The organism is Rickettsia tillamookensis, assembly GCF_016743795.2.
Lineage (GTDB): Bacteria > Pseudomonadota > Alphaproteobacteria > Rickettsiales > Rickettsiaceae > Rickettsia > Rickettsia tillamookensis.
On record NZ_CP060138.2, the window covers coordinates 692,059 to 807,401 of the forward strand.

The window sequence follows — 115,343 nt, forward strand, 5'->3', positions numbered from 1 at the left end:
GGATTAAAACCGTATTAATTCCTGAGGAGAATGTTAAAGACTTAAAAGATATACCGCCGAATATAAAAGAAAGCCTAGAAATTATATCCGTGTCAAACATAGACCAAGTACTTAAGCATGCTTTGGTAGAAACGCCGATAAATAAATAGAGTCGGTCATACGACTTATAGTACCGGATAATTTTTAAAAAGCCCTCAATGTCATCTCGCAAGCTTGTAGTGGTATCTTAGGATACAGCCTGCGGTATGAGATCCCGTGGTCAAACCGGCGTTGTTGCATGGCTCGGTTTTTTTGTTGTCATCCCGTGATTTATTCCATAGTACCGGACAGTTTTTAAAAAACTCTCAATGTCATCCCTGCGAAAGCAGGGATCCAGGCTAAAAAATCTTTAATTTTAAAGATTTTTTATTATATAGTTTTTGTAAAGTAAAGCTTTTAAAAAAAGCTTTACTTTACTGGATTCCCGCCTATGCGGGAATGACATAGAATAAAAATCGTCCGGTACTATAGATTTATTCACGGGATCCAGTTAAAAATACTAATAATATTAGTATTTTTAGTTGTTTTACTGGATACCGTGGACAAGCCACGGTATGACACCGAGCGGGTTTTTTGAGCCATGCAACAAAGCCGGTTAAGCCACGGGATGACAAAGCAAAGTACTGGATTCCTGCTTTCGCAGGAATGACATTGGTATCCACGCGGGCAATGCTTTCTCGCAATTACGGAAAAACCGAGCCATGCAATAGCACCGCAATCTTTCGACTGTGGTTCAATCCATAAAATTTATTACTTTCTTATAAATAATCCCAAAAATCTATTGTTGTAAAAAAGTTGCTACAAATTATTAATCATTACTAATTATTAATTAAAATTAACTTTATCTATATAAAATATATTAATATTTTTTAACTAATTACTAATATTTTTTAAAAAATAATTAATGTATTGGGGTTAATATTAATGAAAAAATCAAAAATATTAAGAAAATTTTTAGCAACAGCATCACTGTGTGGAACATTATTTACTAGCTCTAATGCTGCAGGAGCAACAATTCCTAATCTTGGTAGTGTAAGCTTGAGTACCGGTACCGGTCTTGTAGGAGGAGTATTTAATAACGGCGATATTATTCAAATAGCGGTTGGAGGGCTTGGAATTAAAATATCGGCAGATAAAGCAAATGCTGTTGTTGGCGGGATAAATACATTAATAGCACTACCTGCTTTTGGTGGGGTTGAGGTAAGTCAAAATTATCAATAGGTCCTCTTAGTGCAACAGTAGGGCTTACTCCTAATTTCGGTCCTCTTAAATTTATTAATAATAATGTTACCTCAATTATTACCGGAGTCGGTACTCAAACATTTAGTAATATAGATTTTGCCGGTAAGAATTCTACTTTACAAATTAATAACGGTTTAAATATTACAACTCAGATAGATAATACGGTAGCCGGAAATAACGGTATAATAACTTTTGCAGGGACAGGGACTATATCAAATAATATAGGCTTAACTAATTCTCTTTCTCAAATAAATGTAGGAAACGGGGAAGCACAGATTTATATGCCTGGAGCAGGTAATAGCATAATTAATGCTGCAAATATAAATCTTACTAACAATAACTCTATACTTACTCTTTTTGACGGTAATGTAACGACGTTAACAGGTAATATAAATAATACTACCGGAGTTGACGGTCAAGGGATACTAAATCTAGCTCATGATTTGGCCAGTGATAATATAATAACAGGCGATATAGGTAATATAGGCTCATTAGCCGCAGTAAATGTTTTACTTGGGTCGGCAACACTTAATTCTACAATATTAAAAGCTACTAATATTAATTTACAAAGTAATACATCCGTACTTAATTTAGATGACGACATAATTGTTACGGGTAATATAAATGGTGCTAACGGAGTAAACGGTACATTAAATTTTATAGGGAATGCTACGCTTAACGGAAATATAAATAATTTAAATATACTTCAGTGTAGCGGAGGTAACGGTAAGATTCTTGATTTACAAGGTAATACCACGGTAAATAGTCTCATTTTTGCAGATAGTGCAGCAGCTTCAGGGACTATAAGCGTTAACGGTCTATTAGATGTAGGAGGTATTACTTTTAATAATAGTAATGCTAGCGGCGGTACTTTAATAATAAATACCGAAAATACAATCAATGTTGCATTATTAAACGCTATAAAAGCAAAAATACAAATAAATGCTAATTTAACAATTAACGATCCAAGTGCCGGCGATATAGGTGATATTATGAATAGCGGATAATACGACATATACAATAGATGCAGCAAATGGGAATGTAAATTTGCTAAATAACGGTGCTAAGATAATATTTGAAGGACCAAATTCAGAATTAGATTTAGTGAATACTAGTAACATAAATGATAGGCAATTTACCTTATATAATAATTTAAACAAATCTGGCAATGATGAATATGGAATAGTGAGAATAGGAGCAACCACAAAAGACCTAACTATAGCAAATAACGGTGGTCCTTATACTATAGGACAAGATAATACGCATCGCCTTAAGGAGTTTATAGTAGACGGAGCAGGCAATATCGTAGTGGATAATACGGTGTTTACGAAGTTACTGAGCATGAACAGTACGGGGCAGGTAACATTTAATCAAGCTTTAGATTTAGGTGCAGGCGGTAATATTGCTTTTGGAGCAGACGGTACTCTAGTAGTAAACGGTGTAACCGGTTCAGTTACGACTTCTGCAAATAATCAAGGAACACTGGCAATACAAAGCGGTAATGTTACCGGTACGATTGGAGCTAACGGCAGCAGCTTAAAACTTGTAAATATCGGAGCAAATCCCGTTACGTTCTCAGATAACGTATTTGCTCCTGTAGCTTTAAATAATAATGGTTCTACCCTAACTTTAGCAGATGGAGTTACGCTAACCGGAGTAGTAACCACTACTGCAGGCGATGGTAGTGGTAATTTAATATTTGCAGGTGGCGGAACGGTAACAGGTAGCGTAGGAGCAAATGGAGCAGCATTAGAAGAAGTAATATTCAACGGTGTAGATAATATAGGCGGTACAGCTAATGCCACAACTTTTACTGTAGCAAATAATGCAGCAAATGCTACAGTTAAGGGATTAATAACTGGTAATATAAACTATGATGCAGCCGGTACAGTAACGGCTACTAAAGGACTTACAGGAAATATTGATTTTAAAGGTATTAACGGAACATTTAATTTAGAAAACGGTAATGTAATTACCGGAGCAGTACTTAGCACCGGCGGTATAGGCGGTACATTGAATTTTATAGGTGACGGGAATGTAACGGGGAATATAGGTACGGATGCTGCAAATAGCCCTGCTAATATAAATATCCAAGGCGATAATACAAAAAACGTAACTATAGCAAATGATATATTTGTAGGTAATATTAACTTTACAAACGGTGGAGTATTACAGCTTGGCGGGAATCTAACCACCCCTAATATTGATTTCGGAGCAAACGGCGGTACTTTAGAATTTAACGGTAATAATACATATAACTTAAATGCTGTTATAGCAAACGGACAAAACGGTATATTAAACGTTTTCACTACCTTGAAATCTACTGAGGCAAGTATCGGTACGGTTAAAACGATTAATATAGGACAAGTAGGAACTCCACAAAACTTTACCGTTCAAGTTAATAATGGAAATTTAGCTCTTTTAAGTAGCCCAAATAGTAGCATTAATTTTGGTGATGCAGATTCACAATTAACATTAACCGCTCCCGTAGATCAAACTATTACTTTTGCTAATAGTTTAAAAGGTATAGCAAATGGCGGCGGTATTGTTACTTTAGACGGTAACGGTAATAATTTAACCGTAAGCGGCAATAACGGAGCAACACTCGGTAGTAAAGGTAATGAATTAGCTAGCTTAAATATTCTAGGAAAAGTTACGATTACTAATAATTTAGATGTCCAAAATACTCAGCAGTTAAATATAAAAAACGGTGCGATATTTACTGATCAAAGCCTAACATCAGCTGAAATCGCAAAGATAAATATCGGTGAAGTGGCCGGCAGTGCTACTTATGCTTTAGATGCTATAAACGGTGATTTTGACTTAAATACCGGCGGTATGGTATTTGAACATCAAGATTCAGCATTAGAACTTAAAAATAGTTCAAATGCTAATGACCGTACTATAACATTAACAGCTGCTTTAGATCCCGGTAATGATCAATTCGGTATAGTTGAGCTAACCACTAATACTCAAAAGCTAACTATTGATAATGGCGGTAATGCGGCTTATACGCTCGGTACTGTAAACCACAGGCTAAAACAATTAACTTTTTCTAGTACCGGTAATGGTGCTATAGCTTTAAACGTAGGAATCAATGTTGAAAATATCGCTTTGAATGTTAATGCAAATGTTCTTTTTAACAAGAATACAACATATACGGCAACAGGCAATATAAACGGTAATGTAGATTTCCAAGGTAATGCAGGGGTAATAAATCTTAATGACGGTATAAAAATTGATGGTATCGTTACAAGTACCGGTAATGTGAACGGTACATTAAATTGGGGCGGAGCAGGCGAAGTTACCGGTTTAATCACTAATATAGCAATGCTGAAAGCAGGAGCAGGTGATGTAGCACTTTCTGCCGGCGGTAATTATTCTATTACCGAAATTCAAGGTAACGGTAATAATGATTTAACCTTTGCTGCTAATTCAAACTTAACCGGCGGTATTAATACTAGCGGTGGACAGGCGGTAAATTTAGTCTTTACTAACGGCGGTAGCGTTAGCGGTTCTGTCGGTTCAAATGCAGCAGTCGGTGATATTATGATACAAGCAGGGGCGGTAAATTTCGGCAGTACAGTTAAAAGCGGTAATGTTATTATATCGAACGGTGCTACGATGCAGGTTAATAATAACGTAACTGCTACTGATATCTCAGGCGAGAATGCTAATCAAGGTACTTTAAAGCTAAACAATCCTGCACCTATTAATATAACCGGTACGGTTGGTAATAATAATAGCTTAAGTACGGTGGAAGTTGCAAATAATGATGCTACCGTTACGGGCGGGCTAAAAGTACAAAATATTAACTTCTCAAATGCCGCTCAAGCAGCTACTTTAACTTTAGGTGCAGTAGCACAAGTTACTAATATTACTACGGCAGGAAATAATATCCACACTTTAGCGGTAACGGATTTTGATACCGGTAACGGTGTTATCGGAGCTGCAAATAACAGATTAAAAGCGATAGAATTAACGGGCAATGGCACAGTTACGGTTAATACTAAGAATTTCTTTTCAGGGATTACTAGCACAAATAACGGACAAGGTAATGTAAAGCTAAATATAGACGGTGGTATTGCTTATGATTTAGGTAGCAATCTAGGTAGTTTAGCAAGTGTACAAGTTAGTGGAAATAGTACGGTTAAAGGTGATGTATATTCTAAAGATATTAATATAGACGCAGGTAAAACTATAGATTTTGATAGAGGTAATAATAACACGAATCCAAAAAATTTAGCCGTACCTGGGGCTATAGTAGATTTAGACGTGTTACCTCGTTCTCTCTCACTATTTACTTACTTAACCGATATTAAATCAGATAATTTAAATTTTGCAGATGCTACGGCCACGGCAAATTTCAAAGATGCAGTTTTAATAGATGCACCTATTGATAACGGCGGTACTTTAAAATTCAATGAAAATGTTTGGTTAAAACAAGAAATTAAAAATGCAGAAAGCATAGAAATTGCTGCTAATAAATTCATGTTACTTGAGAAAAATATTAAAGCAGGCACTTTAATTGCTGATGAAGCAAATTTAGTATTGTTAAATAATTTAGAAATGAACACTAATTTGAATGTTAGAGACGTTGTATTAGATGTTGCTACTTATGAACTAAAATATACAGGAAATGTTATACATAACGGGTTGCTTACTATTATTACTCATTTTGATACGGCATTACAAAAAGGCGGTCATATATTAGTCGGTAACGGTGCTAATGTTGATATGTCCGGTTTAGATAATTTAATAGTTAAAATTAAATCACGATCTGATATTACTAAAATTACCTCAAATACTAAACACCAAGTAATAAGCCTTGAAGCGGGTGCAACATTTACTCCTGCACCTCAAGCTAAAGTCACTATTGATGCAAGCGGTGAACAAAACAGATTTGTAAAATGGGTCAGTGATCCAAACGGTCTTGTATTACTTGCAAATACCGATAACGGAGGCGGAGAAAGTGGCAACGGAGGAGGTGGCTCCGGTGGAGGCGATAACTCCGGAGGCGGTGGTGCCGTCCCTATTTTTGATCCATCTCCTATCCTAGATGATACTAAAAACAGTCCAGTAGCTTCCGGTATTGCAAATCAGTTGGTTAATAATATTAAGGGTTTTGGCAATAATACTGATGCAGGTAAATTATTTAACGATTTAGGTTTTATGTCGCCGAGTAGAGTTTCTGAGACCTTAGATAGACTTGGTCACAGGACAAATACTAATGGAATTAACGAAGGAGTGGGAGAGTTTAACGGTATAGAGATTGAGGATTTATTAACCGATATAGCAATAAATATGGATAACCTTACTTCTGAAGGGATTGGCAATAGGTTAGAAGAATTAGGTGATGAAAATACTTTAAGCGGTCTAAATGAGCCGAATTCTAATCAGAATCGAAGAAGACGTACTACTACTAATCAGGCAGCAGTTGCGGCAGGTGATGAAGATAATATCGGGACAGGCATTTGGGGCATACCATTCTATGGCAAAGCAACGCAAAAATCTAAAAACGGTTCAAGTGGTTATAAATCTAATACCGGAGGCGGTATAATCGGTTTTGACTATAATATTGATAATTCTATAGTTATTGGGGCTGCTTATACTATGGCCGATAGTAAAGTACGGCACAAAAACGATAAAAACGGCGATAGAACCAAAGCTAAAAGCAATATATATTCTATCTATGGGCTTTATAATTGGCTTACTAATAACTTCTTTGTTGAAGCTATAGGTTCATATGGTAGAAATAAAGTCAAAAATTACGAAAAACGTTTGACTTCTATTAGTGATCAAACTGCAATCGGTAAATTTACTAATACTTCTTATAGCGGGGAATTAATCGGCGGTTATAACCATCTAATGTCCCATCTGACAACTATAACTCCTATGCTTGGGATTCGTTATGCTACATTTAAAAATAATAGCTATAAAGAAAGCGGTACTAATTTCCAAAATTTATCTATAAGAAAAAATTCCTATAATAAATTTGAAACTATATTAGGTTTAAAGGGCGTAACTAATTATTTAGTACAAGATATAATGATAAAACCTGAATTACACGGGTTTATAAATTATAACTTTAAAGGTAAATTACCGAATATCGATGCACGTCTAGACGGTATAGACGGACCGCTTACAACAATTAGATTTAAACCTGCAAAGATAACCTATAATTTAGGTGGCGGTATTTCTACTAAATATAATATGATAGAATTCGGTATTAGATATAATTTATCTCTTGCGAAGAAATATATGGCAAATCAAGGGTCTTTAAAGATTAAAGTGAATCTATAATAACCCAATTATCCATAATTTTTGTTCTAACTAATAGGTTATTCACTTAATTTTAATAGTTGAGTTTATATTAGACTTGATTAGGGCTTTTATTAAGCCCTATTATGCCTTAATATCGGTTTAATTAACTGAGTATTATTTGGCAATCATCACCTAACATACTAATATCATTGTTTGTATTTTGATTATAAATTATTAAGTAGCTTACAAGCTTTTTCTAATACTTTATTAATAGCTAAAGTTAAAACCGTGTTTCCGTCTTCATCAACTTTGCTTAATTCGGTTGTATCTATTTGAGCAATGAAGCTTCGTGCTTCTGCCATGTTTTTCGTTGTTATTGTATGTATTAATCTTTCATATGGAGTTTGAAACCATCTCAACATATCTTTATCCTTATTAAATTCTATAAATTTTAATATTCTGTTAAAGAATGAGCTATAGAAAAAATCATAATAAGAAGTTTTAAGAATGCAATAGAAATTTAACTAAATATTTTATTTTTTTAAGATATAATACCGCTAATGCTAACCCATTTACAAACCACTTCTTTAAAGAGTATATGCGATTAATCAGAATGTATACTTGTTAATTATATGTAAATATGTTAAGATATTTTATTAAAAATAAAAATCTTCAATTTATGTCAAAAAATTTCTTAAAGAAATTTGAAATAAGTCTTGCTACCGTTTCAACCTTAGCCCTTATGCTTCATGGAAATAGTACATTGGGGGCAGCTGATGCTATAGTTACGAATAATGCCGACTTAACTACCGGTGTCGGGCTAAATCCTGCTGCTATATTTGGTGGAGGTACATTACAGTATAATAGTAAAGGTGCTTGGACTGTTGATGCAAACATAGCGGGCGGAGTAATCCAGGCAATTGATACGGATAAGGGTAGTAATAACCAAACACCGGGTATTCTTACCGTTAATGAAAATACGTCTATTGGTTCTATAAACAAGACTGGATTGTATGATAATCGTTTATCGATTGAAATAGCCGGAAACAAAACTTTAACTTTAACCGGTACGGCTGGAACAGGTATTGCAGCTGATACATATGAGAATTTAGCTTCAATTAATTTCGGAGCAGGAGCAGTATTGACTGGTAATGCTGCAAGCGGAAAGTCAATTACATTCAAAAGTTCAATAATTAATGGAGTTAACGGTACTTTAAATGCACAAACACCTATGATTTTTTTGCATGCAAGTGTTGGAACCCTTAATACGATAAATATCGGAGCAGGCAGTAGTGTAACTATCGATACATTAGCCGGAAATGTTAATCTAAACGGTGATGCTATTAGATTTGCAGATGCAGCTTCGGTCTTACAGTTAGACAGTTTTGCTAATCGTACTATAACTTTAACTACAAATTTATCTGGTAAAGCGGGAAATGGAGGTATAGTTAAGTTAATAGGCGGTGCTGCCGGTAATTCCTTAACTCTTCGAAGTAAAACAGGTGCTGAAACGCTGGGTACCGGTGTAAATAAATTGGCACAATTAGCTGTTGGGAACAAGGTTGTTATAAGCGGTACCGTTGGAACTAATTTACTTGATGTTAGTAATGCACTAGTGCTTAATATTTATAAAGGGGCAACTTTCATAGATGAAAGTACTAGTTCTGCTCGTATTCCTAAAATAAATATCGGTGCTGATGCTGGAAAAGGAGTAGGTCGCGCAGTTTATACTGTTGATGTAAGTCGAGCAGCCGGGGATGTTGATTTCCTCGTTGCAGGAGCAGGCAATGTTCTTACTTTTTTACATGAAACATCAGAATTAACGGTGCAAAATACAGCGGCAGTCGATCAAACAGTAATTTTTAACAATAATGTAGCCGGTGTTAATAACGGTGGAGGTATAGTTAACTTTTCTAGTACCGGTGGCAATCTTTTAACTATTAAAGGAGTAGATGTAGGAGCAGGTGCACCGCAGCTCGGCAACGGTAGTAACATAGCATCTTTAAATATTACCGGAAAGGTTACAATTGCAGGTGGCGGAGATTTACTTGATGTAAGTAGATCGGAGGTTCTAAATGTTAATTCAGGGGCAATATTTACCGACGAAGGTTCTACTTCTGCTCGTATTTCTCAAATAAATATCGGTACTCGAGGAGGAAGAGGAGCGGGTGCACAATATATTGTCGACGTAAGTCAAGCGGTCGGGGACGTTGATTTCCTCACTGCAGGAGCAGGCAATGTTCTTACCGTCTTGGATACTAATTCGCGATTAATAGTAACAAATAAAGCTGCAATAGATAAAACGGTAATCTTTAATAATAATATAGTTGTTGCTAACGGTGGAGGTTGTGTAGTAGGTTTTGTTAATAATAACTCGGCTAGTAATTTAATTTTAAAAGGAGTAAATAACCCGCAATTCGGCAACTTTTTTAACATAGAACTTTTAGGTGTTACCGGAAATGTTACAATTAGAGGGGCAGCAAATCTAATTGACGTAAGTAGATCAAATAAGCTTGATGTTAATAACGGAGCAATATTTACCGATGAAAGTGCTACCTCTATCAACATAGCTGAAATAAATATCGGTGCCGATGAAGGTACCGGAGCAGGAGTAGGGCCTGCAACATATGCTATAGATGTTAGTCAAGGCGGAAATATAGATGTTTTAACAGTTGCTGATTCTATTAGATTTTTTGATCCGAACTCCATATTTCAAATTCAAAATACAATAGCAAATGCGGATACTACCGTAACTTTTAAAAATATTCTAAAAGGAGGAGTAACGCCTGCAGGCGGTGGTGCTGTTGTGGGTGACGGAGGTATAGTAAAATTGATTAGCAGCAATGCCAATAGTTTAACTGTACAAGGTGATACCGGCGGAGAAACGCTTGGTACTAATGCAAATAAGTTAGCAATGCTAGCTGCCGGAGGAGCAGTAACTATTTCAGGAGAGGCAGGTCATAAGCTTGATGTTCAAAATACCATGATATTTGATATTTACGCAGGAGCAACTTTAACGGATCGGAGTCGTAGCTCTGCCCAAATTCCTACGGTAAATATCGGAGCAAACGGCGGGGCCGGTGTTGGCACAGCTACTTATATTCTTGATGCTCAAACCGGTGATTTTGCTGTTTTAACAGTAGGTAAAACCATTAGCTTTTTACATGAAGATTCTGTCTTGCAATTGCAAAATAGTTCAGTTGCGGATGATAGAACTATAACTTTAGCGGGGGTCCTTGATCCTTTAGCTCCTAATACAGGTAAAGTTACTATAAATTCCGTAATAGCCGGTAAGAAATTAACAATCAACGGTACTGCCGCCGGTGCTATACTAGGTACTAGGAATCATAAATTAAAAGAATTAACTATTATAGGTGCAGGGAAGTTAGATATAAAATCTACTATTTTTGCTAATAATCTATTTTTTAGAGCAAATACACAGTTAACGCAAGACGGTGATATTGAAGGTGATGTAGATTTCAAAAACCAAGACGCCTCTATAACAATCGCAGACGGTAAAAAAATTACCGGTAGCATAACAAGTACCGATAATGGGGCGGTTGTTACTAACGGTACTATAACATTTGACGGCGACGGTTCTATCGGTGGCAATGTTAAGGGGCTTAAATTGCTGCAAGTCGGGACTGGTAACGTATCGCTGCTAACCGGCGGTGATACCGTAATTGGCGAGATTCGAGGTAACGGTATCGGCATATTAACCTTACCTCAGAACTTTAAATTAACCGGCTCTATTAACAATGGCGTAGGTCAAGCGGTCCAGTTAAACTTCACAGGCGGTACTAATAGTGTTAGCGGTGTGGTAGGTACGGCAGCAAGCCCGGTCGGTAACATTACTACAAACGGTGCAACAAGTTTTGCAAGTAGCATTAATAGTAATGGTATTGTTACCTTATCACCTGGCTCGGTAAATATATTTGCTGACAATATAACGGCTAATAATGTAGTTGTAAGCGGAGCAACTTTAACATTCACCAATAATCTTACTGTTAATAGTAATTTAACCGGTAGAGATACTACGATTAATTTAAATGCAGCAACAGTATCATATACCGGTCAAAGTAGTTTTTCAGGTAAGTTAATTGTGACTACACGTTATGATCAAACAAAAAATTCCGGCGGTAATATAGTGATTACACCCGGTAGTAAAATGGATTTATCTTCACTAGATGAATTAGAGATTCAGTTTAACGGTGCCGATGTACGTATAGGAGAAATAAATGAAAATACTAAATATTCGCTAATATCTTCAGAGGACGGAAATGGACTGATTCCGTTGCCTGCCGATAAAATTAAATTTTTTATTAACGGTAATGATAATAGTTTCATTAAATGGTCGATAAATACTTCATCATTAACTTTATCAGCTACTAATATCTCCAATGAAATATTGCAAGAAGAAATAAATGAAGGCAGTTTTACACCGGAAGAATCGCAAGATATTTCAACACTTATCCGTGCACCTGAAGATACTGATGCGGATATTTTTAAAGACGAGTTTGGTTTTTTTACTATTGAGCAGCAAAAAGAAGCACTAGATCGTGTTACACCCGATATGGTAAGACCAGGAGCGGTAATAACTGCGGTAAATACGCAAGCAGTATCTCATAATATAGTCAGTAATTTAACTTCTTTAGGCTCGCGAATAAATACAGTTCAGACAAGTCAAAATAAAGTTGCTATTTCTGCCGGTGATGAGGCAGAAGTAGATTTCGGTGCATGGGCTAGTCCTTTTGTCGGGAATAGTACTCAAAAGGCACGAAATAATCTAAGTGGTTATAAATCTAACTCAACTGGCGGCACTGTTGGTTTTGATAGTTTAGTAGGCAATGATTTCTTACTTGGGGTTGCTTATACTAGAGCTGACACTAAGGTAAAGCAGAAAAACAATAATGTCGGTGATAAAAGTAAAATATTGAGCAATATTTACTCTTTATACGGCTTATATAATATACCAAATAAAAATTGGTTTTTTGAAATTATAGCTTCTTACGGTGATAGTAAAGTTAAGAATTATTCACAGCGTAATATTGCTTCGGGTAGAAATTTGATCAATTATGAAATGGCAATCGGTAAATATAAATCACGTTCATATACCGGACAGATTTTAGCCGGTTATAGCTATTTAGCTCCAAAAGCTATTAATTTAACACCGACCGTGGGGGTTAGATATTCCGATATTAGAGATTCAGGATATACTGAGACCGGTACAACTTTCCAAAACTTAATCGTTAAAGGAAAGAAGTATAATACGATTGAAGGGCTTGCGGGTGTTAGAATGTCAAAAGATATTAACGTAGAAAATATAGTTTTAATCCCTGCAATTTACGGCATGCTAGACTATAACTTTAAAGATAAAACTCCTGCTATCGATGCTAGGTTACAAGGGATGGACAGCCCATTTACGACTAATAGCTTTAAGCCTGCTAAAACTAGCTTTAACTTTGGTGTCGGTGTGACTGCCAAATACCGAATGATGGAATACGGCGTTAATTACGATGCGAATGCGGCGAGTAAATATTTCGCTCAACAAGGTAGCTTAAAAATACGGGTAAATTTTTAGATTCTTGCGTAAGATTTCTAATTGATTTGCTTTAAATCAGTGTAATCAATTTTGCGGTCTAGGTGAACAAAATTTTTGTGGATACGATAGCCTGGGTGAATTGCCAAGCTAGAGCAACTAGGTTATCACGGTAGGTATTGCCTTTGGTTGCAATACCGAAAAATTGTACTTATAATTGATAGGAATTTATTAAAGTCATCCTTAGGTCCTATGCACTTTTAATATAATAATCATAATTATGGCTCTTTTTAGCTGCAAATTATAAGATTTTTTTGAAATATGAATAACTATTACTGCAAAAATTTTATTAATTCTCGCTTAAAAATATCTCATAATTATAATCATTAATCAAAAGTGCACAGAACCTAGGCTTATTTCGTTCGATTATTCTCGGCACTTTATCATACCTCAACTTAGTTAAAATTTTTATCTATGATGAGAATGATTTTATATTAAATATACGAGCCTTTAAAAGCAAAGAGAATTATTTTTTGTTATATAAAATTAATTACTTTAAACAACTCATTAACGGGGAGTAGTATAATATCAAATGATATTGTTAGGTGCTGTGAGGAAAATTTAAAGGGTGGGGCAAATTGCCCCTGTCCTTATTCTAATTTATCCAAAATTGCTATAATCACCTAACACGTTAATATCATTTATCATATCTTGATGTTGATTTTCTATTAATTCGTCAACTTGTTCTTCTATAGTCATAAGTTTTACTTTTGTAGGTTTATCAACTATAAGTTTCTGCATTTCAATAGTTATTTTCTCTATCTCAACGGCACTATAAAGTATCGCAGTTTTATCTGTTATGTCTTTTACAGTACCTTCCATTATAAGTTTATTTTTAGCACTTATTGTAGTATCATTAATTATTATAGAAGTTATATCATTTACCGATTCTTGAAATATATTAATTTTTGTAGCTAGTTGATTAAAATTTATGTTTTGTTGTTCAATTAATTTGTCGACTTGCTCGTCTATAATCATAAATTTTAATTTTGTAAGCTTATCATTTAGAAGTAGTCGCATGCTAGCTTCTACTGCTCCTCTATCAACTTTACTAGTAAGAAGCTTAATTTTCTGCGATATATCTTTTATAGTATCTATCATTATAGCTTTATCTTTGGCACTTACCTCAGTATTATTAACTATTTTATTATGTAATTCATTAGCTAATTTTTGATACTTTACTCTATACAATAAGTTATATATATTTTTAAAACCATATTTTATAGCTAAACTTAATGCTGTATTACCATACTCATCAGAGGAATCAATAGCATAGTAGGACACTTTAGGTATAAGCATTTCGCAAACTCTTTCAAAACCTTTACTTGCAGCATCCTTTAATACATTACGATAATTAATAGTCTCATCGGACATTCGAGGAATAAGTAGCTCACAAACTTTTTCTAAGTTGTAAAATATAGCCAAATATAATGCTGTATCATGATTATTATCAGGCTGATTAATAGCCTCATCGGACATTTTAGAAATAAGTATTTCACAAATCTTTTCTAACTTATTCCTAATAGCCACAATTAATGCTGTATTACCATAATCATCAACTTTACTCAATTCGGTTGTATCCATTTGAGCAATTAATTCTTGTGCGTTTACTTCATTCTTTGATCGTATTGCTTTTATTAACTTTTCAAATGAATAAACCTTTTTTTTAGGCATATTTCCTCCTTATTAAATTTTATAATTTTTAATATTTTATTAAAAATGAGCTATAGAAAGAATCATAATAAGGAGTTTTAAGAATGCAATAGAAATTTAATTAGAAGTGTAAATAAATGAATTGAGGTGCTTTAAGAAATATATAAGTTAGTTTTTTTGATAATATTTAAAATTCGGAATTTAAAAGAGATTTAATACAAAAATTAGACATTTTGGAACATAAAAGGAGCATATGGATTTTTTAGAAAACGAAGAGAAACGCCGAAACCCTGAAAGGGCTTGGCGAGAATGACGGGACTCGAACCCGCGACCTTCTGCGTGACAGGCAGACGCTCTAACCAACTGAGCTACATCCCCTTATACATGAGAGATAACGATATATATAACAATTCTTCTATTTCTGCAAGAGTAAAATATCTTATTTTATCAAAAAATATACAGAACCTAACGTTTAGATTTTATAGCGTATTCCTAATATTATAATCAGTAGATATCTCTATTAATCCAAATTAGTCACTATTAGTTGAAGCTTTGAAAATTATTATACTTTTTAAGAACTTTGTTAAAAAAGAAAAACCTATTGGTTATATTTATATTAACAAAATCTTACTTTATTAATAATTATTAGAGGTTTTATATGACTAAACCATATGTCATTAAATTAACTACTCCTTTTGAGCGTATTAAACTTTATAATCCTATACCCGAGATTGCTCTTAGAAGTGCTATTATTATGCAGGCAATAATAGATGCAACTAATACTTCTACCAAGAAAGAAGCAACAAAAGCAGAATATAACGCTAAAAAATGGCTTTTTGAAAATAATGAAAATTTTAATGCTACCTGCTTAGAAATGGGCATTGAGCCTAATTATGTAAGGAAGACTGCTAAAAAGCTAATTAAATCGCAACAAAATAAGGATAAGCATCCTAAGTTTAAATTAAATTAATTTGTAATAAAACTTGAAATTACTCTAAATATAAATTAATTGTATAGGTGTTACTTAGTAACGCCTATACAATTAATTATTTTAGATTATAAAGGTTATTTATGATTATTTCAGTTTCAGCTCAACATATTTCGATCGGTAATAGCTTACAAGAATATTCCAAAGAGAGGGCTACGCAAGTCGTTAAAAAATATTTTACCGATATAATAAATATAGATATACATTTTTCAAAAGAGGGAATTAACTTTAAATGTGATATTATAGTAAAATATGGCTCAGGTAAACATAGTATAGTCAAAAGTAATGATAGTTGTAGCGATATATATGTAGCTTTTGATAAAGCTATGTCAAAACTAGAAAAACAGCTTAGAAAATATAAATCAAAATTCAAAAATCATCATGCGGGTAAAGTAAAAATATCAGAAATTGCTTACGAAGGTACCAAATATATTATTAATCCGCAATCTGATAGTGAAACCTCTAACTCCGAAGATAATGATAATCCGGCAATTATCGCTGAAAAGCCTGTAGAAATATTAAAATTATCAGTAAAAGAAGCGGTAATGAAAATGGATTTAGAAGATTTACCTGCGGTAGTATTTAAAAATATCAATAATGATCGTATCAATATAGTTTATTATCGTAAAGACGGTAATATTTCTTGGGTAGATTATAATTAATGATTATTATCCCTTATAAAGGAGTTACGCCAAGAATCGATAAAACTGCATATATTGCCGAAGGCAGCTCTTTAATAGGAGATGTTGAAATAGGTAGTAATTCAAGTATTTGGTTTAATACGGTTCTTAGAGGCGACGTTGAATCAATAAAAATAGGAAATAATACTAACGTGCAAGACGGTAGTGTAATTCATACTTCAAGATTTAACGGACCGGTAGAAATAGGCGATAATATAACTATCGGTCATCTCTCTCTTATTCATGCCTGTACAATACATAATAATGCTTTTATCGGCATGAGTACTACGATAATGGATTATGCAGTAATAGAAGAATATGCTTTTATTGCTGCAGGAAGTCTTATCCCACCAAAGAAGATAATTAAATCTAAAGAATTATGGATGGGTTCCCCTGCAAAATTTGTTAGATATTTAGCTGATCAAGATTTAGAATATATGCAAGATAACGTAAGAAATTATGTAGAACTTGCAAATGTTTATAAGATACTCGTTTAATTTGAAAAATTGGCGTCGTTGTTTCATATTTTTTGATCCTCACGTAGTTTGTCTACGCTGCGGTCAAAAAATATGAAACGCCTTGCTCTTTTCCAAATTAAACTTCGTCTCTCTACTTTTCATTTATCAGACGGTATATAAGAATCCTTAAATGCCTTAACCGTATTTTTAAGTAAAAAAGCAATAGTCATCGGTCCGATACCGCCCGGAACAGGAGTAATATATTTTACTTTAGATTTAACATTTTCAAAATCAACATCACCGATAATCTTATTGCCGCTAATTCTATTAATTCCTACATCAATTACTATAGATTCAGGATTAAAATATTCGGTAGTGAATTTTAAAGGTGACCCAATAGCCGCAACAACTATATCGGCTTTAGAAGTGATAGAGCTTAGATTTTGCGATTTGGAATGGCAAATAGTAACACTGCAATCTTCTTTTAACAGTAATGCACTTAAAGGTTTACCTACTATATTCGAGCGTCCAATAATTACAACGTTTTTACCGGTTAAATTAGGTTTGTATTTTTTTATAACCGCAAGGCAACCAAGGGCAGTGCAGGGTATAAAACCTTGACTAATCCCGCTATGTAAGTAACCGACGTTTAAAGGATGAAAACCATCGATATCTTTAGAAGGTGATACTGCTGATAAAATTTTATTTTTATCTATGGAGTTTGGTAAAGGAAGCTGAACTATAATTCCTGAAATCTCGTTATCAAGGTTTAACTCATTGATTTTCAATATTAAATCATCAGTATGAATAGTAGTAGATAGATTTACTAATAAAGTATCAATTCCTATTTTATGTGCATTGCTTATTTTATTCCTGACATAAATAATACTTGCCGGATTATCGCCTACTAGTACTATAGCAAGTTTCGGTGAAGCGTTGGTTTGATTTTTAAGTTCTTGAATTTCTAGCTTTAAATTTGCTAGTATTTCATTTGCTAACGCTTTACCGTCAATTATATTATTCACTATATTTTTATCCTTTTTCAGTTGTCACCCCGTGGCTTGACCACGGGGTCCAGCTTAAAATATTAACATTATTAGTATTTTAAAATTATTTTTCTAGATACCGTGGTCAAGCCACGGTATGACAAAGTGGATTCCTGCTTTCGCAGGAATGACATCGAACACTTACTGCTTTTCCCCATATTTAGTAGTGGAATACTCAAAATGTAGAGCCTTGCCGTCAAATACTCTACTATAAGCATGATGAAGGCTACTTGCTGCTTCGGCAAAACCCGTAAGAATAAGCTTAAGCTTACCGGGATAATGAGCAATATCGCCAATGGCGTAAATACCCTCTATGTTAGTTTGATAATAGGAGTTATCTACTTCAATATGGTGAAGCTTAACACTTAAACCCCAATTTGCTAAGCTACCTAAATCTTGTTTTAAACCAAAAAACGGTAGTAATATATTGGCATCTAATTTGCGAGTATTATTTTGTAGATCTTTAACTATAACCGATTGAAGTTCACTATTATTACCATCTAAAGCATTTAATTGATAACCGGTTACTAACTCGATTTTACCGGTTTCTGCAATATGCCTTAATTGCCTTACGCTTTCAGGGGCAGCCGTAAATTTATCCCGCCTATGTACTAAATATATTTTATTTGCAATCTCCGAAAGAGAAATAGCCCAGTCAACAGCCGAATCCCCGCCGCCTGCTATAACTATATTTTTACCTGCAAATTTGCTTTTATCATTGATGAAATAAAAAACCGACTTGCTTTCAAAATCTTCAATATTTGCAAGGGGCGGTTTATTTGGACCGAATGAACCTGCTCCTGCTGCAATAATAATAACTTTGCTTTTAATAAGAGTGTTTTTTGAGGTTTTAATTTCAAAAAAATCATCTTGTTTATTTAGCTCTATAGCTTGCTGATTTAAGTGATATACAGGATTAAAAGGAGCAGCTTGAAGCTCTAACTGTTTTATTAGCTCTTCTGCTGCAATTTTAGGATAAGCCGGTATATCGTAAATAGGTTTTTCAGGGTATAGGGTAATACACTGACCACCAATAACTTCTTGTGCATCAATAACATGACATTTCATGCCAAGCATTCCCGCTTGAAAAACTGCAAATAATCCAACCGGACCGGCACCTATTATTACAACATCAGTATTATACATTACTTTTTATATTTAAATTTTAAAAAGGATTTTATTGGATATTGAGGAAATAATCAAATAGATATTGATTTAATATGTCCTAACTTAGCCCAGTTAAGAATTTTTTGATCTCTAGTAAGTAGGGTGACTCCAAGACATTTTGCTGTTGCTACAATAATTCTATCAGCAGGATCACCGTGAAAGTCGTCTATAAGAGAAATGCTTTCAGCAGCAATTTCCGGAGAAATATCTTTAATAGATAATCCGTTGATATTTGTTATAGAATTCAGAAAATCTTTTATAGGTTCGTAAACATTAATACGCTTTTTAAAGTTAAGCATAGCTATTTCCCATAATGAAATAGAACTAAGAAATAATTGCGAATTTTCTTGAGCTAAATTGATTTTGTGTTTTATTTGTTCTGATAATTCTTCAGGTTGTAATATTGACCACAATAAAACATGGGTATCTAGTACTAAGCCATTATTAATGTTCTGCATTCCATTTTTCTTCTATTGGATCTAATATATCTGCTTTTATCTCAGCTTTATTTTTTAGCATACCGAATATTGAGGTCTTTTTAGTGTTTATAGGCAATATTTGTGCTACTTCCCTATCTCTTTTAGTAATTATAATGGATTCTTTATCGGTTTGTAATTTTTCTATTATTTCAAGGCAATGAGATTTAAATTGACTGATTGCTATTTTAGTAGTCATTTTATATACCAAAAAGTAAAAGTACTATTATAGTATAATAGTCAAATAAAATAGTCAATTATATTTTTAATTTATTTGTAAATATATTCTGTGGGAAAAATATCATAAATTCATATTTAAATATGACTATTTCTTAAACTAGCCTTGTAAAATCGTTAAAATTTGTCAAAGATTAATAATGAATATTAATTATTTTTATTAAAATTATGAAAAATAACTTTAAAATTCTACGAAATATTATCGGTTTTATTATCTTAACTATAAGTGCAGGAAATAGCTTCGCCTCGTCTGCTAATGCTTTTTTCCTTGTTAGTGCAACGGTTTTACCGTCTTGTATAGTCACGGCTACTCCTTTAGCTTTTGGTACGTATGTTCCAACTGCTGATTCTTTGCAAACAAACACACTTACTATAACTTGTACTTTAGGTACTGGTTATACCGTTTCATTAAATGCCGGTACCGCACCTGCCGCTACAACAAGTACTCGCAAAATGACAGGTCTCGTTAACACTACTAGCTATTTACCTTATAATCTTTATTCTAATGCAGCAAGAACTCAAAATTGGGGAAATCAATCAAGCGACTGGGTACCGGGAACAGGTACGGGATTACCTCAAACGCTCACAATATACGGAAAAATACCTCAAGGGGCAAATGTTCCTTCTGATACTTATAACGATACAATTACAGTAACCGTAGCATATTGATATTATGAAAAAATATTTTTTAAGATTTCTACCTATTCTATTTATATTATTTACTTTTAATGTTTTTGCTAGTGTTACTATCGTACCTGTCAATATAGAGATAAGTAAAAATAATAAAATAGCAACTATGACGGTGCAAAATAATGATTATACACCTAAAAAGTTTCAGCTACTTCTTTTAAAACGTGTGTATGAAAATGGTACAGAAGAATATAAAGAAACTACGGATTTAGTGGCAACTCCGGTAACATTTACCTTGCACGGCGGTAAAACACAATTGATACGGTTAGCTTTAAAAAATACACAGAATTTTTCTACTAGAGAAAAAGACTATAGAATCATATTAAGAGAATTACCTCGTAGAGTAAAACTAGAGAATAGTGCTACCTCTACGGTAAATCTTGTTGTTCAACATAGTATACCTATAACAATATCAAGGTAATAGTACTAGTACCCTTAACTTTAAATAAATAAGCTAATGTGCTTTTTAAATAAAATAATATCAGTTTTTATAGGTATTATTTTATTTATACCGCTAAGCTTTGCAGATGAAATTATCTCCGAATCTCTTGAAGACAATTTACCTCAAACCACAGCGGATACAAACGTGCATGAGGATAAAATGTTAGGACCATTGCCCCAATTGCCTCTAGAAGTAGAATTTGAGAATAGCTCTAATGAAGTTGCGGGCGACAACGAATTGATTGTCTCGCTAAAAGTTAATTATACCGAAACTGATATATTCCCAACTATAGTGCAAAACGCTCAAGGTCATTATTTAATTCCTCTTGAAGACATAGAACATTTTAATGTTCAAGAAGATTATCTTAAACAGGGCCTCGTGAACTATCACGATACTGCATATATTAATCTAGATTTGCTCGAAGGTACTAAATATGATTTAAACTTCGAGAATTTAGATTTAAACATTACTTTTCCAGCGGAAAAAATGCAACCTCAATCATTTGATGCTTCAGGCGGTCCTATGCAAAATGTTGATACTAAACTTATTAGCGGTGCATATCTTAATTATGACATAACTCTTAGCCAAAATGATGATATTAATTATTTAGCCGGAGTAGAGGAACTTAATTATTTTACTGAAAACGGCGTATATAGCTATAGTTTTTTATTTCAAACCGAAGCCGTTAAATCAAATTTTTCTAAAGTTAAAAATACTTCAAGAAACCAAAATAAATTTACACGTTTAGAAACAAATTGGACATATGAGAATGTAGATAAAATGACTAATTGGCGGGTAGGGGATAGTATAACTAAAGCATCTTCTTGGTCTAATTCAACTAGATTTGCTGGTATTCAGTATACTACTAATTTTGCGGTTAGACCGAATTTAGTTACTTATCCGTTACTGGATTTTAGAGGGAAATCAGAACTTCCAAGCAGTATAGAAATATTTTCAAATAGTGTGCCTATATATAATGCTAAAGCTCATATGGGGGATTTTGACGTAACAAACATTCCGGTTATTACCGGTAGAGGTGATTTAATAGTCAAAACTCAAGATATAACCGGTAAAGTTCAAACAATCACCATTCCTTATTATGCATCACCGAGTTTACTGCGCGAAGGGCTTTCAAATTTTTCTTATGAAGCCGGATTTCAAAGACAAGATTTTGCGATATATAGCAATGATTATAAATATTTAGTTCTAAATACCGATTATATGCTTGGTATGAATGATTATTTAACAAGCGGTGGACATTTTGAATTTTTAAAAAATAATGGAGCAGTAGGGGTAACTAATAACTTAAAAATCGGAAATTTTGGAATTATAGGCATTTCAGCTGCAAGTAATATCAAAAATTTCGGTCGTTCTCAAAGAATTAATTGCGGTTATACTTATGAATCGGAATATTTTGACATTAATAGTAATTTAGATTGGAATAATAGCAATTATCAGGATGTATATAACTATCCCGATAAAACTTTTTCAAGTTTAAATTATCAGATTTCAGCTAGCTGCGGTAATACCGATTTTGGTAATATAAGTGTTAATTTTTTGTCTTTTGTCGTAAATAACACAATACAACAAGGTAAACGTACAAATATAATATCATCGACTTATCAAAGGAATATTACTAAAAAAGGTTTCTTAAGTTTTACTATAGGTACTGATTTAAACAGTAAACGTAAAAATAATTTTGCCTATATGTCATTTAACTTCAATTTAGACGGTAATAAAAGTATTTCATTTACCGATTCGTATCAAAATAAGTATCATACGAAGCAACTTGGTATTTCTTCACCGGTTACCTCAAATATGGGATGGGGATATAATGCTAATATAATTAAAGCTAAAGCTACAAACTATAACGTACAACTTAATCGTAACGGTAAAAATAACGATATTGGAGTTTATCTGCAGAAAAATGATGCCGAAACAATGAAACAGTTTAATATCAAAGGAGGTATTGTCTCTATTGATAAAAGCTATTATGTGACGAGACCGATTACCGGAGGTCTTGCTTTGATTAAAGTAAATAGTTTAAAAAATGTCGGAGTTTATAATAATAATCTATTAGCCGGTTATACTGATGATAAAGGTAAAATGCTTGTACCAAACGTAACACCCTATGTTCCTTCTGAAATAAGATTAGATGATGAAAATCTACCTCTTAATACCGAGTTTGAGGAAATTGCTTTGAAAGTTGCTCCAAAAACAAAATCAGCAGTATTATTAGATTTCAATGTTAAAATAATTAAAAGTGTTGAAATGACTATGTTTAATAGTAATAAACACTTCATTCCGTTTGATAGTACTGTTACTATAGAAGGTTTAAACGAAGAAATATTTGTAGGTTATGACGGTAAGGTTTATATTAATGATATTAAAGATCTTGAAGTATTAAATGGTTCTATTTGTGACGAGAATGAAGAGAATAATAGATGTTGTCATTTTAACGTACCGGTTAATAGAGATTTAAACGACCCTGTAATTGATTTAGGCGAAGCGATATGCAAATGAGAAGCTTGTTGTACAAATCCCGAGTCGTCATTGCGAGCAGGCATTGCTGCGTGAATCCGGTTTATCTGTCATTGCGAAGAAATTACGAAGTAATTAACGAAGCAATCTCAGGATATTTGACGAGATTGCTGCGTCGCTTCGCTCTTCGCAATGACGATTCGGTTATTCACGCAGCAATGCCTGCTCGCAATGACGCAAAATCAGGCAATGTTAGGAAATTAATAGCAGTATTGATGATTAATATAATTATACCAGGAAATGCTACGGCTTTGCTTGCAACATGTAATCCGTCAGTTCCAACCGTAAATTTCGGTACTTTTAATGTAGGGGCAGTGCGAACAACTTCCGTTACTGCCTCAGTTACATGTAGTGCTTTATTATCACTACTTGTTAGTTATACCGTAACTTTTAGTACTGGTTCTGCTAATATCTATAATCCAAGAAATATGGTTAATGGGGTACGTAAGCTGAATTATAATTTATACAAAAATGCAGCTTTTACTCAAATCCTCGGTAACGGGACTAGTAGTACGGTAACATTTACCGATAGCTATTTACTAGGTCTTGGACCGGTAACAAGAAACTACACCGTATATGCCCTCTTGCCATCACAACCTCTTGCTGCTGCCGGCACGTTTCAAGACACTATTACCGTAACCGTAACCCAGCCATAGCTATATAATAAAAAATCTTTAAAATCAAAATTCTTCAGCCTAGATTCTAATTTTGTTGTTTGCATAAATTGATTCACAGGATTCTGGACATTACCATCCGGTATTAGGAAGTTGTATTTTTATTATAACATTAAAAACAATTTAAGTTTTATGTTACATAATTATTAATTTTAATTAATAATTATAATAATGTTATTACTATAACTACATTTAGTATTTTGTAGTTACTTAGGCTCTGTTTAATTATGGTTATTTTTTGCTGCAAATTATAAGGTTTTTTTGAAATATGAATAACTATTTCTGCAAAAAAAGCAAAAGTACACAGAACCAATATTTTTAACTCAAATAAAGGTCGAATTTATGAAAAATGAAGAACAACAAAATCAACCAGCTCCAAAACATGGTCGAATAATATTCCCTCTTCACACAATGGGAAAAGTTTGTGTAGATAAGAAGCTAATAAATGAAGAGTGGAAACTTAACGGATTTGAAACAGGGAAAGGAAGTGATGAGCGTTTTGGAAATGATGTTGCAGGGGAACCGCTACCATTAGATGGGCATATTCTTAATGGTGGGCGTACAGATGATACAGATTGGGTAAAATGCTACCAATGAAGAAATAAGAGCGGAATTAAAAGATTCAACGTTTAACTGGATAAACTTTGCTATACCATTAGAGGGTGAAAAAAAGCTTACAATAGAATGGGATTATACTGCATCACATAAAACTCGCGGTTATATAGTGCAAATGACAAAGGCAGAGTTTACCTTTGAAAATAGACTGAAACACGACGATTTAGAAGAAATTTATAGTGAACTTTCTGATAAATTCCCTTACTGGGATCATACATTAGCTCCTTCTAAAACGATTGAAGTAACTTTTCCGGACAGAGACCCAGGATATTATGTTGTAGAAGTTGATTGGATAGTAGCCGACACACCACGTAAATTTGTTTCATCGTTTATTGTTGAATATAAGGATGAGGTTTCAGCGATAGGTCTTAATACGAATGATGGAGAATGCCTTTAACGTTATTCCTGCGTAGATAAGGGCTTGTTGCATGGATCGGTTTTCTTTCTATTACGCTGTGACTTGATCACGGGATGACAGAGATGGAATCGATCCTTAAACTTATACCTATGCGGAAATGTAACCTAGAACCACGCAACATTGCCTTACTTCCGCAGAGTAGGATTGCTTATGCCTTAAGAAAGCATAATATTTGTAAAAACTATTTTATATAGTAATCAAGAGTGATTTGTGTCAAGTCAAAAATCTAAAAAAAAATAAATATTTATATTGAATAAATTATTATTCTCGTGTCTACTTAGGTGAAGATTCTATACACTGAATATGGTGTCATTTTTTCAAAATAAGCATTATAAATAACGCCTACAACCCCATTAGTACCTATAATGAACACGCTTAAAAAAAACAAATTTCAAATAACTATAAATAATAACCATAACAATTTACTTACTCCTTTCGGTAAAGCTATTCTACGAGATCGATATCTTATGAAAGGTGAGGATTTTCAAGATTTATTTGCAAGAGTTTCTAGTTATTATGCCGAAAATAAACAGCATGCTCAGAAGTTATATGAATATATGAGTAAAATGTGGTTTATGCCGGCAACACCAATCTTAAGTAACGGCGGAACAGATAGGGGGCTTCCTATTTCATGCTTCTTGAATGAGACCGATGACAGCTTAGACGATATAGTAAATTTATGGACGGAAAATGTTTGGCTTGCTGCACGCGGTGGCGGGATTGGAAGTTATTGGGGTAATGTTCGTTCTATTAATGAAGGGATTCGTGATAAAGGTCATTCATCCGGTATTATACCGTTTATTAAAGTAATGGATTCTATGACTCTTGCTATTTCGCAAGGTTCTATTAGACGAGGTTCATCAGCTGTATATCTGCCTATTAATCACCCTGAAATTGAAGAATTTATTGATATAAGACGTCCGACAGGTGGGGATGTTAACCGAAAAGCTCTTAATATTCATCACGGTATAGCTATAACCGATGAATTTATGAAAGCCGTTGAAAACAATACGGATTTTGACCTTATTAGTCCTGCTACCAAAAAAGTTGTAAATAAAGTTAGAGCTAGAGATTTATGGGTTAAATTATTAACTACTAGAATAGAAACGGGCGAGCCTTACTTGTTATTTATCGATAGTGTTAATAAATCCATACCTGAGCATCATAAAAAATTAGGGCTTCAAGTTAAAATGTCCAATCTTTGTAGCGAAATTACATTGCCGACGGGAATTGACCATTTAGGAAAGTCAAGAACTGCCGTTTGCTGCCTTTCTTCTTTAAATTTAGAGTATTATGAAGAGTGGAAAGATGATAAAGAATTTATCCATTCTATTATGTTGTTCCTTGATAATGTTTTAGAAGACTTTATTAATAAAGCACCGGATACTATGGCAAGAGCTAAATATTCGGCTATGCGTGAGCGAAGCGTTGGACTTGGTGTGATGGGATTCCACTCATTTTTACAAATGAAAAAAGTACCTATAGAATCGGTTATGGCAAAAGTTTGGAATAAAAAAATATTTGAATATATATCTGCTGAAGCTGATAAAGCCTCAATAGAAATCGGTAAAGAAAAAGGAGCATGTCCTGATGCTCTAGATGCAGGAAGTAATGAACGATTTAGCAATAAAACTGCAATAGCACCTACCGCATCAATTTCGGTAATAGCAGGTAATGCCTCACCCGGAATAGAGCCGTTTGCCGCTAATAGCTTTGTACAAAAGACTTTAACCGGTTCTTTTAATGTGCGTAACAAACATTTAGAAAAGTTATTAGAAGAGAAAGGATTTAATAATGATCAAGTTTGGTCTTCGATTGCAACACATGAAGGATCAGTACAACATTTAACATTTTTATCCGAAGAAGAAAAACAGGTTTTCAAAACCGCTTACGAAATTGATCAGAATTGGCTAATTGAACTGGCAAGCGATCGTACTCCTTACATTACACAAGCACAATCTTTAAACATCTTTTTACCGGGGAATGTTAGTAAGAAATATTTAAATAATATTCATTTTAAAGCCTGGAAAAAAGGAGTAAAAAGTTTATATTATTGTAGATCGACCTCAATACAGCGAGCCGATAAAGTATCGCATGATGTACTAAAAGCAGATTTTAAAGACTTAGAGAAACAAAACGATAAGTTAGCAGAAGCCAATAACTACGAAGAATGCTTAGCTTGTCAGTAAGTATAATATAACTATGCAAAGATATTTAGATCCAACAAATGATGTAGCATTTAAAAAATTGTTTACGGATAAAACAAGGTTAATAAGCTTTCTTAATAATATTATGAGGCTACCTGAAGAGTTAAGGATTATCGACCTTGAATATATTTCAAACGAACAAGTACCGGATTTAGGGCAGAATAAAAGGAGTATAGTAGACGTTAAAGTTAGAGATAACTCCGGCAATATTTATATTGTTGAGATGCAAAACGGATATGCCGATGCTTTTTTAGCAAGAGTACAATTTTATGCTTCTATAGCTTTTACTTCTCAACTAAAAAGAGGGAAAGAATATGCTGATCTTGCCCCTGTAGTTATGGTAGTAATTACTTCCGGATTTCAGGCATTACCTGAGGAAAAAGAGTGTGTTAGTTATCATCAAACTATTAATGTTGGCAACGGTAAGCATCAACTTAAATGCTTGTCTTACGTATTTGTTGAATTAGACAAATTTACCAAAGAAGCAGATGAGTTAGAAAGCTTAGAAGATGATTGGTTATATATGATGGCTAAATTCGATAGAGCAAAAGAACCCCCGAAACATACAAAAGATGAAATAGTATTATCAGCCTATAAAACTATTGAACAATTTAACTGGAGCGAAGCAGAATATGACAATTATATTAAAGCTATGCTTGCTGCTCAAACGGAAGAGTTAAATCAAAAAAGTAAATATAATGAGGGAAAAGCTGAGGGCATTGAGATTGGGAAAGCTGAAGGTAAGACTGAAGAAAAAATTGAGACAGCAAAAGAAATGCTAAGAGACAATGAGCCTATAGAAAAAATAGTTAAGTATACTAAGCTTTTAAAAGAAGAAATAGAGAAACTAAAAGAATAGAATATGAAACAATACATCGATTTAATGCCACATCAAAAAAGTAAGTATAATGAGGGAAAAGCTGAGGGGAAAGCTGAAATAGCAAGAAAGATGTTAATTAAAGGAGTATTGCTAGAAGATATTATTGAACTTACAGAATTATCTCTAGAAGAAATAGAAAAATTAAAAGAATAAAAATAAAAGAAAATTATGTCATTACTTGATGCAAGTCCAATATATAAACCGTTTTCATACCCATGGGCATATGAAGCTTGGCACACTCAACAAAAAATCCATTGGCTACCGGAAGAAGTACCGCTTGCCGATGATGTTAAGGATTGGAAATATAACTTAACCCCAGGTGAAAAACATTTATTAACGCAAATATTTCGTTTTTTTACTCAAGCAGATATTGAAGTTAATAATTGCTATATGAAGCATTACTCACGAGTATTTAAACCGACTGAAATATTAATGATGTTATCGGCGTTTTCTAATATGGAAACGGTACATATAGCAGCATATTCACATTTACTTGATACGGTAGGTATGCCGGAAGTAGAATATTCAGCATTTCTTAAATATAAGGAAATGAAAGACAAATATGATTATATGCAGCAATTTGGAGTAGATACCAAAGAAGATATAGCAACTACACTCGCAGTATTTGGAGCTTTTACCGAAGGATTACAGCTATTTGCTTCTTTTGCGATTATGCTTAATTTTCCTCGTTTTAATAAAATGAAAGGTATGGGTCAGATTATTGCTTGGTCAGTGCGTGATGAAACACTTCATACTAATTCAATTATTACTCTGTTCAAGACTTTTGTAAGAGAGAATCCTGAAGTTTGGACGGAAACTTTACGTAAACGTATTTATGAAGCTTGTACAACTATTGTGCATTTTGAAGATGCCTTTATTGAACTTGCTTTTGAAGTCGGCGGTATTGAGGGGTTAACGGCATATGAAGTAAGACAATATATTCGTTATATTGCCGATCGTCGTTTAATGCAGCTAGGACTCAAAGATGTATATTTGGTAAATCATAACCCGCTTCCTTGGCTTGATGAAATGCTAAACGGCGTCGAACATACGAACTTTTTTGAAAATAGAGCGACTGAATATTCAAAAGCAGCGACTACCGGTTCATGGGAAGAAGTATTCACTGAGATGGACGCCAAAAGCGGAAGCTAAATAATTACTTAGATAGAACTTGAAAAATTGGTAGACATGTTTCGTAAGTCCTCGGATGCTGAACGTGTTGTGTCGAAGTATACATATTAACAACAAGAATAAAAAAAATTAAAAATACCTAATCTTTATTTTTAAAAATTTTTTAAAATAGATTTAGAATATTTAAAAATTTCGAGTAATTTTATGGCTGTTATAAATAATAAAAACTATCAAAAAGTTGTAGAAAAAGTTTTATCTTCTTCTAAAGCTAATAAAGTATTAAAGAGTGCAATTAAGGACTTATCATCTTCAAAGAGTATAAGTTTAAGAACGATGTTACTCGGAGCAAGGTTTGTTTTAACTAATCCTGTAAATAGTTATAATCTTGTTAAGCTTGCTAAATCCTCTAATATATATCTTGATCCGGAATTTCAAAAATCACTTCTTGAAAAATCTCCAATATGGGAATTTTTAAAAAAACATTCAGATGATTTACCTAAAATAGGTCAAATCTTAGCAAATGCGGGCTTTAGAGAATTTCAAGATAAGAGTGCTTTAGATGAAAAGGGACTCGAAATACTAAAAGAATGTTTTAAAAATGAAAAAGTACTTAAAAAACTTCAAGAAATTGCAGTTGAAGTAAAGCAAGAGCTACCGGATTGGAATAAAGTGACTTCTAGAACTTTAGATATGCTGGTTACCGATAAAAACTTCAAAAAATTCTTTAATGAAAAGAGCGAAGATATTACGAATTATATACGCACCGGAGCAACTGAAATACTTCCAAGCGATTATGTAAAAACTTTTGATGATATATTACAAAAACCCGAAAAGAAAAATTTATATTCATTAGTTATCAAAATATTTAATGAACATCCTGATTTTAAACAAGAACTAGCTGAAAATATAAATAATACTCATTCTCTAAAAAGATTTAAAAAACTATCGTCTGAAAAACAAATAATTATTGAAAGTTTTTTAGAAGAAGCAAAAGAACAAGCTAAACCTTTCTTAAAAGAACATTTTGAAAGCTACAAAATTGATCTTAAAATTTTAGATATTATTCCTACTTTATTAAATAAAATTCCTGAGACAAAAGAGATTTTTGATACTCTTAACGCTCCAAATCAAGGTGTAATGATATCTCTTGAAAAATCCTTAGAAATGGTAGCGGGTGATGATAAATTAAAAAGTTTTTTTGCTAATAATAAAACAATCTTACCAAATATTGCTTTAGGTATTATTGAAAATACTCCTAGCGTACAAAGCATAACAAAAGAATATAATTTTGATAAACAAATGCTTAGTATAGTAGGCGAAGTTATGTCAAAACCGGAAATTGCTCATGAGATTATTGCAGACTTAAATAAAGGCGATTATATGAGCTTAACCGGTAATATAATCTCTGCCCTTAATGATCCTTCATTTAAATTAAAAGATATATTAGTAGCACAAAGTAAAGAAGGGCTATTTGATAATTTAATTACAGGAGTTTTAGAACAGGATGAAAAAAATAGCCAAACTATAAAACAACAACTTATAAATTACGGTCTGGAAGCGAGTGATATTACAAAGCTAACGAGCATAATGCCTATATTACTTGATAAACCTGAGTCATTAAAAAAGGTTTTTCGAGATTTTATTAAAGGTGATTATACAGGAATGGCAAAAGAGTTAATAGCTTTAACTAAAGATAATCCTGAGATTAAGAAATATTTAAACGATAATAGAGAAATATTTGCTAGTATTTTAGATAAAACTTTAAAAGATATACCGGGCATAAATAACCTTGATAAGAAAGAATTATATAATATACTTCCATCAATGTTAAACCATCCTGATGAATTAGTTAAAGTTATAGAAGAAGTTGAAAAAAGTAATTATCGTGGGGCTGCTAGTGCTATATATAATCTAGCTCAAAAAACAAATTATTTTGAAGGGCAATTGCCAAATATTGTAAAAGCAGGTTTTAGCTATGCTACTGAAAAAGTAAAAGACGTATTTAGTCCATCACAAGATTTTAAAGATAAAACTATAGATGAAATTACTCTTAGAAATAATTTAAATAAAATACAAAATGGAAAATTCAGCTTAGAGGGAGCTATATTAGCAGGTAATTTATCTAATATTGACTTCTCAGGCGTATCATTAAAAAATGCAGATTTAACTAAAGTAACTTCTTTAAAAGATTGTAATTTTAAAAATACTAATTTAGCAGAGACTAAATTACCTGATAATTTAATGCTACTTACTGATACTTACAATCTCGATAAGGCTATTCCTCATTTAGCACCTGAACTAATTAAAGAACAACAAGCTAAATTAATTGATAAGGCAATTGATAAAGTATTTTTACAAATACAAGCCGAAGAAAAAAGAAATTTACTTAGTAAAAAAGAATTTGCTCAACAGGTAAATATATTATGCGAAGAAAATCAAACGATTAAAGACTATATTATAGAGAAACTAAATTCATTACCTATGAATATGGTTACTAACCTAGCTACTCCTAAAACAAATCAATATAAACATATTACAAATCATGTAAATTCTCCCTTACAAATATTGAACCCTTTATATGAAAATATTGCAAATAAACAAGATATTAAGAGTAATTTATTGGCAAATATTTTAAGCGAGAAAATATCACAAAAACTTTTTGATAAAGGTGATAATAGAGGTGAAGATTTTTACATGATTAATCAGATGCTAAAACCTATCGTTTCTGAATATTCTAAAGAGGAGCCCGATAATATAAATAATTTTTTAGAGCCGAAAAATCTAGAAAAGTTAGCAAGTAATATTGCTTCTACTTTAAATTCTAAATCTAAATATACTTGGGCAGGCACTATTACCGGTGGAATTTATTTACCGAAAGAAATCTTCAATGAACAGTTAAAAGATAACTTTAAGAATGAGTTTGAAAATATTAATAAATTAAATGTTTTAAAAGAAGCAAAAAATATAGCTTCAAATTTAGATAGTAAAGTGCATGTAGTAGATAATCACGATAAATCACATACTTACGAATCATTAAAAAAGGTTTTTGATGGATTTGTTAAAGGTGATTATACGAGAATGGCGAAAGAATTAATAACTTTAACTAAAGATAATCCTGAAATTAAACAATATTTAAACGATAATAAAGAAATATTTTTGGGCATTTTAGATAAAACCTTAAAAGATGTACCGGGTATCAATAATCTTGATAAGAAAGAATTGTATAATACACTAACACCTATGCTCAATCAACCGGATAAGCTGGTTGAAATCTTAGAAAATATTGAAAATAAGAAGTATATGAATGTGGCTACTAGTATAGGTAGTTTAGTTTGGAAAGAAGGTCAAACGTTGAATATTATAAAACAAATACCAAATGTCATTAAAGCAGGAGTTGGTTATTTTAAATCTGATAAGGTACCTGTAGAATTAGAAAATAAAGTTCCGGCTGATGTATTAAAAGAAGCACAAAACATCGTCTCAAGTTTAAATAGTAAGATTAATATTGTAGAACCTAAGGCAAGTTCATTTTCCATTACTCCTATTTCTAATAATAAAAAGAAAGACGAAGTACATAGATAGTTATATAGGAAAGTTTCTCAATATTTGTGCAAACTCTTCATAGTTAGAATATTCTAATGTAGTTTTATCTTGTATCTGATTTTTAAACCAAGTAACTTGTCTTTTAGCATAATGACGTGTTCGTATTTGAGCTGCACTTAAAGCCTCATCTAAAGTAAGGTTACCGTCTAAATAAGCTAAAATTTCTTTTACTCCCACTGCTTTTAAATTTGAATAATTTTTAGGAGCAAATTGTTTTTTTATCAAAGCAATTTCATCAATTGCCCCTTCTTTAAATATTTTTTGTAAACGCTCATCACATGTTTTATATAAAAATTTTCGCTCAGGATTTAAGAAGATAATTTTGAAATTAAAATCAGATAAAATTTGCTCTTTTGGCAAAGTTTGAAAAGAGAAAATAGATTTACCGGTTTGCATGAATACTTCATAAGCTCTAATTAAACGCTGAGTATCATTTTGGTTTGTTTTAGAGGCAGCAAGCGGGTCAAGCTGTTCTAATTTATTCCATAATTCTATATTGCCTATTTCAGTATGTAAGTTTCTTACTTGTTCTCGTAAATCTTCTGATATATCAGGAATATTATTATAGCCGAAAACTAAAGAATTGATATATAAACCCGTTCCGCCTATTAATATAGGTAGCTTGCCCCTAGCAGTTATTTCTTTTATTTTTTCTGTAGCAAGTTTTAGATATTTTATTACTGAGAAATCTTCCGTAATTGATAGAAAGTTATAAAGGTAATATGGAATTTCGGCTTTATAAATTTGAGGAGGGGAGGCGGTAATAATAGGAATTTCCTTATAAACCTGCATTGAGTCGATATTAATGATTTCGCCGTTATAAGCTTTGGCAAACTCATGCCCTAAATAAGACTTCCCACTAGCAGTCGGCCCGCATAATATAATTATTTCTTTTTTTGTCACTGATATATAGTTTAGCCTATAATTATTGGGGTGTTGCATGGCTCGGTTTTCCGTCATTGCGAGAAGAATTACGTAGTAATTCGACGAAGCAATCCAGTAAAAAATTCTGATTTACAGAATTTTTTTATTATTTTTCTGGATTGCCACGCAGCCTACGGCTGCTCGCAATGACGGGGTGGTATCCACGCAACAACACCAGCTCATGATAATTCAGTATTTCCGCAGGAATGACATTATACAATTAAACGTTTTCAGTTTCATCAATAGGAGTATTTCCTAAAGCCTTAGTAATATCCACTTCATAGTTAACAGTATTGGACTCACTAAATGTTATTGCACTTGGTTTAAAATTGTCGTCAAAAATAATATTTGGCTCAGTGTGTATTGATATACCGACACTAAAAGCTAAAGAAGTAAGCTTTTTAATTTTTTCAAACTGAGAAATATCATTAATAATATGATTCCCATTTCCATCTGTTCCTACCGAATGCTTGCTAACTATAGCACGTAATTCATTTAATACCATTTGTTCAGTTGCTACATCTATTTTAATTTGCTTAATGTCAATAGGAAACCCAGCGTTAAGAGCTTGTTTGAACATATTATTTATCCTTATATTAATTTAATGTGAGAAGAATATATTAAATAATATTTAAAAAGTCAATAGATTAATTAATTTTTTAATAATTAATTAATAGTCCGTATTTTTCAAGATATTTATTAATTATAGCTATTATTTTCTCTAAACCATTTTTACTAGCTGATTCAGCTCTTGCAACTATAATAGATTCGGTATTAGAGCTACGAAGTAACCACCAACCATGCTCATTATTTACCCGTACACCGTCTATATCATTAAACTCTATTTTATCATCAAGTAATTTTTGCTTTATTTCTTCTATAATTTTTAGCTTTAGTCTTGAGGGAACAAAAATTTTAATTTCCGGTGTACTATAGCTTTTCGGTAAATCTTCTATTATCTCATCTAGCGTTTTATCCGATTTGCTAAGTAAATCTAAAAATCTAAGAGATGCATAAATTGCATCATCAAAGCCGAAATATTTATCGGCAAAGAATATATGCCCGCTCATTTCACCGGCAAGTAAAGCTTTTATCTCAAGCATTTTGCTTTTAATAAATGGATGACCGGTTCGCCATATTATAGGATTTCCTCCATATGATTTTATTTTATCGACTATAAATTGGCTGGCTTTTACGTCAAGTATTATAGTTGCGTTTGGATTTTCCTTTAAAATATCCTCAGCAAATATACATAAAATTTGGTCACCGAATAATATCTTGCCGTTCCCGCTTACAATGCCGATTCTATCACCGTCACCGTCGAAAGCTATACCAATATCGCAATTTTGTTCTTTAACTGTTTTTATTAGCTCTTGTAAGTTAGCAGGGTTAGTAGGGTCAGGATGATGGCTTGGAAAATTCCCGTCAATCTTACTATTTATGATTATATTGTCGTTTGAGAGATATTTTTTAAGTTCTTCAACAATATCACCGGTTGCTCCGTTACCGGAGTCCCAAGCTACTTTTAATTTGGGATTAATGTTTATCCCCTCTAAAATACGCTTTAGGTATTTAGATTGGATGGTGTTGCTGTACTCTGTTTCATTCCCGCTAGGTATTATTGTCATCCCGCGGCTTGACCGCGGGATCCAGTCTTGTTTAATGTTTTTTTGGATACCGTGGTCAAGCCACGGTATGACATTGATCTTTGCTAATAAATCCTGTATCTGAGGACCGAAAAAAGATTTACCGTTTTGTAGTATTTTAAAGCCGTTATCGTCACGAGGGTTATGCGATCCCGTAACCATAATACTACCGGCAGGCATAAATTGTTTATCGGCAAAATATAGTACGGGAGTCGGAACTACGCCAATATTTATGATTTCAGCCCCTGTCTCAGTTAATCCTAATTCTAAGGCTTTACAAAGGGTAGGGGAGCTGAGCCGACCGTCTAAACCAACACAGATTTTGTTGTTATCTTTCGTTATAGTCATCTCGGCAAAACAAAACCCGATTTTATAGGCTATTTCTTCCGTTAAGTCTGTAAGGCTATTGCCTCTTATATCATAAGCTCTAAAAATTTCTTTGTTAATTTGCATAAAAAACCCTTTATGTCATTCCTATTTTTGTCACCCCGTGGCTTGACCACGGGGTCCATAAAAACAATAAAAAATACTAATATATTTAGTATTTTAACTGGATCCCGTGGTCAAGCCACGGGATGACACGGGGTGCGTTTTCCGATCCACGCAAGCAATGACGTGGTTACATAGTCTAGAAATTAAAGCTTTCACCTAAATACACTTCTTTAACTTTCTTGCTGTTTGCTATTTCCTTAGCACTTCCTTCTAATAATACTTTACCTTCAAAAATAACATAAGCACGGTCGACTATATCTAGAGTATCACGTACGTTATGGTCGGTAATTAATATGCCTATATTAAACTCACGTAAATAAGTAATTAGATTTTTGATATCGGAAATAGCAAGCGGGTCAATACCGGCAAGCGGTTCATCAAGCATGATAAATTTAGGCTCTATTGCAAGTGAACGTGCGATCTCAAGCCTACGCCTTTCACCACCTGATAAGCTAGCAGCGGATAAATCTTTTAAATGTACTATTGAAAATTTCTCTAACAAATTATGGGTTTTTTGTTCAATTACTTCTTTATCATTTTCAGATATCTCAACTACAGCCTTAATATTATCCTCAACCGATAATCCCCGAAAAATTGAAGGTTCTTGAAGAAGATAGCCGATTCCAAGCCTTGCTCGTAAATAAATAGGTAGGTTGGTAATATTTATATCATTTAAAAGTAATTGCCCTGAGTCTGGTTTCATTAAACCGATAATAATGTTAAAACAAGTTGTTTTACCGGCTCCGTTCGGACCAAATAAACCAACTATCTCTCCTTGTTTTATATTCAGAGATATATCAGTTAATATATTCCTTTTTTTGTAGGATTTTGATATATTTTTAACTTGTAAGCTGTCCATCTTTTTTATTTGTGTTTTGTTGCTCTTTATGTCATTCCTGCGAAAGCAGGAATCCAGGCCTTATTGTTGTCATCCCGCGACTTGATCGCGGGATCCAGTTAAAAATACTAATATTTTAGTATTTTTTATTGTTTTTATGGACCACGTGGTCAAGCCACGGGGTGACAACCTAGCACGGTATAACAAAACTAACTATTTTTCTTAACAATATCTACATAATAGATTAGTTTATTAGTTTTTAAGACATTATCGTCACGCTGTAATATTACATTACCAAGTAGAATAAGTTGTTTATTATCGAAAAAATATTTAGCACTATCTGCAAGTAATAATTCATTATTTATTTTTCTTTCTACAGTCAACTTGGTCGGAATAACTATATAATCAATAGTTTGTTTATCATCTATTGTTTTATAAAAAATATATAATTCTTTCGTTCTAAGTATCGCATTATCGAAGTAAACAACAACATTTCCAAGATATTCTGCTTTTTGTTTGGTTCTATCAATAATTAAGGTATCAGATGTTATATGTAAATTTGAAATATCTCTATTATTAGCATATATAGATATACTAATAGTAAGAAATACTACAAGTTTAATAATCCGATAAATCGATGATTGTAGAGACATTGCCTTTAAAAATTATAATATTATTTTCATCCCTCGTATTAAAACTATCCGAAGTAATTGAAGAGTTTTTATAAAGTAATTTAGCAGAGGAGTTGCCGGTTATATTCTTATTTACTAAATCAATCCTTGCATCGTTAGTGTTAAATATGATCTCATCAAAAAAAAGTTTTACATCGTTTTTTAAATCTAATATGTTTGATTCTTCATCTAAAAAACCTTCTTTCGCATTGATAATAAGAGTTTGGTCTTGATTTACGTTATAAATAGCATTTATTATATCTAGTTTATATTTGTTATCCGACTCTTTTATAGCTCGCTCAGTTTTAATCTTATACGCATTTAAATTTTTATTTACTCCTTCAAAAATTGAATCTTTCAATATAATATTATATTTTAAATCAAAATTTTTATTATCTTTTAAACTTTTTTTTGTAACGTTAATATCATTTTCTTCATTAATATAACCGCTTTTAATTAATATATATCCTATATACAAAATTCCAACTATTATTAAAAGATATACAGATTTCCAAATTTTTTTTCGCCGTTTATAAGAAGAGGGCATAGATTTCAGCTAACTCCTATGCGTAGTAAATCATGAATATGAATAATGCCTATGATAATATTATCATCAACAATCGGTATATTAGTGATATTTTTGGCTTTCATTAAATTTAAAGCCTCTTTTGCAAATATTTCCGATGAGATATGAATAGGGTTTTTGGTCATAATGCTTGATGCTGTTTTTAAGTGAATTTGATCGTTAATATGACGACGTAAATCCCCGTCAGTTATAATCCCTATCAAATTTTGGTTTTTATCTGTGACAAGTGTACAACCTAAACGTTTTTTATTCATAATAATTATAGTTTCGGCAAAGGAAGTATCTTCATATACTAAAGGTATTTCATCACCGCTACGCATTAGGTTTTTAATTTTTGTTAAATTAGCACCGATTGTACCTCCCGGATGATAAATTTTAAAATCATCTTTAGTAAAGCCTCGTTTTTCATGTATAACAGTCATTAAAGCATCACCTAGTGATAACATTATTAAAGATGATATAGTAGGAGCTCCAATTACAGAAGCTTCCGGGTATTCAGGTACTATTAATAAAAAATCGCTTCTTTTAGCTAAAGTGGAATTTTTATTCATTGTCATTGCAGCAATTTTTATGGAAGAGTTCTTGCAATATTCAATTATATTAAATAGCTCTTTAGTTTCACCGGAATTAGATAGCATAATTACTAGATCATTTCTCGTCACCATACCTAAATCGCCGTGACTAGCCTCTGCCGGATGTAAATAAAAAGCAGGCATACCGGTTGAAGAAAAGCTAGCAGCTATTTTTCTTGCAATATAACCGCTTTTGCCTATGCCGGTTAGGATTACCCGTCCTTTGAAAGATAGTAAAAATTCTATAATTCTGTTAAAATCTTCAGGGATATTTTCGGATAATTTTTCTAAAGCACTTGCTTCACTAGAAATAACCCTCTTTGCGATGATTCGGTAATTATTTGTGTCGGTCATTTTTATATCTTTTTTCGTCATTGCGAGGAAAAATTGAAAATTTTGACGAAGCAATCTCAGGAGTTTGTTATTATTTCATGAGATTACCGTGCAGCCTACAGCTGCAGCGTTGTTGCATGGCTCGGCCTCACCTTTGTCATCCCGTGATTTATTCACGGGATCCAGTTAAAAATACTAATAATATTAGTATTTTTAGTTGTTTTGCTGGATACCGTGGACAAGCCACGGTATGACACCCAGCAGGTTTTTCGAGCCATGCAACAACGCCCACGGCTGCTCGCAATGACGTCCTATGTAAAATACTTACGTTCCGTAATTGTTTCTTCTTTATCATTGTTAGAATCTTCATTCCAAGCTCGTTTTTTACTAGAATCACGTCGCTCAGATTCTGAATTTTCCTTAGCATTATTAACATTATTTTTTGGCTTCGGATTATTTGAAGATTTATCCTTATCGGCATTTTTAATAGTTAGTTTTGCTTTGCCTTTATTATCAAAGCCTATCAGCTTAACTTTTACTATATCGCCTTGTTTTAAAACACTACTAACCGTTTCTATTCTTTCTTCTGAAATTTCACTAATATGAACAAAGCCGTCTTTATTACCTAAATAATTAATAAAAGCACCGGAATCTAAGACTTTCATTACCGTACCGTTAAATATTTCACCGATTTCAGGTTCAACGGCAATAGCTTTAATTTTATCTAAAGCGACTTTTAGCTTATCTCTATCTGAAGCATAAACAGAAACGCTGCCATCATCGCTTATATCTATTTTAGCACCGCTAGTTTCACAAATTTCCTTTATTACTTTACCGCCCGGTCCTATAATATCTCTAATTTTATCCTTATCTATTTTTATAGTAGTAGTAGAAGGAGCATTTTTACTTAGTTCGCTATTTGGTTTACTAATAACTTTATTCATTTGCTCAAGTATATGCAAACGACCGAGTCGTGCTTGCTCTAAAGCTACTTTCATTATTTTAAAATCTACTCCGGATATTTTAATATCCATTTGTAATGCAGTAATCCCTTCACTAGTTCCTGCAACCTTAAAGTCCATATCACCGAAATAATCTTCATCTCCAAGAATGTCGGATAATACCGCAAATTTTTTGCCTTCCTTAACAAGCCCCATAGCAATACCCGCAACCGGTGCTTTTATCGGTACGCCGGCATACATTAAAGCAAGAGAACTACCGCAAACAGTTGCCATTGAAGAAGAACCGTTAGACTCCGTAGTTTCAGCAACTACTCTAATAGAATAAGGAAATTGTACTTTATTAGGTAATATTGGATTAATAGCACGCCATGCGAGTTTACCGTGTCCGACTTCACGACGACTAGGTGCTTTCATAGGCATTGCTTCATTTACAGAGTAGGGCGGAAAGATATAATTAAGCATAAAACGCTCTTTATACTCACCCTCTAAACTGTCAACTATCTGCTCATCTAAACTAGTACCGAATGTAGTGCTAACTAAGCTTTGCGTCTCGCCTCTAGTAAATAAAGCTGAACCGTGTGCAGAAGGTAATAAACCTATTTCACAAGCAATTTGTCTTATATCCGTGGTACTTCTTCCATCGATACGTCTATTTTTTTCTAAAATCTCGTTACGTAATATATCTGATTCAATAGATTTTAAAGCCGATTCTATTTGATAATTACTATATTTTTTATTTTCTATGTCGCTTACAAAATGTGTAAGAACTTTTTCAGGTATTAAATCTAAATTAGTACTACGTTCCTGTTTAGATTTAATCGCAAAAGCTTGTTCAATTTCTTTTACAAATAACTTCTCAATTTCTTTCTTTAATGAGGCAGGATATAAATTTTGCATTTCAAGCTTTGGTTTTTTAGCTTCTTCTGCTAGTTCTTTAATTATCTTTATTACCGGCTGGAAGCTTTCAAATCCAAATTTTACGGCTTCTAACATTTGTTCTTCAGCGAGTAAATGAGCTTCCGATTCAACCATCATTACTGAATCTGATGTTCCTGCAACTACTAAATCAAGCTGACTTGTTTTTAATAATTCAAGTGTCGGATTTAAAACAAATTCACCATTGATTAAACCGACTTTACTTGCAGCAACTATTTCTATATAAGGAGCAGGGGATAGGCTAAGGGCAGCCGATGCACCAATAATTGCAAGTATATCTACCGGAGTTTCAGGATCATATGAAAGAACACTGCAAGTTACATGCGTTTCATTCACAAAAGCCGGATGAAATAATGGTCTAATTGGTCTATCTATTAAACGAGATACTAAAACTTCTCTATCTGATGCTTTTCCCTCACGTTTAAAAAATCCTCCGGGGATTTTACCGGCAGCATATGCCATTTCTCTATAATTAATCGTTAAAGGAAAAAAGCCGATACCTTCTTTTGCTTTTTTAGCTACTACTGCTGTACATAATAAAACGGAATTACCCATTTTTACTGTAACTGCTCCGTCAGCTTGCCTTGCTATCTTACCTGTACTAAGCTCAAGAACTTTCCCGTTCCATGTAACACTCTTAGTTATTTCGTTAAACATCTATTTATCTCATTTCATAATTTATATTTTATTCAAAGTGTCATCCCGTGGTCTTTATTATGTCATTCCCGCAAAAGCGGGAATGACATAAAACGAGCTATACAACAATGCCGGTCAAGCCCCACGGGATGACAGTCTTAGTATGACATTTGTACTACTTAATCTTTCTAATTCCTAGCTTACTTATTAAATCTAAATATTCGCTAACATTATTCTTTTTAATATAGTTAAGTAATCTACGACGGCGTCCGACTAAAATTAATAATCCGCGTCTTGAAGTATGATCTTTATGGTTAGACTTAAAATGCTCGGTTAAATTAGTAATTCTTTCGGTTAAAATAGCACATTGCACCGCACTTGAACCGGTATCATTTTCCGTTATAGCATATTCTTTAATTAATTGTTGTTTACGTTCTTGTGTAATCGACATCGATAATTTCTCCTTAAATGTATAGATTTCTTACCTAACTTGTTTCTAAAGGTAATTTGCACGTCAATCCGGTACTCGAAGCCTCACGTACTAAAGTGTACGCTGCGGTTCTGTGTTCCGTGTTTCCTTCAAATTCCTCTTTATTAACTACGTTATGCAAGAAATCTATGGTGTTAAATTAAATATTCTTAAAGAATTAAAGCAACTCTTGTTTAAACTACCTATTGCAAGCAAAACGCTTTTATAGCGAACCCATAAAAGATCAACGTCTTTTTCATAATTAAATAAACATTTCTGTCCATATTTAATTTGTTGTGCTTGGCTGTCAGTTGCATCAAGAACCAGGATGTCGTCCAGTATTGCTTCTATCTTTATACTTTTTGTCTCAAGAAATTCTTTTGTAATTTCTTCGGGTGAAATGATATGAATAGCATTTTCTTCTTTAAATATTCCAACCTGAGTACGGCGTAATTCTATCACAAATCCTAAACTTTGCAAGGACAATGCCAAATCTTCTGCTAAAGTCCTTATATAAGTACCTTTTGAGCATTCTGCATAGTAGGTAGCGGTAGCATTTTTCTCATCAAAATTTAAACATTTTAGATTATAAATAGTTATATTTCGTGGTTTTAATTCTACTTCTTTCCCCTCTCTAGCCAATTTATAAGCTCTTACACCGTTAACTTTAAGTGCAGAAAAAGCCGGCGGTATTTGTGTTACGTTACCGATAAATTTAGAACATACAGTATAAGCCTCTTCTTGAGAAGGGATATAATCTTTTGTTGCTATTACTTTACCGGCATAATCACCGCTATCGGTTTGTAGTCCAAATTTTACAGTAAAAATATAGGTTTTTCTAGCATCAATTAGCAGCTGTATCAGCTTTGTAGCTTCACCTACAGCAAGGGGTAGTATCCCTTCCGCTTCAACATCTAAAGTACCCGCATATCCTACCTTAACTTTACCGAGTATTTTTTTTACCATGCTAACCAGTTTAGCAGAGCTTATACCTCTTGGTTTATAAATATTTAACCAATAACTATTCATTAATATACTTCCATAAAATGAAGGGTTGATAACTTAAAATTTTTTCATCATTGCAAGAAGACATTGTCGCGTGGATCAATTTCACCTCTGTCATCCCGTGGCTTGACCACGGGATCCAGTTAAAATACTAAAATTATTAGTATTTGTTTATTATTTTTATGGACCCCGTGGTCAAGCCACGGGATGACACAGTGGATTTTACCAGTCCACGCAACAATGCCTTGCGAGAAGAATTACGAAGTAATCCAGTAAAAAAATGCTAATTTTAGCATTTTTTATTAATTTTTCTGGATTGCCACACGAACTAAAGTTCGCTCGCAATGACGATATCAACTCTTTTTAGTTAATACCTCAAATTAAACGAGTATATCCTTGACTTAAGTTTAGAAAATCTTTAATATATAATTCTAGCCAATAGCAAGATATAGGTTAGACCAAATAATGACGATTAACTCAGATAATATAGAAAATCCTCCCTCTAAAATCAATAGCCGTTTTTCCAAACTTACCGATTATATCTGGCCTATAAAACGCCACGAAGTTTCTAAATTTTTATTCATCACCTTATTAATGTTCTGTATTTTATTTATCCAAAATCTAATCAGAGCTTTAAAAGATAGTATTGTTACTACTATGATAGGTGCCGAGACTATCTCATTTTTGAAGTTTTGGGGAGTGATGCCATCAGCTTTCTTAATGACTGCTATCTATGTAAAACTCGTTAATAGAATGAAAGCAGAGAATATATTTTATCTTATTATATCAATTTTTTTGGCATTCTTTGCTCTTTTTGCTTACGTTATTTTTCCAAATCATGAAATACTGCATTTAAGCCCTGTAACCGTTCAAAGTTTAACGGCAAGTTTACCTAATTTAAAATGGTTTATATTGCTTTTATCAAAATGGAGTTTTTCGCTATTTTATATAATTGCTGAATTATGGCCAAACGTAGTTTTTGCATTACTTTTTTGGCAGTTTGTTAATAACATTACTACAGTGGAAGAATCTAAAAGATTTTATCCGTTATTCGGTTTATTAAGCCAAACGGGTATTTATTTAGCAGGGCAGTTTTTAGAAAATCTAAGTAATATTAATGATTACGTAACTAATAAATTTGCATTGCAATCGTCTTTTCATACACTTTCTATACAAATTATACTAACTATAGTACTAATTTTAGGCATAATAGCTATTAAAACTTTTTGGCTGCTTAATCATAAAGTACTAGATAAAGAGCATATGGCGTTACTCAAATTTAAAGCAAAGAAAAAATCTATGACTATTGCTGAAAGTTTTCAGATGATTCTATCGTCAAGGCATATTAGATTAATTGCAACTTTGCTTATCTGCTATGGCATTGCCATTAATTTAGTAGAAGGTCCTTGGAAAGCAGCAGCTACTAAAATTTATAAAACTCCAACCGAATATGCAGCTTTTATAGGAAGTTATTTGAGCTACACGGGAGTATTTACTATTTTATTTGTTGTACTTGGTTCAAATATAGTTAGAAGACTTGGCTGGTTTACGGCGGCTGTTATCACACCTTTAATAGTTTTTATTACCGGTATATTATTTTTTGCTGTTAATAACTTTGAAGGATTTGCCGGCTTAATAATAGCAAATTTTATTCTAACTGATCCTGCTTTAATTGCTATAACAATAGGTGCTATTCAAAATGTACTTAGTAAATCAAGCAAATATACCTTATTTGATTCAACAAAAGAAATGGCCTATGTTCCCTTAGATCCGGAAATAAAAATAAAAGGTAAAGCTGCTGCTGACGTGATAGGTACAAAACTCGGTAAATCAGGTAGTGCATTTTTACAATCATTGGTATTTATAATATTACCTTCCGCTAGTTATCAATCTATTTCCATCTGTTTAATGATTATATTTATAATTACTTGCTTAACTTGGCTTTGGGCAACTAAAGAACTCAATAAAGAATATAAAAATTCTATTAAATTTTCTCAATAATAATATCAATTTTTTCTTGATATTACTAAAATCTCTATATACTATCTTTGACAGTATAACACAAACTATAAGTAATGTGTCATCCCGTAGCAGCATTGCCTGCGTGGATCGGTTTTCCGTCATTGCGAGAAGAATTACATAGTAATTTGACGAAGCAAGGAAGAAAAAAAATTCTGTAAATCAGAATTTTTTTATTATTTTTTTTGGATTGCCGTGTCGCTTCGCTCCTCGCAATGACGATTTGGTAGCTATGCAACAACGCTTATCAAGTTGCGGTATGACATTCAGTTTGTGCTAATTAATTTTTGGTTAAATTAGAGGTTTTATGAGTAAAGATAATACTGGATATGAAAATGATGAAGGATATGAATCCGATATAGATGAAAAAAAACAAGAACAAGCTGCTCCTGCCCAACCTACACTAGATACAGCTGAGGATGGTTTTAGCTTTACTCCTGCATCTTCTACTCAATCTACTCCTTCAATCAGTAGCTTATCGGGCAGTATTTCCCCTGACGGTCAGACATCAGACCCAATAACCAAGGCTGTAAGAGAAATAATTATACAACCGCAAAAAGATGAGATAGCAGAGCAAATATTAAAAGACCTAGCAGCCCTTGCAGACCGTGATTTAGCTGAACAAAAAAGAAAAGAAATAGAAGAGGAAAAAGAAAAAGATAAAACATTAAGTGCTTTTTTCGGTAATCCGGCTAATAGAGAATTTATTGATAAGGCTTTAGAAAATCCTGAACTTAAAAAGAAATTAGAATCAATAGAAATAGCTGGCTATAAAAATGTTCTCTCAACATATAGTGCCGCTAATGGATATCAGGGTGGATTTAAGCCGGTACAGTGGGAAAACCAAATAAGTGCAAGCGATCTTAGAGCCACGGTAGTTAGAAATGATGCAGGCGATGAACTCTGTACCTTAAATGAAACAACTGTTAAAACTAAGCCTTTTACTGTAGCTAAACAAGACGGTACTCAGGTTCAAATCAATTCATATAGAGAAATAGATTTTCCTATAAAACTTGATAAAGCCGATGGGTCAATGCATCTATCAATGGTAGCATTAAAAGCCGATGGCACAAAGCCTTCTAAAGATAAAGCAGTATATTTTACCGCTCACTATGAAGAGGGACCAAACGGTAAACCTCAACTTAAAGAAATAAGCTCGCCGAAACCTTTAAAATTTGCCGGAGACGGACCGGATGCGGTAGCTTATATTGAGCATGGCGGAGAAATTTATACACTTGCGGTAACACGCGGTAAATATCAAGAAATGATGCAAGAGATAGAACTAAACCAAGGGCAGAGCGTTGACTTATCACAAACTATAGCTGAAGATTTAACAAAGGTACAAGGTCGATCTCAGGAAACACCACAACCAATAATAACTCCGAATCAAGAATTAAAATCATCTATTGAAACGCCTACCACTACACAAGTGCCGCCAATTACTCCTGCCAGCCAACCACTGCAACCTGAGACTTCACAAATGCCACAGCCGCAACAAGTGAATCCAAACCTCCTTAATGCAGCTACGGCTTTATCAACCAGTATGCAAGATTTATTAAATTATGTAAATGCAGGTTTAACAAAAGAAAAAGACGGTAATAAACAAATTGATTTAATTAACGAAGCAGCCACGGCAATTCTTAATAATGAGAAAAGTGATATTGCTGAAAAGCAGGCTAATATCATTGCTTTAACTGAAAATACGGTCAATAATAACGACCTCACACCGGATACAAAAGTAGCTGGAGTAAATGCGGTATTAGAAACCATAAAAAATGATCAAAATACTCCAGACCTAGAAAAATCAAAAATGCTTGAAGGTACGGTAGCTATTGCTTTAAATTCAGAGAATCTTGAACCGAAGCAAAAACAGCAGATGTTAGAAAAGGCAGTAGATGTCGGTTTAAGTCTTAAAGATGATACAAGTAGAGCTACGGCAATTGACGGTATTACGGATGCTGTAATAAAAAGTAACCTTTCTACTGAAGATAAAGGGACAATGCTTATAGCAGTAGGTGATAAGGTTAATGCCTCTGAATTAAGCAATGCGGAAAAACAAAAATTATTAGGTTCTGTATTAAAGAAAGGTGTAGAAGCCCAAATTCTCAGTCCGGAACAACAACAATTGATGCAGCAGAATTTAGATAAGATTACAGCAGAACAAACTAAAAATGCCCAAATAACAGAGGTACAAGGTATTTTAGCTAACCCTGCATTTAATACTATCGCTAAAACTGAGGCAATACAAAATGTTACTACAAAGGTTTTAGATAGTCCGATTAAAGCAGAAATAAAAGGTGAAACACTTGAAAATATTACTAAGGTAGTTGCTGAGAGTCCTTTGAACGGTCAAGATAAAGCAGACATTGTTAAAGGTATGGGAAAAGCTATAGCTAGTCATAAAACTATAGCACCTACAGAAAAAATTTCTGCTATAGAATCCGTAGAAAAAGGAGTAGCCGAAAGTATAACAGATTTGGAAGATAAAAAGTTAATGACTAAAGGGTTAATAGAGGGTATTTATGAAGGCAAAGGAGGTCCTGAAATAACTTCTGAAATGACTAAAGCTGTTTCTAGAGGGATTGATAAGAGTACTGCTATACCGGAAGATAAACAAGCTCTTAAAGATGCAGCGAGTGAGGCAGCTTTAGAAAGAGAAACTCAAAATTTAACTGAAGGGTTAAAAGGACAGAATTTAGAAGAACCTAAGCCTCGTGATGATATATATAACAAAGCTCAAGATGTAGCGGATGCATTAAAAAATGTTATTCCGCCTGTTTTAGATGCTCATCCTGAAAAACGTGAAGTCTCAGAAGAAGAAGTTGTGAAAAAAACTTCCAGTATATTAAATGATATCTCTAAGCTTGCAATTGAGAAAGTCAATAATTTTCGTGCTATGCTCTCTCCAGATGGTAATCTTAAAACTCTTGAAGAAAAAAAAGCTGAATCAACAAAAAAAGTAGATGAGCTGGTAAAGGAATTTGGTACTAAATCTTCTACTGAAGAACAGCAAAGTTTTATTAAAGCTAATTTAATTGATGATAAAACTTTATCTAAAGAGATACGTTTACAAACTATAGATAAGTTATTACAAGAACAAGCACAAAAACGAGCAGAAGCAATTGAAAACCCTAATGTTAAAACAGAAGATGTAAGGGTAGTATCAGGACAGTCTGAATTAAAACCTATAAGTAAAGATGAGCCGGATATTGAAAAAGCTAAAATGGTAGTAGGAAGAGATAGAGTTAATATTAAAGATAATATAAAAATTATGGGAGCATTAATGAATGCAAGAGATAGCATTATTCAGTCGGAAAATTTAAATAAATCAACACCTATTAAAAGAGAGTCTTCCTTTCCGCCACGCTAATCAAGATTTGTATGCTGTATGTTATAAAGGCAAGCAATGTCATTCCTAGCTAAAAGCGGGAATCTAGTAAAACATATAAAAACTAAGTTTTTATATGTTTATTTTATCAAATATGTAACTTCTATATCTATATTAAAGTTATTTTTCCGGATTCCCGCTTCCGCGGGAATGACATAAATGATATCAAAACATAATCAGGAGATCAGCGTGCCTTTATGCGTTAGTTTTTAGTTTTTCTTTTCCGGCTAAACATTTTACTAGATTATTAACGGCTTGTTGTTCTTCCGTGCTATTAATTTTCATAAAATTTCTTGAAACTTCAATGCACATACGTTGATGTTGAGTATGTACAGGCTGCGGTTTATTAGCTTCTTCTAGACCTTCAAAGAAATAATCAATATTCCTATCTAAAGCTTCTGCGATTAGTACTAGTCTTCCTACAGAAATTCTATTAATTGCTTTTTCGTATTTTTGTAATTGTTGATGAGTAACATCAATTACTTCAGCAAGTTGTTGACGAGACAACCCCTTAGCGAGTCTTAAAGAATAAATTTTCTTACCGATAAAACTATCGATTTTTTGTATAATATCGTTTTTTCTACCCATTATCTTCTCCTTGGTTACTAATTATGTCTATATTTAAAAATTTTCTTTGAACAAAAATGATATTATCCTATATTATTATAAAACATGTGGTTATTAATAATTTTATACCATTAAACTTATCCAATTGTAAGTAGAAATAATACCATAAATTAATATTATAAGCAACTATAAAATAACAATATAATAAGAACTTTAAAATTATTTTGTTAACAGTCCTATAAATTGCAATTTATAAAAAAACCAAATTTTGGTGTATTATAGAAAAATATAAAATTAATGCAAGGGGAAATTTCATTTCTATATTAATATTTCAAATCAAGGATAAAATATAGTTTCATTTTAATTATAAATTAATTATTTACAGCGAACTTATTTAAGATTAAATATAAAATTAATAATAACAACTTAGCTTTTATAATGAGAAAAATTTTTAATTGTCTTTACATAGCCTTATTTAGAACAATAGAAGATGATGGCGTTGAACATTCGGGATATATGTCATTCATGATACTTTTATCTATTTTCCCTTTCCTAGTATTCTTATTAGCTTTAACAAGCTTTTTAGGAGCTTCAGAACTTGGTCAAAATTTTATACAAATTTTTCTAGAGAGTCTTCCGGAACAAGCAACGGAATCAATAGAAAAGAGAATACGAGAACTACTAAGTGCTCCTCCTCAAAGTTTAATGAATCTTGCCATAGTAGGCAGTATTTGGACTGCTTCTTCTTTTGTAGAATGTTTAAGGACTATTTTAAATCGTGTATATCAAATAAAATCTCCCCCCCCTTATATAAGAAGAAGATTACTTAGTATTATACAGTTTCTTATAATTAGTGCCTTGATTACCTTTACTATGTTTCTTTTAGTGGTGATTCCAATATTATTTACAAAAATTCCGATAATATTAGAGACCATTGAAAAATATAAGATCATTTTAAATTTTATAAGATATTCTTTAATTTTAATTTTATTATTTTTAGGTGCCTCATCTTTGTATTATATATTACCTAATGTAAAGCTAAATTTTATTGATGTATTTCCAGGGGCTTTATTAACTGTGATATTATGGATAATAAGCGGCTATTTACTTTCAACATATATAGTCTACTACAATCAACTAAATCTAATGTATGGTTCCCTTGGTAGTATAATAGTTACATTAATATTCTTCTATATTATAAATATGATATTTATCTATGGTGCGGAATTTAATTATCTAATGAAAAATTATGAAAATATAGAGTGAAGTGCAGCTTAAAGCACTTCATAAGTATTTAGTTTTACAAAAATAAAATAATTAATTGAAACAATTTCGGCAGTTTTATATTTAAAACTTTGTATCAATCTCTATTTTAGTTGTAAAAAAACAATTATTTTTTAGTTTTTAGGTTTTGCGAATAAAATACAAATTATTTAAAAAACTCCGGTTTAAATAACATAAAGCTATCCTGAGATGATGTAGGTAATGGAGTTAAATTATATTGCGGATCGAAAGCATTCCCATAAATTTTTTCTATTTTTTGGAGCGAACTTGGAGATTTTAAAGCCAACAATATTGATTTTAAAATAGTAAAAATTGCTATATACGGATCGGTTTCAGGAGAAGATAAGCGATGTTCTAAACGTTTAGGAAAAGAATTTGGAATTCGTACAGCTACGCTTCTATTATTTCCACCGTATGATATATGTGTAGGAGCCATAAATTTTTTATTTAACCGTGAATAATCTAGAGTAGTCGGCATAAAAGCGAGTAGGGTGTCTAACATATAGTGACATAGCCCTTGTGCTGCTAAAATTATATAATAATCATTAAGCTCAGAATTAAAATTAATATGAAAATGCATACTATTACCATAATCATCCAAAAACGGCTTAGGAGAAAAATCTATATAACCGTTTAACTGCTGTGCCATTTTTTTTAAAATAGTTTTAACCTCTAATATATTTTTTATATATTGTATTAGGTTTACAGAAGGAGGAAGATCTATTTCAAATTGGTTATTGCCTTTTTCTTTTTTTATTTTAGAAATTTTAAATCTAGCTAAGTATTTTCTTGAAAGTATTTCAAATTTAGCTATATCAATATTGTGACTTAAATAAAACTCTATTTCTACGCCGATAATAGGGATTAGGTTATAGTCTTGATGAAATTGTGCTATTATTTTTTCTAGCTGTTTATTTTTTTGTAAACGACCGGATAAAGTATTAATAAAACTATTATAATTAATATGGGGTATTTTCATGGAAGGATTAATAAACGGATCAGTTTATTATAAAATTTTTGATAAAACATTCAATAATTCAAGTCATAGATATATAAAAAAAAATAACTCTATAAATGAAACAGAAATAGTTGAAAACAAAAAATCTATTACTACTTATTTTAAAGCACAAGATATTTTAATTTTAAATCAAGTACATGGCAATCAAATTGTTAATGCTGATGAGTCCATAATAGCAGTACCTGAAGCAGATGGAAGCATTACAACTAAGAAAAATTTAGTATTAGCGGTACAATCGGCAGATTGTGTACCGGTATTACTTGCAAGCGGCGACGGTAAAATAATCGGAGCGGCACATGCGGGTTGGAAAGGAAGTATAAATAATATTATTAGTAATATAGTTACTAAAATGATAGAAAAAGGAGCAAAGAATTTAATAGCAATTATAGGTCCTGCTATAGATCAAAGTTCATATGAGGTTGATGATGAATATTATAAAGCTTTCTTAAGTAAAGATATTAACAATAAACAGTTTTTTATAAACTCGATAAAAGAAAATCATTATATGTTTGATTTACCGGCTTTTGTAGAGTTAAAACTTAAAGAAGCAGGCGTTAAAGATATAAAAAATATTGCTGAAGATACTTACATAAATCCGTTAAAATACCCAAGTAGAAGACGCTCATTTCACTTGCAACAACCTTATAATGAGAATATATTGTCAGCTATTGTAATTAAATAAATATAATATACTCCTGTGAAATGAAGAGTTGGGATACTTCGGTACAACTTGGAAAAGAGCAAGGAGTCTGTAAGCCGAGGAGCGGAGCGTATACTAAAACGTTCAGCATCCGAGGACTTACAAAGACGACGTAGCCAATTTTTCAAGTTCAACGAGTATACTATGAATCAAAATAAACCTTACTACCAAATAGTCTATGCACCAAACGATATTTTTAAAAAACAAGCAGAATATATAGACATTGTTGATGATAATATTCGTACTATTGTTGACAAAATGCTTCAGACTTTACATATAGAAAGGGCAGTGGGCTTGGGTGCTAATATGGTAGGAATATTAAAGCGTATAGCGGTAGTTGACCTACATGAAAATAATAAATCATCGCCTATAGTTTTTATTAACCCGGAAATAACTTATTTTTCCGAAGAAAAACAAACTTTTATTGAGGGTTCTTTATCGTTTCCAGGCATTGAAGCATCTATTACACGATCAAAAGCAATCAAGGTAAAATATCTTGATTATAACGGTAATAAGCAAGAGCTAGAAGCAGAAGGCTTTTTAGCAACTGTAATTCAGCATGAAATAGATTATTTAAACGGCAAAACTTTCTTAGATTATTTATCAAAACTTAAGCGTGATACACTCCTTAAAAAGATGTTAAAGCATATAAAACTCTATCCTCCACATATTCACGGTAGCGGTTGTAAGCATTAAGAGGCTATCTGTAAAGTTTTTGACATTTGAATTTAGAATATGTTATAATTGACTAGTTAACTAACTAGTCAGTTATATGAAAAATACAATTACAGCCTTTGATGCTAAAACCCATTTTTCTAAATTATTAGACCGAGCTAGTAAAGGTGAAGAAATTTTAATTACTAAAAGAGGGAAAGCTGCTGCAAAAATTGTTCCTATTGATTCTCATAATAATATTGAGATTGCAAACATTGCAGCTCTTAGACTTCGAAAACTTGCAAAAGAAATTAATTTACAACCATCGGATTTAGAAGTATGGCTAAATTACAAAAACGAGGGTAAGAAGTAAAAAATGGTCTCTTTTGTTTTAGATTCTTCAGTAGTTTTATCCTGGCTTATGCCTGATGAAGTAGCAAATTTAGGAATATTAGATAAAACGATAAAAGAAGGAGCAATCGTTCCTTCTATTTGGGGGCTTGAGATTGGAAATGTATTACTATGTGCAGAGCGAGCAAAACGTCTTACTTCCAATCAACGCCACCAAGCAATTTATACTTTAAAAGATATTTACATCAAAGTTGATCAAATAACCTTAGAGCACACATGGTTTGAAACAATGGATTTAGCGTGGCAGTATGGATTAACACTTTATGATGCTAGCTATTTAGAGTTAGCATTACGCTGTGGGTTACCAATAGCAACCCTTGATAAATCCTTAAAACAAGCAAGTAAAGCTGCTGGAGTCGTGGTGTTGTGATCACATTTTTACAAGCCGTAGCCAAGCTTCCCAGTCACGTTTGCCTAAATCTTCTTCAAACGATAATAAGTCTTTTACCGTCTGCTTACATATTTCTACGGAAGGGGTTATAAGCTCTTGTTCTTTTATAGAATTTAGTAGTATTTGTGTTTTGCAAGCTTGTTCTAAATGGTAAGTATAAAACATAGCTTCATGAATAGTTTTGCCGCAGGTAATAGCACCGTGATTACGAAGTAACATCACATAATTTTGCTTAAGGTCATTAACAAGTCTAGTGCTTTGCTTGTTGGCATCTAGCACTAGAGAATTATAATCATAATATGATATTCTGTCGTAAAAATGTAACGCCCATTGACTGAACAGTAAAAGCCCGCATTTTAAAGCAGAAACTGCGATGCTTGCGGGAGTATGATAATGAAAAATAGCGGAAATATCAGGACGTGCTTTGTAAATACTGCCATGAATAAAGTAACCGGTTTTATTATATTGATATTCTTCCCCTTCTAAAATTTTTCCGTCTAAACTAACTTTTAAAAGATTCTCTGTAGTTACCTCTTCAAACCTTAGTCCAAAAGGATAAATATAGTAAAAATCGGCATTTTTAGGTCTTGCGGATAGATGCGTATAAGTATGATCATCCAGCGATAAATATGCCATTATTTGATAAGCAGCAGCTAAATTATATTTTATATCCATTGTTGTTAAAATCTATTAGTGATTTTGTTATTTAATGTCATCCCGTGATTTATTCACGGGATCCAGTTAAAAATACTAATAATATTAGTATTTTTAGTTATTTTGCTGGATACCGTGGACAAGCCACGGTATGACACCGAGTACGTTTTTTGATCCACGCAACAACTCAACTTTTAAAAGGAGCGTATACCATTTCTTCCTCTATTTCTATAATCGCTTCTTTAGGAGCTTTTATACATTCTTGTAAAGATTTTTTTCCTAAATACGGTGCTAGATTATAATTTAATATATAACATTGTAAATTATCTTTCTTATTGCTAAAGTTAAATTCAATTTTATTTCCTTGCTTCAATAGTTTTTTAATTTCTGTCGTTTGTTGGATAAAATTCTTTTGTTCTACGTTTAAGTGCTTGATTCTTAATATATTTTTTACTACAGAAAACGTAGAAATAGCAAGAAGCAGAAAGAATATAAATAATTCTTTATTATTTTGCTTATTTAAGAAAATACTATTTTTAACATATGAACCTGCAATCATTCCGATAGCTATAACATAACATCCTAGATATCTAAGTAATGATGCTCCTCTAATTGCTTCTTCATAACTAAAATTAAAGAAATATAAATATAATCGCCACAAGGCAAAAATTATAAAACAAGCAAAAATACTTATCAGAAAAAATTTATATTCTTTCAGCAAATTCGGTTTATATTTATGAATTCCGTACCATGCTGCTATACAAATAGTATATACAACAAAACTTCCTTCTTTTACTAAGAATAACAAGAGAAATTTACCGTAATTTAGTAATAATGCTCTATGCTGTTCATTAAAATTTTCAGCAATATATATTAACTTACTAAAACTATGTTCGCCTCTGTCCAAAAAATCATGAGTGCTTTTAAAATAACTCATCCAAATAAAATTACACAAAATCGGCAAGATAAGTAGTATCAGATATACAATATAATCGCTTGATTTTCTAGGTTTTTTATAAAAAATTGTATAATGAGCTATAAGAATTATTGAAGCAAAACTTGCAAACCATGTTCCAATTTCTCGAAAAGAGGCAAGCAATATCGTAATAGGTAAAATAAGCAATAATGCTTTCTTCTTGTCTTCCTCAAGTATATAAATTGCAAAAATAGCTCCAAACATCAAACCGATAGTACTATCGTTATATATAGAGCGAATTCCGGTTGTATATAATACTACGCTGCAAAGTAAAAGCGAAAATAATACCCAGGTTTGCCATAATTTCTTATTTGCGGCTAAAGGAGCTAGAAATGCTAAATGTAATAAGAAATGTGCAAATAATACGTTACCGTCCGAATAACCTGAAAGTGAAAGCAGGAAGTAATGATAAACTGCAGCACCTCTTGGATAATGGGCATGAGTAGTAATAATGGAAGTTAACGAAGACTGATTCTCAAAAACACCGAAATATAACAATTCTTTAGTAAATATTCCCCAGTGCGAAAAATCGTCATAAGCATGCAAAGATGCCTCTCTTGTATAAAGAAAAAACAAAAGAATCAATAAAGTAAATACGATGATTTCAATTATATTTTTTCTGGATTCCTGCTTACGCAGGAATGACATGAAAGCCAAAAATACACCGATGAAATAACTTACATATGTTGCAGCCGGTAATAGCTTTAATATAGCAAAGCAATATAGAATCGGTACTAATATGCTGATTGTTATAGGAATAGTAAAGGTCAATTTTGTTTTGAAATATTTAGCAAAAAAAGACGAAAACCCAAAAATGCTTAATATCGGTATTATGATCATATTAATTTGTAAACCCCTGTCACCCCGTGGCTTGTCCACGGGGTCTAGTTAAAAATACTAATATACTAAATATTTTTAGTTATTTTCCTGGATACCGTGGACAAGCCACGGTATGACACAGTGTGTTTTACCGATTCATGCGGGCAACGCCTGCTCGCAACAATGCCTTTATCACCCGTGTTTAATTTTAGCTTGTGCTGCGGCGATTCTTGCTATAGGGATACGGTATGGAGAGCAAGAAACATAGTTTAAATTCATTTTATGAAAAAATTCTATAGAGGCAGGGTTTCCTGCATGTTCCCCGCAAGCTCCGAGTTTCAAATTAGGATTGCTGCTTTTTCCTCGTTTTATAGCAACTTCAATTAATTCTCCTACACCTTCTTCATCTAGAGTAGTAAATGGATCGGATTCAAAAATCTTCTCTTCTAAATAATATGGGAGGAAAGATGCAATATCATCTCTAGAAATTCCGTATGTAGTCTGAGTTAAATCATTAGTCCCAAAACTAAAATAGTCAACTTCCTTAGCTATTTTCTTACTGCCGAGTGCTGCCCTTGGTAGTTCTATCATAGTACCGAGCGTAAAGGAAAATTTATATCTATAACGTTGCTTTAATTCCTCTATTACCTCATAAATATCCATTTTAAGCTTTTTTATTTCAGCTACATTGCTAATTAAAGGAATCATTAGTTCTAAGTTACATTCTATATGTTCTTTTTTATGTAGCTCAAAAATAGCCGTAAAAATTGCCTCAATTTGCATTTGGTAAATTTCCGGTGAACATATACCAAGTCTACATCCACGGTGACCGAGCATAGGATTTACTTCATGCATAGCATGAAGACGTTGATTAATCATGGATAACGGTAGATTTAAGCTATTTGCCAAATTCTTTTTATCTTCTTCGGTGGTAGGTAAAAACTCATGTAGCGGCGGATCAAGTAATCTAATATTTACCGGTTTGTCTTTCATTACTCTGAATAAAGCTTTAAAATCCTCAGTTTGCAGAGGTAATAATTTCTGCACGGCAAGCTTTCTACGTTCTATATCAGGAGCAATAATCATTTCCCTTACTAAAGGAATTTTATTTTTATCAAAAAACATATGTTCGCTACGACACAAACCTATACCTTGAGCCCCAAATTTTATAGATACTAAAGCATCGTTAACTGTTTCGGCATTTGCACGAACTTTTAAGCTACTAATCTCGTCTGCCCAATCTAAAATTAATTTTGATTCCTCACTGAAAGTAGGTTGAATTAACGGCATTTCACCTAAGAAGATTTTGCCGCTACCTCCATCAATCGTTATAATATCACCTTGTTTAATAACTATGTCGCCTGCTGTTAATATTTGCTTTTTCTCATCTATAGATAAATTACTTGTACCGCAAACACAAGGCTTCCCCATACCTCTTGCCACAACTGCGGCATGTGAAGTCATTCCCCCTCTAATAGTTAAAATACCTGAAGAAACATGCATTCCGTTAATATCCTCAGGGCTAGTATCATGGCGTACTAAAATTACTTTATGATGATGAGATAATTTTTCGGCATCATAAGGTGAGAATACCGCAATACCTGTTGCAGCCCCAGGAGAAGCAGGTAACCCTTCGGCAATAGAAGTAAGCCCCTTACTGTAATCAATTCTTGTATGTAATAATTGATTTAATGATTCCGGATCGATTCGCATTAAGGCTTGTTCTTTAGAAATAAGCTTTTCTTCTACCATTTGTACGGCAATATTAATAGCAGCGATGGCTGTTCTTTTTGCAGTACGTGTTTGTAAGATATATAGCTTATTATTTTCTATAGTAAATTCTATATCCTGCATATCTAAGTAATGTTCTTCAAGCTTTTTCGCAATTTGTGATAATTCCTTAAACACTTCCGGCATCATTGCTTGCATAGAATTTGAATCATTTGCAATAATAGGCATAGGTGTTCTCGTTCCCGATACTATGTCTTCACCTTGAGCATTTATTAAAAACTCTCCAAAGAGCTTTTTTTCTCCTGTAGAAGGTGATCTAGTAAAAGCAACTCCCGTAGCTGAAGTTTTACCTAAATTACCGAAAACCATTGCTTGTATATTAATAGCCGTACCGAAACCTTCCGAAATATTATTGATTTTTCTATATATAACCGCTCTATTACTCATCCAAGAATGTAGCACCGCTTTAATTGCCGATTCTAACTGTTCATAAGGATCATTAATTAGTTGCTTAGTATACTTAATATGCAACCGTTTGAAATCCTCAATAATTTTTTCTAATAATTCTACGGTAATATCACTATCTTTATGAATATCGGCTTGAATCTTGTGCTTTTCGTAAATTTGTTCAAATAGATCACTAGGTATAGATAATACCGTTGAACCATACATTTCTAGAAATCTTTTGTAGCTATCAAGAGCAAATCGTTTATCACCACAGGAATCCGCAAGAGCATTACACACTTCGTTATTCATTCCAAGATTAAGGATAGTATCCATCATTCCAGGCATTGAAACTGTAGAACCCGAACGCACTGATAATAATAGGGGATTGCTTGTGCTGCCGAAAATTTTACCGGTAGTTATTTCAAGTTCGGTGATAGCTTTTTTTAAGTCATTTTGAAAATTTTTAGGAAAGTTATTATTGTGGGTATAAAAGTAATTACATAGCTCCGTAGTTATTGTAAAACCATCAGGAATAGGTAGTTTTAGATTAGACATTTCAGCAAGACCTGCACCTTTGTTACCGAGTACATTCTTCATGCTAGCGTTTCCGTCACTACCATTACTGCCAAAATAATAAATTAATTTTTTCATATCATATATCAAAATTTGCTAACAATTTATGTGTTTAGAAGCATTAAATACATATTTATACAGTATGAAAAAAATAGTAGCAATGTTAAATTAAGAATATCTTTAATAAAATAGTTGAAATTTTAAATTTGTTAATAAATTTGTTATTATACTTATTAATTTAATTTATATTCTATGTACAAAAGTCAAATTTTCAAAAAAAATCTTATTAATTTTCGCTAAAAAATATCTCAAAATAGCAAATCAATTAGAAAACTTTCACAGAACTTAATAAGTTAATTGAACTTCTTCTAAATGTTATTGACTAATTTAAGAAAATTGACCATAATTCTAAACGGTCGTGCAGTTGCGTGATGATATAATCACGAGGAAAGTCCGGACTCTATAGAGGTATGGTGCCGGTTAACATCCGGCAGAGTATTATTACTTTAGGGAAAGTACCACAGAAAATATACCGCCGAATTGTACGTAAGTACTCGGTAAGGGTGAAAAGGTGCGGTAAGAGCGTACCGGTAAGTTGGTAACAAATTACGCATGGTAAACCCCACCAAGAGCAAGATCAAATAGGCGTTACAGAACTTATCAAGTTCCCGGGTTATCTCTAGCCGGCTTGTAATGCGGGTAGATCGCTTGAGGTAAACGGTAACGTTTATCCTAGATAAATAACTGCAATGAATTTATATTCATACAGAATCCGGCTTATAGACCATATTGTCATCCCGTGATTTATTCACGGGATCCAGTTAAAAATACTAACATTATTAGTATTTTTAGTTGTTTTACTGGATACCGTGGACAAACCACGGTATGACATCGAGCAGGCTTTTCGAGCCATACAACAAGGCCACACCGAACTTACTATGACACAAATTTAATGAAAAAGTTATATCATTATCCTATTTGTCCTCTTTCAAGACAAGCTCGTGTCTTCTTAAAAGAATTAGATATAGAATTTACTACGATTAAAGAAGATTATTGGCAATTCAATAAAGATTTCTTAAAAATAAATCCTGCCGGAACATTGCCCATTTTAGAAGAATCATACGGCTTATTTGTGGTAGGTATTTATCCTTTTGTTGAATATCTTAATAGCAAATATCCGAATTTTAATTTTTTAGATGAAGATATTGATATTTGTTGCGAAATTAGACGATTATTTTTTTGGTTTAACGATAAGTTTTATCGTGAAGTTACTAAGATTATTATCGATGAAAAAGTTATAAGATCAATTGCTAAAATGAGCAGCCCACGAACCGAGTTTTTACGCGCTGCAAAAAATAATTTGAATTATCATTTGGAATATATAACTTCTTTACTAGAAAAAAGAAGTTATCTTGTATCGGATTCACTAACTATTGCCGATATTGCCGCAAGCTGTCACTTATCGGTACTCGATTATTTCGGCGAGATTTATTGGGATAAATGGACGCTTATCAAACATTGGTATTCACTAATTAAATCAAGACCGGCTTTTAGGTTATTATTACAAGATAGAATCCCTGGCTTTACCCCTCCTAGCTATTATACGGATTTAGATTTTTGAATATACTTCTTCATAAACTCTACTTCTAGAGGTAATTTGTACGTCAATCCGCTGCTCGCATCCTCACGTACTTCTATGTACGCTGCGGTGCTGTGCTGCGTGTTTCCTACAAATTCCTCTCTATAAGCGAGTTTATGAAGAAGTCTAATATATAATTTAATAATTTGATTCTTTCCGTATCATGAGCTTTTAGTATTTTACGAATATTATTAAGAGATTGATTTTTTATGAGTGCAGGCTCATATTCGAGATGAACTCCACTTAAAATAGCTGTCCCGTCACCGTAAGTACATTTTATTATTGCAGGTTTATTATCTTCATAACTTGCTATTATTTCAGTATCTTTAGTATTTTCTGCATCAACAAAATATCCACCACCATTATAAAAAGCATAACAATCCTTAATATTTAAATTAAGTGTTGGATTTATATTTAGGTAAGCGGCTCTTGCTCCTTTATTTGAATTATAGTAGTAAGGAGCAAGCAATGGTCCTCTAACCGTTCCATTGAAAATCTTTAATTCTCTTTCACCTATAACCTCTATATTTGTTCCTTTAGCAAATTCTAAATAATTGCCGCTATAATAACTACCGGCACATATTCCAAGAAAATTACCGCCATTTTTTAAATAATTTTTTATATTATCATTTCCTTTGCCTTGCAATTTTTGTACATAGTATAAATCTCTTCCACCAAGTAAAATAAGTAATAATGTGTTTTGAAACCACTTTTCGTCTATAATTTCTTGTGCAGTAATATAATCTACCTTATATTTTGGAGCATAAAGTTTTAAGGTATGCACACAATGCTTAATACTTTCTTTTGAAACTCCTAAATCATTATAAATTTTCATTTTTATATTATTGACAAGAACATTATATAATTCTATTTAGTGTAATTACTTAAAAATAAATTATGAGGTAATTTTATGCAACTTAATTCAATCTCACTACCGTTAACCAAAAGGCAAGCAATAGAAATAGTTTTAGGAGTGGCATTACTTACTATTTGTTCACAAATATTAATACCTATGAAGCCTATATTTATTTCATTGCAAACCGTTGCAGTGATGTTTATTGGACTTACCTACAATAAAGCTACTGCACCTTTAACTATATTATCTTATATATTGGAGTAATGGGAATTCCTGTATTTGGAGAGTTTTCGAGCGGGTTACGAATATTATTCGGTCCTACCGCAGGATATCTAGCAGGTTTTGTAATTGCCGTATATGTTATGGCTAGCTTAAGAGATAAAATTTTTACTTCTAATAAATTGTTAAATCAGATATCTTTATGTTTGATCGGTAATATAATTATTATGAGTTTTGGTTGGATGTGGCTTTCTAAACTCTTAGGACCAAGCGGTGCATTTTACGCTGGTGTATTACCTTTTATAATACCCGGAATAATTAAATCAGGCTTATTAATCGGACTTATCAATGTAGTAAAACCAAAAACTCGATGAATACTCTGCTGATTTCAAGAATTGCTCTTTCATTTTATCAAGGATTCACATCCTCACCTATTAAGTATAGGCTGCGGGTGTTCACCTTTCAAAATAAAATGAGGGTTCTTGAAATCATTTGAGTAAATTTCAAAATTTTACTATAGTGAAATGCAAGTTGTAGTATAGATTATAATATAATATGTTATAATCTATATTATCAATATTAGACTTCTTGCATAACGTAGCTAATAAAGAGGAATTTAAAGGAGACACGGAACGCAGAGCCGCAGCGTACACTTAGTACGTGAGGACTCGAGTACCGGATCGACGTATAAATTACCTTTAGAAGCAAGTTATGCAAGAAGTCTATTGTTATGTAGGTATAAAATGAAAAACAGCACTTTAACTAGTATACGCTTAGAAACCAATTTAAGTGAAAAAATTACATTGATAGCTGCAGAATTACATTGTCGTCCAAACGATTTAATTAATGAAGCTGTACGTTTATTTGTCGAGGGACAGGAACGTATTAAACAATTAAAAGCAGAAGATGTTAAACGGCAATCTTTGTTATCTAGGGAACAAAAAAAATTAGAAGAAGAATGGGAAAAAAATCAAGATTACACAGATTGGATTTAATAAATGGACAAAATAGAAATTAAAAAAGGCGACATTGTAGTTTGTGTATTAAGTGGAGATTACGGCAAACCTCGCCCTATGATCAAAAAGCATATTCGGTGTCATGCCGTGGCTTGACCACGGCATCCAGAAAAATAATAAAAAATACTAATGACTATTAGTATTTTTAACTGGACCCCGTGGACAAGCCACGGGGTGACAGAGATGGAACTTATTCTATTATTCACGAAAAAAACTAAGTAACAAATGCTAATGCCGCATTTTCCGGTGCCGACCTGGAAAAATAATATTAAATATGATCTTGAAAATATAGCAAGACTTTTAAAAGCCTTAGGTAACCCTCATTTAAGACTTCCTCCCGTCATACATATAGCAGGTACAAACGGTAAAGGTTCAAGCAGTGCTATGCTTAAAAGCATCTTTACGCTTGCCGGTTATAAGGTACATTGCTATACATCTCCTCATTTATTAGAATTTAATGAACGAATCATAGTAGCAGGTGAGAAAATCTCGGATAACAAATTATGGCAGGTTTGTGAGGAGGTGAGGGTAGCAAGCGAAAAATTTAATATCGAGCCTAGCTTTTTTGAAGGTACTACGGCAGCAGCATTTCTAGCATTTGAGAAAACAAAAGCCGATATATTAATTTTAGAGACGGGACTAGGAGGTCGGTTAGACGCAACAAATATAGTAGAACGACCGTTAATTACTTTAATTACACCTATTTCATATGATCATATGAATATGCTGGGTAATACATTACCCCTAATAGCAGTTGAGAAGGCTGGTATTATGAAGTCTTGCGTTCCCTGCGTTATAAGTATGCAAGCTTTGGAAGTTTATGAAACATTATTTGCAAAGGCTGAAGAGTTAGAAGTACCGAGTTTTTGTTATGAATATGATTACGGTATTAAAAAGACGGACAATGGGTTTATTTATTCATCACGAAATTTTAGTTATGAGTTTCCGACTCCTTCGCTACTTGGTGATCATCAATTAATAAATGCTGCAAGCGTTATTGCTTTAATAAGTTTGATAAATAAACAATTTAATATTAGCAACGAAATTATCTCTAAAGGACTGCAAAATACTATTTGGCGGGCTAGAATCGAAAAAATAGAACCGAAAAAATATTCTAAATTAATAGGTGATAATGTTCAAATTTGGGTAGATGCAGCTCATAATAATAGCGGAGCTCAAGTTTTGACAAATTGGATTCGTGATAATTTAAAATCACCGATATATTTAATACTCGGTATGACTAAAAATAGGAATATCGAGGAATTTTGCTCCTACTTTAAGGGTTTGACAATTAAAGGTTACGGTGTTAAAGTTTTATCCGAACCACTAAGCCATAGTGCAGAAACAATAAATTTGGAAGGCAGAAAGAGCGGGATTGATTTTAGCGAAAGCGACTCACTCGAAGAAGCGATTAGTGATATAAAGAAGATAAACGGTGATAATAAAGCAAATATTATAATAACCGGATCGCTTTATTTAGCTTCCGATTTTTATAAATTGCTGCGTTAAACGTCATTGCGAGCAGCCGTAGGCTGCGTGGCAATCTCATGAAATAGTACTCCTGAGATTGCTTCGTCAAAATTTTCAATTTTTTTTCGCAATGACGTATTGATTCTCGCTATAAATATATAAAACCAACCTAGGAGAAAATAACATGACCTATTGCAACAAATCTAATCAAACCTCATATCCTTTTATCTTACCTGATTTACCTTATGACAAAGAGAGTTTTAAACCACATTTTACTCCCGAGACTTTTGATTATCATCATGGTAAACATCATAATGCTTATGTACAAAATCTAAACAATTTACTCAAAGATAAAGAAGAATTACAAAAAAAAGATTTAGAAGAAATAATAGAATGGTCATCTCAAAACTCAAATGCAGCTATTTTTAATAACGCAGCCCAAATATGGAATCATAGTTTTTTTTTGCATTCAATAAAGCCGCAGGGCGGAGGTAAGCCAAGCGGTAAAATATTAGAACAAATTAATAAAGATTTCGGTAGTTTTGAAGGATTTTGCGAACAGTTTAAGCAAGAGGCCGTAGGGCAGTTCGGTAGCGGCTGGGCATGGCTTGTATATCACGATAATAGGCTACAAATTATAAAAACCGCTAATGCCGGTACGCCTATAGCAAACGGTATGAAGCCGCTTCTTGCATGTGATGTATGGGAACATGCTTATTATATTGATTATCGTAACAAACGACCTGATTATGTTGACATATTTATTAAGCATATGATTAACTGGAAGTTTGTAGAAGATAACTTAATAAAATAAAACTATGGCTGATATAAAGGTAAGAAAACATCCTATTATTAATAATCTGAAGCAAGAGTCAAAAACTCCTTTAGTTAATGAGCAATCTGATACACCAGAGGAGTTAGAAGACCTAAAAAAAATTCAAAAGTCTTCTAGCAATCAAACAAAAACATTGCAGGAGTTAGAACAAGCACAGAAAGCTCCTATTAAATATATAGCTTTTAGTGGAGGGGGAGCTAAGGGAGCAATATATTCCGGAGCTTATGAAGCAGCTAAAAAAGCCGGTATTTTAGATAATGTCAAGGCGGTAGCCGGTTCTTCCGCCGGTGCTATAACTGCAGCAGTGGTAGCTCTTGGAACACCGTCTGAGCGATTTGAAGAAATTTCTAAAAATACAAATTTACAAACTTTGCTTGGAAAAAAAGGATTTTCTGCGGGTATAGTACAGTTAAATAAAGATGGTAAACCTTTATATGATTTATTAGAACTTGTTATTAAAGAAAATATAGGAAATTTTTTACAAAGATCAGATATAGTAAATGTTAAAGGTGATGAAGCTCTTGATGAATTAAGAGAAAGATACCAAGAAAACGGTAAGATATATTTTAAAGATATAGCGTTACTGCGAAAATACGATCCAGTGCAGTATAAGGATTTAGTAATTACGGCAACTCAGCAAGAGACAAGCGAACTAACTATTTTCAATAGCTTTGATACGCCAAATATTGAAATTGCTTTAGCTTGCCGTGCTTCTGCATCTATTCCGCTTGTTTTTGAGCCGGTAGAAATTGATGGTAAAAAATATGTTGACGGCGGATATAGAGATAATATACCGACAAAATATTTTAAAGGCAATGAACCGGAATTTGATATAAAAGAAGTAACTGATAATATGGAAGAAATTACCTTAGCTAAAAAGCAAGGTAGAACTCTAGCTATGGCTTTTGGCACGGGTATGGAAGCTGATGCAAATATTGCTATATATAGTGCAAAAAAATTTGAAAGCCCAAGTGATATCGTAAAGTTTTTAGCTGATGTATTATTTAAGACTCTTGCAAAAGTAGGAGGAAAATTTAAATATACCGAAACTCTAAGAGAAACTAATGAGCAGTTACGTGAAAATGCTTTAAACACTGTTGTTTTAGATACTGCCGGAATAGATACTTTGGATTTCAAAGATGCACAAAAATATTCTGATTATTTGCATATTAAAGGATATTGTCAAACTAGAGAACATTTGAATAATCATGACCTTGGCAAAGAAGCAGATAAAACATTTGACCATCAAAAATTTCTACTAAATGTTTATGAAGTTTATGATAATAAAAATCTACATAAAACATTTGGAACTAAATTATTAGAAATGTTTATTCCGTCAAAAGAAAATAATACTTCTAAATGGCAAGAAGGAGTTATTGAAAATCATGATGATAAAGCAAAAATGTTATTATCATTTTGTAAAACCGGAGCATTAAACGAAAAAGAATTAAATGAAAAGCTTAAAGAATATGTAATTATTGCTGCAACTAGTCGTAATAATACATTAAAAACCGATACAAACTCATTGAAAGCTTTGCTGTATACCTTAAACGATCCTGCTGCTTCAAGTAAAATAAAAGATAGTTTCATTGAGGTACTTGGAATAGACAAAAATAAAGATGTACGATTTGATAAAACTAAAACCTTTGATGAAAATATTGCTAAGTTTAAATTTACTAAACAAGATTTAGAAAGCTTTATAACTAAAAGTAAAAGCGAAGCACCAAAAATTCAAAGCAAACATAGTGTAGCCAGAAGTCATGCAAGTAGGGGGTGAATTAGGTGGTGTTATATGGTTCTATGTCATTCCCGCAAAGGCGGGAATCCAGTAAAACCTACAAAAAACTTGTTTTTTTAGGTTTATTTTTTCAATATTAAATGATTTTTTTGGATTCCTGCTTTCGCAGGAATGACATCAGTTTCAACAACATTAATCCTAAAAATGAATATCGGTAAATTTAAACTAATTGTTTTTGATGAAATAGACAGTACAAGCTCTGAGGCTATGAGAACTGCTAAAAGCGGACTAATTGATTCAAACTATGCAGTACTTGCTAAATCTCAAACCAAAGCACGAGGAAGAAGCGGTAAAAACTGGCAGTCTAGGGTAGGTAACTTACATGTAAGTTTACTAATAAAGCCTGATAAAGAGCTAGAATTATTACCGCAATTATCCTTTGTTGCAGCACTTGCTGTTTATGAGAGTATAGAATTGTTGACTATGTCATCCCGTGGCTCTCTATGTCATTCCCGCAAAAGCGGGAATCCAGAAAAATTTTTAAAAGAAATGGATTCCCGCTTTTGCGGGAATGACATAAGGCTAAAATGGCCCAATGATGTTTTAGTTAACGGTCGGAAAATTGCCGGTATACTTCTTGAATCTGTTAAAGTAGAAAATAATTATTACCTTATTATCGGTATAGGGATTAATATCACCTACCACCCTGATAATATTGATCAGCCTACTACTTGTTTAGTGAGCGAAAATCTACCACCTATAGAGCCGCAAGCTTTACTTGAAAAATTAATAGAGAATTTTGAAAAATATTATCAAATTTGGCATAATAACGGTTTTTCTTTTATTAGAAAAAAATGGTTAGAACATGCTTATAAGTTACATGAAAATATTAGCGTTAAATATCAAAATGATATAGTAACTGGTCTTTTTAAAGATATCGATAGTACCGGCAGAATAATATTGCAACTACCTTCCAAAAAAATAATCTCTTTTTCCACTGCCGAACTTTTCTTTTAGCAAAAATATTACTAAATTTAAATTGTAGATTTAATTTTTGTTAACTTCTACTTAAGCTCTAATTTAACAAGGTAATATTAATATGCCCCAAGAGAATAGTACTCCAAACTCTAGGTCTCAAGCATTTTTACAAAATGCATATGAGCAATTAAACGAATTTAAAAAACTTTCTTCTGATAATATCCGTACATTAATGCAAGATTTTCACAAAACCGAAAAAACTTTTAAATGTGCCTTATTTACCGGTAATAATAACGCATGTGAAGGATTATTAGAACTATATGATGCAGCAATAAAAAAAATTCCTAAGTATGAACTTCAAAATATAAATATAACCAAATTTAGAGATATTATGGTCTTAGTCGGAAGAGAATTTAAGAATGAAAAATGTATAAAAACTTCTTTATTGTCAATAGATATTGATGAAAAATTTCTCAAACCGAGTGTTGTTGCTCAAGTAAACACTATTAAAATATGTCAAAAGAAAAATAGTGAAAATCCTTTTGCAGCTAACGAGGATAAAATTATCGACGATTTTAATCTCACTCTTGATAGCCTCCCATGTATATATGTACCAATAGAATATTCAAAACTTGTATGCTTAATGGACGACGAAAATGAGGTTAAAATAATAACCTTAGAAGATAATTTTGATAAAATATTATAGGGATATAGATTATGAAACAAATCACTTATGATCAAGAAACTATAATATTAACCCCTGAATATTTATATAAAAAAGGTAACGAATCTTATCAAGAAGCTTTACTGGAAAAAGAGATTTCTAAGCAACAAGAATTATATACAAACTCTATATTGTATTTTCAAGGTGCTATGCTTTTAGGGAGTATAAAGGCTTTAGAGCAGCTAAGTATATTGTATAATCAAGAAAATAGCTTTGTAAATGATAAAGCAAGCTTAATTAAACTAAATAACTTTATAGATACTGTACGACAATTATCTGAAAAAGATTTAAGTATAGTTAATATTCGTAAATTTCCTATATCTGAGCTGGATAGGGGTATAATAAATACTCAAATTATTAAAAAAATAAAAGTAGATTGGCTTAACAATCCAACGCCTAAATGTTTAGTACTTACTAATTTAAAAACAGTGATGAAAGGGGTTAGTGAAAAATTGCCGGCTAATTATCGCCTAATTATTGATGAAATTGATTTTGAGTGTCTAAAAAATCCAATGAAATTTACTAGTCTAGAGATTCATAAAGCTATAGATCAAAATTTAAAGAATACCGAGCAGTTTAAAACTCATATAACATCTAAATCTAAATACGTTTATAAGGGCACTATACGAGATGAAATGGATATAAAATGTAATAAAACAAGTGATTTTGACTATCCTCCACTCGGTGATGGTACAGATTTTTGTACAATATCTTAAAAAAATAAAGGGATGAAATTTAATGATAAAAAAGAAAAATAAACAAATAGAAAAGAAACTACTCACTTCTTTTGAAATGTTACAAGAAGCATTATCAGATTATTTACAAAATGTTGAAATGCCTCTTACAAATTCAGGAAGCAATATACTAATAATAACAAACGATAATATAGACATTATAATTGAATTGCATAAAGAATTAAAAGAGGCGTTAGTTTGTGGTCAAGGAGATGCAGCTTACTATTTTGCTCAGTTTTATTATAATGGCTGGTTGGTAGAAAAAAATTATACTAAAGGAGATTTTATCCTAGAAATAGGGAAGAAACTTGATTCTATTAAATGTACAAATACTTCCTATAAAAGTGATAATGCTTTATCAGAAGAGTTTAAAAAATTAACTACCGTTTGTGCTAATTCTATTTTAAATACCAAAGGTATATATCAAATGGGCATTAATGATATAATGAAAAGTAATGCTGAATTTGCTTTCAATAAACATCTAATGAATACTAATTTAACAGATATACTCTGTATTCCAGAATCAACATTTTCGCCTATCTCTACTGTTTCAGCACCACTGCCAAATACTAATATTAACCACACTACTAAAACACAAGATACTAATGGCGAAATAAAACGCTCAACTAGTTATATCCCTTCAAGCTCTATCATTCATGATGCACCAAATGACCAAATTCTAACACTTGGTCAAGACAACTATTATAACAAACATGATAGCAGTGGATGTACTTGTTTAACGATGTAATATATTGTGGTATATATCTTGAAAAACAATAAAATCTTTTATCTATCACCGATAAATCAATTGCTTAAGGAAGGTTTAAGACAACAAGAAATATTTTTTGCTTTTCACGATAAATGGCCTTCCTATACTAAAAAAGCAGTTAATCTATTGTTTGAGTCAGCAGTAGAAAATTTAACCTGTGCGATGTTACTTGGTGAAGAAGAGGCGATATTGCCTCTATCTCAGCTTTATTATAGCGGTACTATTTACGATATTTTACCGGATTTAGTTTTTGGTGATTATATTATTTTAATAGGTCAAAAACTTGGATATAAATCATGCCAAAATATTTCTTTAAGAATGATTACTAATACTAAATGTTTAGAAAAACAGCTAGATAGTATCGCTATTACTATTACTTCTAATATGTTATTTTATCATCGTCATTTTAAATACATAGGTGATGAGATTAAAAAAAAATTATTAAAGACTGCAATGAGCAATTTAATAAAGTATGGCATTTTTGTAAATTTGAATATTCCTATTCAACATTATTATCTTTTGAAATGCCGGAAGAAGAAGCCGAAAAACTTGAAGAAGTACCTTTGATGGGTACAAAATCTACTGATGATAGTAAATGTTTGATATCTTGAATGTTTTTTCTATGTCTAGTTTTTTCGTCATTGCGAGGAAAAATTGAAAATTTTAACGAAGCAATCTCAGGATATTTGATGAGATTGCCACGCTCCTTTTAGTCGCTCGCAATGACGGAAAACCCCCCACCTCTTAGTGCTAGCATTTTTTCAGTTATATTATCTTAATGGACCCCACAAGTACAAGCCAGCGTTGTTGCATGGCTCAGCCTCGCCTTTGTCATCCCGTGATTTATTCACGGGATCCAGTTAAAAATACTAATATTAGTATTTTTAGTTGTTTTACTGGATACCGTGGACAAGCCACGGTATGACACCGAGCGGGTTTTTTGAGCCATGCAACAAAGCCGGTCAAGCCATGGGGTGACAACGGAAAATAGGTAATAAATATATGAAAAAAATAATCTACAGCAATCAAACTTTCGACAATATGGAAATAAAGTCCGTAACCGATAATGAGGTAGTAATTATCGGCTATGCGAGTGTTTATAATATTGCCGATCATCATAACGATTTAATTTCTAAAGGAGCTTTTGCAAATGCTTCTCACCATAACGTAAAATTTCTTTGGCAACATGACAGTAAAAAACCTATAGGAATTATTACTCATTTGGCTGAAGATGACCACGGTTTAAAAATGGAAGCAGTGATAAATAATAAAGTCAAAGCAGGAGTAGAAGCGATAGAGCTAATAAAGCAAGGAGCAATAGATGGATTATCTATAGGCTTTTATATAAAAAACTCGGTTTATAATGATGCAAGGCAGAGAGTAATTACCGAAGCAGAGCTTTTAGAGATAAGTATTGTTACTTTTCCTGCTAATCAGAGTGCTAAAATCTTATATATCACTAAAGGACAAGAAATAGAATATAACGATAAAATCAATGAGTTAGAGGAAAAGCTATATAATATGCAAAATATTTTAGAAAGACCAAATAGTGTAAATATAGAAGAACAGGAACAGAAAACAGCTTTCATTAATTATGTACGTAAAGGCGAAGATACCGGGCTTATGCAAAAATCATCCCTAAATAGTAGTACTGAAGCAGGCGGCGTTTTAATATTACAGACTTTATATAACAGTATTATCACCGAAATAAATGCTAGATCGCCAATGAGAGGACTTGCTTCGATTGAAACGATTTCTACAAATGCCCTTGATATAATAAGCGAGGACGGTAAATTTAGTAGTGGCTGGATTGGGGAGGTAGAAGCACGAGAAGAAACTCCGGCAGCGAAGTTAAAGCAACAGCGTATTTTTGTTCATGAGCTATATGCACAGCCGAAAGCTAGCCAAGCACTACTTGATGATGCGACTATCAGAGTCGAAAATTGGTTAGGTGAAAGATTGCGTGATAGTTTCGTTAAAATGGAAAATAATGCGTTTATAAATGGTGACGGTATAAAAAAAACCAGAGGTATTTTATCGCCTGACCATGATAAAATCGAGAAAGTTAAGATGGGTAATAAAATTACCGCCGATGGGCTGCTTGATTTTATAAATTCGCTTAAAGAAGAATATTTAACAAATGCAACTTTGCTAATGAATCGTATTACTTTGTCCGAAGTACAGAAGCTTAAAGATAATCAAGGGCGTTTTATTTGGCAGCAATCACTATCAGATTCGTTTAAGCAAACAGTATTTGGAATACCGGTAGTTTGTAGCTCCGATATGCCTCCTCTAGATAAAAAGGGAAATGCTATAGCGATAGGTGACTTTAAAACAGCCTATAAAATAGTAGATAGAAGCGGTATTAATATAATGCGTGATCCTTATACTGAAAAGCCTTTTGTAAAGTTTTATGCCGTAAAAAGAGTAGGGGGTGATGTAGTAAATCAAGAAGCTATTAAGATTGGTGTTTTTAATTAGATATACTCGTTTAATTTGAAAAATTGGCGTCGTTGTTTTATATTTTTTGATCCTCACGTACGTTTTATGTACGCTGCGGTCAAAAAATATAAAACGCCTTGCTCTTTTCCAAATTAAACTTCGTCTATCTAATTAAAGCCGTATTAGTATGATATCGAGGATTTCTTATGTTCAAAAAAAACAATTTTCAAATCATAAAAATATTTCCGCAAGAAGTGTGGAGTTTAGAGCAGGTAAAAAATTATATGCGGGTGGAGGCTAGTTATGACGATAATTTAATAGTCGGATTAATTGATGCGGCAATCACAGCAGCAGAGAATTTTACTAAGCTAAATTTTATCTCAAAACAAATCAAGTTTATTTGTAATATTTCAGGAAAAAAAGAGTTTTTATTTAAATATAACCCATTACTAAAAATAACAAACATAAAGAAAAAATTTAAAGACCAAGAAAATGACTTATCGGCATATGATTATGCGATTGAGCAGAATCTTTTAACTCTAAGTAAAGCATTAAGTAATGAAGAGCTGACGGTAGAATATATAAGCGGTTACGATAAAAATAATATTCCGCATGCTATAAAACATGGGATTATGCTACATATTGCCGAAATGTATGACCGTCAAGCTACGAATTGTATCGGGCTTTCCAAAGAGGTAAAAAATTTATATTTGCCATATAGGAATATACAAATTTAGGGAATATGGCATTTATTGTCATACCGTGGCTTGTCCACGGTATCCAGTTAAATAACCTGATAAAAAGACTGGATGCCGTGGACAAGCCACGGCATGACCCCTTACTTAATTTAAAAGGTAATAAAATGACAAAAACAGTAGTGAAAAATTTTCAGCATCAAATTAAATTTTTAGAAAATATTGCGGGAGAGGGGATGGAGGAGGATAGATGGGTAGAGAAATTAACAAGCTATGCCGAAATCAAACCGTTATGCGATAGCAAATTTCTTGCTCTAGAAAATATAAGCTTTGGACATATAATAACGGAAGGATATTTTTTATTTAGAATAAGATTTATTAAAAATGTCACTACTAAAATGCGTATTTTATTTAAAGAACGGGAATTTGAAATTAAACGGATTATTAATGTTGAAGAAAAAAGCAAATTTTTAAATATAATAGCGTTGGAAATTTATGTATCATGATTTTATCTATAATTTTCAGTTAAGTTTGTATAAATTACTTATAAACGATAATGAAATAAAAACTAAAATTAATAAAATATATTTTTCCGTTGTTCAGGATGCAAAATGTCCATTTTTGCTTGTTAATATATTAAATGTTAATAATATATCGACTAATGTACAAAATATAATGCAGTTGGAATTTGAAATATGTATCTTTACTAATGATAAAAATCGTAATATTGCTCTAAGCCTTGCTAGTAAAATAAGCGATAAAATAGAGCATCACTCATTTGAAAATGTTGCAGGTATAAAAGTAAATAAAATAGAATTTCAAACTAGCAAAGACTTAGTCAGTACAAAACTGGTAATGAATTATCAGACATTGTTGAAAGGTTCTAGGTGTCATACTTAGTTCAGCATTGTCTGCGTAGATACCTAATTGTCATTGCGAGGAGCCGTAGGCGACGAGGCAATCCAGCAAAAATAATAAAAAAATACTAATTTATAGCATTTTTTACTGGATTGCTTCGTTAATTACTTCTTAATTTCCTCGCAATGACGAAAAATGTGACATTAGTTAATGTTATTAAAACAAAAAATAGGAGTATAAAATGCATTTAATCGCAGGGCTGGATATAAGTAGCCTATTAAAATCAAGAAAGAAATTTGAAGAGTTTCGTAAACATTTAGATACTGAGCAGAATAAAGCAGGAAGTATTCAGGCTTTTGAGTTTTGCTATGAAGTGGCATGGAAAATGATGAAACGCTTTTGTGAAAAATCCGGCAAAACACCTTATATTTTAAAGGATGTATTTCGGGAAGCAGCGGTTAGCGGGTTGATTTCAGACCCAACACGATGGTTTAAGTTTATAGAGATTCGTAATATTACTGTTCATACTTATAATGAAAAAAACGTAGAACTAGTAATTAGTATTTTTGATGATTTTGCCGATGCTGTGGATGAACTTATAAAAAATTTGGAGAAATATAGTGGTTCAGATTGAAAAGCAAGATTTGTTAATATTGCACACCATATTAAGTAAATATCCTTATAAGTTTTATGCTTACGGTTCAAGGGTTAAAGATAATCATAAAAAATTCTCCGATCTTGATCTTTGTATTATGGATAATATTAGCGATGATATGCTGTTTGAAATCCAGGATGCTTTGCAAGAATCTGATATATCAATACATATAGATATAAAAAGATGGAATATAGATATGAATGAAGATTTTCGCTCTTTAATTAAAAGTGATCTTATTCTTTTTAAATAATAGCCCAGGTATCTTATGAATTTTCACGATATACGTATGCCGGAATTTATTGAAAGTTTTGCGGTCGGAAAGACGGAATTTTCTACTTCTCACGCTATAACTAAATCAGGTAGAGAAGCAAGACATTTAGACCGCAATTACGGTTGCCAAAAATATTTAATCAAAAATGCTAGATTAAGTAGCTCTGAATTTGAGCAGTTTAATAGCTTTTTTAAAGCAAGACGTGGAAGTAATTTTGCTTTTAGGTTTAGGGATTATGCCGATTATAAAGTAACGAACGGAATGATTGCTAAGGGTGACGACAATTTAAATAAATTTCAGCTAAAGAATATATATAGCGATTCTATTGCTCCTTACGAACGAGTTATCACTAAACCGGTTAATAATAGTGTAATTCTATATATTAATAATGTAAGAGCTATGGGCATTGTAGATTACAACGATGGTATAGTGACCTTACCAAGCCCCTTAGGTCAAGATGTAATTTTAACTGCTGATTTTACTTTTGACGTAGCAGTTAGATTTAGTATAGATAGTTTTGAATATTCTTATTGTAATGACGGTTCTATAGAATTATCCAACATAGAGTTAGTGGAGGTAGCTATACTCGTTTAATTTGAAAAATTGGCGGCGTTACTTCTCGCTTATAATCCTCACGTATTATATATACGCTGCGGTTATAAGCTTCAAAGTGCCTTGCTCTTTTCCAAATTAAACTTCGTCTATCTGCTTTATTATTTATCAGGAATATATATGAGTATTTTATCATCTAATAATATTGAAGAAGTAATTACAAAGCTTACAAATTTTGTTTATTGTTTTCAAATTAAGCTAGCTAGCGGTGAGGAATTAAACTTAACAAATAATGACTATGCTATAAAAAATGAAGAGAGAGTTTTTTTACCAAATTCCGGTTTAGATTTAAAAGAAGCAGAATTTAACGATTCCGCACAAAACCATATAATCATTGAAGGTATTTTTGAAGAAAACGGCATTACGACGGCAATGGATTTAAATAATGCTATTGTTAAAATAATAATATATACTGACAAGCTTTTTGAACATTTCGTTACATATTATTGCACTTTATATACAAAATACGATTTAAACTTTAAAATACATTTAAAACCCGAAACAGTAAAATATAATCAGACTGTAATTAATCGATATAGCAAAACATGTAGAGCAGTTTTTGGAGATAGTAAATGCAAAATAGATAAAGCTTTATATAGCGGCATATATAAGGTTAAAGAAATGCTCAAGGAAAGTTTAAGAATACTAGATTTAGATAAAGAAAACGGCTATTATAACGGCGGTCAAATTATATTCGGCGAAAATCGTTTTAACAGTAAAGTTCTAAGTAATTTCGGTGATTTGATTATATTAGAGGATATTATACCGGATGCTGCCAAAGATGCCGAGGAAGTAAAAATTATTGCCGGATGTGATAAAAATTTTATAAGCTGTTGCAATAAATTTAATAATGCTATAAATTTTAGGGGCGAACCGCTAATACCAAAAAAAGATTTTATAAATTTAGTATAATCAATGAAACAAAGTTTTATAAAACTAGTATATGCAGAGCTAAAGAATATAATAAATATGAAAAGCTCCAAACAACAGCAAAAAAAGAAACGCAATTAATTGATTATTTTAAAATAGTTGAAAGTAATATATTATATACATTTCAAAAAATAAAAAAGGAATATGAAAGAGACTAAACGTTTTTTTAACAAAAATAATAGATTAAATAAAGGTTATGCTAAGACTTTTAGTGTCAATGAGCCTGATAATAATTTTTACCGTAAAAAATTTGAACATATATTACCGCCAATTGATTTAATCAGTGAGTATGAGAATATTTATCCCGGTACTTTACAGGAATTAATGCATATGGCACAAAAAGAACAAGCTCATAAGCATGCTATAGACCTAAAAAACTTAAAAATACAGGAAAGAGTCGCTAAATTAACACGAATCTGTTTATTAATATTTGGAATTTGCCTTGTAGTTTCAATTTTTTTTAAAACTTTCTAAATAAAATTAAAGATAAAATATTTTATTTACTTGTAATTTTAAATAAAATAAGTTAAATGCAATATATATTTATTTATAAACATAATACGGAGAAATTTTATTTCTAAAAATAATTTTCCTAAGGCTAATAGAGAAATCAGAGCTAGAGAAGTTCGTCTAGTAGGCGAAAACGGCGAAATGCACGGCGTCGTAAATATTAGAGAAGCATTAGATATGGCGGAAAGAGCCAGCCTTGACTTAGTCGAGATATCACCGAATGCTGTACCCCCTGTCTGTAAAATTCTAGATTTTGGTAAGTTTAAGTACGAAAGCAAAAAGCGTTTGCATGAAGCACGCAAAAAGCAAAAAATCGTCGTACTTAAAGAAATGAAATTTAAACCTAATATTAGTATAGGTGATTTTGAAACTAAACTAAGAAAAATAAAAGAATTTTTAAAAGACGGAGATAAAGTAAAAATTTCTTTATGGTTTAAGGGACGAGAGATTCTTCATAAAGAAGTCGGTCAAGAACTATTTAAACGTATAGAAGTAGGGCTCGAAGGACTCATTAAAATCGATCAGCATGCTAAAATGGAAGGTAAGCAGATGATAATGATAGTTAGCCCTGATATTAAGGTGTGATATCTACTCAAGTTGTCATTGTGATGCGTGGATACTGAATCGTCATTGCGAGGAAAAATTGAAAATTTTGACGAAGCAATCTCGTGCTAAAGGTCTGAGATTGCCATGTCGATGCTACGCTTCTCCTCGCAATGACGATAAAAAATACCTACCACAACTAAACAATAATAAAAACTAAAAACAAATTATGCCGATTAAAATTTTAATGCCTGCTTTATCTCCAACTATGACGGAAGGAAATCTAGCTAGGTGGTTAAAAAAAGAAGGGGATAAAGTTAATCCCGGGGAAGTAATTGCCGAAATTGAAACCGATAAAGCAACGATGGAAGTAGAAGCAGTAGACGAAGGTATACTTGCCAAAATAGTTATCCCACAAAATAGTCAAAATGTACCTGTTAACTCTTTAATTGCCGTGTTAAGTGAAGAGGGAGAAGAAAAAGCGGACATTGATGCGTTTATTGCAAAAAATAATAGTGTATCACCGTCACCGAAAACAGATGCTAACCTTCCAAAACCCCACGAGAATATAGCTAAGGTAGAAGAACAGGTAGCAGTTATAAAACATGATGCTAGTAAAATATTCGCCTCACCTCTTGCAAAAAGACTTGCAAAAATGGGAAATATTAGACTTGAGAGCGTGAAAGGTAGCGGTCCGCACGGTAGAATAGTCAAACAAGATATCTTATCATATACTCCTAACACTGTTCATAATAAAATAGTTAGTAGAAATCCTGAAGAATATCGTTTAGTACCAAATAATAATATCCGCAAGATTATAGCTAAGCGTCTGCTTGAATCTAAACAAACAGTTCCACATTTTTATTTATCTATAGACTGTAATGTCGATAAATTGTTAGATATAAGAGAAGACATTAATAAATCTTTTTCTGAAGATAAATCAACAAGGATATCGGTTAATGATTTTATTATTTTAGCAGTAGCCAAAGCTTTACAAGAAGTACCAAATGCCAATGCTAGCTGGGGAGAAGATGCAATTAGATATTACAATAATGTCGATATTTCAGTAGCGGTAGCGATTGAGAACGGGCTTGTTACGCCGATAGTTAAAAATGCCAATCAAAAAAACATTATAGAGCTATCTCGTGAAATGAAAGAATTAATAAAGAAAGCAAAAGATAATAAATTAACTCCTGAAGAATTTCAGGGCGGAGGGTTTACCATTTCTAACCTCGGTATGTACGGTATTAAGAATTTCAATGCTATAATTAACCCACCGCAAAGTTGTATAATGGGCGTCGGAGCTAGTGCAAAACGTGCTATAGTCAAGAATGATAAAGTAATTATAGCAACAATTATGGACGTAACTCTTTCTGCCGATCATCGAGTAGTAGACGGAGCAGTCGGTGCTGAGTTTTTGGCAGCATTTAAGAAGTTTATAGAAAGTCCCGCTTTGATGCTGATATAAATCGTCATTGCGAGTAGGCATATCCAAACCGTCATTGCGAGCAGCCATAGGCTGCGTGGCAATCTCATGAAGCAGTACAAAATTCCTGAGATTGCCACGTCAAGGCTCCGCCTTTCCTCGCAATGACGTTAAAACTAACCTCACCCATAAATAAATCAAAAATAACACAAAAATAACATGAGTTTTTCAGATAATTTAGCAAAAATTTTAGATAAATATGAAAATTTAGGCAAAAAACTATCTTCCGGCATTATGGGAGACGAGTTTGTTAAGGCATCTAAAGAATATGCCGAACTTGAAGATGTTGTAGCAAAAATTAAAGAATATAATAAAGCTAAATCTGAGCTTGAAGAAGCAAATAATTTTAAGCTAGAAGTGGGGCTTGATAATGCCACTTTAGAAATGATTGAAGACGAAATACACACTCTTGAAAATTCGTTACCAAAACTTGAAAGAGCTGTAAAAATTGCTTTATTACCGAAAGATGATGCGGATAGTAAAAGTGCTATTATTGAAGTTAGAGCAGGAAGCGGCGGAGAAGAAGCCGCACTTTTTGCTGCCGTACTTTTCAATATGTACCAACGATATGCCGAGTTAAAAGGATGGCGTTTCGAGATATTAGCAATTTCCGATACGGGAATAGGCGGTTATAAAGAAGCATCTGCGTCGATAAAAGGTAAAGATGTATTCTCTAAACTAAAATTTGAGTCAGGCGTTCATAGAGTGCAGAGAGTACCGGAAACGGAATCACAAGGACGTATTCATACTTCAGCAGCAACGGTTGCAGTACTTCCTGAGGCTGAAGAGGTTGATATTAAAATTGAAGATAAAGACTTAAGAATCGATACTTATAGAGCTTCAGGGGCTGGTGGGCAGCATGTTAATACTACCGATTCTGCCGTACGTATAACCCATATCCCTACCGGTATTACCGTAGCCTTGCAAGATGAGAAGTCACAGCATAAAAATAAGGCAAAAGCATTAAAAATTCTACGTGCTAGAATTTATGAGGAAGAACGCCGCAAAAAAGAACAAGAAAGAGCCGACAGTAGACGAGGGCAGGTAGGTTCGGGAGATCGTTCGGAACGGATACGTACTTATAATTTCCCACAGGGAAGAGTATCCGACCATAGAATAAATTTAACACTTTATAAGATAGACGAAGTAGTTAAAAATGGACAATTAGATGAGTTTGTTGAAGCTTTAATTGCGGATGATGAGGCTAAGAAACTTTCGGAGATATAAAACTAAAGTATGAATACAAAAAAAAATCAAGAAAGTATAACAATATATACATATAATGAGCAAGGTAAGGCTACTATAACCCTAGGAAAAGTAGAAATAATACAAGCATTTTGTTCTAATAATAGTTTAAATAGCGATGAATTAATGCTGCGAGATGAAACAGCAAAAAAAAGTAATCAAAACTTCGATAAACATTTACATAAAAGCGAAAACTTAGAAGCAATTGAATTAGCAAGTATATCTAATACGAGCTCATCAGAAGAATACAGTAACAATGACACTAGTAGTCAAACAAAAATTCTAACTTTAGAAGAGGAAAGTGATTGCGGTACGTTTGATTGTATGGGTAAAAATAACGATTTCTGTTGTGTAATTATCTAAAAACTTAAATAATCATGAAGCTACAAGCATCTATAAACGGTAAAATCTGGCAACAGAAACTGATTAACGAAGATATAGTCACCGAGTTATGTCGTAGTTTCAAAATTAGTGATTTACTGGCTAGAATAGTATCATTAAGAGTAAATAATCTAGAGGAAGTAGAAAATTTTTTGATACCGAAAATCAAAAATTTATTACCTAATCCTTTTCATCTACTCGATATGGAAAAGGCTGTAGATAGAACAGTTAAAGCTATTTTAAATAACCAAAAAATATGTATCTTTGCCGATTATGATGTGGATGGTGCTACTTCAGCCGCTTTACTTAAAAATATTTTTAGAGATTTAAATATAATATGTGATATTTATGTTCCTGATCGTATAGCTGAAGGATACGGTCCAACTCCTTTTGCTATGCAAAAAATTAAAGATAACGGCACAGAATTATTAATTACGGTTGATTGCGGTGCTATGGCACATGAAGCCCTAAAATACGCAAAAGATGTTAACCTTGATGTTATAGTAATCGATCATCATATAGCTACGGAAATATTACCTGATGCAGTAGCTATAGTAAATCCAAATCGTATTGATGAAAAAAGCGAATATAAACATTTGGCAGCTGTAGGAGTTGCTTTCTTATTTGCAACTGCAATATTATCAAATTTAAAGAAGCAAAATTATTTCACGCAAACAATGCTTCAGCCTAATCTAATGAAGTATCTAGATTTAGTGGCTCTTGGTACTGTTTGCGATATGATGAAATTAACAGGCTTAAATCGTGCATTTGTCGCAAGCGGATTGAAAGTAATGCAACAAAGGCAAAATATAGGGATTAAAACATTATATGATATGGCAGGGCTTAATGAAATACCGAAATGCTATCATTTAGGGTTTATTCTAGGTCCGCGTATCAATGCAGGCGGTAGAGTAGGAAAGTCAAGTTTAGGGGCTAATCTCCTATCTACTAGCTGTTCTAATGAAGCAAATAAATTAGCTGAAGAACTTGAAAAACATAATAATGAGCGTAAAGTAATTGAGTTATTGATGATAGAAGAGGCAACAGAAATTGCTTTAACTCAACAAGATAGTAGTTTATTATTTATCGTAAAAGAAGGATGGCATCCAGGTGTTATAGGAATCGTTGCCGGTAGATTAAAAGAAAAATTTGATAAGCCGGTAGCGGTTATAGCTTTGAATGACGGAATCGGTAAAGCTTCCTGCCGTTCTATTTTAGGTATTGATTTCGGTGCTGAGATTATCAATGCTAAAAGCAAAGATTTGCTAATAGCAGGCGGAGGTCACGCTATGGCAGCGGGTTTTACCGTCACTGCTGAAAAATTACAAGAATTGCAGAATTTTTTTAATAATGCTTTTAGAATTAGTATAAATAAACTAGAAAATTATAAGCATGCGGAATATGATATTGATTTAACGGTTAATAGTGTGAATTTCCCTTTAATGGAGGAATTAAACACTTTAGAACCTTTCGGTCAAGGAAATCATGAGCCTATATTTAAATTCGATGATTTATTTGTATTAAAAGCAGATATCGTTGGAAGTAAGCATATTAAATGTATGCTTGTTCCAAATAAGCGAGGCTTTGGTAATAAAGCTTTGTCTGCTATTGCTTTTAATTCGGTAGGAACTTCATTTGAAGATGTTTTATTAAGCCCTAAAGCAAAGAATATTGCTGCAATAGGAACGTTAAAAACCAATAATTGGCAAGATAATTATACTATTCAATTAATTATAAAAGATATACTTCTTAGAGAGTAGATGGCGATACCCGAACCGTCATTGCGAGGAGCGAAGCGACGTGGCAATCTCATCAAATATCCTGAGATTGCTTCGTTGAAACTTTCAATTTCTTCTCGCAATGACGGTTCGGGTATCCACACAATACCAAGAATAAATAGACAACTATATATAATAACAACTTAAAAATAATATTTATGAGCGATTTAAAGAAAACAAAAATTTCTAAAGACTTAGCAGAAGTACAAGAGCATTATCAAGATTATCCTTATCCTTTCAGAGACCCCAATCAAGAAAAAGAACGTTTACTTGCAATTTGCGGTGAGTTCTTAGGAGAATTAAACCATTTTCTATATAAAGGAAAAGAAAATTTTAATAACGGTTTTAGATGCTTAATAGCCGGCGGCGGTACAGGTGATTCAACTATTTATCTTGCTGAACAGTTAAAAGATAAAAAAAATGCTGAAATAATATATCTAGATTTCAGCAAGCCTAGCATGGAAGTAGCACAAAAACGTGCAGAAGTACGAGGCCTTAAAAATATCAAATGGATTAATGATTCAATATTAAATATACCTAATTTAAAACTTGGAAAATTCGATTATATAAACTGTACCGGTGTACTTCATCATTTAGCAAATCCTGACGAAGGCTTAAAAAATCTAAAGGACTCTTTAAAGCCGACCGGCGGTATGGGTTTAATGGTATATGCTAAATACGGACGTACCGGTGTTTATCAAATTCAGGATTTAATGAAAATGATAAATAAAGATACTAAAAACCGCGTTGAAGAAGTAATGAACGGGAAGCTAATTCTAGATAATTTGCCTGCTACTAACTGGTATAAAAGAGGCTGGGAATTATTTTCAGATTACCAAAATTTTGGTGACGTTGGAGTTTATGATATGTTCCTACACAAACAGGATAGAGCCTATTCCGTTCCTGAGTTATATGAATTCGTAGAAAAAGCAGGCTTAAATTTTGTTGATTATCTTGATCCTTTAGAGAAAATTTTGCTTAGACCTGAAAATTATATAAAAGATTTTTCACTTCTGCAAAAAGTTAAAAAGATGGATAAAGTAACTAGAGAAGCAATTTCCGAAATACTTACCGGTAATATTATTAAACATTCATTTTACGTATCAAATCAAAAAGATAGTGTAGCCTCTCTTGATGACCTTGATAATATACCGTACTTCCATAATATTGCCAATTTTGCTAAACAAATTTATGAGCATTTAGAATCTAATCCTTCAGCAGTAAATAATGCTATTAATTTTACTATTAATAATGGAATATTAAATAATGTTAATATCTCAATGTCTATATTTAGAAGCACTAAATATATTTTTAAATATATGGTAGAAGAGAAAAGTTTAAGAGAAATATTTGATGCAGTACGTAGTGAATTAAATCAAGAAATAAGCAATGAAGCATTATTAAATGAAGTTAAAAACGTTTTCACTCCATTACTTAATTCAAATGTGTTATTGTTAAAATCGAAAGATTTGTAAAAATTTGTCATACTACGATTTAATTGATTTTGTTGTCTGGTTCAGTTTTTTTATTGTCATCCCGTGATTTATTCACGGGATCCAGTTAAAAATACTAATAATATTAGTATTTTTAATTGTTTTACTGGATACCGTGGACAAGCCACGGTATGACACCCAGCAGGTTTCTCGAGCCATACAACAAGACCAATACCTGCTAATAATGACGATTTGAGTTGACAATGTGCTATTACGTTGTTAGTATGCTTTTACATACATAAACAGCTCTTATAAGCTAACAAGATAAATAATTCTTCAAACCACAAGAATAAATAAAATTTTCTAAAAATCTAATTTGATTCCTAATTTAAATAAGTATATTACTTACCTTTAAACTTAATTGCTAACTCAACTTTTCAATTATAATCTATTAATAATAAAATAATGAACACAACTAATAAAGAATCTACAGAAGAACTTAACAATACCGAATCCAATAACAATCATAATAATTTTGCAGAAAACGGTAATATTATTAATTTAAAACAATTAAAACGTAAATTACCGGAGGAACTACAAGCTCAAGCAGAAGAATTAAAAATTGAAAATATTAATTCATTACTTAAACAAGAATTAGTTTTTGCAATTTTGAAAAAATCCGTAGAGCAGGGAGGTTTAATAGTAGGAGAGGGAGTACTTGAAGTACTACCTGACGGATTTGGTTTTTTACGTTCGCCAGAAGTAAACTATTTAGCAGGTCCTGATGATATTTATATTTCTCCTAGTCAAATTCGTCGTTTTGGTCTGCGTACCGGTGATACGGTAGAAGGTCAGATCAGAGCTCCAAAAGCCGGAGAACGTTATTTTGCTTTACTGAAAGTCAATAGAGTAAATTTTGAAGACCCTTCTAAAGCTTATCATCGTGTTCATTTTGATAATTTAACTCCCTTATATCCTGATGAAAAATTAGGATTAGAACTTGAAAATAATAGTAAAGATAGTAAGGATTTTAGTACAAGGGTTATTGAACTTGTTGCCCCTATGGGTAAAGGACAACGTGCATTAATAGTAGCACCGCCTCGTACAGGTAAAACCGTATTATTACAAAATATAGCACATGCAATTACAACTAATAATCCGGAAGTATTTTTAATAGTACTGTTAATAGACGAAAGACCTGAAGAAGTAACCGATATGCAACGTTCCGTGCGTGGAGAGGTTGTTAGCTCTACTTTCGATGAACCGGCAAGTAGGCACGTGCAGCTTGCAGAAATGGTTATTGAAAAAGCAAAGCGTTTAGTAGAACATAAAAAAGACGTGGTAATTTTAGTAGATGCGATAACACGACTCGCTCGTGCTTATAATACCGTAGTGCCGTCATCAGGGAAAGTATTAACGGGCGGCGTTGATGCTAATGCACTACAAAGACCGAAAAGATTTTTCGGAGCAGCAAGAAATATCGAAAATGGCGGTTCGCTTACTATAATCGGTACGGCTTTAATTGAAACCGGTTCTCGTATGGATGAAGTAATTTTTGAAGAATTTAAAGGTACAGGTAATTCTGAGATAGTTCTAGACCGTAAGATTGCCGATAAGCGTATTTATCCGGCTATTGATATAACTAGATCAGGAACTAGAAAAGAAGATTTATTAGTAGATAAAATAATATTAAATAAAATGTGGGTTCTTCGTCGTATTATCGACCCGATGGGTAGCAGTGAGGCAATAGAATTTTTACTCAAAAAACTTGAAAATACTAAAACTAACGGTGAGTTTTTTGAGATGATGAAGAGTCCTGAACGCCCTAAAAACGGTTTATAGTCGTATCGTCATTGCGAGGAAAAATTGAAAATTTTGACGAAGCAATCTCAGGATATTTGACGAGATTGCCACGCAGCCTACGGCTTGCTCGCAATGACGTTGATTATACTAATTAAAAACATAAAAAATCATGAGTATAACACCTGATTATTTAATTGAAAGAAGACAAATAAAATCTCGTTTGTTAATTTGGAAACTAGCAGCTATTATTTTAATTGCTATCGTATTCTTACTAGTAGGTAAAGATTTTGCTCCAAAAGAGGTTTTACCTATTAATAGTAATGAAGACTATATAGCTTCCGTATTAATAGACGAGATAATTCTTGAAGACGAAAAGCGTGACAAAAAGCTTAAAAAAATAATCGATGATTCTCATATTAAAGCATTAATAGTTAACGTAAATTCTCCCGGCGGTACAGTAGTCGGCTCTGAAAAAATTTATAATATCTTACGTAAAATATCCGAGAAAAAGCCGGTAGTAATCGTTATGGGAACAATGGCTGCAAGCGGCGGTTATTTAATTTCTCTCGGAGGTGATTATATTGTCAGTCATAACGGAACTATTACGGGTTCAATCGGTGTAATACTACAAACAGCCGAGGTAACGGAGCTTGCTCAAAAGCTAGGAATTAAGTTTAATAATTTCAAATCAGGTGAATTAAAAGCTGTCCCAAATCCTACCGAAAAACTGACAGAAGCAGTGCGGATAGCCATTATGGAAAATATAGAAGATACTTATAATTTTTTCCTTGAACTTGTTTCAGAGAGACGTAATCTTCCTATAGAAGAAGTAAAAAAGCTCGCAGACGGACGAATATATTCAGGTCGTCAGGCTTTAAAGTTAAAGCTTGTGGATGCTATAGGCTCGGAAGATACTGCATTAAAATGGTTCCAGGAAGTTAAGAAAATTAATGCTAATCTACTAGTTAAAGATTATCAATTAAAACCAAAACCAAAATTAATGGACATAATACTTGAAGATTTTGATAGTATAGCACCTAGTTTTTTTAAAAATAGTTTTAACGGAATCAAAGCGATTTTTTAATAATGGTTACTAAGAATTATTTAATAGATAAAGTACATGATAAGCTGAATTATCTTTCCAAAGAAGATGTTAAAGATTCAGTAGATTTAATCTTAGATTATTTAAGTCAGTCTCTCAAAGAACAAGAACGTATCGAAATCAGAAATTTCGGTAATTTCTCTATCCGCAAACGTAAATTCTCTGAAAGTGAAAAATTTTATAACACGGTTTATTACCGAATGCCTAAAAATTTATTTAAGGAGTAGATAAGTTATGGAATGGTCTAAATATAATGTTAGAGAGAAGTGGAAAATAATAAAAAGCATGGTACTACATAATAATATTTTTTCCATGGCTCTTCATATTGAAGATTTAGAACTCTTCAAAAAAATATTATCGATAGATGGGAAGCTGGTTATTCAAGCACTTAATATAGACCCTCTTATGTATCACGATATTATAGGTAATGGGAAATATGATTCTTTTTTTGAAGCATTATATAATTACTTAAATGATAGTAAACCAGCAATCATGCCTTTAGTATCTAATAAAAAAGAATATTATCCTATTTTTGAAGAAGTATGTAATGAATCTTTAAAGGAAAAAATATCATTAATAATGACATATTTAGAAAAAGAATCTGATGATCACCCTAGATGGGAATATGAAGAAACTTTAGAATATTATTTAGAAACTAGAAAAAATTATGATAAGCCTAAACCTGAACCCGAAATAGAAAAAAGCGAAGAGGAACCTAATTTAAATTATGCAGAATTAGATTTAAAATATTATGAAGAATCTTTAGATTATTACTTAAATGTGATAGGGTAGAGTAATAAAATTTTACTCTAGGTTCTATGAAAGAAAATTAAATTATTTGTATTTTTAGATATTTTTGAGCGAAAATTAATAAAATTTTTGCAGGAATAGCTATCCCTATTTTAAAAAAATTTAATAATTTGTAGCCAAAAAGAGCAAAAATAGATTAATTTAATTTTCTTTCATAGAACCTAGCTTGACATTATAATAATAGGCAACTATCTTAAGTGTAAAATTAAAACAGGGTATTTATGATAAGATATTTAATAATTTTATTTGCTTCTATAGCTTTAATTGGTTGTACCGGTCAAAAAACTACGAAATCAAAAGAAGTAGTAGAACTTGACGGTGATCCAAGTTATGCAATTATGAAAACAATTGATAATACTAACAGAAATATCGCTAATACCACCTCATCTCTTCCGAGTACTCCGGTTAGATAGAAATGCTTGTTATTATTTCTTCTGCTAAAACTCTTAATTTTGAGAAGCTAGCTCCCAAAACAGGGCTAACTTCTCTTATATTCCCTAATTTAACTAATCAGTTACTTTCTACACTCCAAAGCTATTCTGAGAATCAATTATCGGAAATAATGAATATAAGTGCAAAGCTTGCACATATAAATAAAGAAAGATTTAAGGATTTTAATAATCAAGAGAGTAAAGCAGCTATTTTTGCTTATGCAGGAGATGTTTTTAATAATATACATATAGAAAAACTAACTAATCATGAACTAAATTTCCTGCAATCACATTTGCTTATTATATCAGGTCTTTACGGAGCCTTAAGACCGCTAGATGCTATTAAGCCATATAGATTAGAAATGGCGACAAAACTAGGTGGAGTAAATTTAACAAATTTTTGGCAAAATGAAATCACGGATTATATTAATAATGTTCTTGCTAAGCATGAAAATAAATATTTACTTAATCTAGCATCACAAGAATATTCATCTGTAATAAATCCAAATAAGCTTAAATATCAATTAGTTAATGTTCATTTTAAAGAAAATAGGAACGGTAAATTATCAACAATTGGAATAAATGCTAAAAAGGCTCGGGGGGCGATGGTCAAGGTTATTGCTAACAATCTAATTGATTCACCTGAGCTACTTAAGAATTTCTCATATTTAGGCTATGAATTTAGTACTAAACACTCATCCGATAGTGAGGTGGTATTTATTAAAATCCACTCTTGATTGACATTGTTGCATGGACCGGTTTTTTTGTCATTCCCGCTTAGCATTGCTGCGTGGATCTAAAAACACGTTCGATGTCATACCATGGCTTGACCACGGTATCCAAAAAAAACAATTTAAAATACTAAAATTTTAGTATTTTAAGCTAGATACCACGATCAAGTTGCGGGATGACAGAGATGAAATGAATCCACGCAACAATGCCCCGCGGGAATGACATTGAGTAGGTTTTTCGATCCATGCAACAACGTCGGTCAAGCCATGGGATGACAGAGGTGAAATTGAGCCACTGTAAGTTCAACATTTTAAACCGATGGTTCTTGAGGCATTAATTCGCCGCTTAAAAGTATATCAAATAAGTACTCTCCTATATGTCTTTTGAGTTCCTGGGTATTAAATATACTGTTAGAATCAAAATTTTTGCAAATTAACATAGCTTCGGACCAATGATTTGAAAAATGTTTTTCAATTTCTGATATAACATTATTTATTTCCAGATACTGCTCTATAAGTTGCTTGTGATATGTATCCTGTGCCTGTCTAACATTATGGTCATCTGACACATAGTTTATTTCAATATTTGAAAATTTTTGGAATGTCTTACATAAATTTTTAATGGAATGTATATTGCCGTTATTAAACCAATTTTTATATTTTAAAATATCATTATTTAAATCAGCTTTAAACTTATCTCTCCATGCTATAACATCGTATAAATTGCTTAAATTTAGAGATATTTGGTTATCTAAATTTGCAGTGTAATAATCCATGTTTTGCTCTTTTAATAATCTACCTCTAGCTACTAATATCTCGAAGGATTCTATACTTTTATGGAACGCGGTTACATAGATCGGTATTTGTATACTGCTTTTTAAATTTACATCTGCTCCTCTGTCAACTAGGTACTTAGATAAGCCAAGACGATTAGAAGATATAGCACTCTCTAGTAATGAACACTCTTCATTATGGAATGTTTGGCCATTGTCGTATCTAACATTGATAGTTAAAGGTTTATTAATATTCGGAATGTCTTCAAAGCTTCTAATAAAAATTTCATCAGGAACTTTATTATTCCTTAAAGCATTCTGAATTTCATTTGGAAGCAATTTTGCACCCATGTTCACTAACTCTTTGGCTAGCTCAATACGATTAGAATCTATAGCTTTCATTAATAATGAACGTTCTTCATCATGAAATATTTGACCATTGTCGTAGCTAACTGTTATAATTAAAGGCTTATTAATATCCGGAACGTCTTTAAGGCTTCTAATAAAAATTTCATCTGGAACTTTATTATTCCATAAAGCATTCTGAATTTCATTTGGAAGCAATTTCGCACCCATGTTCACTAACTCTTTGGCTAGCTCAATACGATTAGATTCTATAGATCTTATTAGTAACGAACATTCTTTATCATGAAAGGTTTGACCATTATCGTAGCTAACATTTATAATTAAAGGTTTATTAATATCCGGAACGTCTTTAAGGCTTTTAATAAAAATTTCATCCGGAACTTTATTATTCCATAAAACATCCTGAATTTCATTTGGAAGCAATTTTGCCCCCCTGTTAATTAACTCTTCGGCTAATTTCATACGATTAGATTGTATAGCTCTCATTAGCAATGAACGCTCTTCATTATGAAATGTTTGACCATTGTCATAACTAACTGTTATAGTTAAAGGTTTATTAATATCCGAAATGTTTCTAAAGCTTTTAATTAAATATTCATTTGAAATATGAGGGGTATATAAAAGGTCAATTAGTTCTTGCTTATATGCCTGTTCGTTTTCTATACTCAATAATTCAATTATTTCTTCATTTAACTCTGCTTCATTATCAATATTAAAGAATACCGGAAGCATCTTCGCTTTTAAATGAGGATATTTAGATATTTCAGTTTCCGTAAGTAGAAATTTTATAACCTCATCGTTGCGAAGCATTGAGTTGAATAAAGATGAAATAATTAAAGTTTTGGTATATTAATTGCCAGCAATCTTACTTTTTAGTTCAGTCATTTTAGCTAGGTTGGTCTCATTAATAGCTGTCCAAAGATGCTCAATATTTGCTCCATTAGTAAATATCGCATTTTTTAACACATGCTCGATTACTTCTTGCGTTTGTTTCTTAAAGTAATTATCGTCTCTAAGCCCTAGCTCTGCCTCTGCTTTTTTAATTAGCTGATCTGCCTCATTGTCAATTTCTTCTATTATACTTTCAGCAAAAAAATCATTATAATTTATTTTCATAAAATCTCATCCTTGAAATTAATATTTAGTTAAAAAATTAATGCCATTATATAACAAGTTAAGAAATTTACAATAATTAAAATTATGTTAATAATTTTACAAAGTAAATTTTTATTAAGTTTGTAATTAAGCTTTAAGAATGCAATAGAAATTTAACTAAAAAAGGAAGTATTTATAAATTGAAATAGAAATAAGACATGGTGGGTGATAGTGGACTCGAACCACCGACCTTTACGATGTCAACGTAATGCTCTAACCAACTGAGCTAATCACCCTTAGAGCCTATCAGTAAATAAATTTTAATTAGTAATTAAAGAACTTTTTTAGCGAAAATTTATAAGATTTTTGTAGGAACAGTTATTCATATTTCAAAAAAATCTTATAATTTGCAGCAAAAAAGAATTAAATTATCGGTTAAAATTTATTTACTGAAGGCTCTAATAATTTTAAATTCTATATTTATTGCATAATGTACTAGATTTCAAGCTTTATTTCTATTATTTATAATATTTTATTATTTAGTCTATAATTTTATGGTGGATTTAAAAACTAAAGCCTTTGATATCTCTCAAAATTTTACTATTTCTCTTGATGGTCCTGCTGCTTCAGGTAAAGGGACTATCGGTTTAATATTGGCAAAAAAATTTTCTCTTAAATATTTTCAGTCAAGTATTGTTTATAGGCAGCTTGCTTTTGACTGCATTAACCAAAAAATAGATGTCACCGATATAGATACGGTCATTGCTTTATCTAAAGAATTAAAACTTGATAATAATCTTGATTTAGAGAATGAGAATATAGGTGATATAGCATCGCAAATTGCCATAATAAGCGAAGTTAGAAATAATCTAAATAAATATCTGATTAATCTAGTAGAAACAACGCCAAGAATTATTATGGAGGGTAGGGATATAGGCACCGTTGTTGCACCTAACGCCGATTTAAAGATTTTTATCACCGCAAATCCTCAAATTAGGGCTGAAAGACGATATAAGCAGTTGCAAGCAAAAGGAAAAACATGTATACTTGATGAGATTTTACGGCAAATAATTTTGCGAGATAAAAGAGATAAAGAACGAAAAGCTGCACCGTTATTACCGGCTTCAGATGCTTTAATTATCGATACTTCAGAGCTTTCAGCTGTAGAAGTCGTAGAAGAAATAACGAATTATATAAAGAATAAAATAACTTGAAAAAGTGCTAAGTTATTTTATTCAATTTTATTAACCTTTTTAAAAATTTTTATTAGTTTAGGGTCTGTGTACTTTGCGTACAGGATTCAGCACTTTAACTAATATTACGAGAAAAATATGTCAATAAAACTAAAACAACGATTTGTTCCACAACTTGCAGCAATTAATCACGAATTTGAAGAAGATTTTTCTAAAATGCTTGAAACCGTTGATACAAGCCATATAAAAGAAAAAACGGTAGTTAAAGGTCAAGTAATCGAAATAAAAAACGATATGGTTATTGTTGACGTCGGGTTAAAAAACGAAGGTAGGATACCTAAGTCTGAATTTTTAGCTTTACCTGAAGTTGGGGACGTAGTTGAAGTTTTCATCGAGAAAATTGAGGGACGTAACGGCAGAACGATATTGAGCCGTGAAAAAGCAGTTAAAGAAGAATTATGGGGACAACTAGAAATCATGTGTTCCAAGGGTGAATTTGTCGACGGTACGATTTTCGGTCGTGTGAAAGGAGGCTTTACCGTGGATTTATCCGGTGTAGTAGCATTCTTACCAGGAAGCCAAGTTGACGTTAGACCTATTAAAGATCCTACTTCTATAATGAACATTAAGCAACCGTTTAAAATTTTAAGCATGGATAAAAAGCTTGGTAATATAGTAGTTTCAAGAAGAGCTATTTTAGAAGAATCACGTTCCGAAGCTAGAGATGAGATGCTATCTAAAATTAAAGAGGGCATGGTGTTAGAAGGAACCGTAAAAAACATTACTGATTACGGTGCGTTTATCGATCTTGGAAGTGTTGACGGTTTATTACATTTAACCGATATTTCTTGGGGAAGAGTTAACCATCCTTCAGAAGTATTAGAATTTAACCAAAAGGTTAAAGTAATGGTTATTAAGTTTGATGAAAAAACCAAAAGAATATCACTTGGTATAAAACAACTTGATTCTAACCCATGGGAAGCAATTAAAGAAGAATTCCCTGTCGGTAAAAAAATGCTAGGTAAAGTTACAAATTTTGCTGATTACGGTGTATTTATAGAATTAAAAGACGGACTTGAAGGGCTTGTTCATTCAAGCGAAATTAGTTGGTTAAAATCTAATCAGAATTCTAGAAAAACGCTAACTATCGGTCAAGAAGTAGAATTCGTAGTTTTAGAGGTTGATACTGAAAAGCATCGTGTTTCTTTAAGTATCAAACAATGTCAAGAAAATCCTTTAATAAAGTTCGCTGAAAATAATCCTGTCGGTACTATAATTAAAGCACCGATTAGAAATATTACAGATTTCGGTATTTTCGTTGCACTCGGTAATAATATGGACGGCATGATTCATGAAGGTGATATTAGCTGGGAAGATAAGGGAACAGATCTATTAAAATCATACAAAAAAGGTGACGAAATAGAATGCAAAGTTCTAGCCATTAATATTGAAAAAGAACAAGTTAGTTTAGGTATAAAACAATTGTCGCCAAATCCATATCAAGAAATCAGTGACGAATATAAAAAAGGCACAATAGTTAAAGCCCTTATAACAGAAGTTAAAGATGATGGACTCGAAGTACTATTAAACAATAAAGTAGCAGGTTTTATTAAAAGAACTGAACTATCGGATGAAAAAGACGAACAAAAGCCTGAAATGTTTAAAATAGACGAAGAAATAGAAGCAAAAGTTGTTTCTATCGAGAAATCAACCGGTAGAATTTTATTATCGGTAAAAGCTCATAAAATAGCAGAACGTCAAAAAGCTCTCAAAGAATATGGTTCTAGTGATAATACCACCAATATGGGAGATATACTTGCTAATGCTTTAGAAGATAAGAAGTAGAAGCTTTTTTGTCCAATTTGTCATACCGTGGCTTGTTCACGGTATCCAGTTTTGTTTAATTGTTCCTGGATCCCGTGAATAAATCCATAGTACCGGACAATTTTTATTCTATGTCATTCCCGCATAGGCGGGGCGTTGTTGCATGGCTCGAAAAACCTGCTGGGTGTCATACCGTGGCTTGTCCACGGTATCCAGTAAAACAACTAAAAATACTAATAATATTAGTATTTTTAACTGGATCCCGTGAATAAATCACGGGATGACAACAAAAAAACCGAACCATGCAACAACGCTCGTAGGCGGGAATCCAGTAAAGGAAAGCTTTTTTTAAAAGCTTTCCTTTAAAAAACTATATAATAAAAAATCTTTAAAATTAAAGATTTTTTAGCCTGGATCCCTGCTTTCGCAGGGATGACATCGAGGGCTTTTTAAAAATTGTCCGGTACTATGGATTTATTCACGGGATGACATCTTTAATCAATCAATTTCAGGAGAAAATATTAATGTCGTATGTACCGATAGTAATTGAACAAACATCACGCGGTGAACGTGCTTATGATATATATTCAAGATTGCTAAAAGAACGTATAATCTTTGTATGTAGTACTGTTGAAGATCATATGGCAAACCTAATCGTTGCACAATTATTGTTTCTTGAAGCAGAAAATCCTAAAAAAGATATATATATGTATATTAATTCCCCCGGAGGAGTTGTAACCGCAGGGCTTGCTATTTATGATACAATGCAATATATAAAGCCTAAAGTAGCTACATTATGTATAGGTCAAGCTTGTTCTATGGGTTCACTTTTACTTTGCGGAGGCGAGAAAGGAATGCGTTATAGTTTACCTCATAGCCGTATTATGATCCATCAACCGTCAGGAGGTTATAGAGGACAAGCTACCGATATAGAAATTCACGCTCAAGAAACCCTAAAAATCAAAAGGTTACTTAACGAATTATATAGTAAACATACTGGACAAGAGTTAAAACATATCGAAAAAAGTATGGAACGTGATAATTTCATGTCACCGGAAGAAGCAAAGAAATTTGGAATAATCGATAATATAATTTCTTCTAGAGATGCTATGACAATGTCAGCAAAATAAAGAATTGGTATTGCTAACTAAATATAGATTCGTCATTGCGAAGCCATGAAAGCGTTGTTGCATGGCTCGGCCTCGCCTTTGTCATCCCGTGATTTATTCACGGGATCTAGTTAAAAATACTAATAATTTTAGTATTTTTAGTTGTTTTACTGGATACCGTGGACAAGCCACGGTATGACATCGAGCGGGTTTTTAAGCCATGCAACAAAGCCAGCCATGAAGTGGCTGGGTTAATCCAGAAAAATAATAAAAAGTACTAATTCTAATGTTTTCTTACTGGATTGCTTAGTCAAAATTTTTAATTTTTTCGTAGCTCAGACGTTAATTTCTAATTAATCTATACTTAGTTAGCAATACTTAAAGAATTTTATAAAAAAATCTTATAGATTTAGTTTTATTATTATAGTATAAGAGAATTAATTTGTTATTGGGGTCATAGCTCAGTTGGTAGAGTGCTTGAATGGCATTCAAGAGGTCGAGGGTTCGATTCCCTCTGGCTCCACCATGTCTTATTTCTATTTCAATTTATAAACACTTCAAACAGTAAACATATTATAAACTAAGACTTTTTACTCTTCAAAAAAAGTTAGATAATATTCAATCTTTATCATAATTCCTTTTTAGATTAGTTTTAACTTACTTAGTGAATTAATTAAGAGGCTATAAAATGAATAAAGTAATTACACAATTATTAGAAATTAAATTAGTTGGTATTACAGCCCGCACTTCAAACGCCGCAGAAATGAACGCTGATACTGCAAAAATAGGGGCAATAATGCAGCAATTTTTTGCAGGCAAATTACAAGATAAAATCCTAAATAGAAAAACTCCGGAAAAAGTTTTTGCAGTTTATACAAATTATGAGAGTGACGCTACCGGGGAATATACTTACTTTCTTGGAGAAGAAGTTACTTCTTTTGAGAATATAGATAAAGAATTTTCGACTCTTACTATTCCAATGCAAACTTATGCAAAATTTACTTCAGGTCCCGATCAAATGCCTAAAGTCGTTATTGATATGTGGCAAAAAATATGGAATATGGATACGGCAATGTTAGGAGGTGAAAGAGCTTACATAGCTGACTTTGAAATATATGATGAAAGAAGTAGTGATTTAAATAATGCTGTAGTTGATATTTATATTGGTATACTCGATGAACTTGAAAAATTGGCTACGTCGTCTTTGTAAGTCCTCAGATGCTCACGTATTATTATACGCTCCGCTCCTCGGCTTACAGACTCCTTGCTCTTTTCCAAGTTGATCTTCGTATACTGACTCTTCATTTCACAAGAGTATATTAAAAATAGTTAAACTAGGCTATATGCTTTATCAGCAAGTTTTAAAAATAACTTATTTTCTATTCCATCTTCAAGATTCCAACAGATAGCTAAAATAAGCTGGACAAAATACCAGCTTCTAACCTCTTGTAATTTAAAGCCAAAATAATTTGCTACAAATTCGGTATCTTTCTCTATATCCATAATAAATGCACATACTTCATTTATAGGATATCCAATTACTCCTTTAGGGTCAATTACTACCCAATGCTTACCATTTTGTAATATATTCTCATGATGTAAATCACCGTGAATTAAAATTTGAGGCTCAGTATTTTGAAGAAGCTCATCTCTCAATTTTTTTGCCTTTTGTAAGTAAGTTTTAGGCAAATCCCATTCTTTATCCAAAGCTTTCAGCTGATCCTTGATATTAGGGAAGTGATGAATTTCTGGTATAGATGCTCTGTGCAGCTTGCTCATAACAGAACAAGCTATAGCAATTTTGTTATCTGATGAATATTCTTTTAAAGAAATACCAGGAACGGCTCGCTCAAGCAGTAAAGCTTTATCTTTTTGAGCTAGAATAGTTGCAGCACCAAACCCTGAAAAAACTTTTAAAGCCTCCGCTTCGTTTGTTAGGTCTTTAGCAGTAAAGCTTAGCTTCAGTATAATAGGCTTATTATTTTGATAACCAGATAAAACATAATTGAAAGATAAATTATCTATAGGCTTAAGGTTAGACAAGTTCCATTCTTGAGCTAATTTTGATACAATTTCAGGTAGTTTTTCAAGCCAGATTTCCCCTTGCTCTTTATATATACTAATTATATTATTTCTAAATCTATCCATGTTATAGATTATATATGAATATACATTTTGAAAAAGCTAATTTAACTCATAAAGAAACTATTTTTAGCTGGTTAGAAGAACCGCATATAAAAGAGTTTTGGGATAATAGTAAAGAGCATAAAGAGGATATCTTAAACTTCATTACCGGCAGAAAACAGCATTATTTTTATGGAACAACTAATTACTGGATTGGTTTTATAAATGAAGAATCATTTTGTTTCATTTTGTCGGACATTCTTCAAAAGGATCAAGATTTATCGGAGATTCAACGGAAATATTTGTCTAAATCAGGTCATACAATAACTCTTGATTTCGGCATAGGTAATAAAAATCTTTTAGGCAAAGGGCTAGCTAGCTCTACTTTAGAATTGTTTGTAAAATTTTACCATAAATCCGTTGATTCGCTAAACAGAACTTTTTTTATTGATCCTGATGAAAATAATCCGCGAGCTATGTATGTTTATAGTACAGCCGGCTTTAAACAGGTCGGATAATATAAAGCACAAAGCGGAGCTTTTAAAGGCAATACAAGTTATTTAATGGTAAAAAATATATGAGTACAAATTATATTTTAATTCGTGATGCTAATAATAACGATATTTCTGCTATGGTTTCTTTATCTTACGCTAAGCGCCGTAGCTACGAGAAAGCACAACCGCAATTTTGGCGATATAAAGAGGGAGCTGAAGAATCGCAAAGTAAATGGTTTAAGGAATTATTATTACAAGATGATTATATAATACTGGTTGCAGAAAATGAAAATAAACTACTCGGTTTCATTATAGGAAGATTAATAGAAGCACCGGAAGTTTATGACCCGAAAGGACTAACTCTAATGATTGATGATTTTTGTGTTGAAACCGAAAATGATTGGTCTTTTGTAGGAGAACAGTTAATTGAAAAAATTAAACCTAAAGCTAAAAGCAAAGGAGCTAGCCAAATATTAGTAGTTTGTGGAGTACATGATGAACCTAAACACCAATTTCTAAAAACACTTGGACTAAATGTCGCTTCAGAATGGTATGTTGCCGGTATATAATTATTTAAAGAGTTCTCTAAAATTATGCTCTTCTAAGATAAAATTAGGATAATATAAGGATAAATTATGTATTATATGCTATTTTAAGGATAATTTAGTAATATTCATCCAAATTTTTTTGAATAATAATATAGATATAAAATGAACATGCAGTAAAGATATATCTATATGACTATACAATTATATTTAAACAATACATATCTATTTGAATCTAAAGCCTCTATTTTAAATTATGGCGAAGATGAAAAGGGAAAATTTATAATATTGGATCAAACTATATTTTATCCTCAAGGCGGCGGGCAACCTTCAGACCAAGGAGTGATTCAAAATGATTATTTTGAGGTGAGTGTTACTCTAGTACGTCAAGTCGGTACAGAGATTCGCCATTATATAAGTGCAGCATCAAACGAAATTTCGATAAATTCTGTAGTTAATTGCTTGGTAGATAACAATAGGCGGATGTTAAATAGCAGATATCACACTGCTGCACATTTACTTGGAAATATTGTAGAGATACTTTATCCTATGCTTAAAGCCGTTAAAGGTCATTCTTTTCCTGGAGAGGCTTATGTTGAATTTCAAGGTGATGAGCCGGTGGATGTAATGCAAATTCAAAATACAATTGATCAAACTATAGCTAAAAATAATAAAACAGAAATTTTTGAAACTGATCCTGCTTCTTTTGAGCAACAATTTTATAAGCTTCCTTATATTATTCTGGAAAATAAAAAGTTTCGGGTTATGCGAATAGGTGATATGGCACCGGTGCCTTGCGGTGGTACGCATTTATCTTCTATTGCTGAAATTGGTAAGACACTTATCGGCAAAGTTAAAATTAAAAATAATATTGTTCGTATTTCATATGAGGTGACATGAAGTTCATATCGCTTGTAGATACTAAAAATCAAAACGTTATAACGATTGATGCGGATAACCTTATCTTACGCATTGAAATAAATGACCAAGTAAAAGAAACAAGACTTAAGCCTTATATGGCCTCAGTACTATATGAAATGTTTAGCAAACATCCTATACCGTTACCTTATGAACAAATTACCGAAATTCTAAAGCAGCACCATCTCATTATTTCTGACTTGATGCGTATGCATCGTAGATTATCAGAAATCAGATTGTTTATTGCACAATTTCATCCAAATTTAGATGATATAATCTTGAACACAAGAGGGGTAGGGTATAGTCTACCGTTACGTTTTAAAAACTTACATCAAATAGAACCTAAAGAAAATATTAAGTTTAAAAATCAGGAAATCAATAAAGCTATAGAAGTTTTGCATGGTTTAATCCTTGATGCAATTGACATGACTTCCAAAAGCAAAATTATATACTCTCCGCTAGGCTATATTATGAATCGTGAACCTATAAAACAGATTATCGTAGAAAAGCTCTCTATATTTAATGAATGTGAGCAAATCATACTAAAAGAAATACGTACCCATGAAGCAGAGTTTATCAGTTTAAGAATTGCTTATCTTCTTGTAAAACTAAAAACTTTTATAGGTCTTGCTCGCATTTCTGAATATCCCATCTCAGAAGCACAATGGTTAGATTGGTTTAAACAAGAAGTATGGTTGTTTTTTGATCAACTAAAAAATTTAATAAGATCAGTAGAGAATTTATAACTAACTATATAGTAAAGCAGTAAAACTTCACAGAGCCTAATATGAACATAAACTTTACCCCGCTTTCTACTTCTCATTTTTTGCTTCTTTTAAAATGGTTAGAAATGCCGCATGTAAAGCTATGGTGGGACGAGGATATAAAATGGAGTTTAGAATTAATCGAACAAAAATACTTAAGCTATATTAAGGGGTATAAGCTAGAAAATAATAAACCTAAAAATATACAAGCTTATATTATAGAAGCAGACCGTACTCCTATAGGATATATCCAAATTTATAATGCTTACGATTTTGAACGCTCAAGCCCATTAATAAACTTACCTTCAAAACTTGCGGCAATCGATTTCTTTTTAGGCGAAGCTGAATACTTAAACAAAGGAATTGGGCTACTTGCTCTAAAAAATTTTTTAGAACATTTTATAGATAAGCAATATACTCATGTTTTAGTTGATCCTGATAGAAAAAATATCTCTGCTATTAAAACTTATAAAAAAGCAGGATTTAAAATAATTCAAGAGAATAAGAATATGTTAATGCTTAAGGAATTAACCCACTAACTTTGGCAATATATCTTATAATTTGTATATTTCTTAAAGCCTAGTTTTTCAGCAAGCGAAGTTGCCATCGGTGAAGTTTGAATTATTGCCTTATCTACTCCCATTTCTTTTAATATTTTAAACCTAGCCCTATGTAAATCGCTTGCAAGACCTCGATTTCTATATTCTGGCATCGTTGAGTCATGATAAAAACCTGCTATGCCATTTGCAAAAGTTATAGAGGCAGTTGCAACAATTTTATTTTCTTCATATGCTGCAAGCGGAATAAAGACTTTATTATCTCCAATAAATTTTGATAGCTTATCTATATAAACATCACAAACGTCATCACTAAACCCAAAGCCCTGAGCTAGCACCTTAACCCATTCCTTATATTCTTCCATTTCTGTAATAATTCTAATATTTTTATTATCTATATTTTGTTCATGATAATCTTTAAGCTCACAAACCATTCCTGCGTCACTAAAATCGGTATATTTACCTTTTTGAAAACGCTCAAGCATTTCAGAAGATAGATTCTTTTCATCAACCCACCAAGCAAACGGTAAAGCATTTAGTTTAAACACTTCTTCCATTTTATCCATTTGGCTTACATTCACTTTATCAGGCAGTACAATCATATTCCATAAAGGATGATTACACCCTGTATGTATTAAATAATAATTTACCTTATCCATTTGCATTTTTTGCAATCCAAAATATCCAAATGTGCCTATTAGACTTTGATCCACTAAATCAGTATTGTTACTCATAGATTTATTTTAATATATTAATTATATATTAGGGGTTATATGTAAATAGTCAAAGAAATATATGGAATTGTTAAAAAGAGTTGCTTGGGATAGCCTAATACTTCGATGTCATTCCTGCGAAAGCAGGAATGACAATAAAATCACTTTTTTAAGACAATCTCAAATATATTTTTCTTCACAGAAGATAGATATTAATATAGATTAGTACAGCAAAAAGAATTAGTGAGTAAAATGCCAAAAGATCAGAATTTAGACATAGAAAGAAAGCAAGATCATATTGAAATTAATCTTACAAAAAACGTTGAATCTACACTTAAAAGCGGTTTTGAATCTATTCAATTTATTCACAACGCATTACCGGAAATTAACTACGATAGCATAGATACTACTACTACTTTTCTTGGAAAATCTTTGCAAGCACCTATTCTAATTTCTAGTATGACCGGAGGAACGACTAGAGCTAGCGATATTAACTATAGGCTTGCAGGGGCCGCTCAAAAAGCCGGAATTGCTATGGGACTTGGCTCTATGCGTGTTTTATTAACGAAGCCGGATACGCTCAAAACATTTGCAGTAAGGCATATAGCTCCCGATATCCCCTTACTAGCCAATATCGGTGCAGGGCAGCTTAATTATGGAGTGACACCAAAAGAATGTCAGTATTTAGTTGATGCCGTTAAAGCCGATGCCTTAATCCTGCATCTGAATGTGTTACAGGAGCTAACGCAGCCTGAAGGTAATAGAAATTGGGAAAATCTTATACCTAAGATAAGAGAATTGGTTAATTACCTCTCTGTCCCGGTAATTGTTAAAGAAGTAGGATATGGTTTATCTAAACAAGTTGCTCAGAGCCTTATTGATGTAGGAGTTAAAGTTCTCGATATTGCAGGGAGCGGTGGAACGTCTTGGAGTCAAGTTGAGGCTTATCGTGCTACAAATTCGTTGCAAAATCGTATAGCTAGTAGCTTTATCAATTGGGGAATTCCGACTTTAGATTCTCTCAAAATGGTAAGGGAAGTTTCAGGAAATATTCCGATTATTGCTAGTGGCGGACTAAAGTCCGGTATTGACGGAGCAAAAGCAATTCGTATGGGAGCAAGTATTTTCGGGCTTGCCGGTCAATTTTTAAAAGCGGCGGATATTTCAGAAAGCTCGGTTTCCGAAGAGATACAATTAATAATAGAGCAGCTTAAAATTACCATGCTATGCACCGGATCACGCACTTTAAAGGATTTAGCAAAAGCAGAGATAAGGGGGTAGTGGTTATTTATAATATCTCAGTATTAAACTCAAAAACAACTCTTTCAGCTTTGTAATCTCTTATAGAAATAAGCTTAGTTTCTTCTTGATAATTGCCTTTTGTAAACGCATTTATAGTATTACGCCAAAACTTTATTGCCGGTTTATTTTCAGGGATAGCTGTCACCTCCCATAACCCTTGATACATTTGCCAAATTTGTCGTGCTACTTCTCGTCCTACTCCTTTATTTTGAAATCTTGCTATAATAAAAAGCTCAGCCATATTCCAATCGATTTTATCATGCGTTCCAACCTTATTAAGTAATACAAAACCTGCTATTTCTTGCTGCACTTTAACCAAGTAGGCTTTCCTATCGGCTTCCTTAAAATATTTTTTATAATCAGCAGCTTCATATAAACCATCCTGAGGCAATGCCCAATCATATTCATCAGATTCAAAACCACAATAGCGTGACATATCATATACATAAAACCGCCCCATATTTTGAATTAGAGGGTAATCAGCGAGTGCAGCAGGGATTAAATGTATATTTTTTATAAGTCTATTATTCATAACTCTTTTCTTAAATATAATTTAGCCATTTCTCCGGAATTATGATAACCAAGTTTTTCATAAAATATATGAGTGCCATCTTTTACTCTGCGAGTACCAGATACAAGATCGATAATTACAGGGCTATACTTTTCTGCTATTTCTTCTAAATATTCCATAAGCTTTTTACCTATTTGCCTCCCACGATAATTTTCATCAACAATTAATGCTTCAATGTGAATCCTAGTTTTATTTGAAACAAAAAGCAGCGATTTAGACCAAGCAATAAATCCAACTATTTTATTATCTAAACTAGCTATGGCAACACCATACCCATCACTATTTATAAAATTCTTAAAACGTGCTGTTAATTCTTCTGAACTAGAAGGATAGCCAAGTTGAGCCATCAAAGATATAATATTTGTAATATTATCAGGAGTTGCTAAACTAATATTTACACTACTCATAATTATCCTTTGTCTCTTTGTGTTTTTACCCATTTACAGCATGATATATGTTTTTAAAAAATTAAAAGATAATGTATAAACTGAACATAATTCAACTTCTTTTACTATATATTATGTCCCCAAGGAATTTCTCCAACAGCTTGTTGGAGGATTTGCTGTTCTTGATATTCTTCTGCAAATTGCCTCATATACGAAATATTTTGATAAGATAATCCTTTCATTTCAGGAAATTCTTTTAATAAGTCTTTAGAAATATTTTCTATAACTTTTGCTCCCCATTTCTCAAGCTTTTGACGTTTAATTATTTGAAAACCTATATTCCAATATAATTTTATCAGTTCTTTATTTACACTTAAGTGAGCACGAATCCTGGTTTGTGTGATTTCTAACTTTAATTGCTCAATTAAATCATAGTATGATTTTTGATCTAAAATATTACTCATTTACTCAATTTATTTGTATGCTCTAAAATTCTCTCAGCTACAGCATTTGCTGTTAGATCACTAACATCTATCTCTAACAAATGAGGATGTGAGATATTAATTAACTCTGCATTTCCTTCAATACTCAAAGATTTATAACGCAAAGCTCTATCGGGGTTTTGTATTCGTTTATTATTTTCCTCTTCTGAAATAAGTAGTTTTACAGGTACAAAAAGAGAGTCACGCCGCAATGCCATATTTTCTACTTGCTTAAAAAGCTTATGATCACCTTGATTATCTTCTAAGACATTGGTTAATATATAATTATTAAAAGGTTCTTGCACGATAAACTTAAAAACATTATCTCTAATACGCCCAATTGTATCCCATGCAAATTCTGGAATCTTCTTAAATCCGTCATATTCAAGTAAAGCAAAAATAGGATTATTAATTAACTGATTATCGCATATAACATAACCGCTTTTGCTAAGCTCTTTCGCTATAGTATATTTACCGGTTCCGGCTTTACCTATTAAGTAGATAATGGTGGTCATAATTACAATATATTGTATCTTATTTTTTACAAAATAACCTTTCTAAAAGTCAAAGATATACGTCTATTACGAGCTATTTTATTATCACTCTTTCTAGCTGCAATCCCATGCTCCCATTTATATCTTGCTTCATTTTTAAGAATTAATAAACTTCTAGGTTTAAGCGTAATAGAATATTTCGCTTTATCATTTGTTAACTCCATAATGCAACTTCCGCCTAAGCTGAGCGAGCATATAGTATCTGAAAAGCAAGGTATACAATCAATATGAGAGGCTATACCTTGCCCCGGCATATACTCATTTATAATTACTTGATTTGGAAGTTCATAAAAAATATTTTGCTTATAAAATGTCTCGCATAGAACTTGTAACCATTTAGGCAAAGCACCTAAATAATAAGATTGATTTATAGAGCGGCTTTTATAATCATATTTATAACCATAATGCTGGACTCTACGCTTTAATTCAGTAATCCATGGTTGGCTATCTATTAATTTTATTAATTTATATTCTTGTTCTATTGTTATATATTCTGCAATATATTTTAGGTCCGGAATAATTATTTGGTCATCAAAGAGCCTAAGTTGACTCATAATTCTTAAATCTTTCTTCTAGCTCTTTATCTAAAAGCCAAATATGTTCCTTTTCGAGTATCTCATAGCGTAATTGTTCTTTTTCTCTATCAAGAATAGGTAAGGTGGCTATTTTAGCAGCTCCGTAATGAACACCTTGAAAATCAATATTTAACTCATGACAAATTTTTTCAACTGATTTAAGATATTCTAAATCATCATCAATAAAAATAATCTTTTTAAAATGTAAATTAGATTTTTCAAGAGCCGCTTTCAGTACTAACCCTTTATCTGCAAGAGCCGTTAAAATAACTCCTGATTTTAACATAGGAGTACCACTTTTATTTTTCAATTCCGGAAAAATCATATCTTCTTTAAAAGGTGAGGTATTGATAAAAGAAATATCTACTTGTTTTAAACCGACAAATCTGAGGTTTTCCATTTCAGCTATTTTACCGTACTTTCCTGTCCACCACCCACTTAAAGCAATTGCCGGGATATTTCGTTGTTCTAAGTTTTTGATTAATCCTTTCATATTTGAATTAACCGGCTTAACTGTCCGCCTTTCAAAAACGCAGCTATATAAATATGTAAGTTCATCTTTTGAATATTTCTCTTTTAGCTGTTTAGTTAGTTCTTTATCAAAAATAACTAAAGTATCTTTGTCGGCTTTGTTTACATGCTCCTCTATTACCTTGAAATCATTAGTAGGAATAATTTCAGCAAAACAGTTATAAGATAAATAAATTAAGCTTAAGAATAGAATTTTGAAAAGTTTTATCATTTATTTTAATTTAGGAATTGGAAAATTGTGGTGCATACTGTATGTAGTAGCTTTTGTTCTATAGTACAAGGAAAATATTTTAATGTCATTCCTGCGAAAGCAGGAATCCAAAAAAAAGTCTAAATATAGCAAATTTTTAAAGTTAAAAGCTCGATTTATCTCGCTTTATGCTGGATTCCTGCTTTCGCAGGAATGACATACTAATAAACTTAATTTACTTATTAATCTTTCTACTTATACTATCAAAAACACTTTTATGCGAATGAATCTTACCTTTACTTAAATCATCTATACCTTCTGCGAGAGCCATTTTTAATATTTGTTCTTTAAAGGCTTCAAGCTCCTGAAATTCTTTATTAGAAATAATTACCGCTACAGGCTTACCGTTTTTAATAATACTAATAGGCTCAGTTTGAGCTTTAATAAGCAATTCCCCAAATTCTCGCTTTGCTTCAGTTGCATTTAATTGCTCCATATAAATTGACCATTTTAATTATTTTAATCAATTAAATCATGAATTCTTACTATAATCAAGTTAAATTAATATATAAAATCATTTAGATTGCTTCGTCAAAATTTTCAATTTTTCCTCGCAATGACATTAATTTATTAACTAGCCTGTCGTAATACCGTAACAAAAAACAAACAAGCATTATTAAATCGTATGAATTAAAATTTGTTATAAATCCGTAGCAAATTTCTTCCATAAAGCCTCTACATCAGAATTACGTAACAACGATAGATTTTGCTTTATCTTGTCAACGTTCCAATTCCACCATTTAATTTGCAATAATTTTGTTATATCATCATCGGAAAAACGCTTTTTAATTAATTTGGCAGGATTACCTCCCCAAATTTCATAAGCCTTGATATTTTTTGTTACTAAACTCCTTGCTCCTACTATCGCACCATCGGCAATTTTAACCCCTGGCATAACCATACTTTCGGCACCTATCCAAACATCATTACCAAGAACAGTATCACCTTTAAGTCTATAAGCTTTTGGTGGAACGGTTTCATAATTGTCAAAATCTTCATCAAAAGAATCAAGGGGGTAAGATGCTATCCAATTATAATTATGTCCTTGCGTTCCACCCATCATAAATTTAACGCCGGTAGCAATTGAACAAAATTTACCGATAATAAGCTTATCAATTTCATCAGACTTATAGCGATTATCCTCTGCATCTAAGTACATAACACAATCATCAAAAGCAGTGCCGTGATAATAACCTGAATAATAAGAATAATCGCCTGCTATAATATGCTTTGATTTAACATGATCTTTGATGAAAATCGAATCACGATAACTATTAAATATTTTCATAAAATCATTTAAAATTTTAATTTCAATATATATTATAGTTAACTGTTGAACAAATATATTTTATGAACTTAATCGCTAACTCCATTAAACTTATGCGTTGCACGCATTATAACGAGTGGAAAGAATATCATCGTATACGAGCTGAGCAAATTTTTGATACTATAAATGTAAAATATGACTCTAACCATCCAACTATAACGACAGAAAATCATTATCATTTTGTGCTATATAAAGGAGTTAAAATCGTTGCAACTGCTCATATAGAATTTTTAAATGAAAATGGATCGGCACTAAGGTCACTTGCAGTAGATAAGCCTCATCAAAACCAAGGATTCGGTAAATATACAATGAAACTTTTAGAGAAATGGTTAAAACAAAGAAATATCAAAATACTAAAAATGCACGCAAGATTAAATGCCGAATCTTTTTATCGTAAATTAGGATATATTGATATGGAATTTAACGATGTTTCGGTACAGAAAAATTATATAGATTTAGGAAAAATATTGTAGAGTATGAAAATAGAAAAAATATCACCGGAACTTGCTGAAGATTTATGCCGCAAGCTTACAGTTGATTTACCTGAGTATTTCGGTTTACCTGAATGTAATGAGCAATATGCTTTAGGGATTCGTTCTCGTATCAATTTTGCAATAAAAATAGAAAGAAAATATGTAGGCTTACTAAGTTTAGAATTTCCTTATCCTAATAATGGAAATATTTATTGGATGGCTATTTTACGAGAATATCAAAATTTGGGACTCGGCAAAAAGCTTATCGAGGCAGCAAGTATCTATGCACAAGAAAAGAAAGCAGAAACTTTAACTATTGAGACGCTTGCCTTAAAAGAATCGGATGAGAATTATCTTAAGACTTATAAATTTTATGAAGCTTGCGGTTTTAAACCTTTATTTAATTTAAAGCCGCAAAATTATGAGTGGAATATGGTTTATATGGTTAAAGATTTAAATACTAGAAATCCCCTGCAAACTTTAATTCTGCTTGAGAAAGATGCACGAAGCTATGGTTTTGATTGGCCTGATCATGAAATGATTTTAGAGCAGGCAATAGATGAATGCAGAGAGATAAAAGAGGCTATTGACGATGTCGAATCTCCGGAAAGAGTGCAGGAAGAAATAGGCGATTTACTCCATACGGCAATTTCGCTATGTATTTTTTTAAAGTACGATGTAGAAGAAACGCTAAGCAAAACAAATGAGAAATTTAGCAAACGTATGAAAGCAATAAAAATGCTTACTGAAAAGCATAATTTGCCAAATCTACAAGGACAATCCATAGAATTTATGCTGAAACTTTGGAAAGAAGCAAAAGAGATAGCTAAAGATAGATAATAAAATTTTGTTATTTATAGTTTACGTATTATAATTAAAGGAAACTTATAGTAATATAAATAGTTTGTTATATTTAAATAATTAAACAAAAGAAGATATGTATTTTCATCTAGCAATTTTAATACTTTTAGCAATAAATCTACTTATCAGATTTAATTTTAAACATATTATTAAATCTGACATTATACAAAATTTTTTTGGAGTTAGTTGTATTATAATTGCTTTTCACATAAAGACTTTATTAGATGAAATTTTTGAGCATATTGGGTTTACTATAACTGATGATAAACCAACTATTGTATATTGGGATCGCATTGAATGGGGTATTAGAGGATCGCTTAGTGATATTGGACTTTGGAGTTTTATAGTAGGTGGGACAATCGCCTATTGGTTTTTCTTTTTTCTAATAGATAAATTTAAAGATAAACAACGTACAGATATAGGCGTTTTATGGATAATGGTTGGTGCTACATTTATATTATGGTTAGGAGAGTTTTTATGGTGTTATATTTTTTACCCTTCTTTTGAAAATAGCTTTTTTATTTTAACGATAATAGCTTTAATTTTAAAATTATTTCAATTTATCACAGCAAAATTTTTCTATATCGCTTATCGTTTTCACTTATCAAATATAAAAAATCTTAAAAGATGGATTATCAATGCAGAAGTTAATCCTAAAAAAATAGGATATGTCAGTTATTACGAACAAATTATTATTGAAGCAAAGACAGACGATGAAGCAAAAAATTTTTTCAAAAAATATATTCAGGATAAACAAATAGACAAATATAATATGAATGTAGTAGAGGTTCAATTGTACAATAATATGGATTTTGATTTTAGTTTAGAAGCCTTAATTAGCTATATACCCTTTAATTTTTTACCAAAAGGTGATTGTGCGATACTTGGAAGTATATATAAAGGACTAAAACTTCAAGAAATTTTACCATAACTTCTTTATAGTTTTACAACAGAAATTTATTTATTATACTCTGTCGGCATAATATTTTCAAAATACTCATTCCCTAATTCTAAAAATGTATTAAAAAAAGTGGAACTTATTATAGTTTGTGGAAGATTAAAATCTCTTCTACCATTTGTTGTTGTCCAACTTTCTGCAATTGCTTTATCGGCCTTTCTTTGAATGCTACCGATAAACATATTTCTTCCATGTGTGTAATTTATTCCTTCTGCAGAAATATAATCATTCGTTTGGCTAACTGCCCGCCACGATAAATTAAATATTTGTCCTACCGAAAAATTCTTTAATAAACCTATAAAAGTATTCATAGTTTTGTCTCCAACAGGCTCATTTAAAGTAAAACCTCTTTTAGCTAATAAATATTTAAAATATTCTATACATTCATAGCTAGTAATTTGTTTCCACATCTCAGCAATATCGTCTTTCCATGAAGAAGACCACTCACCTTTAACAAGATTTTTTACATCGTCTAAATATTGTTGTTTTTCCTTAATATTCATAGACGGTAAAAGTTCCCATATTATTTTTTCTATGGAATATATCTGCAGCTTTTTTTCTGCATCAAACTCAAAAGCATCAAGAGGACTTGAAGGACTAATTACTATAAGACCTTTATTACATAAATGATTTATAATCCTATTAGTCAGTTCTCTATCAGGCGTTAAATCAGGGATAGAAGGGTTATTAGAAAACGGCTCTATAAATTCAAAATTTTCAGAACCAGAATGCGATACTACACTTAACAAATATAAGGCGTCTTTTAAAGTTAATTCTTCAATTGGGATATTTTTCAAGCCGGTTTTAATATAATCATAATAATATTTCTCTTTTATAAGGTTTCTTTTTTCTTCTTCTTTAATTTGCTTTTGCTGTTTTATAGCTTTCTTGCAATTATCACATGAACAACTAGAGTTATCGTTATGATTACACATAGGACAAAATAGATCAAAACCATTTTCACCATAATATTTATAATTTCTACTCTTTAGCCTAATAACTAAATTTGTATCTTGGCAATATTTACAGAATAATTCATGATGTGGAATAAGTGGAAATAAATTAACTAAACTATTGGGAGATATGTTAATGTTAAATTCTTTTAACAAATTATCTACTTTTTCATTATCATAGTAACGTTTTATTAGATCTTCGAGCTGTTTTTGAGTCAAATGCGATAAATCTTTATGAGCCATAACTTAATTGATTATTAGGTATATAATTGTAACTTATAAAATTACGGCTATAATAGAGAAAGTAATATGAATATACAACTATTTTTATTATAAAAGTAAAAATAGAAATTAAAAGACTATCAATATGAGGTAATTAGCAGACGATAAGCTTTTTAAAAAGCTTTTAGACTTTATAAATATAATGACAAATGCGTATGAAACTTTTAAAGGTTCGACAATTGCCGAAAAAAGGGAATTTTTAAATTTTGTATTTGCGAACCTAAATTTGAAAGGCGGAAACCTTGATTACTCCTTGGCTTTCCCGTTCGATAAACTACAAGAATTGGCTAACTGTCCAGACTGGCGGAGAGAGGGGGATTCGAACCCCCGACACGTTGCCGTGAACACGCTTTCCAGGCGTGCGCCTTAAACCGCTCGGCCATCTCTCCAAAATTTTTAGTGTTGTTTGCGTGGTATTGCCTGCGTGGACCGGTTTTCTGTCATTGCAAGAAAAATTACGTAGTAATTGTACGTATGCAATCTCAGGATGCTTTACAAGATTGCCACGTCGCTTCGCTCCTCGCAATGACGATTTGGCACCCATGCGGGCAACGTTAACAATTATTCTTAGAAAAAATATTATTGGCTTCCTCTAGCTCATTTTTAGTATTAACACCAACAATTAAATCATGATCATCTGATAATAAATATGAAACTTTTTCACCGTGATTTTTACATATTTTTACTATTTCAGTTAAATAAACTTCCTTATTACCGTTAGTATTAGTAGCAAATAAAGGTAAGTATTTATTTAAAATTCCGCTGCTGAAAGCCATAATCCCTGAATTACAGAGCTTTATTTTCTTCTCTTCTTCACTTGCGTTTTTATGTTCGATTATCTCTAAGAATTCGCCATTTTTATCAGTAGCTATTCTTCCATATTGAGCCGGATTTGCTCTCTCAAAGCTTAAAGTAACTAATGCAGAATTAGTAAGGCTTAAGTAATCTATTAATTCATACATAAGTTTTGGAGTAATAAGAGGATGATCACCGTATAAAACTAATATTGTTTTATTTTTATCAATTAAATCTATTGCTGCATAAGTAGCATGAGCTGTGCCTTTAGGTTCTTCTTGCAGTACAAAGCGACACATATTTTCATAGGGCGTTAAATGTTTTTTAAGTTCTTCTGAATAAACTATAATTACATCATTGGTGACGTTAAGCGAATTCTTTAATACCGTTTCAAGCATTGGAACTCCGCCGACTTTATGCATTACTTTCGGTAAATCGGACTCTATTCTAGTACCTTTACCGGCTGCTAAAATAATTATTTGATAATTTGCATTGTTATAAGTCATTGTTCTCCTTGTATTATTTCGTAAACATCATCAGATAATTCATAATTCCCGAAAACTCTTTGCACATCGTCGCTTTCTTCTAAAACTTCCACAAGCTTTAGTAATTTTTCAGCTTTTTCTTTATCGTCTATGATTATAGTATTTAAGGGAATCCAGCCTATATAAGAGTCTTCAGGTATGCCATATTTAACGTTTAAAAATTCTAGAACTTTAGAAAAATTTTCGATATCCGTATAGATTGTATGAAATATTTCATCAGATACGATATCATCCCCTCCGGCTTCTATTGCTGCCTCGAAAATATCTTCATTCGATGCTATGTTTGTTGGATACTGAATAACTCCGCAATGTTTGAATAAATAATTAACGCTACCTGTTTCACCTAAGCTGCCACCGTATTTGGTAAAACCGGAACGCACTTCGGCAGCAGTGCGGTTTTTATTATCGGTTAAAGCTTCAACTATTATAGCAATACCATTCGGTGCATAACCTTCATATCTAATTTCCGTATAATTTTCGGTATTAGCATCGTCAGCACTATTAATAGCTTTGTCTATTCTTTCTTTTGGGAGATTTTGACTGCGTGCGGCGGTTAAAGCGTTTCTAAGACGCGGATTATTTTCAGGGATATTAGAAGAGCCGGTTTTAACTGCAGTAACTATTTCACGAATTAATTTAGTGAAAACTTTTGCTCTTTTTTTATCTTGAGCCCCTTTACGATGCTGAATATTTTTAAACTTTGAGTGACCGGCCATTTTGCTATTAATTATATTATGTATATTTAGAGACTATCTGTAAATAAATTTTAACCGGTAATTTAATTCTTTTTTGCTGCAAATTGTAAGTTTTTTTTTGAAATATGAACAATATTCCTTCAAAAATCTTATCAATTTTCGCTAAAAAAGCTCTTTAATTACTAAGTTAAAGTTTATTTACAGATGGCCTCTTAGGAATTAGATTTTATTTTGATGGGTGAGTACACGGAGCGTACATTTTAGTACGTGAGTATACGAATCCCTGAAAAAATGAAACAATAATTCTTAAAATATACATAATATTAACCTTGTTTTGCTTTAAATCTTTTATTCTTCTTATTTATCACAAAAATTTTGCCTCTTCTTTTCACGATCTGACAATCTTTATCACGTTTTTTTAACGATTTTAATGAGCTAACAACTTTCATAAAATATACTTATTACATTTAATTCGGACTAATAATAAACGTTTTTATTTAATCAGTCAATTAACAATTTAAAAATAAAACCATGTTTCGTGGTTTTTTATTGACATATGTTAATAGAGCAATGTATAATATATTTATAAAAATTAAGAAATATCATATTTCATGGTTTCTAAATTTAAACTTAACCAATAATTTAAATAGGGGTCAAATTATGAAAAAATACTCGCCGTATAATTTTAATCAAGGGACTATAAACGAAATCAAGAAAAATGGAAGAGAATAGAGTTTAGACAAACCATATTATGATGAATTTCTTGTTGAATTACCGAAATTAGTTCAAAAATTTGATCTATCTGAAATAATTACAAAAGTAGATTATCCAGGTAAACATGTATCCATATTTAATGCAGTAGGGGAGCTAGCATCCTATGCTCAGCTTGCTAAATGGGCTGAGAATGCTATTAAAGATGAGCAGCAAGGTGAAAATGAAAAAGCTAATAATCAATGGAAAGCTATAAAAGCAGTGTTAGAGTATGCTAAAACATCAGGTATAGATTATTGTAGTTTAATAAGAGGTTGGGAAAATAATAAAGGAGCAGCACAAGGCGATCAGATACTAAAACTACTAGAGAACAATTTACAAGAAACAAAAAACCATAAAATTAAATCAGAAATATTTAGTCTTATATTAGAAGAAGCAAATAAAGGAGAATATGGTTTATACGCTATTCCAAATAATTACAAAAATAATGAAAATGTAAAACATGCAGCTGCAAAACATAAGGAATTTGTTAATGATGAGCTTGAAACATTGACAGTATGTTGGGCTACTATAGAGCCTACAGAAGAGTTATTTGAAGATGAATCTCTTGAAGAAGAATCAAATATTTCTCATAACGATTTTACTCCACCGCCGGAAATGCCGCAATATATAGACCTTAGTAATTCTGAGCAGCTTGCAGCATTATTTAGTCAAGCAACAGCTCTCGCTAATAAAGCAACTTCAACACCTGGAAATTATCAAGCATGGCAAAATCATGCCGGTTCAATATTAAATAATGCAGAATTAGGTGAACAACCTTCTACTAGTTCAAATACCGCTAGCTCTAATAGAGTAGAGTTTAATGTTAAAGAAAGTATTAATGAAATCAATAAGTTAATAAAAAATTACAAAATAGTAATCAGTGAAGAATATATAAATAGAGTCTTAGAAACCGAAGATGCAGAGATAATAGATCAAGCTTTAAATAAGCCTCACTTTATTAAACAAGAACTTCTCATAATAGTAGGAAATCTTACGAAATCATTAGGTAGTCATTATGCTTCTCTGAATTTTGTAAGTAAGTCTTTATTTGTAGAGTCAGATGAGTTTCAAAATTTAGCAGAATTTATAGAAGATTTACTACCTATATTAGATAAAGAAAGTAAAGCTCTAAAATATGAATATTGTAAAGTAATAACAGAAGGAACAAGTAATCCATTACAAGTATTAGGCTCTATGTTTGGTGGAGAACCATTAAATCCATTAAAAACAGCAGCAGAAACATATATAAAATGGTATGAAGAAAACTTTTCTAGAAGTGAAAATTTTGAAATTACCGGAAGCAATTTAAACAACCATGAAGTCGATTCTTTAGGCGATACTTTACAGGCTGATCTTGATTTAGATTAAGTCTTCAAATCTTAAATATCATAACTTTCTTTGCTTTATAAGGGAAGTTATGATACTTGTCTTTCTTCTTAAAAATAATTAATAATTTCTACACACAAATCTTATATTTTATTGACAAAATTTTACAAATTCTATATATTTCCGTTTTCAAAAATTCAGAATCCATATTCCATGGTTTTTAAGATTTAAATTTAAATAAGGATATATTTTTGTGAAAGAGTCATTGGTTGAAAAATTAAAAAAAGATACAGTAAAACCGCTAGAAACGACAGATTATTTGAGCATACTTATCGAAATTAGAAAGTTTATTGAAGCTAGTAATATTGATAATATAGCGTTAAGGCAAGGCTTGTTGTCCTTAGAGCAGGTTTCAAAAGAAGCAAAAAATAATAATGAAGCTATTATAAAAGGTAAGGACATATTAGAGTTACCTGCTCAAAATTTACCGGTAACTAAAAGCGATCCATTAAAAGCAGAAATATTTCACATACTACTAAATGATTGTAGTGATTATTATAGAAATAATGAAGATGTTAATAATACATATCAATGGCTTAAAGAAGTTGGCGTAAGATTTAATGCGGTTAGAGCTGCAAATTTAGATGAAGAAACATTAATCTTAGAAAATTTTAACTTTAATAAAAAGTCAGCTGAGTTAGAGCCTGTAGTAATAGAACTTGAACAAATATTAGAAACATTAGGTATTACTAAAGATAATTGTGATGCTAATGATTTATAAGTAATCTTGTTTGTTTCTTATC

104 protein-coding genes, 4 tRNA genes, 1 other RNA gene and 14 pseudogenes (1 of these 123 running past the window's edge) are annotated in these 115,343 nt (G+C 32.2%); 76 read left to right on the forward strand and 47 right to left on the reverse strand.

Going from position 1 to position 115,343, the window contains the following annotated elements; translation table 11 throughout:
* Nucleotides 1-149, forward strand: partial view of an endopeptidase La gene (gene lon, locus H6P87_RS03325; RefSeq protein WP_202070017.1) — the 3' end only. It extends 2,188 nt beyond the left edge of the window; only the last 149 of its 2,337 coding nucleotides appear in the window; its start codon lies off the left edge, out of view; its stop codon occupies nt 147-149.
* Between the two features lie 376 nt (nt 150-525).
* Here the strand turns inward: lon and H6P87_RS07305 are convergent.
* Nucleotides 526-625, reverse strand: a pseudogene (locus tag H6P87_RS07305) (permease); the annotation flags it as partial.
* A gap of 338 nt (nt 626-963) precedes the next feature.
* On the opposite strand from H6P87_RS07305, the pseudogene H6P87_RS03340 reads away from it, so the two are divergent.
* Nucleotides 964-7,584, forward strand: a pseudogene (locus tag H6P87_RS03340) (autotransporter domain-containing protein).
* Nucleotides 7,585-7,769: 185 nt separating this feature from the next.
* Here H6P87_RS03340 and H6P87_RS03345 read toward each other — a convergent pair.
* Entirely contained in the window at nt 7,770-7,967 is a 198-nt protein-coding gene (locus H6P87_RS03345; RefSeq protein WP_246438081.1) for a hypothetical protein, read from the reverse strand.
* Between the two features lie 257 nt (nt 7,968-8,224).
* On the opposite strand from H6P87_RS03345, the gene H6P87_RS03350 reads away from it, so the two are divergent.
* Nucleotides 8,225-13,126: an autotransporter outer membrane beta-barrel domain-containing protein gene (locus tag H6P87_RS03350; protein ID WP_202070018.1), complete on the forward strand. Its 4,902-nt coding sequence runs from the start codon at nt 8,225-8,227 to the stop codon at nt 13,124-13,126.
* A gap of 618 nt (nt 13,127-13,744) precedes the next feature.
* Here the strand turns inward: H6P87_RS03350 and H6P87_RS03355 are convergent.
* Nucleotides 13,745-14,818 carry an ankyrin repeat domain-containing protein gene (locus H6P87_RS03355; protein WP_202070019.1) on the reverse strand — a complete coding sequence of 358 codons (1,074 nt, stop codon included), beginning with the start codon at nt 14,816-14,818 and terminating at the stop codon, nt 13,745-13,747.
* A gap of 280 nt (nt 14,819-15,098) precedes the next feature.
* A tRNA-Asp gene (locus tag H6P87_RS03360) sits at nt 15,099-15,175 on the reverse strand.
* Nucleotides 15,176-15,455: 280 nt separating this feature from the next.
* Between H6P87_RS03360 and H6P87_RS03365 the strand changes: the two genes are divergently transcribed.
* From H6P87_RS03365 to H6P87_RS03375, 3 genes are all read left to right on the forward strand, one after another.
* On the forward strand, nt 15,456-15,767 hold the full coding sequence (locus tag H6P87_RS03365) for a hypothetical protein (protein WP_202070020.1): 312 nt from the start codon (nt 15,456-15,458) through the stop codon (nt 15,765-15,767).
* A gap of 101 nt (nt 15,768-15,868) precedes the next feature.
* On the forward strand, nt 15,869-16,447 hold the full coding sequence (gene hpf / locus H6P87_RS03370; protein ID WP_202070021.1) for a ribosome hibernation-promoting factor, HPF/YfiA family: 579 nt from the start codon (nt 15,869-15,871) through the stop codon (nt 16,445-16,447).
* Nucleotides 16,447-16,962 carry a gamma carbonic anhydrase family protein gene (locus H6P87_RS03375; protein ID WP_202070022.1) on the forward strand — a complete coding sequence of 172 codons (516 nt, stop codon included), beginning with the start codon at nt 16,447-16,449 and terminating at the stop codon, nt 16,960-16,962. Before hpf ends, H6P87_RS03375 begins: the two co-directional genes overlap by 1 nt.
* 119 nt (nt 16,963-17,081) lie before the next feature.
* Here the strand turns inward: H6P87_RS03375 and folD are convergent, their stop codons facing one another.
* From folD to H6P87_RS03400, 4 genes are all read right to left on the reverse strand, one after another.
* Nucleotides 17,082-17,948: a bifunctional methylenetetrahydrofolate dehydrogenase/methenyltetrahydrofolate cyclohydrolase FolD gene (gene folD / locus H6P87_RS03380; RefSeq protein ID WP_202070023.1), complete on the reverse strand. Its 867-nt coding sequence runs from the start codon at nt 17,946-17,948 to the stop codon at nt 17,082-17,084.
* Between the two features lie 162 nt (nt 17,949-18,110).
* Nucleotides 18,111-19,115: an NAD(P)/FAD-dependent oxidoreductase gene (locus H6P87_RS03390; RefSeq protein WP_202070024.1), complete on the reverse strand. Its 1,005-nt coding sequence runs from the start codon at nt 19,113-19,115 to the stop codon at nt 18,111-18,113.
* Between the two features lie 53 nt (nt 19,116-19,168).
* The gene (locus H6P87_RS03395; RefSeq protein WP_202070025.1) at nt 19,169-19,594 is read right to left on the reverse strand and encodes a type II toxin-antitoxin system VapC family toxin; all 426 of its coding nucleotides are present in this window, start codon (nt 19,592-19,594) and stop codon (nt 19,169-19,171) included.
* On the reverse strand, nt 19,581-19,811 hold the full coding sequence (locus H6P87_RS03400) for a type II toxin-antitoxin system Phd/YefM family antitoxin (RefSeq protein ID WP_202070026.1): 231 nt from the start codon (nt 19,809-19,811) through the stop codon (nt 19,581-19,583). The genes H6P87_RS03395 and H6P87_RS03400 overlap by 14 nt, the downstream gene beginning before the upstream one ends.
* A gap of 206 nt (nt 19,812-20,017) precedes the next feature.
* Between H6P87_RS03400 and H6P87_RS03405 the strand changes: the two genes are divergently transcribed.
* From H6P87_RS03405 to H6P87_RS03460, 12 genes and pseudogenes are all read left to right on the forward strand, one after another.
* Nucleotides 20,018-20,518, forward strand: coding sequence for a Csu type fimbrial protein (locus tag H6P87_RS03405; RefSeq protein ID WP_202070027.1), 501 nt, complete (start codon nt 20,018-20,020; stop codon nt 20,516-20,518).
* Nucleotides 20,519-20,645: 127 nt separating this feature from the next.
* Entirely contained in the window at nt 20,646-20,960 is a 315-nt protein-coding gene (locus tag H6P87_RS03410; protein WP_338050468.1) for a fimbria/pilus periplasmic chaperone, read from the forward strand.
* 36 nt (nt 20,961-20,996) lie between these two features.
* Nucleotides 20,997-23,504 carry a fimbria/pilus outer membrane usher protein gene (locus H6P87_RS03415; protein WP_246438085.1) on the forward strand — a complete coding sequence of 836 codons (2,508 nt, stop codon included), beginning with the start codon at nt 20,997-20,999 and terminating at the stop codon, nt 23,502-23,504.
* 233 nt (nt 23,505-23,737) lie between these two features.
* Nucleotides 23,738-24,250, forward strand: a pseudogene (locus H6P87_RS03420) (spore coat protein U domain-containing protein).
* Between the two features lie 288 nt (nt 24,251-24,538).
* The gene (locus H6P87_RS03425) at nt 24,539-24,793 is read left to right on the forward strand and encodes a chitin-binding protein (RefSeq protein ID WP_202070028.1); all 255 of its coding nucleotides are present in this window, start codon (nt 24,539-24,541) and stop codon (nt 24,791-24,793) included.
* An 82-nt stretch (nt 24,794-24,875) separates the two neighbouring features.
* The gene (locus tag H6P87_RS03430) at nt 24,876-25,208 is read left to right on the forward strand and encodes a lytic polysaccharide monooxygenase (RefSeq protein ID WP_246438113.1); all 333 of its coding nucleotides are present in this window, start codon (nt 24,876-24,878) and stop codon (nt 25,206-25,208) included.
* 386 nt (nt 25,209-25,594) lie between these two features.
* Nucleotides 25,595-27,418 carry a ribonucleoside-diphosphate reductase subunit alpha gene (locus H6P87_RS03435; RefSeq protein ID WP_202070029.1) on the forward strand — a complete coding sequence of 608 codons (1,824 nt, stop codon included), beginning with the start codon at nt 25,595-25,597 and terminating at the stop codon, nt 27,416-27,418.
* 13 nt (nt 27,419-27,431) lie between these two features.
* Nucleotides 27,432-28,295, forward strand: a complete 864-nt coding sequence (locus H6P87_RS03440) for an Rpn family recombination-promoting nuclease/putative transposase (RefSeq protein WP_202068195.1) — start codon at nt 27,432-27,434, stop codon at nt 28,293-28,295.
* Nucleotides 28,296-28,298: 3 nt separating this feature from the next.
* On the forward strand, nt 28,299-28,469 hold the full coding sequence (locus tag H6P87_RS03445; protein ID WP_202068197.1) for a hypothetical protein: 171 nt from the start codon (nt 28,299-28,301) through the stop codon (nt 28,467-28,469).
* Nucleotides 28,470-28,484: 15 nt separating this feature from the next.
* Nucleotides 28,485-29,468 (forward strand): ribonucleotide-diphosphate reductase subunit beta, encoded by a 984-nt coding sequence (locus H6P87_RS03450; protein ID WP_202068198.1) that lies wholly within the window; start codon nt 28,485-28,487, stop codon nt 29,466-29,468.
* Between the two features lie 183 nt (nt 29,469-29,651).
* Nucleotides 29,652-32,483, forward strand: a pseudogene (locus H6P87_RS03455) (pentapeptide repeat-containing protein); the annotation flags it as partial.
* 42 nt (nt 32,484-32,525) lie between these two features.
* Complete coding sequence (locus tag H6P87_RS03460) at nt 32,526-33,029, forward strand: hypothetical protein (protein WP_202070101.1); 504 nt, start codon at nt 32,526-32,528, stop codon at nt 33,027-33,029.
* On the opposite strand, the gene miaA is transcribed toward H6P87_RS03460, so the two are convergent.
* The 13 genes and pseudogenes from miaA to truB form a co-directional block, all read right to left on the reverse strand.
* The gene (gene miaA, locus H6P87_RS03465; RefSeq protein ID WP_202068200.1) at nt 33,030-33,953 is read right to left on the reverse strand and encodes a tRNA (adenosine(37)-N6)-dimethylallyltransferase MiaA; all 924 of its coding nucleotides are present in this window, start codon (nt 33,951-33,953) and stop codon (nt 33,030-33,032) included.
* A 46-nt stretch (nt 33,954-33,999) separates the two neighbouring features.
* Nucleotides 34,000-34,102 (reverse strand): annotated as a pseudogene (locus tag H6P87_RS03470) (lytic transglycosylase domain-containing protein); the annotation flags it as partial.
* A 92-nt stretch (nt 34,103-34,194) separates the two neighbouring features.
* On the reverse strand, nt 34,195-34,554 hold the full coding sequence (locus tag H6P87_RS03475; protein WP_202068202.1) for a hypothetical protein: 360 nt from the start codon (nt 34,552-34,554) through the stop codon (nt 34,195-34,197).
* 79 nt (nt 34,555-34,633) lie between these two features.
* Nucleotides 34,634-35,560: pseudogene (locus tag H6P87_RS07530) on the reverse strand (phosphomannomutase/phosphoglucomutase); the annotation flags it as partial.
* A 117-nt stretch (nt 35,561-35,677) separates the two neighbouring features.
* Nucleotides 35,678-36,073 (reverse strand): annotated as a pseudogene (locus H6P87_RS07535) (phosphomannomutase/phosphoglucomutase); the annotation flags it as partial.
* Nucleotides 36,074-36,248: 175 nt separating this feature from the next.
* A complete protein-coding gene (gene lptB, locus H6P87_RS03485) occupies nt 36,249-36,971 on the reverse strand; it encodes an LPS export ABC transporter ATP-binding protein (RefSeq protein WP_202068210.1) in 723 nt (240 codons plus the stop codon).
* A gap of 188 nt (nt 36,972-37,159) precedes the next feature.
* On the reverse strand, nt 37,160-37,603 hold the full coding sequence (locus H6P87_RS03490; RefSeq protein WP_202068214.1) for an LptA/OstA family protein: 444 nt from the start codon (nt 37,601-37,603) through the stop codon (nt 37,160-37,162).
* Nucleotides 37,569-38,168, reverse strand: coding sequence for an LPS export ABC transporter periplasmic protein LptC (gene lptC, locus H6P87_RS03495; protein ID WP_202068216.1), 600 nt, complete (start codon nt 38,166-38,168; stop codon nt 37,569-37,571). Before lptC ends, H6P87_RS03490 begins: the two co-directional genes overlap by 35 nt.
* A 5-nt stretch (nt 38,169-38,173) precedes the next feature.
* Nucleotides 38,174-39,133, reverse strand: coding sequence for a KpsF/GutQ family sugar-phosphate isomerase (locus H6P87_RS03500; protein ID WP_202068218.1), 960 nt, complete (start codon nt 39,131-39,133; stop codon nt 38,174-38,176).
* Nucleotides 39,134-39,423: 290 nt separating this feature from the next.
* Nucleotides 39,424-41,667 (reverse strand): polyribonucleotide nucleotidyltransferase, encoded by a 2,244-nt coding sequence (gene pnp / locus H6P87_RS03505; RefSeq protein WP_202068220.1) that lies wholly within the window; start codon nt 41,665-41,667, stop codon nt 39,424-39,426.
* Nucleotides 41,668-41,821: 154 nt separating this feature from the next.
* Nucleotides 41,822-42,097, reverse strand: a complete 276-nt coding sequence (gene rpsO, locus H6P87_RS03510) for a 30S ribosomal protein S15 (protein ID WP_202068228.1) — start codon at nt 42,095-42,097, stop codon at nt 41,822-41,824.
* 37 nt (nt 42,098-42,134) lie between these two features.
* Nucleotides 42,135-42,266, reverse strand: a pseudogene (locus H6P87_RS03515) (palindromic element RPE1 domain-containing protein); the annotation flags it as partial.
* Entirely contained in the window at nt 42,263-43,144 is an 882-nt protein-coding gene (gene truB / locus H6P87_RS03520; protein ID WP_202068232.1) for a tRNA pseudouridine(55) synthase TruB, read from the reverse strand. The pseudogene H6P87_RS03515 and the gene truB, both read right to left, overlap by 4 nt.
* A 441-nt stretch (nt 43,145-43,585) precedes the next feature.
* On the opposite strand from truB, the gene tlc4 reads away from it, so the two are divergent.
* Both tlc4 and H6P87_RS03535 read left to right on the forward strand, forming a co-directional pair.
* Entirely contained in the window at nt 43,586-45,121 is a 1,536-nt protein-coding gene (gene tlc4, locus H6P87_RS03530; protein ID WP_202068234.1) for an NTP/NDP exchange transporter Tlc4, read from the forward strand.
* Nucleotides 45,122-45,446: 325 nt separating this feature from the next.
* On the forward strand, nt 45,447-48,509 hold the full coding sequence (locus H6P87_RS03535) for a Sca4 family spreading effector (protein ID WP_202068236.1): 3,063 nt from the start codon (nt 45,447-45,449) through the stop codon (nt 48,507-48,509).
* Nucleotides 48,510-48,722: 213 nt separating this feature from the next.
* On the opposite strand, the gene H6P87_RS03540 is transcribed toward H6P87_RS03535, so the two are convergent.
* Complete coding sequence (locus H6P87_RS03540; protein WP_011271056.1) at nt 48,723-49,115, reverse strand: helix-turn-helix domain-containing protein; 393 nt, start codon at nt 49,113-49,115, stop codon at nt 48,723-48,725.
* A 417-nt stretch (nt 49,116-49,532) separates the two neighbouring features.
* Here H6P87_RS03540 and H6P87_RS03545 point away from each other — a divergent pair, with 417 nt between their 5' ends.
* Nucleotides 49,533-50,360 (forward strand): YihY/virulence factor BrkB family protein, encoded by an 828-nt coding sequence (locus H6P87_RS03545; protein ID WP_202068238.1) that lies wholly within the window; start codon nt 49,533-49,535, stop codon nt 50,358-50,360.
* 163 nt (nt 50,361-50,523) lie between these two features.
* Here H6P87_RS03545 and H6P87_RS03550 read toward each other — a convergent pair whose 3' ends face one another.
* On the reverse strand, nt 50,524-51,357 hold the full coding sequence (locus H6P87_RS03550; RefSeq protein WP_202068246.1) for a type I glutamate--ammonia ligase: 834 nt from the start codon (nt 51,355-51,357) through the stop codon (nt 50,524-50,526).
* Between H6P87_RS03550 and pgeF the strand changes: the two genes are divergently transcribed.
* From pgeF to H6P87_RS03575, 4 genes are all read left to right on the forward strand, one after another.
* The gene (gene pgeF, locus H6P87_RS03555) at nt 51,356-52,078 is read left to right on the forward strand and encodes a peptidoglycan editing factor PgeF (RefSeq protein WP_202068248.1); all 723 of its coding nucleotides are present in this window, start codon (nt 51,356-51,358) and stop codon (nt 52,076-52,078) included. The genes H6P87_RS03550 and pgeF overlap by 2 nt on opposite strands.
* A gap of 162 nt (nt 52,079-52,240) precedes the next feature.
* A complete protein-coding gene (gene def / locus H6P87_RS03565; protein ID WP_202068250.1) occupies nt 52,241-52,792 on the forward strand; it encodes a peptide deformylase in 552 nt (183 codons plus the stop codon).
* A gap of 76 nt (nt 52,793-52,868) precedes the next feature.
* On the forward strand, nt 52,869-53,123 hold the full coding sequence (locus H6P87_RS03570) for a type II toxin-antitoxin system Phd/YefM family antitoxin (protein ID WP_202068252.1): 255 nt from the start codon (nt 52,869-52,871) through the stop codon (nt 53,121-53,123).
* Nucleotides 53,124-53,126: 3 nt separating this feature from the next.
* Nucleotides 53,127-53,531: a type II toxin-antitoxin system VapC family toxin gene (locus H6P87_RS03575; RefSeq protein WP_202068254.1), complete on the forward strand. Its 405-nt coding sequence runs from the start codon at nt 53,127-53,129 to the stop codon at nt 53,529-53,531.
* Here H6P87_RS03575 and H6P87_RS03580 read toward each other — a convergent pair whose 3' ends face one another.
* The 3 genes from H6P87_RS03580 to ppdK all read right to left on the reverse strand — a co-directional run bounded on the left by H6P87_RS03580 (nt 53,532) and on the right by ppdK (nt 58,830).
* Nucleotides 53,532-54,227, reverse strand: a complete 696-nt coding sequence (locus H6P87_RS03580; RefSeq protein WP_202068256.1) for a class II aldolase/adducin family protein — start codon at nt 54,225-54,227, stop codon at nt 53,532-53,534.
* Between the two features lie 166 nt (nt 54,228-54,393).
* The gene (locus H6P87_RS03585; RefSeq protein WP_202068258.1) at nt 54,394-56,022 is read right to left on the reverse strand and encodes a hypothetical protein; all 1,629 of its coding nucleotides are present in this window, start codon (nt 56,020-56,022) and stop codon (nt 54,394-54,396) included.
* A 171-nt stretch (nt 56,023-56,193) separates the two neighbouring features.
* Nucleotides 56,194-58,830 carry a pyruvate, phosphate dikinase gene (ppdK, locus tag H6P87_RS03590; protein WP_202068260.1) on the reverse strand — a complete coding sequence of 879 codons (2,637 nt, stop codon included), beginning with the start codon at nt 58,828-58,830 and terminating at the stop codon, nt 56,194-56,196.
* 330 nt (nt 58,831-59,160) lie between these two features.
* Here ppdK and rnpB point away from each other — a divergent pair.
* Together rnpB and H6P87_RS03600 are read left to right on the forward strand one after the other, a co-directional pair.
* Nucleotides 59,161-59,548, forward strand: an RNA gene (gene rnpB / locus H6P87_RS03595) — RNase P RNA component class A.
* A gap of 156 nt (nt 59,549-59,704) precedes the next feature.
* A complete protein-coding gene (locus H6P87_RS03600) occupies nt 59,705-60,373 on the forward strand; it encodes a glutathione S-transferase family protein (RefSeq protein ID WP_011271066.1) in 669 nt (222 codons plus the stop codon).
* 8 nt (nt 60,374-60,381) lie between these two features.
* Here the strand turns inward: H6P87_RS03600 and H6P87_RS07320 are convergent.
* Nucleotides 60,382-60,537: pseudogene (locus tag H6P87_RS07320) on the reverse strand (palindromic element RPE1 domain-containing protein); the annotation flags it as partial.
* The gene (locus H6P87_RS03605) at nt 60,480-61,226 is read right to left on the reverse strand and encodes a BPL-N domain-containing protein (RefSeq protein WP_338050440.1); all 747 of its coding nucleotides are present in this window, start codon (nt 61,224-61,226) and stop codon (nt 60,480-60,482) included. The pseudogene H6P87_RS07320 and the gene H6P87_RS03605, both read right to left, overlap by 58 nt.
* A gap of 75 nt (nt 61,227-61,301) precedes the next feature.
* Here H6P87_RS03605 and H6P87_RS03610 point away from each other — a divergent pair.
* The 27 genes and pseudogenes from H6P87_RS03610 (at nt 61,302) to rho (ending at nt 85,411) form a co-directional block, all read left to right on the forward strand.
* A pseudogene (locus tag H6P87_RS03610) lies at nt 61,302-61,840 on the forward strand (biotin transporter BioY).
* 193 nt (nt 61,841-62,033) lie between these two features.
* Nucleotides 62,034-62,195: pseudogene (locus tag H6P87_RS03615) on the forward strand (palindromic element RPE1 domain-containing protein); the annotation flags it as partial.
* Nucleotides 62,196-62,209: 14 nt separating this feature from the next.
* A complete protein-coding gene (locus H6P87_RS03620) occupies nt 62,210-62,461 on the forward strand; it encodes a hypothetical protein (RefSeq protein WP_202068262.1) in 252 nt (83 codons plus the stop codon).
* A gap of 246 nt (nt 62,462-62,707) precedes the next feature.
* Nucleotides 62,708-63,991, forward strand: coding sequence for a folylpolyglutamate synthase/dihydrofolate synthase family protein (locus tag H6P87_RS03625; RefSeq protein ID WP_202068263.1), 1,284 nt, complete (start codon nt 62,708-62,710; stop codon nt 63,989-63,991).
* A gap of 145 nt (nt 63,992-64,136) precedes the next feature.
* Nucleotides 64,137-64,766 carry a superoxide dismutase gene (locus H6P87_RS03630; RefSeq protein ID WP_202068265.1) on the forward strand — a complete coding sequence of 210 codons (630 nt, stop codon included), beginning with the start codon at nt 64,137-64,139 and terminating at the stop codon, nt 64,764-64,766.
* A gap of 4 nt (nt 64,767-64,770) precedes the next feature.
* Nucleotides 64,771-66,564 (forward strand): patatin-like phospholipase family protein, encoded by a 1,794-nt coding sequence (locus tag H6P87_RS03635; protein WP_202068267.1) that lies wholly within the window; start codon nt 64,771-64,773, stop codon nt 66,562-66,564.
* A 165-nt stretch (nt 66,565-66,729) separates the two neighbouring features.
* Nucleotides 66,730-67,542 (forward strand): biotin--[acetyl-CoA-carboxylase] ligase, encoded by an 813-nt coding sequence (locus tag H6P87_RS03640; protein ID WP_202070104.1) that lies wholly within the window; start codon nt 66,730-66,732, stop codon nt 67,540-67,542.
* 82 nt (nt 67,543-67,624) lie between these two features.
* Nucleotides 67,625-68,209 carry a hypothetical protein gene (locus H6P87_RS03645; RefSeq protein ID WP_246437669.1) on the forward strand — a complete coding sequence of 195 codons (585 nt, stop codon included), beginning with the start codon at nt 67,625-67,627 and terminating at the stop codon, nt 68,207-68,209.
* A gap of 11 nt (nt 68,210-68,220) precedes the next feature.
* On the forward strand, nt 68,221-68,943 hold the full coding sequence (locus H6P87_RS03650; protein ID WP_202068269.1) for a hypothetical protein: 723 nt from the start codon (nt 68,221-68,223) through the stop codon (nt 68,941-68,943).
* A gap of 22 nt (nt 68,944-68,965) precedes the next feature.
* Complete coding sequence (locus H6P87_RS03655) at nt 68,966-69,709, forward strand: hypothetical protein (protein ID WP_202068271.1); 744 nt, start codon at nt 68,966-68,968, stop codon at nt 69,707-69,709.
* Between the two features lie 18 nt (nt 69,710-69,727).
* A complete protein-coding gene (locus tag H6P87_RS03660; RefSeq protein WP_246437672.1) occupies nt 69,728-70,297 on the forward strand; it encodes a hypothetical protein in 570 nt (189 codons plus the stop codon).
* Nucleotides 70,298-70,732: 435 nt separating this feature from the next.
* A complete protein-coding gene (locus H6P87_RS03665) occupies nt 70,733-72,211 on the forward strand; it encodes a phage major capsid protein (RefSeq protein WP_202068273.1) in 1,479 nt (492 codons plus the stop codon).
* Nucleotides 72,212-72,378: 167 nt separating this feature from the next.
* Nucleotides 72,379-72,909, forward strand: coding sequence for a head-tail connector protein (locus H6P87_RS03670; RefSeq protein ID WP_202068275.1), 531 nt, complete (start codon nt 72,379-72,381; stop codon nt 72,907-72,909).
* Between the two features lie 5 nt (nt 72,910-72,914).
* Nucleotides 72,915-73,373 carry a phage head closure protein gene (locus H6P87_RS03675; protein WP_246437675.1) on the forward strand — a complete coding sequence of 153 codons (459 nt, stop codon included), beginning with the start codon at nt 72,915-72,917 and terminating at the stop codon, nt 73,371-73,373.
* Entirely contained in the window at nt 73,363-73,767 is a 405-nt protein-coding gene (locus H6P87_RS03680; RefSeq protein WP_202068277.1) for a hypothetical protein, read from the forward strand. The genes H6P87_RS03675 and H6P87_RS03680 overlap by 11 nt, the downstream gene beginning before the upstream one ends.
* 199 nt (nt 73,768-73,966) lie before the next feature.
* The gene (locus tag H6P87_RS03685; protein ID WP_202068279.1) at nt 73,967-74,359 is read left to right on the forward strand and encodes an HI0074 family nucleotidyltransferase substrate-binding subunit; all 393 of its coding nucleotides are present in this window, start codon (nt 73,967-73,969) and stop codon (nt 74,357-74,359) included.
* Nucleotides 74,346-74,630 (forward strand): nucleotidyltransferase domain-containing protein, encoded by a 285-nt coding sequence (locus tag H6P87_RS03690; RefSeq protein ID WP_202068281.1) that lies wholly within the window; start codon nt 74,346-74,348, stop codon nt 74,628-74,630. Before H6P87_RS03685 ends, H6P87_RS03690 begins: the two co-directional genes overlap by 14 nt.
* A gap of 15 nt (nt 74,631-74,645) precedes the next feature.
* The gene (locus H6P87_RS03695) at nt 74,646-75,245 is read left to right on the forward strand and encodes a phage distal tail protein, Rcc01695 family (RefSeq protein WP_202068283.1); all 600 of its coding nucleotides are present in this window, start codon (nt 74,646-74,648) and stop codon (nt 75,243-75,245) included.
* 138 nt (nt 75,246-75,383) lie between these two features.
* Nucleotides 75,384-76,175, forward strand: a complete 792-nt coding sequence (locus H6P87_RS03700; RefSeq protein ID WP_202068285.1) for a DUF2163 domain-containing protein — start codon at nt 75,384-75,386, stop codon at nt 76,173-76,175.
* A gap of 162 nt (nt 76,176-76,337) precedes the next feature.
* The gene (locus H6P87_RS03705; protein ID WP_202068287.1) at nt 76,338-76,667 is read left to right on the forward strand and encodes a DUF2335 domain-containing protein; all 330 of its coding nucleotides are present in this window, start codon (nt 76,338-76,340) and stop codon (nt 76,665-76,667) included.
* A gap of 135 nt (nt 76,668-76,802) precedes the next feature.
* Nucleotides 76,803-77,288, forward strand: coding sequence for a translation initiation factor IF-3 (gene infC / locus H6P87_RS03710; RefSeq protein WP_246438114.1), 486 nt, complete (start codon nt 76,803-76,805; stop codon nt 77,286-77,288).
* A 187-nt stretch (nt 77,289-77,475) separates the two neighbouring features.
* Nucleotides 77,476-78,714, forward strand: a complete 1,239-nt coding sequence (locus H6P87_RS03715) for a pyruvate dehydrogenase complex dihydrolipoamide acetyltransferase (protein ID WP_202068289.1) — start codon at nt 77,476-77,478, stop codon at nt 78,712-78,714.
* Between the two features lie 177 nt (nt 78,715-78,891).
* Complete coding sequence (prfA, locus tag H6P87_RS03720) at nt 78,892-79,959, forward strand: peptide chain release factor 1 (protein ID WP_011271091.1); 1,068 nt, start codon at nt 78,892-78,894, stop codon at nt 79,957-79,959.
* A gap of 9 nt (nt 79,960-79,968) precedes the next feature.
* Nucleotides 79,969-80,340, forward strand: a complete 372-nt coding sequence (locus H6P87_RS03725) for a hypothetical protein (protein WP_202068291.1) — start codon at nt 79,969-79,971, stop codon at nt 80,338-80,340.
* 14 nt (nt 80,341-80,354) lie between these two features.
* Entirely contained in the window at nt 80,355-82,118 is a 1,764-nt protein-coding gene (recJ, locus tag H6P87_RS03730) for a single-stranded-DNA-specific exonuclease RecJ (protein ID WP_202068293.1), read from the forward strand.
* 176 nt (nt 82,119-82,294) lie between these two features.
* Nucleotides 82,295-83,611, forward strand: coding sequence for a class I SAM-dependent methyltransferase (locus H6P87_RS03735; protein WP_202068295.1), 1,317 nt, complete (start codon nt 82,295-82,297; stop codon nt 83,609-83,611).
* Between the two features lie 423 nt (nt 83,612-84,034).
* The gene (rho, locus tag H6P87_RS03740; RefSeq protein WP_011271094.1) at nt 84,035-85,411 is read left to right on the forward strand and encodes a transcription termination factor Rho; all 1,377 of its coding nucleotides are present in this window, start codon (nt 84,035-84,037) and stop codon (nt 85,409-85,411) included.
* On the opposite strand, the pseudogene H6P87_RS07540 reads toward rho, so the two are convergent.
* Nucleotides 85,412-85,510 (reverse strand): annotated as a pseudogene (locus tag H6P87_RS07540) (octaprenyl-diphosphate synthase); the annotation flags it as partial.
* Between the two features lie 31 nt (nt 85,511-85,541).
* On the opposite strand from H6P87_RS07540, the gene sppA reads away from it, so the two are divergent.
* From sppA to H6P87_RS03765, 5 genes and pseudogenes are all read left to right on the forward strand, one after another.
* Nucleotides 85,542-86,456, forward strand: coding sequence for a signal peptide peptidase SppA (gene sppA / locus H6P87_RS03745; protein ID WP_202068303.1), 915 nt, complete (start codon nt 85,542-85,544; stop codon nt 86,454-86,456).
* A gap of 2 nt (nt 86,457-86,458) precedes the next feature.
* The gene (locus H6P87_RS03750) at nt 86,459-86,701 is read left to right on the forward strand and encodes an HU family DNA-binding protein (RefSeq protein WP_202068305.1); all 243 of its coding nucleotides are present in this window, start codon (nt 86,459-86,461) and stop codon (nt 86,699-86,701) included.
* Between the two features lie 85 nt (nt 86,702-86,786).
* Nucleotides 86,787-86,981: pseudogene (locus H6P87_RS07325) on the forward strand (hypothetical protein); the annotation flags it as partial.
* 524 nt (nt 86,982-87,505) lie between these two features.
* Complete coding sequence (locus tag H6P87_RS03760; RefSeq protein WP_039594994.1) at nt 87,506-87,697, forward strand: hypothetical protein; 192 nt, start codon at nt 87,506-87,508, stop codon at nt 87,695-87,697.
* Nucleotides 87,698-87,699: 2 nt separating this feature from the next.
* A complete protein-coding gene (locus H6P87_RS03765; RefSeq protein ID WP_202068307.1) occupies nt 87,700-88,452 on the forward strand; it encodes a YaaA family protein in 753 nt (250 codons plus the stop codon).
* 305 nt (nt 88,453-88,757) lie between these two features.
* Here H6P87_RS03765 and H6P87_RS03770 read toward each other — a convergent pair whose 3' ends face one another.
* From H6P87_RS03770 to H6P87_RS03780, 3 genes are all read right to left on the reverse strand, one after another.
* Nucleotides 88,758-90,395 carry a hypothetical protein gene (locus tag H6P87_RS03770; protein ID WP_202068309.1) on the reverse strand — a complete coding sequence of 546 codons (1,638 nt, stop codon included), beginning with the start codon at nt 90,393-90,395 and terminating at the stop codon, nt 88,758-88,760.
* Nucleotides 90,396-90,434: 39 nt separating this feature from the next.
* Nucleotides 90,435-90,701, reverse strand: a complete 267-nt coding sequence (locus H6P87_RS03775) for a hypothetical protein (RefSeq protein WP_202068311.1) — start codon at nt 90,699-90,701, stop codon at nt 90,435-90,437.
* Between the two features lie 198 nt (nt 90,702-90,899).
* A tRNA-Val gene (locus H6P87_RS03780) sits at nt 90,900-90,976 on the reverse strand.
* Nucleotides 90,977-91,234: 258 nt separating this feature from the next.
* Between H6P87_RS03780 and cmk the strand changes: the two genes are divergently transcribed.
* From cmk to H6P87_RS03805, 5 genes are all read left to right on the forward strand, one after another.
* Nucleotides 91,235-91,894, forward strand: a complete 660-nt coding sequence (gene cmk / locus H6P87_RS03785) for a (d)CMP kinase (RefSeq protein WP_202068313.1) — start codon at nt 91,235-91,237, stop codon at nt 91,892-91,894.
* Between the two features lie 117 nt (nt 91,895-92,011).
* On the forward strand, nt 92,012-93,718 hold the full coding sequence (locus H6P87_RS03790; RefSeq protein ID WP_202068315.1) for a 30S ribosomal protein S1: 1,707 nt from the start codon (nt 92,012-92,014) through the stop codon (nt 93,716-93,718).
* A gap of 503 nt (nt 93,719-94,221) precedes the next feature.
* Nucleotides 94,222-94,827 (forward strand): ATP-dependent Clp endopeptidase proteolytic subunit ClpP, encoded by a 606-nt coding sequence (gene clpP, locus H6P87_RS03795; RefSeq protein WP_202070109.1) that lies wholly within the window; start codon nt 94,222-94,224, stop codon nt 94,825-94,827.
* 429 nt (nt 94,828-95,256) lie between these two features.
* A tRNA-Ala gene (locus tag H6P87_RS03800) sits at nt 95,257-95,332 on the forward strand.
* A 162-nt stretch (nt 95,333-95,494) separates the two neighbouring features.
* Entirely contained in the window at nt 95,495-96,016 is a 522-nt protein-coding gene (locus H6P87_RS03805) for a GyrI-like domain-containing protein (protein ID WP_202068317.1), read from the forward strand.
* A 119-nt stretch (nt 96,017-96,135) separates the two neighbouring features.
* Here H6P87_RS03805 and H6P87_RS03815 read toward each other — a convergent pair whose 3' ends face one another.
* A complete protein-coding gene (locus H6P87_RS03815; protein WP_246437680.1) occupies nt 96,136-96,954 on the reverse strand; it encodes an aminoglycoside phosphotransferase family protein in 819 nt (272 codons plus the stop codon).
* 14 nt (nt 96,955-96,968) lie between these two features.
* Here H6P87_RS03815 and H6P87_RS03820 point away from each other — a divergent pair, with 14 nt between their 5' ends.
* The 5 genes from H6P87_RS03820 (at nt 96,969) to H6P87_RS03840 (ending at nt 100,190) form a co-directional block, all read left to right on the forward strand.
* A complete protein-coding gene (locus H6P87_RS03820) occupies nt 96,969-97,448 on the forward strand; it encodes a GNAT family N-acetyltransferase (protein WP_246437682.1) in 480 nt (159 codons plus the stop codon).
* Between the two features lie 59 nt (nt 97,449-97,507).
* Complete coding sequence (locus H6P87_RS03825; RefSeq protein ID WP_202068321.1) at nt 97,508-97,993, forward strand: GNAT family N-acetyltransferase; 486 nt, start codon at nt 97,508-97,510, stop codon at nt 97,991-97,993.
* Nucleotides 97,994-98,161: 168 nt separating this feature from the next.
* Complete coding sequence (locus H6P87_RS03830; protein ID WP_202068323.1) at nt 98,162-98,869, forward strand: alanine--tRNA ligase-related protein; 708 nt, start codon at nt 98,162-98,164, stop codon at nt 98,867-98,869.
* The gene (locus tag H6P87_RS03835) at nt 98,866-99,633 is read left to right on the forward strand and encodes a hypothetical protein (protein ID WP_202068325.1); all 768 of its coding nucleotides are present in this window, start codon (nt 98,866-98,868) and stop codon (nt 99,631-99,633) included. The genes H6P87_RS03830 and H6P87_RS03835 overlap by 4 nt, the downstream gene beginning before the upstream one ends.
* A gap of 41 nt (nt 99,634-99,674) precedes the next feature.
* The gene (locus H6P87_RS03840) at nt 99,675-100,190 is read left to right on the forward strand and encodes a GNAT family N-acetyltransferase (RefSeq protein WP_202068327.1); all 516 of its coding nucleotides are present in this window, start codon (nt 99,675-99,677) and stop codon (nt 100,188-100,190) included.
* Here H6P87_RS03840 and H6P87_RS03845 read toward each other — a convergent pair.
* Nucleotides 100,187-100,942 (reverse strand): GNAT family N-acetyltransferase, encoded by a 756-nt coding sequence (locus H6P87_RS03845; RefSeq protein WP_246437684.1) that lies wholly within the window; start codon nt 100,940-100,942, stop codon nt 100,187-100,189. The two genes, H6P87_RS03840 and H6P87_RS03845, sit on opposite strands and share 4 nt — an antisense overlap.
* 231 nt (nt 100,943-101,173) lie before the next feature.
* On the opposite strand from H6P87_RS03845, the gene fni reads away from it, so the two are divergent.
* Complete coding sequence (fni, locus tag H6P87_RS03850; RefSeq protein ID WP_202068329.1) at nt 101,174-102,202, forward strand: type 2 isopentenyl-diphosphate Delta-isomerase; 1,029 nt, start codon at nt 101,174-101,176, stop codon at nt 102,200-102,202.
* Between the two features lie 7 nt (nt 102,203-102,209).
* On the opposite strand, the gene H6P87_RS03855 is transcribed toward fni, so the two are convergent.
* The 8 genes from H6P87_RS03855 to H6P87_RS03890 all read right to left on the reverse strand — a co-directional run bounded on the left by H6P87_RS03855 (nt 102,210) and on the right by H6P87_RS03890 (nt 106,860).
* Entirely contained in the window at nt 102,210-102,755 is a 546-nt protein-coding gene (locus H6P87_RS03855; protein WP_246437686.1) for a GNAT family N-acetyltransferase, read from the reverse strand.
* Entirely contained in the window at nt 102,752-103,201 is a 450-nt protein-coding gene (locus tag H6P87_RS03860) for a GNAT family N-acetyltransferase (RefSeq protein ID WP_202068331.1), read from the reverse strand. Before H6P87_RS03860 ends, H6P87_RS03855 begins: the two co-directional genes overlap by 4 nt.
* 104 nt (nt 103,202-103,305) lie before the next feature.
* Complete coding sequence (locus H6P87_RS03865; RefSeq protein WP_202068333.1) at nt 103,306-103,644, reverse strand: DUF1016 N-terminal domain-containing protein; 339 nt, start codon at nt 103,642-103,644, stop codon at nt 103,306-103,308.
* On the reverse strand, nt 103,641-103,880 hold the full coding sequence (locus H6P87_RS07330; RefSeq protein ID WP_202070113.1) for a hypothetical protein: 240 nt from the start codon (nt 103,878-103,880) through the stop codon (nt 103,641-103,643). The genes H6P87_RS03865 and H6P87_RS07330 overlap by 4 nt, the downstream gene beginning before the upstream one ends.
* A 323-nt stretch (nt 103,881-104,203) precedes the next feature.
* A complete protein-coding gene (locus tag H6P87_RS03875) occupies nt 104,204-104,770 on the reverse strand; it encodes an alpha-ketoglutarate-dependent dioxygenase AlkB (RefSeq protein ID WP_202068335.1) in 567 nt (188 codons plus the stop codon).
* The gene (locus tag H6P87_RS03880; RefSeq protein ID WP_202068341.1) at nt 104,757-105,533 is read right to left on the reverse strand and encodes a DUF2608 domain-containing protein; all 777 of its coding nucleotides are present in this window, start codon (nt 105,531-105,533) and stop codon (nt 104,757-104,759) included. The genes H6P87_RS03875 and H6P87_RS03880 overlap by 14 nt, the downstream gene beginning before the upstream one ends.
* Nucleotides 105,534-105,747: 214 nt before the next feature.
* On the reverse strand, nt 105,748-106,008 hold the full coding sequence (locus H6P87_RS03885; protein WP_202068343.1) for a type II toxin-antitoxin system Phd/YefM family antitoxin: 261 nt from the start codon (nt 106,006-106,008) through the stop codon (nt 105,748-105,750).
* A 204-nt stretch (nt 106,009-106,212) separates the two neighbouring features.
* Entirely contained in the window at nt 106,213-106,860 is a 648-nt protein-coding gene (locus H6P87_RS03890) for a CatB-related O-acetyltransferase (protein WP_202068345.1), read from the reverse strand.
* A 92-nt stretch (nt 106,861-106,952) separates the two neighbouring features.
* Here H6P87_RS03890 and H6P87_RS03895 point away from each other — a divergent pair, with 92 nt between their 5' ends.
* From H6P87_RS03895 to H6P87_RS03905, 4 genes and pseudogenes are all read left to right on the forward strand, one after another.
* Nucleotides 106,953-107,372, forward strand: coding sequence for a GNAT family N-acetyltransferase (locus H6P87_RS03895; protein WP_202070114.1), 420 nt, complete (start codon nt 106,953-106,955; stop codon nt 107,370-107,372).
* Nucleotides 107,373-107,375: 3 nt separating this feature from the next.
* Nucleotides 107,376-107,711: pseudogene (locus H6P87_RS07335) on the forward strand (GNAT family N-acetyltransferase); the annotation flags it as partial.
* Between the two features lie 198 nt (nt 107,712-107,909).
* Entirely contained in the window at nt 107,910-108,212 is a 303-nt protein-coding gene (locus tag H6P87_RS07340; RefSeq protein ID WP_338050470.1) for a MazG nucleotide pyrophosphohydrolase domain-containing protein, read from the forward strand.
* A 97-nt stretch (nt 108,213-108,309) separates the two neighbouring features.
* Nucleotides 108,310-109,164: a hypothetical protein gene (locus H6P87_RS03905; protein WP_202068349.1), complete on the forward strand. Its 855-nt coding sequence runs from the start codon at nt 108,310-108,312 to the stop codon at nt 109,162-109,164.
* 26 nt (nt 109,165-109,190) lie between these two features.
* On the opposite strand, the gene H6P87_RS03910 is transcribed toward H6P87_RS03905, so the two are convergent.
* The 5 genes from H6P87_RS03910 to ykgO all read right to left on the reverse strand — a co-directional run bounded on the left by H6P87_RS03910 (nt 109,191) and on the right by ykgO (nt 112,910).
* The gene (locus H6P87_RS03910; RefSeq protein WP_246437690.1) at nt 109,191-110,387 is read right to left on the reverse strand and encodes a hypothetical protein; all 1,197 of its coding nucleotides are present in this window, start codon (nt 110,385-110,387) and stop codon (nt 109,191-109,193) included.
* Nucleotides 110,388-110,727: 340 nt separating this feature from the next.
* A tRNA-Ser gene (locus H6P87_RS03915) sits at nt 110,728-110,815 on the reverse strand.
* A 165-nt stretch (nt 110,816-110,980) separates the two neighbouring features.
* Nucleotides 110,981-111,727, reverse strand: a complete 747-nt coding sequence (locus H6P87_RS03920) for a sugar phosphate nucleotidyltransferase (RefSeq protein WP_202068354.1) — start codon at nt 111,725-111,727, stop codon at nt 110,981-110,983.
* On the reverse strand, nt 111,724-112,482 hold the full coding sequence (locus tag H6P87_RS03925) for a YebC/PmpR family DNA-binding transcriptional regulator (protein WP_202068356.1): 759 nt from the start codon (nt 112,480-112,482) through the stop codon (nt 111,724-111,726). Before H6P87_RS03925 ends, H6P87_RS03920 begins: the two co-directional genes overlap by 4 nt.
* 302 nt (nt 112,483-112,784) lie before the next feature.
* Nucleotides 112,785-112,910: a type B 50S ribosomal protein L36 gene (ykgO, locus tag H6P87_RS03930; protein ID WP_004998227.1), complete on the reverse strand. Its 126-nt coding sequence runs from the start codon at nt 112,908-112,910 to the stop codon at nt 112,785-112,787.
* 523 nt (nt 112,911-113,433) lie between these two features.
* Between ykgO and H6P87_RS03935 the strand changes: the two genes are divergently transcribed.
* Nucleotides 113,434-114,582, forward strand: a complete 1,149-nt coding sequence (locus H6P87_RS03935) for a hypothetical protein (protein WP_246437693.1) — start codon at nt 113,434-113,436, stop codon at nt 114,580-114,582.
* Between the two features lie 211 nt (nt 114,583-114,793).
* On the forward strand, nt 114,794-115,321 hold the full coding sequence (locus H6P87_RS03940; protein WP_246437695.1) for a hypothetical protein: 528 nt from the start codon (nt 114,794-114,796) through the stop codon (nt 115,319-115,321).
* Nucleotides 115,322-115,343 lie beyond the last annotated feature (22 nt).

Coding starts and splice junctions, on each gene's coding strand:
- H6P87_RS03345 (WP_246438081.1), bottom strand. CDS start 7,967: ATGTTGAGATGGTTTCAAACTCCATATGAAAGATTAATACATACAATA.
- H6P87_RS03350 (WP_202070018.1), top strand. CDS start 8,225: ATGTCAAAAAATTTCTTAAAGAAATTTGAAATAAGTCTTGCTACCGTT.
- H6P87_RS03355 (WP_202070019.1), bottom strand. CDS start 14,818: ATGCCTAAAAAAAAGGTTTATTCATTTGAAAAGTTAATAAAAGCAATA.
- H6P87_RS03365 (WP_202070020.1), top strand. CDS start 15,456: ATGACTAAACCATATGTCATTAAATTAACTACTCCTTTTGAGCGTATT.
- hpf (WP_202070021.1), top strand. CDS start 15,869: ATGATTATTTCAGTTTCAGCTCAACATATTTCGATCGGTAATAGCTTA.
- H6P87_RS03375 (WP_202070022.1), top strand. CDS start 16,447: ATGATTATTATCCCTTATAAAGGAGTTACGCCAAGAATCGATAAAACT.
- H6P87_RS03390 (WP_202070024.1), bottom strand. CDS start 19,115: ATGTATAATACTGATGTTGTAATAATAGGTGCCGGTCCGGTTGGATTA.
- H6P87_RS03395 (WP_202070025.1), bottom strand. CDS start 19,594: ATGCAGAACATTAATAATGGCTTAGTACTAGATACCCATGTTTTATTG.
- H6P87_RS03400 (WP_202070026.1), bottom strand. CDS start 19,811: ATGACTACTAAAATAGCAATCAGTCAATTTAAATCTCATTGCCTTGAA.
- H6P87_RS03405 (WP_202070027.1), top strand. CDS start 20,018: ATGAAAAATAACTTTAAAATTCTACGAAATATTATCGGTTTTATTATC.
- H6P87_RS03410 (WP_338050468.1), top strand. CDS start 20,646: ATGACGGTGCAAAATAATGATTATACACCTAAAAAGTTTCAGCTACTT.
- H6P87_RS03415 (WP_246438085.1), top strand. CDS start 20,997: ATGTGCTTTTTAAATAAAATAATATCAGTTTTTATAGGTATTATTTTA.
- H6P87_RS03425 (WP_202070028.1), top strand. CDS start 24,539: ATGAAAAATGAAGAACAACAAAATCAACCAGCTCCAAAACATGGTCGA.
- H6P87_RS03435 (WP_202070029.1), top strand. CDS start 25,595: ATGAACACGCTTAAAAAAAACAAATTTCAAATAACTATAAATAATAAC.
- H6P87_RS03440 (WP_202068195.1), top strand. CDS start 27,432: ATGCAAAGATATTTAGATCCAACAAATGATGTAGCATTTAAAAAATTG.
- H6P87_RS03445 (WP_202068197.1), top strand. CDS start 28,299: ATGAAACAATACATCGATTTAATGCCACATCAAAAAAGTAAGTATAAT.
- H6P87_RS03450 (WP_202068198.1), top strand. CDS start 28,485: ATGTCATTACTTGATGCAAGTCCAATATATAAACCGTTTTCATACCCA.
- H6P87_RS03460 (WP_202070101.1), top strand. CDS start 32,526: ATGGCGAAAGAATTAATAACTTTAACTAAAGATAATCCTGAAATTAAA.
- H6P87_RS03475 (WP_202068202.1), bottom strand. CDS start 34,554: ATGTTCAAACAAGCTCTTAACGCTGGGTTTCCTATTGACATTAAGCAA.
- lptB (WP_202068210.1), bottom strand. CDS start 36,971: ATGGACAGCTTACAAGTTAAAAATATATCAAAATCCTACAAAAAAAGG.
- H6P87_RS03490 (WP_202068214.1), bottom strand. CDS start 37,603: ATGTCTCTACAATCATCGATTTATCGGATTATTAAACTTGTAGTATTT.
- lptC (WP_202068216.1), bottom strand. CDS start 38,168: ATGCCCTCTTCTTATAAACGGCGAAAAAAAATTTGGAAATCTGTATAT.
- H6P87_RS03500 (WP_202068218.1), bottom strand. CDS start 39,133: ATGACCGACACAAATAATTACCGAATCATCGCAAAGAGGGTTATTTCT.
- pnp (WP_202068220.1), bottom strand. CDS start 41,667: ATGTTTAACGAAATAACTAAGAGTGTTACATGGAACGGGAAAGTTCTT.
- rpsO (WP_202068228.1), bottom strand. CDS start 42,097: ATGTCGATTACACAAGAACGTAAACAACAATTAATTAAAGAATATGCT.
- truB (WP_202068232.1), bottom strand. CDS start 43,144: ATGAATAGTTATTGGTTAAATATTTATAAACCAAGAGGTATAAGCTCT.
- tlc4 (WP_202068234.1), top strand. CDS start 43,586: ATGACGATTAACTCAGATAATATAGAAAATCCTCCCTCTAAAATCAAT.
- H6P87_RS03535 (WP_202068236.1), top strand. CDS start 45,447: ATGAGTAAAGATAATACTGGATATGAAAATGATGAAGGATATGAATCC.
- H6P87_RS03540 (WP_011271056.1), bottom strand. CDS start 49,115: ATGGGTAGAAAAAACGATATTATACAAAAAATCGATAGTTTTATCGGT.
- H6P87_RS03545 (WP_202068238.1), top strand. CDS start 49,533: ATGAGAAAAATTTTTAATTGTCTTTACATAGCCTTATTTAGAACAATA.
- pgeF (WP_202068248.1), top strand. CDS start 51,356: ATGGAAGGATTAATAAACGGATCAGTTTATTATAAAATTTTTGATAAA.
- H6P87_RS03550 (WP_202068246.1), bottom strand. CDS start 51,357: ATGAAAATACCCCATATTAATTATAATAGTTTTATTAATACTTTATCC.
- def (WP_202068250.1), top strand. CDS start 52,241: ATGAATCAAAATAAACCTTACTACCAAATAGTCTATGCACCAAACGAT.
- H6P87_RS03570 (WP_202068252.1), top strand. CDS start 52,869: ATGAAAAATACAATTACAGCCTTTGATGCTAAAACCCATTTTTCTAAA.
- H6P87_RS03575 (WP_202068254.1), top strand. CDS start 53,127: ATGGTCTCTTTTGTTTTAGATTCTTCAGTAGTTTTATCCTGGCTTATG.
- H6P87_RS03580 (WP_202068256.1), bottom strand. CDS start 54,227: ATGGATATAAAATATAATTTAGCTGCTGCTTATCAAATAATGGCATAT.
- H6P87_RS03585 (WP_202068258.1), bottom strand. CDS start 56,022: ATGATCATAATACCGATATTAAGCATTTTTGGGTTTTCGTCTTTTTTT.
- ppdK (WP_202068260.1), bottom strand. CDS start 58,830: ATGAAAAAATTAATTTATTATTTTGGCAGTAATGGTAGTGACGGAAAC.
- H6P87_RS03600 (WP_011271066.1), top strand. CDS start 59,705: ATGAAAAAGTTATATCATTATCCTATTTGTCCTCTTTCAAGACAAGCT.
- H6P87_RS03605 (WP_338050440.1), bottom strand. CDS start 61,226: ATGAAAATTTATAATGATTTAGGAGTTTCAAAAGAAAGTATTAAGCAT.
- H6P87_RS03620 (WP_202068262.1), top strand. CDS start 62,210: ATGAAAAACAGCACTTTAACTAGTATACGCTTAGAAACCAATTTAAGT.
- H6P87_RS03625 (WP_202068263.1), top strand. CDS start 62,708: ATGCTAATGCCGCATTTTCCGGTGCCGACCTGGAAAAATAATATTAAA.
- H6P87_RS03630 (WP_202068265.1), top strand. CDS start 64,137: ATGACCTATTGCAACAAATCTAATCAAACCTCATATCCTTTTATCTTA.
- H6P87_RS03635 (WP_202068267.1), top strand. CDS start 64,771: ATGGCTGATATAAAGGTAAGAAAACATCCTATTATTAATAATCTGAAG.
- H6P87_RS03640 (WP_202070104.1), top strand. CDS start 66,730: ATGAATATCGGTAAATTTAAACTAATTGTTTTTGATGAAATAGACAGT.
- H6P87_RS03645 (WP_246437669.1), top strand. CDS start 67,625: ATGCCCCAAGAGAATAGTACTCCAAACTCTAGGTCTCAAGCATTTTTA.
- H6P87_RS03650 (WP_202068269.1), top strand. CDS start 68,221: ATGAAACAAATCACTTATGATCAAGAAACTATAATATTAACCCCTGAA.
- H6P87_RS03655 (WP_202068271.1), top strand. CDS start 68,966: ATGATAAAAAAGAAAAATAAACAAATAGAAAAGAAACTACTCACTTCT.
- H6P87_RS03665 (WP_202068273.1), top strand. CDS start 70,733: ATGAAAAAAATAATCTACAGCAATCAAACTTTCGACAATATGGAAATA.
- H6P87_RS03670 (WP_202068275.1), top strand. CDS start 72,379: ATGTTCAAAAAAAACAATTTTCAAATCATAAAAATATTTCCGCAAGAA.
- H6P87_RS03675 (WP_246437675.1), top strand. CDS start 72,915: ATGGCATTTATTGTCATACCGTGGCTTGTCCACGGTATCCAGTTAAAT.
- H6P87_RS03680 (WP_202068277.1), top strand. CDS start 73,363: ATGTATCATGATTTTATCTATAATTTTCAGTTAAGTTTGTATAAATTA.
- H6P87_RS03685 (WP_202068279.1), top strand. CDS start 73,967: ATGCATTTAATCGCAGGGCTGGATATAAGTAGCCTATTAAAATCAAGA.
- H6P87_RS03695 (WP_202068283.1), top strand. CDS start 74,646: ATGAATTTTCACGATATACGTATGCCGGAATTTATTGAAAGTTTTGCG.
- H6P87_RS03700 (WP_202068285.1), top strand. CDS start 75,384: ATGAGTATTTTATCATCTAATAATATTGAAGAAGTAATTACAAAGCTT.
- H6P87_RS03705 (WP_202068287.1), top strand. CDS start 76,338: ATGAAAGAGACTAAACGTTTTTTTAACAAAAATAATAGATTAAATAAA.
- H6P87_RS03715 (WP_202068289.1), top strand. CDS start 77,476: ATGCCGATTAAAATTTTAATGCCTGCTTTATCTCCAACTATGACGGAA.
- prfA (WP_011271091.1), top strand. CDS start 78,892: ATGAGTTTTTCAGATAATTTAGCAAAAATTTTAGATAAATATGAAAAT.
- H6P87_RS03725 (WP_202068291.1), top strand. CDS start 79,969: ATGAATACAAAAAAAAATCAAGAAAGTATAACAATATATACATATAAT.
- recJ (WP_202068293.1), top strand. CDS start 80,355: ATGAAGCTACAAGCATCTATAAACGGTAAAATCTGGCAACAGAAACTG.
- H6P87_RS03735 (WP_202068295.1), top strand. CDS start 82,295: ATGAGCGATTTAAAGAAAACAAAAATTTCTAAAGACTTAGCAGAAGTA.
- rho (WP_011271094.1), top strand. CDS start 84,035: ATGAACACAACTAATAAAGAATCTACAGAAGAACTTAACAATACCGAA.
- sppA (WP_202068303.1), top strand. CDS start 85,542: ATGAGTATAACACCTGATTATTTAATTGAAAGAAGACAAATAAAATCT.
- H6P87_RS03750 (WP_202068305.1), top strand. CDS start 86,459: ATGGTTACTAAGAATTATTTAATAGATAAAGTACATGATAAGCTGAAT.
- H6P87_RS03760 (WP_039594994.1), top strand. CDS start 87,506: ATGATAAGATATTTAATAATTTTATTTGCTTCTATAGCTTTAATTGGT.
- H6P87_RS03765 (WP_202068307.1), top strand. CDS start 87,700: ATGCTTGTTATTATTTCTTCTGCTAAAACTCTTAATTTTGAGAAGCTA.
- H6P87_RS03770 (WP_202068309.1), bottom strand. CDS start 90,395: ATGCTTCGCAACGATGAGGTTATAAAATTTCTACTTACGGAAACTGAA.
- H6P87_RS03775 (WP_202068311.1), bottom strand. CDS start 90,701: ATGAAAATAAATTATAATGATTTTTTTGCTGAAAGTATAATAGAAGAA.
- cmk (WP_202068313.1), top strand. CDS start 91,235: ATGGTGGATTTAAAAACTAAAGCCTTTGATATCTCTCAAAATTTTACT.
- H6P87_RS03790 (WP_202068315.1), top strand. CDS start 92,012: ATGTCAATAAAACTAAAACAACGATTTGTTCCACAACTTGCAGCAATT.
- clpP (WP_202070109.1), top strand. CDS start 94,222: ATGTCGTATGTACCGATAGTAATTGAACAAACATCACGCGGTGAACGT.
- H6P87_RS03805 (WP_202068317.1), top strand. CDS start 95,495: ATGAATAAAGTAATTACACAATTATTAGAAATTAAATTAGTTGGTATT.
- H6P87_RS03815 (WP_246437680.1), bottom strand. CDS start 96,954: ATGGATAGATTTAGAAATAATATAATTAGTATATATAAAGAGCAAGGG.
- H6P87_RS03820 (WP_246437682.1), top strand. CDS start 96,969: ATGAATATACATTTTGAAAAAGCTAATTTAACTCATAAAGAAACTATT.
- H6P87_RS03825 (WP_202068321.1), top strand. CDS start 97,508: ATGAGTACAAATTATATTTTAATTCGTGATGCTAATAATAACGATATT.
- H6P87_RS03830 (WP_202068323.1), top strand. CDS start 98,162: ATGACTATACAATTATATTTAAACAATACATATCTATTTGAATCTAAA.
- H6P87_RS03835 (WP_202068325.1), top strand. CDS start 98,866: ATGAAGTTCATATCGCTTGTAGATACTAAAAATCAAAACGTTATAACG.
- H6P87_RS03840 (WP_202068327.1), top strand. CDS start 99,675: ATGAACATAAACTTTACCCCGCTTTCTACTTCTCATTTTTTGCTTCTT.
- H6P87_RS03845 (WP_246437684.1), bottom strand. CDS start 100,942: ATGAGTAACAATACTGATTTAGTGGATCAAAGTCTAATAGGCACATTT.
- fni (WP_202068329.1), top strand. CDS start 101,174: ATGCCAAAAGATCAGAATTTAGACATAGAAAGAAAGCAAGATCATATT.
- H6P87_RS03855 (WP_246437686.1), bottom strand. CDS start 102,755: ATGAATAATAGACTTATAAAAAATATACATTTAATCCCTGCTGCACTC.
- H6P87_RS03860 (WP_202068331.1), bottom strand. CDS start 103,201: ATGAGTAGTGTAAATATTAGTTTAGCAACTCCTGATAATATTACAAAT.
- H6P87_RS03865 (WP_202068333.1), bottom strand. CDS start 103,644: ATGAGTAATATTTTAGATCAAAAATCATACTATGATTTAATTGAGCAA.
- H6P87_RS07330 (WP_202070113.1), bottom strand. CDS start 103,880: ATGGCATTGCGGCGTGACTCTCTTTTTGTACCTGTAAAACTACTTATT.
- H6P87_RS03875 (WP_202068335.1), bottom strand. CDS start 104,770: ATGAGTCAACTTAGGCTCTTTGATGACCAAATAATTATTCCGGACCTA.
- H6P87_RS03880 (WP_202068341.1), bottom strand. CDS start 105,533: ATGATAAAACTTTTCAAAATTCTATTCTTAAGCTTAATTTATTTATCT.
- H6P87_RS03885 (WP_202068343.1), bottom strand. CDS start 106,008: ATGGAGCAATTAAATGCAACTGAAGCAAAGCGAGAATTTGGGGAATTG.
- H6P87_RS03890 (WP_202068345.1), bottom strand. CDS start 106,860: ATGAAAATATTTAATAGTTATCGTGATTCGATTTTCATCAAAGATCAT.
- H6P87_RS03895 (WP_202070114.1), top strand. CDS start 106,953: ATGCGTTGCACGCATTATAACGAGTGGAAAGAATATCATCGTATACGA.
- H6P87_RS07340 (WP_338050470.1), top strand. CDS start 107,910: ATGATTTTAGAGCAGGCAATAGATGAATGCAGAGAGATAAAAGAGGCT.
- H6P87_RS03905 (WP_202068349.1), top strand. CDS start 108,310: ATGTATTTTCATCTAGCAATTTTAATACTTTTAGCAATAAATCTACTT.
- H6P87_RS03910 (WP_246437690.1), bottom strand. CDS start 110,387: ATGGCTCATAAAGATTTATCGCATTTGACTCAAAAACAGCTCGAAGAT.
- H6P87_RS03920 (WP_202068354.1), bottom strand. CDS start 111,727: ATGACTTATAACAATGCAAATTATCAAATAATTATTTTAGCAGCCGGT.
- H6P87_RS03925 (WP_202068356.1), bottom strand. CDS start 112,482: ATGGCCGGTCACTCAAAGTTTAAAAATATTCAGCATCGTAAAGGGGCT.
- ykgO (WP_004998227.1), bottom strand. CDS start 112,910: ATGAAAGTTGTTAGCTCATTAAAATCGTTAAAAAAACGTGATAAAGAT.